110 protein-coding genes, 2 tRNA genes and 2 pseudogenes (2 of these 114 only partly in view) are annotated in these 112,706 nt (G+C 65.0%); 62 read left to right on the top strand and 52 right to left on the bottom strand.

The features are described 5' to 3' along the window. From ABC969_RS15630 to ABC969_RS15605, 6 genes are all read left to right on the top strand, one after another. A protein-coding gene (locus tag ABC969_RS15630) for an undecaprenyl-diphosphate phosphatase (protein WP_345866073.1) crosses the window boundary here: on the top strand, positions 1-40 show its final stretch. Its footprint begins 767 nt before the window's first position; the window shows 40 of its 807 coding nt (coding positions 768-807); its start codon lies beyond the left edge, outside the window; it ends in the stop codon at positions 38-40. Between the two features lie 163 nt (positions 41-203). Continuing rightward, on the top strand, positions 204-1,640 hold the full coding sequence (locus ABC969_RS15625; RefSeq protein WP_345866072.1) for an NAD(P)-dependent oxidoreductase: 1,437 nt from the start codon (positions 204-206) through the stop codon (positions 1,638-1,640). A 66-nt stretch (positions 1,641-1,706) separates the two neighbouring features. Further along, entirely contained in the window at positions 1,707-6,227 is a 4,521-nt protein-coding gene (gltB, locus tag ABC969_RS15620) for a glutamate synthase large subunit (RefSeq protein ID WP_345866071.1), read from the top strand. Between the two features lie 174 nt (positions 6,228-6,401). Continuing rightward, entirely contained in the window at positions 6,402-6,842 is a 441-nt protein-coding gene (locus ABC969_RS15615) for a hypothetical protein (RefSeq protein WP_345866070.1), read from the top strand. A 71-nt stretch (positions 6,843-6,913) separates the two neighbouring features. Continuing rightward, on the top strand, positions 6,914-7,585 hold the full coding sequence (locus ABC969_RS15610; RefSeq protein WP_345866069.1) for a glutathione S-transferase family protein: 672 nt from the start codon (positions 6,914-6,916) through the stop codon (positions 7,583-7,585). Then, positions 7,585-7,956: a tRNA-binding protein gene (locus ABC969_RS15605; RefSeq protein ID WP_345866068.1), complete on the top strand. Its 372-nt coding sequence runs from the start codon at positions 7,585-7,587 to the stop codon at positions 7,954-7,956. The genes ABC969_RS15610 and ABC969_RS15605 overlap by 1 nt, the downstream gene beginning before the upstream one ends. Before the next feature lies 1 nt (position 7,957). On the opposite strand, the gene ABC969_RS15600 is transcribed toward ABC969_RS15605, so the two are convergent. The 4 genes from ABC969_RS15600 to ABC969_RS15585 are packed head-to-tail and all read right to left on the bottom strand — an operon-like array spanning position 7,958 to position 9,543. Continuing rightward, positions 7,958-8,380, bottom strand: coding sequence for a DUF1810 domain-containing protein (locus ABC969_RS15600; RefSeq protein WP_345866067.1), 423 nt, complete (start codon positions 8,378-8,380; stop codon positions 7,958-7,960). Then, positions 8,377-9,051 (bottom strand): uracil-DNA glycosylase, encoded by a 675-nt coding sequence (gene ung / locus ABC969_RS15595; protein WP_345866066.1) that lies wholly within the window; start codon positions 9,049-9,051, stop codon positions 8,377-8,379. Before ung ends, ABC969_RS15600 begins: the two co-directional genes overlap by 4 nt. Next, positions 9,052-9,354 (bottom strand): alkylphosphonate utilization protein, encoded by a 303-nt coding sequence (locus ABC969_RS15590; protein ID WP_345866065.1) that lies wholly within the window; start codon positions 9,352-9,354, stop codon positions 9,052-9,054. 3 nt (positions 9,355-9,357) lie between these two features. Then, on the bottom strand, positions 9,358-9,543 hold the full coding sequence (locus ABC969_RS15585) for a hypothetical protein (RefSeq protein ID WP_345866063.1): 186 nt from the start codon (positions 9,541-9,543) through the stop codon (positions 9,358-9,360). A 66-nt stretch (positions 9,544-9,609) separates the two neighbouring features. Here ABC969_RS15585 and ABC969_RS15580 point away from each other — a divergent pair, with 66 nt between their 5' ends. Next, entirely contained in the window at positions 9,610-10,230 is a 621-nt protein-coding gene (locus ABC969_RS15580; protein WP_345866062.1) for a YbhB/YbcL family Raf kinase inhibitor-like protein, read from the top strand. Between the two features lie 426 nt (positions 10,231-10,656). On the opposite strand, the gene ABC969_RS15575 is transcribed toward ABC969_RS15580, so the two are convergent. Further along, positions 10,657-11,721 carry a phospholipase A gene (locus ABC969_RS15575; RefSeq protein WP_345866061.1) on the bottom strand — a complete coding sequence of 355 codons (1,065 nt, stop codon included), beginning with the start codon at positions 11,719-11,721 and terminating at the stop codon, positions 10,657-10,659. A gap of 82 nt (positions 11,722-11,803) precedes the next feature. Between ABC969_RS15575 and hisN the strand changes: the two genes are divergently transcribed. Continuing rightward, entirely contained in the window at positions 11,804-12,586 is a 783-nt protein-coding gene (gene hisN, locus ABC969_RS15570; protein WP_345866060.1) for a histidinol-phosphatase, read from the top strand. Positions 12,587-12,715: 129 nt separating this feature from the next. Here the strand turns inward: hisN and ABC969_RS15565 are convergent, their stop codons facing one another. Further along, positions 12,716-14,890, bottom strand: coding sequence for an AsmA family protein (locus tag ABC969_RS15565; RefSeq protein ID WP_345866059.1), 2,175 nt, complete (start codon positions 14,888-14,890; stop codon positions 12,716-12,718). A 173-nt stretch (positions 14,891-15,063) separates the two neighbouring features. Between ABC969_RS15565 and rpmI the strand changes: the two genes are divergently transcribed. The 4 genes from rpmI to pheT all read left to right on the top strand — a co-directional run bounded on the left by rpmI (position 15,064) and on the right by pheT (position 19,229). Then, positions 15,064-15,267: a 50S ribosomal protein L35 gene (gene rpmI, locus ABC969_RS15560; RefSeq protein WP_261293860.1), complete on the top strand. Its 204-nt coding sequence runs from the start codon at positions 15,064-15,066 to the stop codon at positions 15,265-15,267. A gap of 17 nt (positions 15,268-15,284) precedes the next feature. Then, positions 15,285-15,650, top strand: a complete 366-nt coding sequence (gene rplT, locus ABC969_RS15555) for a 50S ribosomal protein L20 (RefSeq protein ID WP_261293861.1) — start codon at positions 15,285-15,287, stop codon at positions 15,648-15,650. Positions 15,651-15,750: 100 nt separating this feature from the next. Next, positions 15,751-16,845, top strand: a complete 1,095-nt coding sequence (gene pheS / locus ABC969_RS15550) for a phenylalanine--tRNA ligase subunit alpha (protein WP_345866097.1) — start codon at positions 15,751-15,753, stop codon at positions 16,843-16,845. Beyond that, a complete protein-coding gene (pheT, locus tag ABC969_RS15545) occupies positions 16,842-19,229 on the top strand; it encodes a phenylalanine--tRNA ligase subunit beta (protein WP_345866058.1) in 2,388 nt (795 codons plus the stop codon). Before pheS ends, pheT begins: the two co-directional genes overlap by 4 nt. A 111-nt stretch (positions 19,230-19,340) precedes the next feature. Here the strand turns inward: pheT and ABC969_RS15540 are convergent, their stop codons facing one another. Beyond that, complete coding sequence (locus ABC969_RS15540) at positions 19,341-19,658, bottom strand: endonuclease domain-containing protein (RefSeq protein ID WP_345866057.1); 318 nt, start codon at positions 19,656-19,658, stop codon at positions 19,341-19,343. A gap of 341 nt (positions 19,659-19,999) precedes the next feature. On the opposite strand from ABC969_RS15540, the gene ABC969_RS15535 reads away from it, so the two are divergent. Both ABC969_RS15535 and ABC969_RS15530 read left to right on the top strand, forming a co-directional pair. Then, positions 20,000-20,875, top strand: a complete 876-nt coding sequence (locus ABC969_RS15535; protein WP_345866056.1) for an aldose 1-epimerase family protein — start codon at positions 20,000-20,002, stop codon at positions 20,873-20,875. Between the two features lie 295 nt (positions 20,876-21,170). Next, complete coding sequence (locus ABC969_RS15530) at positions 21,171-22,742, top strand: peptide chain release factor 3 (protein WP_345866055.1); 1,572 nt, start codon at positions 21,171-21,173, stop codon at positions 22,740-22,742. On the opposite strand, the gene ABC969_RS15525 is transcribed toward ABC969_RS15530, so the two are convergent. Together ABC969_RS15525 and ABC969_RS15520 are read right to left on the bottom strand one after the other, a co-directional pair. Continuing rightward, positions 22,739-24,010 (bottom strand): spinster family MFS transporter, encoded by a 1,272-nt coding sequence (locus ABC969_RS15525; protein WP_345866054.1) that lies wholly within the window; start codon positions 24,008-24,010, stop codon positions 22,739-22,741. The genes ABC969_RS15530 and ABC969_RS15525 overlap by 4 nt on opposite strands. A 99-nt stretch (positions 24,011-24,109) precedes the next feature. Then, positions 24,110-26,452 carry a TonB-dependent receptor gene (locus ABC969_RS15520; RefSeq protein WP_345866053.1) on the bottom strand — a complete coding sequence of 781 codons (2,343 nt, stop codon included), beginning with the start codon at positions 26,450-26,452 and terminating at the stop codon, positions 24,110-24,112. Positions 26,453-26,577: 125 nt separating this feature from the next. Here ABC969_RS15520 and ABC969_RS15515 point away from each other — a divergent pair, with 125 nt between their 5' ends. From ABC969_RS15515 to ABC969_RS15500, 4 genes are all read left to right on the top strand, one after another. Beyond that, positions 26,578-27,225: a TetR/AcrR family transcriptional regulator gene (locus ABC969_RS15515; RefSeq protein ID WP_345866052.1), complete on the top strand. Its 648-nt coding sequence runs from the start codon at positions 26,578-26,580 to the stop codon at positions 27,223-27,225. Positions 27,226-27,290: 65 nt separating this feature from the next. Further along, positions 27,291-28,085 carry an ImuA family protein gene (locus tag ABC969_RS15510; protein WP_345866051.1) on the top strand — a complete coding sequence of 265 codons (795 nt, stop codon included), beginning with the start codon at positions 27,291-27,293 and terminating at the stop codon, positions 28,083-28,085. Between the two features lie 55 nt (positions 28,086-28,140). Then, on the top strand, positions 28,141-29,544 hold the full coding sequence (locus ABC969_RS15505; protein WP_345866096.1) for a Y-family DNA polymerase: 1,404 nt from the start codon (positions 28,141-28,143) through the stop codon (positions 29,542-29,544). Then, complete coding sequence (locus ABC969_RS15500) at positions 29,541-33,023, top strand: error-prone DNA polymerase (RefSeq protein WP_345866050.1); 3,483 nt, start codon at positions 29,541-29,543, stop codon at positions 33,021-33,023. The genes ABC969_RS15505 and ABC969_RS15500 overlap by 4 nt, the downstream gene beginning before the upstream one ends. Here the strand turns inward: ABC969_RS15500 and ABC969_RS15495 are convergent, their stop codons facing one another. From ABC969_RS15495 to tsaD, 3 genes are read right to left on the bottom strand one after another with little or no spacing between them, the layout of a single operon-like run. Then, the gene (locus ABC969_RS15495; protein WP_345866095.1) at positions 33,024-33,557 is read right to left on the bottom strand and encodes a DUF1697 domain-containing protein; all 534 of its coding nucleotides are present in this window, start codon (positions 33,555-33,557) and stop codon (positions 33,024-33,026) included. After that, a complete protein-coding gene (locus tag ABC969_RS15490) occupies positions 33,557-34,534 on the bottom strand; it encodes an NAD(P)H-dependent glycerol-3-phosphate dehydrogenase (protein ID WP_345866049.1) in 978 nt (325 codons plus the stop codon). Before ABC969_RS15490 ends, ABC969_RS15495 begins: the two co-directional genes overlap by 1 nt. Continuing rightward, positions 34,531-35,565, bottom strand: coding sequence for a tRNA (adenosine(37)-N6)-threonylcarbamoyltransferase complex transferase subunit TsaD (tsaD, locus tag ABC969_RS15485; RefSeq protein WP_345866094.1), 1,035 nt, complete (start codon positions 35,563-35,565; stop codon positions 34,531-34,533). The genes ABC969_RS15490 and tsaD overlap by 4 nt, the downstream gene beginning before the upstream one ends. 104 nt (positions 35,566-35,669) lie before the next feature. Here tsaD and hemC point away from each other — a divergent pair, with 104 nt between their 5' ends. The 3 genes from hemC to ABC969_RS15470 all read left to right on the top strand — a co-directional run bounded on the left by hemC (position 35,670) and on the right by ABC969_RS15470 (position 38,141). Beyond that, positions 35,670-36,584, top strand: a complete 915-nt coding sequence (gene hemC, locus ABC969_RS15480) for a hydroxymethylbilane synthase (RefSeq protein ID WP_345866048.1) — start codon at positions 35,670-35,672, stop codon at positions 36,582-36,584. Then, a complete protein-coding gene (locus ABC969_RS15475; RefSeq protein ID WP_345866047.1) occupies positions 36,581-37,240 on the top strand; it encodes a uroporphyrinogen-III synthase in 660 nt (219 codons plus the stop codon). Before hemC ends, ABC969_RS15475 begins: the two co-directional genes overlap by 4 nt. A gap of 85 nt (positions 37,241-37,325) precedes the next feature. After that, positions 37,326-38,141 carry a hypothetical protein gene (locus tag ABC969_RS15470; RefSeq protein WP_345866046.1) on the top strand — a complete coding sequence of 272 codons (816 nt, stop codon included), beginning with the start codon at positions 37,326-37,328 and terminating at the stop codon, positions 38,139-38,141. A gap of 87 nt (positions 38,142-38,228) precedes the next feature. Here ABC969_RS15470 and ABC969_RS15465 read toward each other — a convergent pair whose 3' ends face one another. The 3 genes from ABC969_RS15465 to ABC969_RS15455 all read right to left on the bottom strand — a co-directional run bounded on the left by ABC969_RS15465 (position 38,229) and on the right by ABC969_RS15455 (position 40,660). Beyond that, positions 38,229-39,026 (bottom strand): DUF72 domain-containing protein, encoded by a 798-nt coding sequence (locus tag ABC969_RS15465; protein ID WP_345866045.1) that lies wholly within the window; start codon positions 39,024-39,026, stop codon positions 38,229-38,231. Between the two features lie 63 nt (positions 39,027-39,089). After that, positions 39,090-39,878, bottom strand: a complete 789-nt coding sequence (locus tag ABC969_RS15460; RefSeq protein WP_345866044.1) for a DUF1206 domain-containing protein — start codon at positions 39,876-39,878, stop codon at positions 39,090-39,092. Positions 39,879-40,102: 224 nt separating this feature from the next. Beyond that, entirely contained in the window at positions 40,103-40,660 is a 558-nt protein-coding gene (locus ABC969_RS15455) for a TetR/AcrR family transcriptional regulator (protein WP_345866043.1), read from the bottom strand. A 24-nt stretch (positions 40,661-40,684) separates the two neighbouring features. On the opposite strand from ABC969_RS15455, the pseudogene ABC969_RS15450 reads away from it, so the two are divergent. Further along, positions 40,685-43,171, top strand: a pseudogene (locus tag ABC969_RS15450) (efflux RND transporter permease subunit); the annotation flags it as partial. Then, positions 43,164-44,639: an efflux transporter outer membrane subunit gene (locus tag ABC969_RS15445; RefSeq protein ID WP_345866042.1), complete on the top strand. Its 1,476-nt coding sequence runs from the start codon at positions 43,164-43,166 to the stop codon at positions 44,637-44,639. The pseudogene ABC969_RS15450 and the gene ABC969_RS15445, both read left to right, overlap by 8 nt. Before the next feature lie 294 nt (positions 44,640-44,933). Here the strand turns inward: ABC969_RS15445 and ABC969_RS15440 are convergent, their stop codons facing one another. The 3 genes and pseudogenes from ABC969_RS15440 to ABC969_RS15430 all read right to left on the bottom strand — a co-directional run. Then, the gene (locus ABC969_RS15440; protein WP_345866041.1) at positions 44,934-46,007 is read right to left on the bottom strand and encodes a phosphotransferase; all 1,074 of its coding nucleotides are present in this window, start codon (positions 46,005-46,007) and stop codon (positions 44,934-44,936) included. Between the two features lie 102 nt (positions 46,008-46,109). Beyond that, positions 46,110-47,288 (bottom strand): acyl-CoA dehydrogenase family protein, encoded by a 1,179-nt coding sequence (locus ABC969_RS15435; RefSeq protein WP_345866040.1) that lies wholly within the window; start codon positions 47,286-47,288, stop codon positions 46,110-46,112. Then, positions 47,285-47,773: pseudogene (locus ABC969_RS15430) on the bottom strand (SDR family NAD(P)-dependent oxidoreductase); the annotation flags it as partial. The pseudogene ABC969_RS15430 and the gene ABC969_RS15435, both read right to left, overlap by 4 nt. A gap of 248 nt (positions 47,774-48,021) precedes the next feature. On the opposite strand from ABC969_RS15430, the gene ABC969_RS15425 reads away from it, so the two are divergent. Further along, the gene (locus ABC969_RS15425; RefSeq protein WP_345866039.1) at positions 48,022-49,257 is read left to right on the top strand and encodes an NAD(P)/FAD-dependent oxidoreductase; all 1,236 of its coding nucleotides are present in this window, start codon (positions 48,022-48,024) and stop codon (positions 49,255-49,257) included. Positions 49,258-49,825: 568 nt separating this feature from the next. Here ABC969_RS15425 and ABC969_RS15420 read toward each other — a convergent pair. Beyond that, positions 49,826-49,900 (bottom strand) — tRNA-Gly (locus ABC969_RS15420). 168 nt (positions 49,901-50,068) lie between these two features. Between ABC969_RS15420 and ABC969_RS15415 the strand changes: the two genes are divergently transcribed. The 5 genes from ABC969_RS15415 (at position 50,069) to ABC969_RS15395 (ending at position 55,302) form a co-directional block, all read left to right on the top strand. After that, entirely contained in the window at positions 50,069-50,980 is a 912-nt protein-coding gene (locus ABC969_RS15415; protein ID WP_345866038.1) for a tetratricopeptide repeat protein, read from the top strand. Further along, positions 50,977-51,618 (top strand): LON peptidase substrate-binding domain-containing protein, encoded by a 642-nt coding sequence (locus ABC969_RS15410; protein ID WP_345866037.1) that lies wholly within the window; start codon positions 50,977-50,979, stop codon positions 51,616-51,618. Before ABC969_RS15415 ends, ABC969_RS15410 begins: the two co-directional genes overlap by 4 nt. Before the next feature lie 143 nt (positions 51,619-51,761). Next, on the top strand, positions 51,762-53,162 hold the full coding sequence (thrC, locus tag ABC969_RS15405; protein ID WP_345866036.1) for a threonine synthase: 1,401 nt from the start codon (positions 51,762-51,764) through the stop codon (positions 53,160-53,162). Positions 53,163-53,170: 8 nt separating this feature from the next. Next, the gene (locus tag ABC969_RS15400) at positions 53,171-54,040 is read left to right on the top strand and encodes a class I SAM-dependent rRNA methyltransferase (protein WP_345866035.1); all 870 of its coding nucleotides are present in this window, start codon (positions 53,171-53,173) and stop codon (positions 54,038-54,040) included. A 65-nt stretch (positions 54,041-54,105) separates the two neighbouring features. Continuing rightward, the gene (locus ABC969_RS15395; RefSeq protein ID WP_345866034.1) at positions 54,106-55,302 is read left to right on the top strand and encodes an acetyl-CoA C-acyltransferase; all 1,197 of its coding nucleotides are present in this window, start codon (positions 54,106-54,108) and stop codon (positions 55,300-55,302) included. Here the strand turns inward: ABC969_RS15395 and ABC969_RS15390 are convergent, their stop codons facing one another. The 4 genes from ABC969_RS15390 to ABC969_RS15375 all read right to left on the bottom strand — a co-directional run bounded on the left by ABC969_RS15390 (position 55,303) and on the right by ABC969_RS15375 (position 60,278). After that, entirely contained in the window at positions 55,303-56,673 is a 1,371-nt protein-coding gene (locus ABC969_RS15390; RefSeq protein ID WP_345866033.1) for a dihydrolipoamide acetyltransferase family protein, read from the bottom strand. Further along, a complete protein-coding gene (locus tag ABC969_RS15385; RefSeq protein WP_345866093.1) occupies positions 56,673-57,677 on the bottom strand; it encodes an alpha-ketoacid dehydrogenase subunit beta in 1,005 nt (334 codons plus the stop codon). Before ABC969_RS15385 ends, ABC969_RS15390 begins: the two co-directional genes overlap by 1 nt. Positions 57,678-57,843: 166 nt before the next feature. Further along, positions 57,844-59,148 carry a thiamine pyrophosphate-dependent enzyme gene (locus ABC969_RS15380; RefSeq protein ID WP_345866032.1) on the bottom strand — a complete coding sequence of 435 codons (1,305 nt, stop codon included), beginning with the start codon at positions 59,146-59,148 and terminating at the stop codon, positions 57,844-57,846. Positions 59,149-59,273: 125 nt separating this feature from the next. Next, complete coding sequence (locus tag ABC969_RS15375) at positions 59,274-60,278, bottom strand: fumarylacetoacetate hydrolase family protein (RefSeq protein ID WP_345866031.1); 1,005 nt, start codon at positions 60,276-60,278, stop codon at positions 59,274-59,276. Positions 60,279-60,409: 131 nt separating this feature from the next. On the opposite strand from ABC969_RS15375, the gene ABC969_RS15370 reads away from it, so the two are divergent. The 5 genes from ABC969_RS15370 (at position 60,410) to ABC969_RS15350 (ending at position 66,212) form a co-directional block, all read left to right on the top strand. Continuing rightward, complete coding sequence (locus ABC969_RS15370) at positions 60,410-61,564, top strand: acyl-CoA dehydrogenase family protein (protein WP_345866030.1); 1,155 nt, start codon at positions 60,410-60,412, stop codon at positions 61,562-61,564. A gap of 75 nt (positions 61,565-61,639) precedes the next feature. Then, entirely contained in the window at positions 61,640-62,479 is an 840-nt protein-coding gene (locus ABC969_RS15365) for a CDP-alcohol phosphatidyltransferase family protein (RefSeq protein ID WP_345866029.1), read from the top strand. 54 nt (positions 62,480-62,533) lie between these two features. Next, positions 62,534-63,628: an inositol-3-phosphate synthase gene (locus ABC969_RS15360; RefSeq protein WP_345866028.1), complete on the top strand. Its 1,095-nt coding sequence runs from the start codon at positions 62,534-62,536 to the stop codon at positions 63,626-63,628. An 8-nt stretch (positions 63,629-63,636) separates the two neighbouring features. Then, the gene (locus tag ABC969_RS15355) at positions 63,637-64,347 is read left to right on the top strand and encodes a phosphocholine cytidylyltransferase family protein (RefSeq protein WP_345866027.1); all 711 of its coding nucleotides are present in this window, start codon (positions 63,637-63,639) and stop codon (positions 64,345-64,347) included. A gap of 92 nt (positions 64,348-64,439) precedes the next feature. After that, positions 64,440-66,212 carry a sensor domain-containing diguanylate cyclase gene (locus ABC969_RS15350; RefSeq protein ID WP_345866026.1) on the top strand — a complete coding sequence of 591 codons (1,773 nt, stop codon included), beginning with the start codon at positions 64,440-64,442 and terminating at the stop codon, positions 66,210-66,212. A 182-nt stretch (positions 66,213-66,394) separates the two neighbouring features. Here ABC969_RS15350 and ABC969_RS15345 read toward each other — a convergent pair whose 3' ends face one another. The 5 genes from ABC969_RS15345 to ABC969_RS15325 form a co-directional block, all read right to left on the bottom strand. Further along, a complete protein-coding gene (locus ABC969_RS15345) occupies positions 66,395-67,324 on the bottom strand; it encodes an electron transfer flavoprotein subunit alpha/FixB family protein (RefSeq protein WP_345866025.1) in 930 nt (309 codons plus the stop codon). Further along, entirely contained in the window at positions 67,321-68,067 is a 747-nt protein-coding gene (locus tag ABC969_RS15340; RefSeq protein WP_345866024.1) for an electron transfer flavoprotein subunit beta/FixA family protein, read from the bottom strand. The genes ABC969_RS15345 and ABC969_RS15340 overlap by 4 nt, the downstream gene beginning before the upstream one ends. Positions 68,068-68,114: 47 nt before the next feature. Continuing rightward, positions 68,115-68,357, bottom strand: a complete 243-nt coding sequence (locus ABC969_RS15335) for a hypothetical protein (RefSeq protein ID WP_345866023.1) — start codon at positions 68,355-68,357, stop codon at positions 68,115-68,117. A 19-nt stretch (positions 68,358-68,376) separates the two neighbouring features. After that, positions 68,377-69,576: an ADP-forming succinate--CoA ligase subunit beta gene (gene sucC / locus ABC969_RS15330; protein ID WP_345866022.1), complete on the bottom strand. Its 1,200-nt coding sequence runs from the start codon at positions 69,574-69,576 to the stop codon at positions 68,377-68,379. A gap of 74 nt (positions 69,577-69,650) precedes the next feature. Beyond that, positions 69,651-69,968 (bottom strand): hypothetical protein, encoded by a 318-nt coding sequence (locus ABC969_RS15325; protein WP_345866021.1) that lies wholly within the window; start codon positions 69,966-69,968, stop codon positions 69,651-69,653. A gap of 45 nt (positions 69,969-70,013) precedes the next feature. Here ABC969_RS15325 and ABC969_RS15320 point away from each other — a divergent pair, with 45 nt between their 5' ends. Beyond that, complete coding sequence (locus ABC969_RS15320; protein WP_345866092.1) at positions 70,014-70,544, top strand: sterol desaturase family protein; 531 nt, start codon at positions 70,014-70,016, stop codon at positions 70,542-70,544. Beyond that, complete coding sequence (locus tag ABC969_RS15315; RefSeq protein ID WP_345866020.1) at positions 70,541-71,290, top strand: sulfite exporter TauE/SafE family protein; 750 nt, start codon at positions 70,541-70,543, stop codon at positions 71,288-71,290. The genes ABC969_RS15320 and ABC969_RS15315 overlap by 4 nt, the downstream gene beginning before the upstream one ends. Positions 71,291-71,404: 114 nt before the next feature. Here ABC969_RS15315 and ABC969_RS15310 read toward each other — a convergent pair whose 3' ends face one another. Continuing rightward, a complete protein-coding gene (locus ABC969_RS15310; protein WP_345866019.1) occupies positions 71,405-72,340 on the bottom strand; it encodes a ribose-phosphate pyrophosphokinase in 936 nt (311 codons plus the stop codon). 101 nt (positions 72,341-72,441) lie between these two features. Here ABC969_RS15310 and gltX point away from each other — a divergent pair, with 101 nt between their 5' ends. From gltX to ABC969_RS15270, 8 genes are all read left to right on the top strand, one after another. After that, positions 72,442-73,770, top strand: a complete 1,329-nt coding sequence (gene gltX / locus ABC969_RS15305; protein WP_345866018.1) for a glutamate--tRNA ligase — start codon at positions 72,442-72,444, stop codon at positions 73,768-73,770. A 207-nt stretch (positions 73,771-73,977) separates the two neighbouring features. Further along, positions 73,978-74,655 carry an energy transducer TonB gene (locus ABC969_RS15300; RefSeq protein ID WP_345866017.1) on the top strand — a complete coding sequence of 226 codons (678 nt, stop codon included), beginning with the start codon at positions 73,978-73,980 and terminating at the stop codon, positions 74,653-74,655. A gap of 52 nt (positions 74,656-74,707) precedes the next feature. Then, positions 74,708-75,055 carry a hypothetical protein gene (locus ABC969_RS15295; RefSeq protein WP_345866016.1) on the top strand — a complete coding sequence of 116 codons (348 nt, stop codon included), beginning with the start codon at positions 74,708-74,710 and terminating at the stop codon, positions 75,053-75,055. Positions 75,056-75,069: 14 nt separating this feature from the next. Further along, positions 75,070-76,098 carry a bifunctional diaminohydroxyphosphoribosylaminopyrimidine deaminase/5-amino-6-(5-phosphoribosylamino)uracil reductase RibD gene (gene ribD, locus ABC969_RS15290; protein ID WP_345866015.1) on the top strand — a complete coding sequence of 343 codons (1,029 nt, stop codon included), beginning with the start codon at positions 75,070-75,072 and terminating at the stop codon, positions 76,096-76,098. 2 nt (positions 76,099-76,100) lie between these two features. Further along, positions 76,101-76,718 carry a riboflavin synthase gene (locus ABC969_RS15285; RefSeq protein ID WP_345866014.1) on the top strand — a complete coding sequence of 206 codons (618 nt, stop codon included), beginning with the start codon at positions 76,101-76,103 and terminating at the stop codon, positions 76,716-76,718. Positions 76,719-76,767: 49 nt separating this feature from the next. After that, positions 76,768-78,069, top strand: a complete 1,302-nt coding sequence (ribB, locus tag ABC969_RS15280; protein ID WP_345866013.1) for a 3,4-dihydroxy-2-butanone-4-phosphate synthase — start codon at positions 76,768-76,770, stop codon at positions 78,067-78,069. A 34-nt stretch (positions 78,070-78,103) separates the two neighbouring features. After that, complete coding sequence (ribH, locus tag ABC969_RS15275; RefSeq protein ID WP_345866012.1) at positions 78,104-78,526, top strand: 6,7-dimethyl-8-ribityllumazine synthase; 423 nt, start codon at positions 78,104-78,106, stop codon at positions 78,524-78,526. Between the two features lie 83 nt (positions 78,527-78,609). Continuing rightward, positions 78,610-79,983 (top strand): cytochrome P450, encoded by a 1,374-nt coding sequence (locus ABC969_RS15270; protein WP_345866011.1) that lies wholly within the window; start codon positions 78,610-78,612, stop codon positions 79,981-79,983. A 31-nt stretch (positions 79,984-80,014) separates the two neighbouring features. Here the strand turns inward: ABC969_RS15270 and ABC969_RS15265 are convergent, their stop codons facing one another. Beyond that, positions 80,015-81,103, bottom strand: a complete 1,089-nt coding sequence (locus ABC969_RS15265; protein WP_345866010.1) for an alkene reductase — start codon at positions 81,101-81,103, stop codon at positions 80,015-80,017. 81 nt (positions 81,104-81,184) lie between these two features. Here ABC969_RS15265 and ABC969_RS15260 point away from each other — a divergent pair, with 81 nt between their 5' ends. The 6 genes from ABC969_RS15260 (at position 81,185) to ABC969_RS15235 (ending at position 87,178) form a co-directional block, all read left to right on the top strand. Continuing rightward, on the top strand, positions 81,185-82,102 hold the full coding sequence (locus ABC969_RS15260) for a DMT family transporter (protein WP_345866009.1): 918 nt from the start codon (positions 81,185-81,187) through the stop codon (positions 82,100-82,102). A gap of 5 nt (positions 82,103-82,107) precedes the next feature. Next, positions 82,108-82,770 (top strand): COQ9 family protein, encoded by a 663-nt coding sequence (locus ABC969_RS15255; protein ID WP_345866008.1) that lies wholly within the window; start codon positions 82,108-82,110, stop codon positions 82,768-82,770. A gap of 111 nt (positions 82,771-82,881) precedes the next feature. Continuing rightward, the gene (locus ABC969_RS15250) at positions 82,882-83,148 is read left to right on the top strand and encodes a FeoA family protein (RefSeq protein WP_345866007.1); all 267 of its coding nucleotides are present in this window, start codon (positions 82,882-82,884) and stop codon (positions 83,146-83,148) included. Positions 83,149-83,154: 6 nt separating this feature from the next. Next, positions 83,155-85,011: a ferrous iron transporter B gene (gene feoB, locus ABC969_RS15245; protein WP_345866006.1), complete on the top strand. Its 1,857-nt coding sequence runs from the start codon at positions 83,155-83,157 to the stop codon at positions 85,009-85,011. 26 nt (positions 85,012-85,037) lie between these two features. Then, positions 85,038-85,607, top strand: coding sequence for a single-stranded DNA-binding protein (ssb, locus tag ABC969_RS15240; RefSeq protein WP_345866005.1), 570 nt, complete (start codon positions 85,038-85,040; stop codon positions 85,605-85,607). A 44-nt stretch (positions 85,608-85,651) separates the two neighbouring features. After that, positions 85,652-87,178, top strand: coding sequence for a PAS domain-containing protein (locus ABC969_RS15235; protein ID WP_345866091.1), 1,527 nt, complete (start codon positions 85,652-85,654; stop codon positions 87,176-87,178). On the opposite strand, the gene ABC969_RS15230 is transcribed toward ABC969_RS15235, so the two are convergent. The 4 genes from ABC969_RS15230 to metX all read right to left on the bottom strand — a co-directional run bounded on the left by ABC969_RS15230 (position 87,165) and on the right by metX (position 89,798). Further along, positions 87,165-87,566 carry a response regulator gene (locus ABC969_RS15230; RefSeq protein WP_345866004.1) on the bottom strand — a complete coding sequence of 134 codons (402 nt, stop codon included), beginning with the start codon at positions 87,564-87,566 and terminating at the stop codon, positions 87,165-87,167. The two genes, ABC969_RS15235 and ABC969_RS15230, sit on opposite strands and share 14 nt — an antisense overlap. Before the next feature lie 65 nt (positions 87,567-87,631). Next, positions 87,632-88,219: a methionine biosynthesis protein MetW gene (metW, locus tag ABC969_RS15225; protein WP_345866003.1), complete on the bottom strand. Its 588-nt coding sequence runs from the start codon at positions 88,217-88,219 to the stop codon at positions 87,632-87,634. Beyond that, on the bottom strand, positions 88,216-88,653 hold the full coding sequence (locus ABC969_RS15220) for a GNAT family N-acetyltransferase (protein WP_345866002.1): 438 nt from the start codon (positions 88,651-88,653) through the stop codon (positions 88,216-88,218). Before ABC969_RS15220 ends, metW begins: the two co-directional genes overlap by 4 nt. After that, a complete protein-coding gene (metX, locus tag ABC969_RS15215; RefSeq protein ID WP_345866001.1) occupies positions 88,650-89,798 on the bottom strand; it encodes a homoserine O-acetyltransferase MetX in 1,149 nt (382 codons plus the stop codon). The genes ABC969_RS15220 and metX overlap by 4 nt, the downstream gene beginning before the upstream one ends. A 66-nt stretch (positions 89,799-89,864) precedes the next feature. On the opposite strand from metX, the gene hisC reads away from it, so the two are divergent. Together hisC and ABC969_RS15205 are read left to right on the top strand one after the other, a co-directional pair. Then, positions 89,865-90,965 carry a histidinol-phosphate transaminase gene (hisC, locus tag ABC969_RS15210; protein ID WP_345866000.1) on the top strand — a complete coding sequence of 367 codons (1,101 nt, stop codon included), beginning with the start codon at positions 89,865-89,867 and terminating at the stop codon, positions 90,963-90,965. Next, positions 90,965-91,873 carry a prephenate/arogenate dehydrogenase family protein gene (locus ABC969_RS15205; protein WP_345865999.1) on the top strand — a complete coding sequence of 303 codons (909 nt, stop codon included), beginning with the start codon at positions 90,965-90,967 and terminating at the stop codon, positions 91,871-91,873. The genes hisC and ABC969_RS15205 overlap by 1 nt, the downstream gene beginning before the upstream one ends. A 15-nt stretch (positions 91,874-91,888) precedes the next feature. Here the strand turns inward: ABC969_RS15205 and ABC969_RS15200 are convergent, their stop codons facing one another. The 4 genes from ABC969_RS15200 to ftsE are packed head-to-tail and all read right to left on the bottom strand — an operon-like array spanning position 91,889 to position 94,708. Then, positions 91,889-92,581, bottom strand: coding sequence for a lysophospholipid acyltransferase family protein (locus ABC969_RS15200; protein WP_345865998.1), 693 nt, complete (start codon positions 92,579-92,581; stop codon positions 91,889-91,891). After that, the gene (locus tag ABC969_RS15195) at positions 92,578-93,114 is read right to left on the bottom strand and encodes a YdcF family protein (protein ID WP_345865997.1); all 537 of its coding nucleotides are present in this window, start codon (positions 93,112-93,114) and stop codon (positions 92,578-92,580) included. The genes ABC969_RS15200 and ABC969_RS15195 overlap by 4 nt, the downstream gene beginning before the upstream one ends. After that, the gene (locus ABC969_RS15190; protein WP_345865996.1) at positions 93,111-94,004 is read right to left on the bottom strand and encodes a cell division protein FtsX; all 894 of its coding nucleotides are present in this window, start codon (positions 94,002-94,004) and stop codon (positions 93,111-93,113) included. The genes ABC969_RS15195 and ABC969_RS15190 overlap by 4 nt, the downstream gene beginning before the upstream one ends. Next, positions 94,004-94,708, bottom strand: coding sequence for a cell division ATP-binding protein FtsE (gene ftsE, locus ABC969_RS15185; protein WP_345865995.1), 705 nt, complete (start codon positions 94,706-94,708; stop codon positions 94,004-94,006). The genes ABC969_RS15190 and ftsE overlap by 1 nt, the downstream gene beginning before the upstream one ends. Before the next feature lie 169 nt (positions 94,709-94,877). Here ftsE and ABC969_RS15180 point away from each other — a divergent pair, with 169 nt between their 5' ends. The 6 genes from ABC969_RS15180 (at position 94,878) to ABC969_RS15155 (ending at position 101,004) form a co-directional block, all read left to right on the top strand. Continuing rightward, the gene (locus tag ABC969_RS15180; RefSeq protein WP_345865994.1) at positions 94,878-95,645 is read left to right on the top strand and encodes a zinc-ribbon domain-containing protein; all 768 of its coding nucleotides are present in this window, start codon (positions 94,878-94,880) and stop codon (positions 95,643-95,645) included. A gap of 86 nt (positions 95,646-95,731) precedes the next feature. Continuing rightward, a tRNA-Leu gene (locus ABC969_RS15175) sits at positions 95,732-95,818 on the top strand. Between the two features lie 114 nt (positions 95,819-95,932). Beyond that, a complete protein-coding gene (locus ABC969_RS15170) occupies positions 95,933-97,015 on the top strand; it encodes a type III polyketide synthase (protein WP_345865993.1) in 1,083 nt (360 codons plus the stop codon). Then, the gene (locus tag ABC969_RS15165; RefSeq protein ID WP_345866090.1) at positions 97,012-97,698 is read left to right on the top strand and encodes a methyltransferase domain-containing protein; all 687 of its coding nucleotides are present in this window, start codon (positions 97,012-97,014) and stop codon (positions 97,696-97,698) included. Before ABC969_RS15170 ends, ABC969_RS15165 begins: the two co-directional genes overlap by 4 nt. Next, on the top strand, positions 97,677-98,777 hold the full coding sequence (locus ABC969_RS15160) for an NAD(P)/FAD-dependent oxidoreductase (protein WP_345865992.1): 1,101 nt from the start codon (positions 97,677-97,679) through the stop codon (positions 98,775-98,777). Before ABC969_RS15165 ends, ABC969_RS15160 begins: the two co-directional genes overlap by 22 nt. A gap of 64 nt (positions 98,778-98,841) precedes the next feature. Next, on the top strand, positions 98,842-101,004 hold the full coding sequence (locus ABC969_RS15155; protein WP_345865991.1) for a transglycosylase domain-containing protein: 2,163 nt from the start codon (positions 98,842-98,844) through the stop codon (positions 101,002-101,004). On the opposite strand, the gene ABC969_RS15150 is transcribed toward ABC969_RS15155, so the two are convergent. Genes ABC969_RS15150 through ABC969_RS15140 form a run of 3 tightly spaced genes read right to left on the bottom strand, consistent with a single transcriptional unit; the run spans position 100,980 to position 102,693 of the window. Continuing rightward, positions 100,980-101,669 (bottom strand): M48 family metallopeptidase, encoded by a 690-nt coding sequence (locus tag ABC969_RS15150; RefSeq protein ID WP_380807624.1) that lies wholly within the window; start codon positions 101,667-101,669, stop codon positions 100,980-100,982. The two genes, ABC969_RS15155 and ABC969_RS15150, sit on opposite strands and share 25 nt — an antisense overlap. Further along, positions 101,666-102,100: a YcgN family cysteine cluster protein gene (locus tag ABC969_RS15145; RefSeq protein WP_380807622.1), complete on the bottom strand. Its 435-nt coding sequence runs from the start codon at positions 102,098-102,100 to the stop codon at positions 101,666-101,668. The genes ABC969_RS15150 and ABC969_RS15145 overlap by 4 nt, the downstream gene beginning before the upstream one ends. Then, the gene (locus ABC969_RS15140; RefSeq protein WP_345865989.1) at positions 102,097-102,693 is read right to left on the bottom strand and encodes an SCO family protein; all 597 of its coding nucleotides are present in this window, start codon (positions 102,691-102,693) and stop codon (positions 102,097-102,099) included. Before ABC969_RS15140 ends, ABC969_RS15145 begins: the two co-directional genes overlap by 4 nt. Positions 102,694-102,766: 73 nt before the next feature. Here ABC969_RS15140 and ABC969_RS15135 point away from each other — a divergent pair, with 73 nt between their 5' ends. Next, positions 102,767-103,366 carry an ankyrin repeat domain-containing protein gene (locus ABC969_RS15135; protein WP_345865988.1) on the top strand — a complete coding sequence of 200 codons (600 nt, stop codon included), beginning with the start codon at positions 102,767-102,769 and terminating at the stop codon, positions 103,364-103,366. An 11-nt stretch (positions 103,367-103,377) separates the two neighbouring features. Here the strand turns inward: ABC969_RS15135 and ABC969_RS15130 are convergent, their stop codons facing one another. The 11 genes from ABC969_RS15130 to ABC969_RS15080 form a co-directional block, all read right to left on the bottom strand. Next, the gene (locus ABC969_RS15130) at positions 103,378-103,875 is read right to left on the bottom strand and encodes an MmcB family DNA repair protein (protein WP_345865987.1); all 498 of its coding nucleotides are present in this window, start codon (positions 103,873-103,875) and stop codon (positions 103,378-103,380) included. Between the two features lie 49 nt (positions 103,876-103,924). Further along, on the bottom strand, positions 103,925-104,557 hold the full coding sequence (locus ABC969_RS15125; RefSeq protein WP_345865986.1) for a cell wall hydrolase: 633 nt from the start codon (positions 104,555-104,557) through the stop codon (positions 103,925-103,927). Between the two features lie 166 nt (positions 104,558-104,723). Continuing rightward, positions 104,724-104,993, bottom strand: a complete 270-nt coding sequence (locus tag ABC969_RS15120) for a DUF1491 family protein (protein ID WP_427916135.1) — start codon at positions 104,991-104,993, stop codon at positions 104,724-104,726. 65 nt (positions 104,994-105,058) lie between these two features. Beyond that, a complete protein-coding gene (locus ABC969_RS15115) occupies positions 105,059-105,526 on the bottom strand; it encodes a PaaI family thioesterase (RefSeq protein WP_345865984.1) in 468 nt (155 codons plus the stop codon). Beyond that, the gene (locus ABC969_RS15110; protein ID WP_345865983.1) at positions 105,516-105,983 is read right to left on the bottom strand and encodes a PTS sugar transporter subunit IIA; all 468 of its coding nucleotides are present in this window, start codon (positions 105,981-105,983) and stop codon (positions 105,516-105,518) included. The genes ABC969_RS15115 and ABC969_RS15110 overlap by 11 nt, the downstream gene beginning before the upstream one ends. Before the next feature lie 70 nt (positions 105,984-106,053). Beyond that, positions 106,054-106,635: a ribosome hibernation-promoting factor, HPF/YfiA family gene (gene hpf, locus ABC969_RS15105; protein ID WP_345865982.1), complete on the bottom strand. Its 582-nt coding sequence runs from the start codon at positions 106,633-106,635 to the stop codon at positions 106,054-106,056. Positions 106,636-106,717: 82 nt separating this feature from the next. Beyond that, the gene (dnaQ, locus tag ABC969_RS15100; protein ID WP_345865981.1) at positions 106,718-107,401 is read right to left on the bottom strand and encodes a DNA polymerase III subunit epsilon; all 684 of its coding nucleotides are present in this window, start codon (positions 107,399-107,401) and stop codon (positions 106,718-106,720) included. Between the two features lie 8 nt (positions 107,402-107,409). After that, complete coding sequence (coaE, locus tag ABC969_RS15095; protein WP_345865980.1) at positions 107,410-108,003, bottom strand: dephospho-CoA kinase; 594 nt, start codon at positions 108,001-108,003, stop codon at positions 107,410-107,412. Beyond that, positions 108,000-108,812, bottom strand: coding sequence for a shikimate dehydrogenase family protein (locus ABC969_RS15090; protein ID WP_345865979.1), 813 nt, complete (start codon positions 108,810-108,812; stop codon positions 108,000-108,002). Before ABC969_RS15090 ends, coaE begins: the two co-directional genes overlap by 4 nt. Then, complete coding sequence (locus ABC969_RS15085; RefSeq protein WP_345865978.1) at positions 108,809-109,399, bottom strand: Maf family protein; 591 nt, start codon at positions 109,397-109,399, stop codon at positions 108,809-108,811. Before ABC969_RS15085 ends, ABC969_RS15090 begins: the two co-directional genes overlap by 4 nt. After that, positions 109,396-110,217 (bottom strand): pyruvate, water dikinase regulatory protein, encoded by an 822-nt coding sequence (locus ABC969_RS15080; protein WP_345865977.1) that lies wholly within the window; start codon positions 110,215-110,217, stop codon positions 109,396-109,398. Before ABC969_RS15080 ends, ABC969_RS15085 begins: the two co-directional genes overlap by 4 nt. Before the next feature lie 293 nt (positions 110,218-110,510). Between ABC969_RS15080 and hemE the strand changes: the two genes are divergently transcribed. The 3 genes from hemE to rho all read left to right on the top strand — a co-directional run. After that, positions 110,511-111,542 (top strand): uroporphyrinogen decarboxylase, encoded by a 1,032-nt coding sequence (gene hemE / locus ABC969_RS15075; RefSeq protein WP_345865976.1) that lies wholly within the window; start codon positions 110,511-110,513, stop codon positions 111,540-111,542. Next, positions 111,542-111,988, top strand: a complete 447-nt coding sequence (locus tag ABC969_RS15070) for a CopD family protein (RefSeq protein WP_345866087.1) — start codon at positions 111,542-111,544, stop codon at positions 111,986-111,988. The genes hemE and ABC969_RS15070 overlap by 1 nt, the downstream gene beginning before the upstream one ends. 265 nt (positions 111,989-112,253) lie before the next feature. Beyond that, positions 112,254-112,706 carry the 5' portion of a transcription termination factor Rho gene (gene rho / locus ABC969_RS15065; protein WP_261293924.1) on the top strand. It continues 804 nt past the right edge of the window, so 453 of the gene's 1,257 nt are visible here — the first part of the coding sequence; the start codon lies at positions 112,254-112,256; the stop codon falls past the right edge of the window.

Genomic DNA, 112,706 nt, shown 5'->3' with positions numbered 1-112,706 from the left:
CGTCGCCGGCGCGATTGCGCTCATCGCCTTGCTGGCATGATAGGGCCGAATCGGATGTTTAGTGGCTGAGGGTCGACGATTTCGACAACGCAATTCGCCAAAGACGGCTAAATAGGTAATTAGACCTTACCTAACGACGTAATTTTGCGTGACTTACCGAGAATACGCAATTATGCGCCTGCTCGATAGAGGGGCGAGGGCGCATGACCGAGACGATGCTTCAATTTGTGGAAACGCCGCAGGCCTATCCGGGCAAGCGCGCGCCTGAATTGCGCGCGAAGGATTTCCGCGAGATCGCCGATCGCTACGCGCCGCCCGCCGCCGAGGATCAGGCCGGGCGCTGTTCGCAATGCGGCGTCCCCTATTGCTCGGTGCATTGCCCGCTGCACAACCATATCCCCGATTGGCTGCGCCTGACCGCCGAGGGGCGGCTGCGCGAAGCCTATGAACTGAGCAATGCGACCTCGACCATGCCCGAGATTTGCGGCCGCATCTGCCCGCAGGATCGGCTGTGCGAAGGCAATTGCGTGATCGAATTCTCCGGCCACGGCGCGGTCACGATCGGCTCGGTCGAGAAATTCATCACCGATACGGCGTGGGAAGAAGGCTGGATCGAGCCGGTGACGGTCGGTCCGGCGCGCGGCCAGTCGGTCGGCATCATCGGCGCGGGCCCCGCGGGGCTGTCGGCAGCGGAATATCTCCGCAACCGCGGCTATGAGGTGCATGTCTATGACCGTTACGATCGGGCCGGCGGGCTGCTGACCTACGGCATTCCCGGCTTCAAGCTGGAAAAGCACGTCGTCACCCGCCGCGTCGAGCGCCTGAAACAGGGCGGCATCGTGTTCCACGAGAGCTTCGAAGTCGGCCGCGACGCCAGCCTGGATCAACTGCGCCAGCGTCATGATGGCGTGCTGATCGCCACCGGCGTGTACAAGCCGCGCGCGATCAAGGCACCGGGCGTGGGCAGCGCAGGCGTGGTAGACGCGCTCGATTTCCTCACCGCCTCCAACCGCAAGGGCTTTGGCGACGCCGTTCCGGCGTTCGACGATGGCTCGCTCAACGCCGAAGGCAAGCATGTCGTGGTCATCGGCGGCGGGGATACCGCGATGGATTGCGTGCGCACCGCGGTGCGCCAGGGTGCGGCGAGCGTGAAATGCCTGTACCGCCGCGACCGCGCCAACATGCCCGGATCGCAGCGCGAAGTCGCCAATGCCGAAGAAGAAGGCGTCGAGTTCGTCTGGCTCTCCGCCCCCGAAGCCTTCGCCGCGGCGGAGCGCGTGACCAGCGTGAAAGCCAGCCGCATGCGCCTCGGCGCAGCGGACGCCAGCGGTCGTCGTGCGCCCGAGATCGATCCGGCGGGCGGCTTCGATGTCCCCGCTGATCTGGTGATCAAGGCGTTGGGCTTCGATGCCGAGGATCTGCCCACATTGTTCGGCGCCCCCGAACTGGGCGTGACGCGCTGGGGCACGCTGCTCGTCGGCAAGACGCTAATGACCTCGCTCGACGGCGTGTTCGCGGCCGGCGACATCGTCCGCGGCGCGAGCCTCGTCGTCTGGGCGATCCGCGACGGGCGCGATGTGTCGGCGGCGATGCACAAATGGCTCAAGGCGAAAGCGGCAAGCCAGCAGGTGGCGGCCTGACCCGCCTGCTTACCGTTACGATCCCGCGCCCCGCGCGACCTACCTCATAGTGAAGGACTGGCTGGCATGACCGACATGAACGCCGAACGCGACCGCCTTGCCGAGCACGGCATGTATCGCCCCGAATTCGAGTCCGATGCCTGCGGCGTTGGCCTCATCGCCGCCACCGATGGCACGCCCTCGCGCCGCGTCGTTCAGTCGGCGATCGATGCGCTGAAGGCCGTGTGGCATCGCGGCGCGGTGGATGCCGATGGCAAGACCGGCGATGGCGCCGGGTTGCATGTCGATCTGCCGCTCAAATTCTTCGACGATGCGGTCGCCGCCTCGGGCCATCGCCCGCTGCCCAACCGCCTGGCGGTCGGCATGATCTTCCTGCCGCGCACCGATCTGGGCGCGCAGGAAGCGTGCCGCACTATCGTGGAAAGCGCGATCATCGAGGAAGGCTATAAGATCTACGGCTGGCGCCAGGTGCCGGTCGATGTCTCCGTCATCGGCCTCAAGGCGCAGACCACGCGCCCCGAGATCGAGCAGATCATGATCGCCGGGCCGCTCCCCGAGGAGCAGAGCGCCGCCGAGTTCGAGAAGAACCTCTATCTCGTCCGCCGCCGGATCGAAAAGCGCGTCATCGCCGCGCAGATCCAGGGCTTTTACGTCTGCTCGCTCAGCTGCCGCTCGATCATCTACAAGGGGCTGTTCCTCGCCGAATCGCTGTCGGTCTTCTACCCCGATCTGCAGGACCAGCGCTTCGAATCGCGCGTCGCGATCTTCCACCAGCGTTATTCGACCAATACCTTCCCGCAATGGTGGCTGGCGCAGCCGTTCCGCTGCCTCGCGCATAATGGCGAGATCAACACCATTCGCGGCAACAAGAACTGGATGATCAGCCACGAGATCAAGATGGCGGCCAATGCGTTCGGCGAGCATTCGGAGGATATCAAGCCGGTGATCCCGGCCGGCGCCTCCGACACCGCCGCGCTGGATGCCACGTTCGAGGCGATCTGCCGGTCGGGGCGCGATGCGCCGACCGCCAAGCTGATGCTGGTGCCCGAGGCCTGGGGCCCCAAGGGCGAGATGCCCAAGGCGCATCTCGACATGTACAAATATCTCGGCTCGGTAATGGAGCCGTGGGATGGCCCCGCCGCTTTGGCCATGACCGACGGACGCTGGGCGGTTGCCGGGATGGACCGCAACGCACTGCGCCCGCTGCGTTATACGCTGACCAGCGACGGGCTGCTCATCGTCGGCTCCGAAACCGGCATGGTCGTGGTGCCCGAATCGACCGTGGTGGAAAAAGGCCGGCTCGGGCCGGGCGAAATGATCGCGGTCGATCTTGAGACCGGCACCTTGTTCAAGGATCGCGCGGTCAAGGACAAGATCGCCGGCGAAGCGGATTATGCCGCGATGGTGGGCAATTTCCTCGCCATCGACGATCTGCCGGCAGCGCCGGGCGATGCCGTGACGCGCTTCCCGCGCGCCGATCTCACGCGCCGCCAGATCGCCGCCGGGCAGACGCTGGAGGATATGGAGCTGATCCTCTCGCCGATGGTGGAGGGCGCCAAGGAAGCGATCGGCTCGATGGGCGACGATACGCCGCTCGCCGTCGTGTCGGACAATCCGCGGCTGATCAGCCATTTCTTCCGGCAGAATTTCAGCCAGGTGACCAACCCACCGATCGACAGCTTGCGCGAACGCCATGTCATGTCGCTCAAGACGCGGTTCGGCAATCTCGGCAATATCCTCGATACCGATGAGCGCCGCGATGGCGTTCTGGTGCTCGAATCGCCGGTGCTGACCGGCGCCGACTGGCTGCGGCTGAAAGCATTCTTCGGTTCCAAGGTGGCGGAGATCGACTGCACGTTCGAAACCGGCGGCACGCCCGAGACGCTGCGCAGCGCGATCGCGCGGATCCGCACCCAGGCCGAGCAGGCGGTGCGGCAGGGCAAGAGCGAATTGTTCTTGAGCGACATGAATGTCGGCGAGGATCGCATCGCCATCGCCGGCGTGCTGGCGGCGGCGGCGGTGCACACGCATCTCGTGCGCAAGGGCCTACGCTCCTATGCCAGCATCAACATCCAGACCGCCGAATGCCTCGATACGCATTATTATGCCGTGCTGATCGGCGTCGGTGCGACCACGGTGCACGCCTATCTGACGGAAGCCTCGATCGCCGACCGGCACGAGCGCGGCCTGTTCGGCGATCTCACGCTCGACACATGTTTGCAGCGGCATCGCACGGCGATCGACGAGGGGCTGCTCAAGATCATCTCGAAAATGGGCATCGCGGTGATCTCGTCCTACCGCGGCGGGTATAATTTCGAGGCGGTCGGTTTGAGCCGCAGCCTGGTCAACGATTTCTTCCCCGGCATGCCGGCGAAGATTTCGGGCGAGGGCTATGCCTCGCTGTTCGTCAACGCGACCGACCGGCATGATGCCGCCTATGACAATGCCGTCGTCCATCTGCCGATCGGCGGTTTCTATCGCCAGCGGCACTCGGGCGAGACGCATGCTTATTCGGCGCAGCTGATGCATCTGCTGCAAAGCGCGGTGGCGACCGATTCCTATTCGACCTATCTGCAATTCTCACGCGGCGTGGAGGCATTGCCGCCCATCTATCTGCGCGATCTGCTGCAGTTCAATTTCCCCGATGAAGGCATCGCGCCCGATCAGGTCGAGGCGATCACCGAGATCCGCAAGCGCTTCGTCACGCCGGGCATGTCGCTCGGTGCGCTGAGCCCCGAGGCGCACGAGACGTTGGCGATTGCGATGAACCGCATCGGCGCCAAGGCGGTGTCGGGCGAAGGCGGCGAGGATGTCGCCCGCTTCAAGCCCTATGCCAATGGCGACAATGCCAATTCCGGCGTCAAGCAGATCGCCTCGGGCCGCTTCGGCGTTACCGCGGAATATCTGGGCTCGTGCGAGGAGATCGAGATCAAGGTGGCGCAGGGCGCCAAGCCCGGCGAGGGCGGGCAATTGCCCGGCTTCAAGGTCACCGAATTCATCGCCAAACTGCGCCACGCGACGCCGGGCGTGACGTTGATCAGCCCGCCGCCGCACCACGATATCTATTCGATCGAGGATCTCGCGCAGCTGATCTACGACTGCAAGCAGATCAATCCGCGCGCCCGCGTCTGCGTCAAGCTGGTCAGCTCGGCCGGCATCGGCACGGTCGCGGCGGGCGTGGCAAAAGCCCATGCCGACGTGATCCTGATCGCCGGCCATGTCGGCGGCACCGGCGCGTCCCCGCAAACCAGCATCAAATATGCCGGCACGCCGTGGGAAATGGGCCTGTCCGAAGTCAATCAGACGCTGACGCTCAATGGTCTGCGCGGCCGCATCAAACTGCGCACCGATGGCGGATTGAAGACCGGGCGCGACATCGTCATCGCCGCGATCCTGGGGGCGGAGGAATTCGGCATCGGCACGCTCAGCCTCGTCGCGATGGGCTGCATCATGGTGCGGCAATGCCATTCCAACACCTGTCCCGTGGGCGTGTGCGTGCAGGACGAACGGTTGCGCGCGAAATTCACCGGCACACCCGAAAAGGTCATCAATTTGATGACGTTCATTGCCGAGGAAGTGCGCGATATCCTTGCGCGGCTGGGCTTCAAGAGCCTCGACGAGGTGATCGGGCGCACCGAATTGCTGCGCCAGGTCAGTCGCGGCGCGGAGCATCTCGACGATCTCGATCTCAACCCGATTCTCGCCAAGGTCGATGCCGATGACAGCCAGCGCCGCTTCTCGCTCGGCACGTTCCGCAACGACGTGCCCGACAGCCTCGATGCGCAGATGATCCGCGATGCCGCCGCGGTGTTCAGCCGCGGTGAGAAGATGCAGCTGACCTATTCGGTGCGCAACACGCACCGCGCGGTCGGCACGCGCCTGTCGAGCGAAATCACCACCAAGTTCGGCATGTCGACCTTGGCGGACGGCCATGTCCATGTCCGCCTGCGGGGCTCGGCCGGGCAAAGCCTTGGCGCATTCCTGTGCAAGGGCATCACGCTCGAAGTGTTTGGCGACGCCAACGATTATGTCGGCAAGGGCCTGTCCGGCGGCAAGATCGTCGTGCGCCCGATGGTCAGCGCGACCTTGGCCAGCCAGCATAACACGATCATCGGCAATACCGTGCTGTATGGTGCCACCTCGGGCAGCCTGCTCGCGGCAGGCCAGGCCGGCGAGCGCTTCGCGGTGCGCAATTCGGGCGCGACCGTGGTGGTCGAGGGCTGCGGCGCCAATGGCTGCGAATATATGACCGGCGGCGTGGCGGTTGTGCTGGGCGAGGTCGGCGCCAATTTCGGCGCCGGGATGACCGGCGGGATGGCCTTTGTGTACGATGCCGAGGGCAGTTTTGCGCGCCGCGCCAACCCGGAGAGCATCGTCTGGAACCGCTTGTCCTCAATGCACTGGGAAGCGGTGCTGCTCGGGCTGGTCCGCGCGCACCATGCCGCGACGGACAGCAAATGGTCGGGCGCGCTGCTGGATGACTGGGGCCGGGCGATCGAGCATTTCTGGCAGATCGTGCCCAAGGAAATGCTCAGCCGCCTGCCCCAGCCGCTCGACGACAGCTTGCAGGTCATCGCCGCGGAGTAATCATGCCTACCCGTCACCCCAGCGAAAGCTGGGGTCTCGTGCGGCTCCCGTCCCGACGACGCCGCGTGAGATCTCAGCGTGCGCTGGGATGACGACGAGATTGGCCATCCGGCTCGCCCGCCGCATCGTTTCATGCTATCGCGGGCGGACCCACTGACTCTGGAAACCCGCGTCATGCGACTGATCTCCCTGGTATCTTTGGCGGCAGCCCTGGTCGTCGCCAGCCCCGCCGCGGCGCGTGAGCGCACCGCCCCAACGGTCGATCAGGTTGCCCAGGCGCTCGCCGATCCGCAGGTCCAGGCGGGCGTCGCCACGGTGCTCGATGCCTTTGCCGGCACGATCCTCGACACCCGCGTCGGGCCGCTGTCGCATTATACCGATAAGGTGCGTCCCGACGACACGCTGCACGATCTCGCGCGCCGCGGCGATCCTGATTTCGATCGTCGCCTGCAGCAGCGTACGCGCGGCGCCGTGGCGCTCGCCGGGCGCACCGCCAAGGATGCAGCGGTGATGCAGAGGGAACTTGCCGTCACCGCCGCGAAGCTCCGCGCTTTATTCGCCATGAGCGCCGCGGCGCTGGATGCCGCGACCAGCGCGCCGCAGGGCGGCCAATAGTCGCCAGGCACCGCCGAATTTCCCGCCCCGCGGCTCTATCGGCCCGTGGCGCCTTCGCCTAACAGACCAACATGTGGCAACTTCATCAATTCCCGCTCTGTCCCTTCTCGCGCAAAGTGCGTCTGCTGCTGGGCGAAAAGGGCGTCGGCTACGATCTGGTGCGCGAATCGCCATGGGAGCGGCGCGACGAGTTTCTCGATATGAACCCGGCCGGGCAGGTGCCGCTGCTGATCGATCCGGGCCGCAAGATTTTGCTCATGGATTCGATGGCGATCTGCGAATATCTCGAAGAAACCGTCGATAAGGCGCAAATGATCAGCGGCACGGCGCAGAACCGCGCTGAAATCCGCCGGCTGGTCGCGTGGTTCGATACGCAATTCTATGCCGATATCACCGCTCCGTTGATGCACGAGCGCATGATCAAGCGGCTGGTTACGAAGGAATCGCCCGATTCCAAGGCGCTGCGCGAGGCGATGAAGGCCGCGGTCCGCCATCTCGATTATACCGATTATCTGCTCGGCCATCATAACTGGATCGGCGGCACGACGATGAGCCTTGCCGATCTCGCCGCCGCGGCGCAGATTTCCGTCACCGATTATCTCGGCGGGATCGACTGGAAAAATCATGAGGAAACCGCGCGCTGGTATGCCGGCATGAAAAGCCGCCCGGGCTTCCGCCCGCTCCTGTCCGAGCGGATGGAAGGCATCGCCCCGCCGGCGCATTATGACGACGTGAATTTCTGATGCACGTGTCGCACGATGCGGCGGCCGGCGCGGCGGACCCCATCGGCTTCGACGATTTTCTCAAGGTCGATATCCGCATCGGCACGATCATCGAAGCGCTGCCCTTCCCTGAAGCGCGCAAACCGGCGTTCAGGCTGGTGATCGATTTCGGCCCGGTGATCGGCATCAAGCGCTCCTCGGCGCAGATTACCGACCATTATACGCTGGAGGACTTGCCCGGCCGGCAGGTCGCCGCGGTCATCAATTTCCCCCCGCGTCAGATCGGCCCGATGATGTCCGAAGTGCTGACCCTGGGCTTCCCCGATGCCGCCGGCAAGGTCGTGCTGATCGCGCCCTCGGCGCCGGTCCCCAATGGCGGACGCCTGTTCTAGCCTAGCCGATCAGTCGCAGCGTCGCCGCGTCGCGTTCGCCCGCATAGAATGCATCGAGGCACTGCCCGAACCGCCCATCGCCGCCCCCCGCCTCTAAACCGGCCGCCTCAAACAACGTGCAGCTCGAGCGCAGCTTCACCGCATCGATCCCGCCGAGGATCGCCTCGGCCGAGCGCCCGGCATGGCCGAGCATCGCATCGACACACGCCGACAGCCGCGCGCCGAGCAGCGGATGCGCCAGATACGCGCGCGCCTCGGCCAGATCGGCGATGGCATAATATTGTGCGGTCGAGCTCAGCCCCAGCCCGGCGATCTGCGGAAACACGAACCACATCCAGTGGTTGCGCTTCTGCCCCGCGCGCAGCTCGGCCAGCGCGTCGTCATACACGTCGCGCTGCGCATCGATGAACCGATCGAGGCTCATAGCGGCGGCAACGCCCAGTCGATCGTCCCCCGACCCTCGGCCTCAAGAAACGCATTGGCCTTGGAGAAATGCCGCGAGCCGAAAAACTTGCCCTGCGCCAGCGGCGAAGGATGCGCCGCGCTCAGCACCAGATGCCGCCCGCCCGTCGCCACATCGTCGATCAGCACCGCTTTCTCCTTCGCCGGATTGCCCCATAGCATGAACACGCTGGGTGCTCCTTGCGCGCTGATCTGCGCAATCACCGCATCGGTGAACGCCTCCCAGCCACGCTTGCGGTGCGATCCCGCCTTGCCGCTCTCCACCGTCAGCACGGTGTTGAGCAGCAGCACGCCGTGCCGCGCCCAATGCTCCAGAAAACCGTGCGTCGCGGCCGGGATGCCCAGATCGCCGTCCAGTTCCTTGTAGATGTTGCGCAGCGAGGCCGGCGTGCGCACGCCGGGGCGCACCGAAAAGGACAGGCCATGCGCCTGCCCCGCGCCGTGATAGGGATCCTGCCCGAGCAGCACGACGCGCACCGCGTCGGGCGGGGTCAGCGTCAGCGCGCGGAAGCGGTCGTCGGCCGCCGGGAAGATCTGCTTGCCCGCCGTCGCCTCGTCGCCCAGAAAACGCTCCAGTGGCGCCAGATCGACGTGCGCCAGCGCCGCCTGCCACGCGTCGGGTACCGTCAGCACTCAGCGTTTCTTGACGAACTCGGCGCGCAGCACGAGGCCCTTGATGCCCTCGTACCGGCAATCGATCTCCTGCGCGTCGCCGGTCAGGCGGATCGATTTGATCAGCGTGCCGCGCTTGAGCGTTTGCCCCGCGCCCTTCACGGTCAGATCCTTGATCAGCGTCACCTGGTCGCCATCGGCCAGTACATTACCGACCGAATCGCGCACGACGACGCCCCCGGCGGGTTCCGCCGCAACGTCGGCCGCACTGATCCATTCACCGCTCGCTTCGTCATACACGAAGCTGTCGTCGTCCTGCGTCATGGATCAGCTCTTGATCGTGACCATCTCGACCGTCTTGTTCTTGGTCGAGCTGTTGGCGGCGATCGTCTTGACCTTTTCCGCCTTGGGCTTGCGCACTTCCTTGTTGGACTTTTTCTGGCTCTTGGCCATGGCCGTTTCCTTGCCGGGCGGCATGCCCGAGGCATCTATATAGGCTGTATTTCGCCGCATGGCGCGGGGATTCGGAACTCGGCCCGGCGTGCCGCGCTTGGGCAAAGACAGATCAGGAGAATGCCCATGCTGGAACATGTCCCCCAATGGCTCGGCACCGCGCTGCAGGGCGTGCGCGCCGGTGCCGACAGCCTGGCCATCGCGCAGCCCGAATTGCACGGTGCCGCAACGATCGAGCTGTCGAGCCCGGCGTTCGGCCATGGCGGCCGCCTGCCGCCGCGCTTCACCGCCGATGGCGCGGGCGTCTCGCCGCCGCTGGTATGGGGCCCGGCGCCCGAGGGCACGGCGCTGCTGGCCCTGCTGGTCGAGGATGCCGATGCGCCGGCGCGGTCGCCGCTGGTCCATGCCATCGTCTGGGGCCTGCCCGCCGATTCCGGGCGGCTGGAGGAAGGCGCGATCCGCGCCGATGGCGCGGGGCAGGCGCTGCACGGTGATGTCGGGCGCACTTCCTATCTCGCCGAAGGCTGGCTGCCGCCCGATCCGCCGACCGGGCATGGCGATCATTCCTACGCCTTCCAGTTGTTCGCGCTGGACGCGGCGGTCGCCGATCCGGGCGAGACGCCAGGCCGCGCCGCCTTGCTGCAGGCGATGGCCGGGCATGTGCTGGGGTCAGGATTGTTGGTCGGCACCTATTCGCGCGGTGACAACGCGGCGGCAAGGCCGCTCGGCGGGGCGCTGCCCGCCTGAGCCGATCTAGCAGAAGGGGGTGGCGAAGGCGGCTTGCTGGCCGATCAGGGCCAGGATGGTGATGGCGAACGAGCCGAGCCCAAGGGCGATGCTACGGTTCATGACAGCTACTCCGACGAGAGGTGTTGCCGATCAGGCGATCGGCAACACGGGCACTGCAGCGCTGATCATCAGTGTGGCGACGAACAGAGCGGCGACGGCGGAGAAGGCGGCGCGCTGGAGAGCTTCGAAACGGTCGGTCATGATCTTGTTCCCTGTGCTTGGCGGCGATCCGGACCATTCCGTCCGCCGATGCCAGGATGATTGCAGAGAGCGTGCCAGTTTTGTAACCGGCTGAAATGAAGCCTTATTTCCTAAAAGTAGCGTGCTGCGATCGCACAATGAGCCACGCCGCATAGGAAATTGCGCCAACAATTGGCGCACCGATCAGCGCGTGAGAGCGATGCCTAGCCGCGCCCGCCTGTCGCGCTGGTCATAACGGCTCAGCGCCTCGCCATAACCGGCAAAGCCCTGCCCGAAGAGATACACGCCGGGCAGCCCGAGCACGCGCAGCGGATAGGAGACGAACATCTCCCCCGCCCCCTTGCCCGTGCCGGGATTGCCGCGCAGCGTGCCCGCAATCTTGATGCCGTCCTGCTGCCCGATCGACGCGGTCAGCGACGTATAGCCCCAATAGCGCTCCAGATCGGGCGCCACGCCCTGCGGCCCGACATAAAACCACGCCTGCGGAGTGAGATCGGCGCGCCAGCCGCCGCCCAGATCGAACGTCTTGGTCGCCCGGGCAAAAAAACGATTGGCGTCGATCGAACTCGCCGGCCCGTCGCCGTTCGAATCGTGACGATACCCCGCCCCCAGCAGCAATGTATCGCGCAGCGGCACATCGACGAATATCTCCGGGCTGTAGGTCGTCGGCCCGATCGGCCCCGAAGACCGGTCGATCGCCCACAACATGGTCTGCGTATAGGCGAAGCTCAGATGCGGCCCCTCGGCCTGCCCCAGCGCGCGGAACGCGAAGCTCAGTTGCAGCTTGCCGCCGGCATCCTGCAGCCCGAACGCGCCATAAGTCGGCTCATGCGTGCCAAAGCGATCGAGCAGGCCACGTGATTCGCCGCGTGACGAGACGAGGATGGTTTCGGCCGCCGCCACGGACGCCGGTACGGATGCCGGCGCAGCGGGGGCCGCTGGCGTCGTGGCCAGCGCGGCGCCCGCCGCCGCCAGCCGATACTGCAGCCGCGCAAACCCGCCGGCCTTGACCATCACCACGCCGTCAGGCGCGGCGATCAGGCGCAGCGGCGTGCCATCCTGCGCCACCGTGTCGAGCGCCGCCGGCCCGGTCGCCGGTACGTCCGTCGCGCCCTCGTTGAGCAGAAACACGGTGACCCCGTCGCGCGCCACCGCCGCGGACAGCGGCGGCTCGACCAGCGGGCGCAGCTGCGCGGCGGCAGGGGAGGCGAGCGAGGCGATGATGATCGCCAACAGTGGAGTGCGCATCGTTCTGATGTGCCAGCGCAATGTTACGGATGCGAGTCGCAAAGGCTGGCAAGGTGCGCCCGGCGTGGCTAGGCTCGCCGGCATGCGCATCACCGATACCGACATCGCCTTCGCGGCCCGCCTGGCCGACGCCGCCGGCGCCGCCATCCGCCCCTATTTCCGCCAGCCGCACGGGCTGGAAGCAAAGGAAGATTCCTCCCCCGTCACGCTCGCCGATCGCGCCGCCGAAGCGGCGATGCGCGCACTGATCGAGCAAGCCTATCCCGCCGATGCCATCATCGGCGAGGAATATGGCGTCAAGGAAGGCACGTCGGGGCGTGCCTGGGTGCTCGATCCGATCGATGGCACGCGCGCGTTCATCTCCGGTCGCCCGACCTTCGGCACGCTGATCGGCCTGATGGTCGAAGGCTGGCCGCTGCTGGGGGTGATCGATCAGCCGATCCTGCAGGAACGCTGGATCGGCGCGGTGGGCAAACCGACGCTGTTCAACGGCCAGCCCGCGGTCACGCGGCGCTGCGCCGAGCTTGGCAAGGCGCTGCTCGGCACGACGTCGCCAGCGCTGTTCGATGATCGCCAGTTGCACGCCTTCGAGCATCTCGATGCCGCGACGATGAGCACTGTGCTGGGCGGCGACTGCTATAATTATGGCTGCGTGGCGAGCGGCTGGCTCGATATCGTCGTCGAGGCCAATCTGCAGATCCACGATTTTGCCGCGCTGGTGCCGGTGGTCGAAGGCGCCGGCGGGCGCATGTGCGATTGGGCCGGCGATCCACTGACTGCCGACAGTATCGGCGAAGTCATCGCCGCAGGCGATCCCGCGCGCATCGAAGAAATCATGGAAGCGCTGGAGTGCCGCGGCCATTGAGGAGTAACGGACGGTACCACCCCCGCCGTCATCCCAGCGCAAGCTGGGATCTTAACGAGGCAGGCCGCGCGCGCTCCTCATTGAGACCCCAGCCTGCGCTGGGGTGACGGTTGATACGGGCGATCAGCCTCAGAAAATCCCCAAAAACTTCTTCTTCTGCCCCTTGCGCTCGTCCTTCGTTTTCTTCCCGTCCTCGGCCTTGGCCGTCGTGCCCCGGCCGACATCGTCGCGCGGTTTGCCGTCCTTGGTGCGCTGCGCCTTGGCCGTCGCCCCCGCCAGGACTGGCCCGCATGCCGCGCCCTCCGCATCGCCGACATCGACGAACGCCAGGATGCCCGCGAGCGGCGTCGCCACCAGGCTCAGCCCGAGGCCCACGCCGGCCCGCGCCAGCAATTGCTCACTCACCACGCTGATCCCCGGCTTGGAGAAATAGCCGTTGATGCCAACCGGCGATTGCCCGGCGAACACGCTGAACTTCTTGCTGTCGGCGCGGAAGGCGAGATCGAGCGCTTCGTTCTTGAAGCTGAAGCCGCCGCGCCCGATCATCACGTTCTTCTTGGTGTCGATCAGGATCGGATCGGCGGCCGCAATGCCGTTACGCACCGTGAAGCCGATCAGCCCGCAATTGATCTGCACCGGTTCCTTCAATTTGCCCTGGAACAGGCGCTGCGCATAGGTGCCGACATCAAGCTCCGACAGCTGAATGTTGCGCGCCCAGAAGCTGCCCTGCGGCAGGATGATGGCGATCCGCCCGTTGGCGGTGCTGAGCGAATCGTGCACCGTATCGCCGCGCCCGACGAGCTTGAGCCGTGCCTTTACCGTGCCGGTCGTGCCCGCTTCCTCTACGCCCCAGCCCGCCAGCAGCACGCCCATCGGCGTCGGCGCGAGGCGGATATCGTAGCTGGTCAGCGATGGGCGGCGGCGCGTGTTGATCACCACATCGGCGGCGACCTTGCCGCGCGCCATCGTCATGGTCAGCGGCGACAGCGTCAGCACCGCATCCTTGAGCTTGAGCGTCAGCGCGATGTTGGAAATCGGCACGCTGCGCGAGCGCAATTGCCCGACGCGGTAGGTCACATCGGCATCGAACGCCTTCATCGCCGCCACGTTGAGCGGCGCATCGGGCAGCACGCGCGCCGGGGCTGCGCCGGTCGCCGCGGCAGCGGCAATCGCCCCGCGCGATGCTACGATGTCCGGGTTATACCCGATGAACGGCGCGACATCGACGATGTCCAGCCGCCGCGTGGTCAGCGCCGCGTCGATATGCACTTTGGGCCGGCTTTGGCGGACGGTGAAGCGCCCGGCGATATCGCTGTCGCCGAAGCGGCCCTTCAGCCCGGTAAACTTGTAGTCGATCCCGCTTTTCACGAGTTGCGCGGTCAGCCGGTAGGCGCGCGTGTCCGGCGTCAGCACGCCGAGGATGGCGAGCAGTTCGGCCACGTTGCGCCCGCGCGCGGTCACCGCCAGCGGCACGTCCTCGATCTCGGCGACGCTCGGCAGCGTGCCGGTCATGTCGATCTGGTTGCGCCCGGCAAAGGCGCGCAGCTCGAGCTTGTTGGCGCCGCGGGCCGCGGTCTGGTTGGGCGAGAGCAACGCGCCGGTCAACCGGAACGGCGTGCCGCGCACCACTCCCTTGCCGGTAAAGCGCACGGCATCCTCGATTCGCGTGGCGCGCGATTTGATCGTCTCGAACGCTAATGTGGTATCGAGCAGCAGCTGCGAATCGAGATAGCGCAGCGTCGTCCCGGCCACTGTCGCACGGCCGATCAGCGGCAGTTCGAACGGCTTGCCGCCCTTGGTTTCGCTGAACGTCCAGGTGTTGCGATCATGCGCCGCATTCCATTCCAGATCGATCGCCGCATCGGTCAGATCCAGCCAGTGCAGCCGCCGCCGCCCGAACAGCAACGAGAGCGGCGCGATGCGCGTATCGATCCTGGCGGCCTCGAACAGGTTGCGTTTCTGCGCCCAGGCGGGGTTCGAAACGCTGATCCGCTCGGCCAGCAGCTTGATGTCGAACGGCGCGAAATACAGCTGAAAGTCGCCCCCCACCGTCACTTCGCGGTGCATCAGCTTGCCGGCAACGGATTCGAACGCGTGCTTCAGGAACCGCCCTTTGGTGATGAACAATATTGCCCACACCACGAAGATCGCGATCGCCAGCCACAGCACGATGCGTTTCAGCCAGCCGAGCGGCGTGTATTTGCCGTAGCGTCGCTGGTGCCAGGGGGCGGTGGAGGACGCTGGGGCCGCTGGTCCGGGTGCCGACGCAGACGCGGTCGTTACGGGTGTGTCGATCTCTGCCATAGCGGCTGCAACCGGCGACCAAAGCGAATCGTTCCCGACCCGGCTTGGCGCCTTGCATTTCACGCCGGCGGCGGTTATGCGCCCCGCTTCTTCCGCGAGTATAGAGGAACTGCCCGGCCGGTATGGGCTGCCGTGGCCGTTCATAAACGCTCCGCGAAACTGAAAGGACGAAAATGCCCAAACTCAAGACCAAGAGCGGCGTCAAAAAGCGCTTCAAGCTCACTGCCACCGGGCTGCTCAAGCACGGCGTCGCCGGCAAGCGTCACCGCCTGCTGCATCACAATGGCAAGTATATCCGCCAGAATCGCGGCATGAAAGTGCTGTCCAAGGCCGATACGGCCACCGTTAAGGCGTGGGCGCCTTACGGTCTCGGCTGAGCGGAAAGGAATAGAATATGGCACGCGTCAAACGGGGTGTAACCACCCACGCCAAGCACAAGAAGATTCTCTCGCAGGCAAAGGGCTATTACGGCCGCCGCAAGAACACCATCCGCATCGCGCGGCAGGCGGTCGAGAAGGCCGGCCAGTACGCTTATCGCGATCGCAAGGTTAAGAAGCGCTCGTTCCGTGCTTTGTGGATCCAGCGCATCAACGCTGCCGTCCGCATGGAAGGCCTGACCTACGGCACGTTCATGCACGGTGTGAAGCTCGCCGGGATCGAACTTGACCGCAAGGTCATGGCCGATCTCGCGATGCATGAAGCCGCTGCGTTTAGCGCCATCATCGCGCAGGCGAAGGCGGCACTGCCCCAGGCCGCCTAAGGCGACTTGAGCAAGCGACATCAGGGGCGCGGGTGGTCTAGGCCACCCGCGCCCTTTTCGTTATCGGCATACGCCCGAGGAGTGACCAGTGACCGAGCAAGTGACCGACATCGAACAGCTGCAGACCGATCTGGTCGCCGCGATCGGGACCGCCAGCGGGCTGGATTCGCTCGAGGCATGTCGCGTCCATGCGCTCGGCAAGCAGGGCGCCGTCACCGCCTTGCTCAAGACCTTGGGCAGGATGTCGCCCGAGGAGCGGCTGGTGCAGGGGCCCCGCATCCAGGGGCTGCGCGAGGCGGTTACCGCGGCGATCGCCGCGCGCAAGGACGCGCTGGAGCGCGCCGAGCTCGATGCGCGGCTCGCCCGCGAAACGCTCGACATGACGCTCCCCGCCGATGTGCCCCCCACCGGCACGATCCACCCGGTCAGCCAGGTGATGGACGAACTGGCGGAAATCTTCGCTGATCTGGGCTTCGCGGTCGCGACGGGGCCCGAGATCGAGGATGACTGGCACAATTTCAGCGCGCTCAACATTCCCGAAACGCATCCCGCGCGCGCCATGCAGGATACCTTTTATCTCGCCGGCGACCACGAGCCCCCGATGGTGCTGCGCACGCACACCTCGCCGGTGCAGATCCGCACCATGGTAGAGGTCGCGCGCCGTTCGTCGGGGGCCGGCGAGCCGATCCGCATCATCGCGCCGGGCCGCGTCTATCGCTCCGACTGGGATGCGACGCACACGCCGATGTTCCACCAGATCGAAGGGCTGGTGATCGACAAGGGGATCACGCTCGGCCATCTCAAATGGACGCTGGAGACGTTCCTGCGCGCGTTCTTCGAGCGCGACGATGTCGTGCTGCGGCTCCGCCCGAGCTATTTCCCCTTCACCGAACCCTCGGCCGAAGTCGATGTCGGTTTCAGCAACGTGCACGGCAAGCGCGTGATCGGCGGCGCCGATGGCTGGATGGAAGTGCTCGGCTCCGGCATGGTCCACCGCAAGGTGATCGAGGCGTGCGGGCTCGATCCCAATGAATGGCAGGGCTTCGCCTTCGGCTGCGGCATCGATCGGCTGGCGATGCTCAAATACGGCATCGACGACTTACGCCCCGTGTTCGAAAGCGACGTGCGCTGGCTCAAGCATTACGGCTTCTCCGCGCTCGACGTCCCCACTCTGTCCGGCGGAGTCGGCGCATGAAATTCACCCTCGACTGGCTCCGCCAGCATCTCGACACGACCGCCAGCCTCGACGAGATCGTCGACACGCTGACGCGCATCGGCCTCGAAGTCGAAGGCGTCGAAAATCCCGGCGCCAAGCTTGCCCAATTCAAGGTCGCCAGGGTGCTCAGCGCCGAACGCCACCCGCAAGCCGACAAGCTGCAGATCCTCTCCGTCGATGCGGGGGACGGCCCGATGCAGGTCGTGTGCGGCGCGCCCAATGCCCGCGCCGGCCTGGTCGGCGTGTTCGGCGCCCCCGGCGCTTATGTCCCGGGCAGCGACATCACGCTCAAGGTCGCCGAGATCCGCGGTGTCGTGTCCAACGGCATGATGTGTTCGACGCGCGAGCTCGAATTGGGCGAGGATCATGACGGCATCATCGAGCTGCCCGCCGATGCGCCGATCGGCACCGCCTATCCTGATTATGCCGGCCTCACCGATCCGGTGATCGACGTCAGCATCACGCCCAACAAGCAGGATTGCATGGGCGTTTACGGCATCGCGCGCGATCTCGCCGCCGCCGGCCTGGGCACGCTCAAGCCGCTGACCGTCACGCCTGTTACCGGCGACGGCCCCGGACCCGACGTGCGCACCGACGACATCGAAGGCTGCCCCGCATTCTACGCCCAGTCCGTCAGCGGCGTGACCAATGGCGAGGCGCCGGAGTGGATGCGCCGCCGCCTCACCGCGATCGGCCAGAAGCCGATCTCGGCCTTGGTCGACATCACCAATTACGTGATGATCGATCTCGGCCGCCCGTTGCACGTCTATGATCGCGCCACGCTCAGCGGCGGGCTCGTCGCGCGCAAGGCGCAGGCCGGCGAACAGGTGCTCGCGCTCAACGGCAAGACCTATACGCTGACCGACAGCATGACGGTGATCGCCGACGCCGCCCAGGTCCACGATATCGGCGGCATCATGGGTGGCGAGCATTCCGGCGTGTCCGAGACGACCACCGACGTGCTGATCGAATGCGCCTATTTCGATCCCGAGGCGATCGCCCGCACCGGGCAGAAGCTCGGCCTGACCAGCGATGCGCGCCAGCGTTTCGAACGCGGCGTCGATCCGGCATTCCTCGATCAGGGCCTGGCCATCGCCACGCAGCTGGTGCTCGATCTGTGCGGCGGCGCCGCCAGCCAGGTGACGCGCGCCGGCACGCCGCCCGTCGCGCCGCGCAGCATCGCTTATGATCCCGCGCTCGCCGAGACGCTGGGCGGCCTCGCCATCGCGCCCGCACGCCAGCAGGAGATTCTCGAACGGCTCGGCTTCGTGATCGACGCCGACTGGTCGGTGACGATCCCCAGCTGGCGCCGCGATGTCGATGGCCCCGCCGATCTGGTCGAGGAAGTGATCCGCATCGAAGGCATCGACCACGTCCCCTCCACCCCGCTGCCGCGCGTCCCCGGCGTCGCCAGGCCGACCGCCACGCCCGAGCAAAAGCTCGAACGCCGCGTGCGCCGCGCCGCCGCCGCACGCGGGCTCGACGAATCGGTCACCTGGAGCTTCCTGTCCGAAGCGCAGGCCGCCCCCTTCGGCGGTGGCGCCTGGACGCTCGCCAATCCGATCAGCGAAGAGCTGAAGGTGATGCGCCCGTCGCTGCTCCCCGGCCTGCTGTCGGCCGCCGAGCGCAATCTCAAGCACGGCGCGACCAGCGTGCGCCTGTTCGAGCTCGGCCGTCGCTATCTCGCCGATAAGGAGCGCTCGACGCTCGGCGTCGTGCTCGCCGGTGCCGCGCGCCCGCGCGGCTGGCGCGGCGGCAAGGCGATCAGCGCGGACGCGTTCGACGCCAAGGCCGAAGCGCTCGCCTTGCTCGCCGCCGCCGGCGCGCCGGTCGACAATCTGCAGGTGATGGGTGAGGCCGGCCCAGATAGCTTGGGGGCCTGGCATCCCGGCCAGTCGGGCACGCTGCGGCTGGGGCCGAAGACGGTGCTCGCCGCGTTCGGCATGGTCCATCCGAGCGTGCTCAAGGCGTTCGATCTCGATGGCCCCATCGCCGCGGTCGAACTGTATCTAGATGCCATCCCGCCCAGGCGCGGCGCCAAGGGGCCGGGGGGCTTCATGCGCCCGGCCTACACCCCGCCCGCGCTGCAGGCGGTGACGCGCGATTTCGCCTTCCTCGTGCCGGCCGATCTCGCCGCCGATGCGCTGGTCCGCGCGGCCAGGGGCGCGGACAAGGCGACGATCACGGCTGCGCGGCTGTTCGACGTGTTCACCGGCGCGGGCGTCGAGGAGGGCAAGAAGAGTCTGGCGATCGAAGTCACGCTGCAGCCGCAGGCGAAAAGCTTCACCGACGCGGAATTGAAGGCCATCGCCGACAAGGTGGTGGCGGCAGCGGCCAAGCTGGGTGCGACGCTCCGGGGCTGACGCTTCACCGCGCACCCAATTGACCCACCCGATAACGCACCGACGGCTTCCGATCATCCTCCCCCGCCAGGGGGAGGTGGCGCCGAAGGCGACGGAGGGGGAGGTAAGCGATCAACTCTCGAATCGTCGCCGCCGCTCCTGCGCAAGCGCGATGATCTGCCACGCGATTTCGGTCGTGTTCGCCAGCACGTCGGTCGCCGGATAGCGCAGCACGCTGACACCACGTGAGACCAGATAGGCATCGCGCACGGCATCGCGCGCCGGCCGGTCGCCGCGCGCATGCGCCTCGCCGTCAACTTCGATAACGAGGCGTGCCCGCGCGCAATAGAAATCCAGCACGTAATCCCCCACGGCATGCTGTTTGCGAAAGCGCAATCCGGCCTCGTTGTGCCGCAACGCCAGCCAGAGCGCGATTTCCGGTGGGGTCATTTCCCTGCGCAACCTCTTGGCATGGCGTTTGCCGCTGGGCGATCCGTCCAGCCGCATCTGTCCCTCCCCCTCCGTCACGCTGCGCGTGCCACCTCCCCCTGGCGGGGGAGGATCGTGCCCAATTCATGAACCGCTTTCCACCAATGGTGCCGATCTTGATAATCCTTCCCCGCCAGGGGGAGGTGGCGCCGAAGGCGACGGAGGGGGAGGTAAGCGATCAACTCTCGAATCATCGCCGCCGATAACGCAGCGCGGTCCCCGCCCCCGTCCGGGACGCGCCTGAGCAGCGGCGGGGAAGGACGGCCATTCCATCCCACGCCCTCCCCCGCTACGGAACGGGCATGACCGATCTCATCACCATCAAATCCCCCAAGCTGACCGCGCGCATCAATCCGTTCGGCGCCGAGCTCACGTCGCTCACCGACCGTCAGGGCAAGGAGCTGATGACCGACGCCGATCCGGCCTTCTGGACCGGCCACGCGCCGATCCTGTTCCCGATCGTCGGCGCGCTCGCGGGCGATACGCTGCGGGTCGATGGCAAGAGCTACAAGATGGACAAGCACGGCTTCGCCCGCCGCAGCGACTTCGAGGTGGTCGACGTGCAGGCGCACCACGCCGTCTTCCGCCTCACCGACAGCGACAAGACGCGCGCGCGCTATCCCTTCGCCTTCGCGCTCGAGCTGACCTACGCGCTGGAAGGCGCCACGCTCACCGTAACCGTTAAGATCATCAATCGCGGCGATGCGCCGATGCCGGCGAGCTTCGGCTTCCACCCCGCCTTCGCCTGGCCGCTGCCGTACGGCGAGCCGCGCGACGCCCACCGCATCCTGTTCGGGAAACAGGAGCCCGGCGCGCTGAAGCGCATCGCCAAGGACGGCACGATCGCCCCCGAGCCCCGCGAGAGCCCGCTCGACGGCCGATCACTGCGCCTGCGCGACGATCTGTTCAGCGAGGATGCGCTGGTATGGGATCCAATTGCCTCGTCCGCCGTCACCTATGGCGCGTTCGGCGGCCCGACGCTCGATGTGGCCTTCCCCGATACGCCATCGCTCGGCATCTGGACCAAGCCCGGTGCTGCCTATGTGTGCATCGAGCCGTGGCACGGCATCGCCGATCCGTCCGGTTATGCCGGCGAGTTCCGCGACAAGCCGGGCGTGTTCGAGATCGCGGCCGGGGGCGAGAAATCCATCAAAATGAGCGTCACGCTCAATCTCTGAGCGTTGGCGCTGTCCTACAGCTTCAGGGGAATGATAGGTTGGCCATCATGCCGGCCTCACCCTCACCGCAAGCGTGCGCGCGCGTCTCGACCGATGATGCCCTCATCGGCCGCCACAAAACGCGCGACCGTCTCAACATTGTCAACATTCGCGCTGCCAACCGTCTCAACATTCACCGCGAACCGGCAGAATCCCGCCGCCGCCCTGGGCAGAAACCGCGCCAGCGTCTCAACATTGTCAACATTCGCGCGCCCGCTCGGTTGAGCATGCCGCGTCAACCCGCTAGTCCGCCGCGATGACCCAAGTTTCCGATCGCCGCACCTTCGCGATCATTTCCCATCCCGATGCCGGCAAGACCACGCTGACGGAGAAATTGCTCTATTTCGGCGGCGCGATCCATCTCGCCGGCGAGGTCAAGGCGCGTGGGCAGAATCGCCGCGCGCGTTCCGACTGGATGAAGATCGAGCAGCAGCGCGGCATCTCGGTCACCTCCTCGGTGATGACGTTCGAAAAGGACGGCCTCACCTTCAACCTGCTCGACACGCCGGGCCACGAAGACTTTTCCGAGGATACGTATCGCACGCTGACCGCGGTCGATTCGGCGGTGATGGTGATCGATGCGGCGCGCGGCATCGAGGCGCAGACGCGCAAATTGTTCGAGGTCTGCCGGCTGCGCTCGGTGCCGATCATCACCTTTATCAACAAGGTCGATCGCGAAGGCCGCCCGCCGTTCGAACTGCTCGACGAGATCGCCGATATCCTGCAGCTGGATGTCACGCCGATGAGCTGGCCGGTCGGCATGGGCAGCGATTTCGAGGGCGTGTACGATCTCCACGCCAACACGCTGAGCCAGCCCGAAGGGCCGAGCCGCGAATTCATGGGTACGTCGATCCCATTCACGGGGATGGACGATCCCAAGCTGGCGGCGACGATCTCCGCCGCCGGGCTCAAGACGCTGACCGACGAATCGGAACTGGCGCTGGGCGGCTATGCCGAATTCGATGTCGAGCGGTATCGCGCGGGCGATCTCACGCCGGTCTATTTCGGCTCCGCGCTCAAGGATTTCGGCGTCGCCGAGCTGATCGCGGCGCTGGGCCAGCACGCGCCGGGGCCGCGCCCGCAGCCGGCCGAGCCCGCAGCCGTAACGCCCGATCGCGCCGACGTCACCGGCTTCATCTTCAAGGTCCAGGCCAATATGGACCCCAATCATCGCGATCGCATCGCCTTCATGCGGCTCTGCTCGGGCGTGTTCAAACGCGGCATGAAGCTGACCCCGACGGGCCACGGCAAGCCGATCGCGATCCATTCGCCGATCCTGTTCTTCGCGCAGAATCGCGAGCTGGCCGACGAGGCGTTTCCCGGCGACATCATCGGCATCCCCAATCACGGCACGCTGCGTGTGGGGGATACGATGAGCGAGCGCGCCGATGTGCGCTTCACCGGCCTGCCCAATTTCGCGCCCGAAATCCTGCGCCGCGTGGCGCTCAAGGATCCGACCAAGACCAAGCAGTTGCGGAAAGCGCTGGACGACATGGCCGAGGAAGGCGTGACGCAGGTCTTTTATCCCGAGATCGGCTCGAACTGGATCATCGGTGTCGTCGGGCAGCTGCAGCTGGAGGTTCTGCTCAGCCGGCTGGAGGCCGAGTATAAGGTCGATGCCGGTCTGGAAATGGCGCCGTACGATACCGCGCGCTGGGTCTCGGCGGAGGATCCCGCCGACCTCAAGGCGTTCATCGATATCAACCGCAACCAGCTGGCCAAGGATCGCGACGGCAACCCGGTCTATATGGCCCGCACCGCGTGGGACGTGGGCTATGTCTCGGATCGCTACCCCAAGGTGAAATTCGCCGCGACGCGCGAGCGCTAGCCGGCCACCTCATCCACCCAATCCCGCCGCAACGGCCGCACCGCCAGAAACGCCAGGATCGTCGCCAAGACATAGAAGCATGCCACTGCCACCGCCGAATAGCGCAACGCATCTGCCCCGAAGCTGAGCTTCAACGCATCGGACAAGGCGCCGATCGCAAACGATCCGGCGCCCAGCCCGATCAGATTGTTGATCAGCAGGAAACTCGCCGAGGCGGTGGCGCGCATATGCGGTGGTACGAGATGTTGCACGGCGGTGGTGATCGGCCCGAGCCACAGGATGTTGAGTGCGTTGGGAATGAGCAGGAAAGCCCAGGCGATCCAGGGCGAGGGCGACAGGAAGCCGGCGATGAACAGCGGCCCGGTGATCAGCCAGGCAAAGGCCGGCAATTTGGCATAATTGCCGCGATCGCCGCCCAATTTGTCAGCCAGCACGCCGCCGAGGAATACCCCGCTGGCCCCGCCGACCAGCAGCAGCGAGGCGAAATACAGTGCCGCGCCCTGCAGATCGAAGCCATAGCTGCGGATCATCAGCGATGGCACCCAGAAGGCCAGGCCATAGCCCGCCAGGCTGCTCATCGAGGCGGCGAACGCCATCAGCCAGAAGCTCGGTTTGCGGGCCAGGATGGCGAACACCGCGCTGACCGGCGCACGCCCCACCGGCGCGACGGCGCGCACGGGTTCTTTGACGATCAGCCGGAACACCGGCGCGATCAGGATGCCCGCCACGCCGACCGTGATGAACGCCGCGCGCCAATTGACATAAGTAGCGATAAACGCGCCGAGCACCGTGCCCAGCGCCAGTCCGATCGGGATGCCCATCGAATAAATGCCCAGCGCCCGCGCACGCCGCTCGGGGGGAAAATAATCGGTGATCAGCGCGTAGGACGGCGCAACGCCACCCGCCTCGCCGACGCCGACGCCCAGGCGAAACAGGAACATCTGCGTGAAGCTCGTCGCCAGCCCGCACAGCGCGGTGAACAGGCTCCACACCGTCAGGCTGATGGTGATCACCCAGGAACGGCTGGTGCGATCGGCGATCAGCGCCAGCGGGATGGCCAATGTCGAATAGAGGATGGCAAAGGCGGTGCCGCCGAGCAGCCCCAATTGCGTGTCGCTCAGCCCCAGCTCGGCCTTGATCGGCTGCACCAGAATGCCAAGGATCTGCCGATCGAGGAAGTTGAAGGTATACACCAGCAGCAGCATGGCCAGCACCAGAGCGCTGTAGCCGGGGCTCGCTTTGGGCGCCGTCGCGACGGTTTCGGTCATCAATCGCTCTCCCGGGCGTCAGCAAACGGGCGCGGTCGTTGCCGCGCCCGCTCCTTCATGGCGGTCGGCCTGGCGGCCGTCCATGCCGAATGTGGCCGTTCAAAATTTGGCGGTGAGCGTGGCGAACACCTGCCGGGGATTACCGTAAAAGGCCGTGAGCACGCCGGTGCTGCCCAGGGTCGGGATCGGCGCGCCGGCGGGGGTGCGCAGGAAATCGCCGGTGTCGGGGTTCTGCGCCAGGAAGTTGTAGCCCGAGACGATATATTGCTTGTCGGTCAGATTCTTGCCGTGGACGCCGATGGAGAAGCGGTCGTTGAGATTGTAGACGATGTTGGCGTCGACCAACGCATAGCTCGGCTGATCAAGACCGGGCGTGCGCAGCTCGAATTGCTGCGAATCGCTGCGGTAGGAGAGCGTCGAACTGAGATCGACCGAGCCCTCGCCGATCGGCTGGGTGAAGGCGATCGTGCCGCTGGCGGTGAGATCGGGCGTGTTCTGGAATTTGCGCCGCGTAGAGACGTCGATGCCGCGCGCATCGATGAATTTGGTATATTTCGCATCGAGATAGCCGACCGTGCCCGCCAGGCTCAGCCGCTGCCCGTCTGCACCACGTAGCACCGTGAGGTTCGCTTCCGCTTCCAGCCCGTTGATGCGCGCGCGCCCCGCATTGGTGGTGATGCCGATAAAGGTTTGCACCCCGCCAACCGTCTGCCCGACCGAACCGGGCACCTGCACGTCGGTGTATTTCGAGTGGAAACCGGCCAGCGCCAGCGTCAACCGGCGATCAAACAGGGAGGCCTTGTAGCCAGCTTCATAGCTTTCGACCGTCTCGGGATCGAACGACAGGAAATTGTAGATGTCTGCCTGGTCGCCGCCCGCACCGTTGACGCGGTTGCCGTTGAAATCGGGCGCCGCAGTGCCCACGCCGCGTGGATCGAAACCGCCGCCCTTGAAGCCCTTGGCATAGCTTGCATAGAGCAGGTGGTCCTGCGCCGGCTTGAAGCTGATCGAGGCGCGCGGGGTGAACTTGGCGAAATCGGCGCTGCCGCGGAAATCGGTCTGCCGCGCGATCGGCGCGCTGGTTCCGCCGAAATAGGGCGACGCGCCGAGATACACGTTACGCTGAACCTGCGAGCGGCGCGTATCCCACGTGTAGCGCCCACCGACCGATACGCTCAATTGCGGCGTGAGATCATAGGTCGCATCGCCGAAGATCGCGACGGTATCGGTACGGACCTTGCCATAGGTCAGCGCCGTGACCGTGCCGGGCAACCGTACGTCGAACGCGGTCACGGCTTCGGCATCGAGATAATAGAGGCCGGCGAGCATGTTGAACGGGCCGGTATCGACCAGCACCTGCACTTCCTGGCTGAACTGCCTGTTATTGTAGAAAGCGGGCACGTCGACATCGACCGCAGGGAGCGCATCGAAATCGATCGGCGTCGCGCTATCATCCTTGCGATAACCGGTGATCGAGCGGAAGGTCAGCCAGTCCGCCGGCTTCACTTCGGCGAACAGCGATCCGCCATAGGCCTCGACCTCCTGTTTCGGCGCGATCAGCGCGCCGCGGCTGTCATAGACGTCGCCAAGCACCGGGAAGTTGGTGCCGTTGAGCGGTGCGATCAGGCGATGGCCGCCGCGCGTGTTGCTGTTATCCTTGGTATAATCCCCTGACAGGCGAAAAAACGCGTCGCCACTCGGCGCGAACTGCAGCGTGCCGCGCGCGCCCCAAAGATCCTTGTTGTAATTCTCCTGCCCCGTCGTGAGGTTATCGCCGAACCCGCCGCGGCTCAATCGCGCCACCGCCGCCCCCACTTTGAACCCCGAATTGCCCAGCGGCGTGCTGGCGCTGATCACGCCATCGGCCTGATCATAGCTGCCATAGCTGGCGCGCACATTGAGCGTGGGATCATCGCCGATCCGCCGCGTGACATATTTCACCGCGCCACCGATCGTGTTGCGCCCATAAAGCGTGCCCTGTGGCCCACGCAGCACCTCGATCCGCTCGACATCATAGATATCGAGCACCGCGGCCTGCGGGCGGTTGAGATACACGTCGTCGAGATAGATGCCGACGCCCGCCTCGAACCCGGCGACCGGATCCTGCTGGCCGACACCGCGGATGAAGGCGCTCAGCGTCGAATTGGTGCCGCGCGACACTTCCAGCGTGACGTTGGGCGTGACGTTGGCGATGTCGGTCACGTCGATCGCGCCCGATGCCTCGAGCTGCGCGCCCGAAAACGCGGTGATCGCCACCGGCACGTCGATCAGCCGCTCCTCGCGGCGCCGCGCGGTGACGACGATGTCGCCATCGGCCGCCGCCGTGTCAAAGCCACTGATCGGCTGATCGGACGTGTCCTGTGCGACCGCCGGCATCGCCGCCAGCGCGAACAAGGCGACCCCGGCATTGAGCAAAAGGCGCGCGGATGTGTGACGTGACATATAATCCTCCCCACTATGCGCCCCGCTTGAAATGCGGCCGGTGATCCGGGTTGTGCGCCGTTGGAGCACGTTATACTGAAACCTGAACCAGGTTTCAACTTAGGGTTGAGGGGAGCAGCGAAAAAATGTCCGGAGCAGGCGATAGGCCGACACCACCGCCAGGCGAGCGCCACGACGCCACCGGCGCAGGCAAGGCGCCGCGCACCGAGCGCGGCCGCCGCACGATGCGCTCGATCCTCGATGCAGCGGCGCTGGAATTCGGCGAGCGCGGCTTTCATGATGCCTCGATCAGCGGCATCACCCGCCGCGCCGGGGTCGCGCTGGGAAGTTTCTACACCTATTTCGATTCGAAGGACGCGGTGTTTCGTGCGCTGGTGCGCGACATGTCGGATCAGGTGCGCGATCATGTCGCCCCCGGTATCCGCGCCGCGCGCGATCAGTTGGCCGCCGAACATGCCGGCTTGCGCGATTTCATCGGCTTCGTGCGCGGGCATAAGGAATTGTACCGCATCATCGATGAAGCGGAATTCGTCGATCCGGACAGTTTCCGCCTGCATTATGCCACCACGGCGGAGCGCATCGCGGAACGGCTCAAGGCGGGCGCGGCGCGCGGCGAAATCCGCGCCGATGTGTCGGAAATTCACGCCTGGGCGCTGATGGGGATCAATGTTTTCCTGGGGCTGCGCTACGGCGTGTGGGCCGAGGATATCGCCGCCGAGACGATCGCGGATACGGTCGCCGATATGCTCGTCAACGGCATCGGGCCGGTTTAGCCCCGCGCAACCTGTCTTGACTCCAGGTGTCGATCGGCGGCATTGGAACATAACAGGAACATGTTATGCGCGAGTCGCCCATTGCCATCGCCGCTCTGCGGCAGCGTATCTCCCAGGTTGAGGGGCTGCGCCAGACGGAAACGTCCGGCGTCATCCCACTCGGCCATAGCGGAATCGATGCGCGGCTCGGCGGCGGGCTGGAACGCGCGCGGCTGCACGAAATCTTCGCCGACACGGAAGATGCCAGCAGCGCGGGCGGCTTCGCCTCGATGATCGTGCGCCGCGCGGCACGCGCGGGATCGCCCGTCATGTGGTTGCGGCAGGAGGAAGTGCAACGCGCCGGCGGCATGTTGCACATGCCCGGGCTGATCGAACTTGGCATCGGTTCCGTCGATCTGGTGGTGGGCGTCTTGCCCGATCCGCTGAGCCTGCTGCGCGTTGCCGCGGACGTGGCGCGCTGCGCCGAGGTCGGCGTGGTGGTGATCGAACTGTGGAAGAATCCACGACCCTTGGATCTGACCGCGACCCGGCGGCTGGCGGTGGCGACCGAGGCGTCGGGCGTCACCGCCTTGCTGCTGCGCGTCGGCGCCGAACAGGGGCCAAGCGCCGCGGCGACGCGCTGGGCGATCCGCGCGCTGCCGGCGCTGCCGCTGGAGGCCAATGCGCCGGGCTTTCCGGCGCTGGATATCGAATTGGTGCGTCAGCGCGGTGGCAGGACCGGCGGACGATGGAGTGTGGAATGGGATCGTGACCAGGCAATCTTCCGTGAACAAGGGCACGTCGCGACCGGCCTCCCCCCGGACGCGCCGCTACCTGGGCTTGTGGTTCCCGCTGCTGCCGGCGGAACGGCGCGCGCGTGACGGCACGGCGCCGGTGGACGCGCCTTATGCGTTGATCGAAAAGATCCGCGGCGCCATGCGCCTCGCCGCGTTCGATGCGCGCGCGCAAGCGCTGGGCATCACGGTCGACATGACGCTGGCCGACGCGCGCGCCCGCGTGCCCGAGCTGGTCGCGCTCGATCACGATCCGGTCGCCGATCATCTGCTGCTCGAGCGCATTGCCGATGGCTGCGATCGCTACACGCCGTTGGTGGCGATCGATCCGCCCGATGGCCTGACACTCGACATTACCGGCTGCGCGCATCTGTTCGCTTCGGAGCAGGCGCTGGCCGACGATCTCGTCGCGCGCCTTGCCGCTTATGGCCTGCAGGCGCGCCACGCGCTGGCCGCCACGCCCGAGGCGGCGCAGGCGCTGGCGCGGTTCCAGACCATGCCCGCGGCGGACGAACAAGGCGCGATCCGGCGGCTGGGGGTTGTCGCGCTGCGGCTCGACGATGCCACCGAACTCGCGCTGCGCCGCGCCGGATTGAAGACCATCGGCGATCTCGCCGGCCGCCCGACCGGCCCGCTCGCCGCGCGCTTCGGCGCTGCGATGACCGATGCGCTCGCCCGATTGCTGGGCAAATCGGACAGCCGCATCGTCGCCCGCCGTGTCGCCCCCGCCTTGATGGTCGAGCGCCGCCTGGCCGAGCCGATCGCGCGCACCGACTTTGCGCTGCAGATCCTTGGCGAACTCACCGCCGAGGCCGCGCAGGACATGGAGGAGCGCCATCTCGGCGGCCGCCGCTTCGCCGCGCGCTTCTTCCGCAGCGATGGGCTGGCGATCGATCTCGCGGTGGAAACCAGCCTGCCGGTGCGCGATCCCAAGGTGGTGATGCGCCTGTTCGACGAACGGCTGGATACGCTCGCCGATCCGATCGATCCGGGCTTCGGCTTCGATCTGATCCGCCTGGCCGTGCCGACGCTGGCGCCACTGGCGCCAACGCAATTGCTGCTCGAGGGCGGCGCGGTGGCCGAGGGCGAGCTTGCCGCATTGATCGATCGCCTCAGCACGCGGATGGGCCGCGGCCGCTTCCGCCGCCTCTCCCCACGCGACACGCATATTCCCGAACAGGCCGTGCTCACCTTGCCGGCGATCGATGCCACCGGCCCGGCAAACTGGCCCGAACCCGAAACCGGCGAACCACCGCTGCGTCCGCTGCACATGTTCGATCCGCCGCAACCGATCCAGGTCACCGCGCAAGTTCCTGATGGCCCGCCGCGCCAGTTCCGCTGGCGCCGTTCCTTGCACGATGTGCTGCGTTTCGAAGGCCCGGAGCGCATCGCCGCCGAATGGTGGCACGAGGCCGGCGCCAAGCTGACGCGCGATTATTACCGCATCGAGGACACGCGCGGCCGCCGCTTCTGGGTGTTCCGCCACGGCCTGTACGAAAGCGAACGGCGCGATCCGGGCTGGTATATGCACGGGCTGTTCGCGTGAGCACGGCGGGGTTTGCGGAGCTGGTGGCGGCCAGCAATTACTCGTTTCTGCGCGGGGCGAGTCACGGTTCGGACATGCTCGATCGTGCGTGGCGGCTGGGCATGAACGCGATCGGCATTGCCGACCGCAATACGGTGGCCGGCGTGGTGCGCGCCTGGTCAGCGCTGAAGAACGCGCCCGACAAGAATCGCGTCGCCATGCTCGCCGCGAAGAAAGCCGCCGGCGACAAAGAGGAACTGACGCCGGAGGAATGGGCCGGCTGCAAGGTCGATCTGCGGCTGGTGGTCGGCGCGCGCTTGGTGTTCGCCGACGGCACGCCGGACATCGTCGCCTATCCCGCCACGCGCTATGGCTGGGGCCGCCTCACCCGCCTGCTAACGCGCGGCAATCTGCGTGCGGTAAAGGGCGATTGCATCCTGAATTTCGACGATCTGATCGATTATTGCCAGGATTTGCTGCTCATCGTGCTGCCGGGATCGACCGCGCAAGACCAAGAAGCACACCGTCATCCAGCGACCTACCAATTCGACGATAGCGCCGATCCGCCAAAACCATTGCTGCGCCTCGTGCCTAAACCCGACGCGGATATCGTCACGACGCTCAAACGCCTGTCCCGCGCCGCGCCTGACAGTGTCTGGCTCGGCGCGGCGATGCCGCATCACGGGCGCGACAGCCGCGCGCTCGTTCGCCTTCAACGCATGGCGCGCCAGGCCGGCGTGCCGCTGCTCGCCACCAACGATGTGCTGTACGCCACGCCCGCGCAACGCCCGTTGCACGACGTGCTCACCTGCATCCGCGAGGGCACGACGATCGCCGCGGCAGGCAAGCGGCTGGAGACCAATGCCGAGCGGTATCTCAAAACACCCGAGGAGATGGCACGGCTATTTCGCGATCATCCCGATGCGATCGCACAGACGCAGGTTCTTCTATCGCGCATCAGCTTCGATCTGAAACAACTGCGCTACGAATATCCTCACGAACCCGTGCCAGAGGGCTGGGACGCGCAGACCTGGCTCGAGCATATCGCCTGGCAGGCGGCGATCGAGCGCTATCCCAATTACATGCCGCCCAAGGTGATCGCCACGCTCAGCGAGGAATTCACGCTGATCAACGCCCGCGGTTACGCTTACTATTTTCTCACCGTGCACGATCTGGTGGCCTTCGCGCGCGCGCAGAATCCCCCGATCCTGTGCCAGGGGCGCGGCTCGGCAGCCAATTCGGCGGTCTGCTTCCTGCTCGGCGTCACCTCGATCGATCCGATGCAACACGATCTGCTCTTCTCACGCTTCGTCTCCGAAGAGCGCGACGAGCCGCCCGATATCGATGTCGATTTCGAGCACGAGCGGCGCGAGGAGGTGATGCAATATATCTACCGGCGCTATGGCCGGCACCGCGCCGGCATCGCGGCGACAGTCGCGCATTATCGCTCGCGCAGTACGGTGCGCGAAGTCGCCAAGGCGCTGGGGCTGAGCGACGATATTCCCGAACGGATGGCCAGCACCGTCTGGGGCAGCCATTCCGGCGATATGGAAGAGCGGCGCATCGCCGAGGCGGGCTTTGACATCGCCAATCCCGAGATCGCCCGGCTGCGTTTCATCATGCAGCAGATTCTCGAAGCGCCGTTCCCGCGCCATCTCTCGCAGCATGTCGGCGGGTTCGTGTTGACCGAAAACCGCCTCGACGAAACCGTGCCGCTGCATCACGCGGCGATGGCCGACCGCACGTTTATCGAATGGGACAAGGACGATATCGATGCGCTCGGCCTGATGAAGGTCGATATCCTGGCGCTGGGCATGCTGACCTGTATCCAGAAAAGCTTCACGCTGATGCGCCAGCATGGCCTTGGCGACCACGATCTGGAGGTCGATCTCGATACCGACGATGCGGCGGTTTATGACATGCTGGGCAAGGGCGACAGTATCGGCGTGTTCCAGGTCGAAAGCCGCGCGCAGATGAACATGCTGCCGCGATTAAAGCCCCGGAATCTCTACGATCTGACGGTTCAGGTGGCGATCGTTCGCCCCGGGCCGATCCAGGGTGACATGGTGCATCCCTATCTTCGCCGGCGAAGCGGCATCGAGAACGTGGAATATCCCTCACCCAATCCGAGATTCGGCCCGCCCGATGAACTGCAGGACTTGCTCGGCAAGACCTTTGGCGTGCCGCTGTTCCAGGAACAGGCGATGAAGCTGGCGATCGTCGCCGCTGCGTTCACGCCGTCCGAAGCCAATCAGCTGCGCCGCGCGATGGCCACGTTCCGCAATGTCGGCGGCATGCACAATTTTCGCAAAAAGCTGGTCGAGGGCATGGTTGGCCGTGGCTATCAGCGCGATTTTGCCGAGCGCTGCTACAAGCAGATCGAGGGGTTCGGCAGTTACGGCTTTCCCGAAAGCCATGCCTTGTCCTTCGCGCGGCTGGTTTATGTCTCGTCGTGGATCAAATGCCATCACCCCGCCGTTTTCGCCTGCGCCTTGCTCAATGCACAGCCGATGGGCTTTTATGCCCCGGCGCAGATCGTCCGCGACGCGCGCGAGCATCAGGTCGACGTGCGCGGTATCGATGTAAACGCCAGCGGTTGGGACAATCATCTTGAGCCCGGCGCAGACGGGCTGGCGCTGCGACTTGGCGTTCGGCAGATCACCGGATTCAAGCAGAGTTGGGCGACCACGCTCGCCGCGGCACGATTGGACGCGCCGTATGACACGATCGAATCCGTCGCCCGCCGCGCCGCGCTCCCGCAACGCGCGCTGCGCTTGCTCGCCGATGCCGATGCGTTTCGCTCGATCGCGCTCGATCGCCGCGCGGCCTTGTGGGAAGTGCGTCGCACGCCCGATGCCGCCTTGCCTTTGTTCGCCGCAGCCAGCGCGCGCGAACTCGGCGAGGAAACCGATATGAGCCTGCCGGCCATGTCGGATGCCGAGCATGTCGTCGCCGATTATCAGATGACGCGGCTGTCGCTGAAGAACCACCCGATGCATTTCCTGCGCGACGTGCTGGATGCGGAGGGCGTATCGAGCTGCGCCGCAACGTCCGCCGCGCGCCATGGCCAGCGCGTGCGCACCGCGGGGATCGTGCTGGTCCGCCAGCGCCCCGGCAACGGCAAGGCGATCTTCGTCACGATCGAGGACGAGACCGGCGTCACCAATATCGTGTTGTGGGAGCGCCAATTCGAACGCTTCCGCCGCGAAGTGATGTCGGCGCGGTTGATGCTGGTCGAGGGCGAAGTGCAAAAGGCCGGTCCGCGCGATGGCAATGTCGTCCATCTGATGGCGACGCGCGTGATCGATCGCACCGATATGCTCGATCATCTGTCGCAGAGCGAGCGCAAGACACTGCATTTGATGCCGTGCGACGAATTCGAAAGCGGACAGCCCTCGCGTTATCCCGGTAGACTCGAACAGCGCAGCGGCCACGACACGCCCCGCCACGGCCATCCCCGCGATGCACGCATCATCCCCAAATCACGCGACTTCCACTGATCAGGCCAGCAAGGCCCGCAGCTTGAGCACCGTGTTCCAGTTGCGCGCCGTCGCCAGCTTGGGGAATTTAAGCTTGGCCATGGCCTGGGGCAGCTTGGACTCGCCGATATTGTCGGCGTAATCGACATACAGTTCACGCCCGATTGCCGCCATTCGCTCCGGACCTTGATAGAGTTCGGGAACCCGCGCGATCAGGCCGTCGGGCACGGGGTCGCGGTGGAAGGCGACGACATAGTGGCTGGGATGATCGGTCGCGGCATCGGGAAACGGATTGGCTGTGAGGATGCCCTCGATATCAGCCTGATTGCGCACCAAGACGTCGGTGGTCAGCCCTAACGTCGTCAATGCCTGCTCCAGCCCAGCCTCGATCACCGCGCCATCGCTTTCGTCGCAACTGAAAACGACATTGCCCGACGCGAGCAGCGTCTTCACCGCCGTGTAGCCAAGGCTCTCGATCAGCATCTTGAGGTCCGCCATCGGAAGCTTGCGGTTGCCACCGACATTGACCCCCTTCAGCAAAGCCGCCCAGCGCATCACCCGTATTCGCGTGTCAGCGGCCGCGCCAGCAACGCGCCGACCACGTCCTGCACATCGGCCCCGCCCAGCAGCGCGCACACCGCATCGCACACCGGCATGTCGATCCCCGCCGCCAACGCCGCCTCGCGCAGCACCGGCGCGGTGAACGCGCCTTCCGCCACGGTGCGACGATCGGCGAGCAATTCGGTTGCGGCACGCCCTTCGCCCAGGCCGACGCCCAGCGAGAAATTGCGCGAATTGGTCGATGAACAGGTCAGCACCAGATCGCCAAGCCCGGACAGGCCGGCAAGCGTCGCCGCACGCGCGCCCCGCGCCAGTCCAAAACGCGTCATTTCGGCAAAGCCGCGCGCGATCAGCGCGGCGCGCGCATTCTGGCCCAGCCCGGCGCCCTCGACCACGCCGCAGGCGATGGCGAGCACGTTCTTCACCGCGCCGCCAATCTCAGCGCCAATGACGTCATTCGAGGCATAGGTGCGAAACGCCGGCCCCGCGAGCCGCTCGGCCAGCCGCGCGCCCAATGCTTCGTCCTCGCAGGCCAGCGTCACTGCGGTCGGCTGCCCGGCGGCGACCTCGTGCGCGAAGGTCGGGCCGGACAGCACCGCGATCGGCGCGTTCGGGTGCACGGCATGCGCGACTTCGCCGACGAGCAATTGCGTCCCTGCTTCGATCCCCTTGGCGCACAGCACGAGCGGCATGGTGCCGCTGCCGAACGCCGACAGCACCGCGCGAACATGCTGCGCCGGCGCCACGACGAGCAACGCCTCGCAATGCCTGAGTTCACCAAGATCGCCGGTCGCGCGGATCGTTTCGGGAAGCGGCACGGCGGACAAAAACACAGAATTGACGTGCGTCTCGTTGATCGCCGCCACCACCTCGGGCTCGCGCGCCCATAGCACCACCTCGCGCTCGCCGCGCGCCGCGACCTGCGCTAAGGCGGTGCCCCACGCGCCGCCACCGATAACCCCGATCTTCACGCCTTCACCCCCGCGCCGCGCACCGCTTCCGCGTCTGGATCAAGCGGCCAGCGCGGGCGCGCGGCAATATCCAGCGGGTCGGTGAGGCCCGCGGCAAAGCGTTCCGCGCCGGCCCAGCCGATCATCGCCGCGTTGTCGGTGCACAACCAAAGCGGCGGCGCGACGAAGCGCAGCCCGTATTGCGTCGCCAGCCCTTCGAGCGCGGCGCGCACCGCCTGATTGGCGGCGACCCCACCCGCCACGACCAGGGCCGTCGCGTCACCCGCGCGGTCCAGCGCCCGCGCCGTGCGATCGAGCAGGCAATCGACCACCGCCTGCTGGAACGAGGCCGCAATATCCTCCGCGCTCCATTGCCCGGTATCGACGGCGCGAGACACCGCACTCTTGAGGCCCGCAAACGAGAAATGCGGTTCGGCCGATCCTTTCAGCGGGCGCGGCAGCGGCACCGCATATGGATTGCCGGCTAGCGCGGCCTGCTCCACCGCCGGACCGCCAGGGAAGCCCAGGCCAAGCAACTTGGCGGTCTTGTCGAACGCCTCGCCGGCGGCATCGTCGATCGTGGTGGCCAGCCGGCGATAGGCGCCGACGCCCTCGACCAGCAGCAACTGGCAATGCCCGCCTGAAACGAGCAGCAGCAGAAAGGGAAAGGCCAGAGCCGGATCGGTCAGCCGCGGCGACAGCGCATGGCCTTCGAGATGATTGACCGCGATCAGCGGCTTGCCCGCGGCGTGCGCCAGCGCCTTGCCCGTGACCAGCCCGACCATGACGCCGCCGATCAGCCCCGGCCCGGCCGTGGCGGCAATCGCATCGACCGCGCCCAAGCTGACGCCGGCATCGCTCAGCGCGCCCTCGATCAACGGCATCAGCGCCTCGACATGCGCGCGTGCGGCGATCTCGGGTACCACGCCGCCGAACGGCCGATGCGCGGCTTCCTGGCCGGCAAGGCGGTGCGCCAGGATCTGGCGATCGCCGGTAATCAGCGCCGCCGCGGTTTCGTCGCAGGAGGATTCGAGTCCGAGAATGAGCATGATCAACGCTCTACCCGTTCGCCCCCTGCTTGTCGAAGGGCCGTGCTTCTTCTAGCCATGGCCGAGGGGAGGGCAGCATCGCGCAAGCCCACAACGGAGTTTTCGTCGTGCAGCCATTCCGTCTCGGCACCCGCGGATCGCCGCTTGCGCTGGCCCAGGCCAGCATGGTGCGTGCCGCTCTCTATGCCGCGCATGGCTGGTCCGACGGCGCGGTCGAAATCGTGCCGATCCGCACCACGGGGGACCGCGTGCAGGATCGCGCGCTGGCCGACATCGGCGGCAAGGCGTTGTGGACCAAGGAATTGGATCGCGCGCTGCTGGAAGGCGAGATCGATTGCGCGGTGCATTCGATGAAGGATGTCGAGACGCTGCGGCCGGCGGCGATCGCGATCGTGGCGATGCTGCCGCGCGCCGATGTGCGCGATCGGCTGATCGGCGCCGAAACACTGGCTGATATCCGCGCGAACGGCGTGGTCGGCAGCAGCTCGCCGCGCCGTGCGGCGCAGGTGCGGCGCGCGCGGCCGGACCTCGAGATCGTGCTGTTCCGCGGCAATGTCGATACCCGGCTGGCCAAATTGGCGGCGGGCGAGGTGGATGCCACATTGCTCGCGGCGGCGGGGCTCGAGCGGCTCGGGCGGCACGATATCGGCAGCGCGATCCCGATCGAGACGATGCTGCCCGCGCCGGCGCAGGGCGCGGTAGGGATCGAGACGCGCGCCGACGATGCGCGTGCGATGGCCCTGATCGGTGCCATTGACCACCTCGAGACGCGCACCTGCGTGCTCGCGGAACGCGCCCTGCTCGCCGCGCTGCAAGCCGATTGCCACTCGCCGGTCGCCGCCTGGGCGAGCCTGTCGAATGAGACGTTGACGTTGCGGGCGGAATTGCTGGCCGAGGATGGCAGCGATCATGTGGCAAGCGTTATCACCGGCCCGGTCGGCGATACCACGCTGCCAGCGCGATTGGCGCATGACCTGCTCGAGCGTGCCAATCCGGCGATCCTCGCGCTGTTTGCTGGATGAGAATACTGACGGTGTTGCGGCCCGAACCGGGCAACGCCGCTACCACCGCGCGCATTGTCGCGCTGGGTTGCCAGGCACTTTCGCTGCCGCTGTTCGCCGTCCGCCCGCTCGCTTGGACACCACCGAATCCCGCTGCGCATGACGCACTGTTGCTGACCAGCGCCAATACGCTGCGCCACGGCGGCGCGGCACTTACCACGCTTCGTGCACTCCCCGTGCTGGCGGTCGGGCAGGCGACCGCGGCCGCAGCGCGCGCCGCCGGGTTTCGCGTTCTGCTCACCGGCGACACTGGCGTGGCCCCGCTGCTTCAGCATGCTGCGACACATCAGATCGCCCGCGTGCTGCATCTCGGGGGGCGCGAACGTACGCGCACCGACAGCGCGCTCCTCACCGCCACAATCGCCGTTTATGCCAGCGAGACGCTGCCGATCCTGCCCACGCAGCGCGCGCAACTGGAGGGCAGCGTCGCGCTGCTTCATTCGGCGCGCGCGGCGCGGCGGCTAGCCGAGTTGATTACGGACCGGGCACGCCTTCGTATCGCTGCGCTCAGCCCGGCGGTGCGCGATGCCGCCGGGTCGGGCTGGGACGCGGCCATTGTGGCGCGCGCGCCCGACGACGCTGCGCTGATTGCCGCCGCGATCACGCTGGCCGATTGACCGCCCCGTCGCACGCGCGGATAAGACCGGCATGAACGATTTCACGGCACCCCAGCCAGCCCCTTCCCGGTCGCGATATCGCAGTATGGCGATCGCCGCCACGCTGGCCTTCATCGCTGGCCTGGTGGCGATGGGGCTGCTGCTACACTATCAATCGCGCTGGGTCGGTCTTTCCGCCAATGCGCCGGTCGTTGCCAAGGGTCAGGTGCCGGTCGTCGTGGTGCCGGCGAGCGGCACGCCGCCCACGCCCGCGCCGATGATCGATCTCAACGCCTTGTCATCACGCGAAACGGAACTGGCCGCCCGCCTGGGCGAGCTGGAACAACGCACCGCGCGCATCGGCAGCGCGGCGCAGGCCGCCTCCGGTTACGCCATACGATCGGAAAACATGCTGGTCGCGTTCGCCGCGCGCCGCGCGCTCGATCGCGGCCTAGGGCTTGGTTACGTCGAGGATCAGTTGCGCAGCCGTTTTGCTGCCACGCAACCGCGCGCCGTCGCCGCGATCCTGCAGGCGGCGCGCGAACCGGTCACGGTGGCCGAACTGCGCGCCGGGCTCGATGGTATTGCGCCTGAACTGGTGACTGGCCAGGCCAGCAACGGCTGGCTGGGCAGCCTGCGCCGCGAACTGAGCAATCTGATCGTCATCCACCGCGCCGACACCCCCTCGCCGCTGCCGATTGATCGCCTCACGCGCGCCCGGCAGATGCTCGAAGTCGGCAAGGTCGAAGCCGCGCTGGCCGAAGTCGCGCGCATGCCGGGAGCGCCGCAAGCGGTGCGCTGGACCACCGCGGCGCGGCGCTACATTGGTGCTCGGCAAGCGCTCGACACGATCGAGGCGGCGGCGATCACCGGCCAGGCCAACCCCACCGATATCCCAGGCACGATGCCGCCCGCCGCCTGATGTCGCGCTAAGACGCTAAGAAGATTGTTCGCGAGCCGCGAAGGACGCAGACAAAGCGATTACGTTTTCGCGTCGTTGCGCGAAAATCTACTTCAGCCGCTCGATCAGCGCCATCGCGCCCGCCGGGGCGCGCACCTTGGCGCCGTTGATGAAGAACACGAAGGTATCGCGACCGGTCTTGGTCGGCTCGCTTGCCTCGACATATGGCAATCCGTCTGGCGCCCCGCCCGCTGCCCAGAGCTGCGCGGCCTCAGCCCACCGATCGAGTTGCGTGTCGTTATAGCCGGTGCCGACCTCCTCCGCTGCGCTTTCCAGCCGCGCATAGACAAGATCGCCGGTAACGTCGGCGATCGCCGGGTACTCGGCCGAATCGGCGTACACGATCGCCACGCCAGCCGCTCGGCACAGCGCGACGAATTCGGGCACGGCAAAGCTTTCGTGCCGCACGTGAATGGCATGGCGCAGCGCGATGCCATCCTGCTTGCCGGGCAGCAATTTCAGAAACGCGCCGAAATCATCCGCGTCGAACGTCTTCGTTGCCATGAACTGCCACAGGATCGGGCCGAGTTTGTCGCCCAACTCGACAATGCCCTGTCCCAGGAAGCGCTCGATCGATTCGCCGGCTTCTGCCAGCACCTTGCGATTGGTGGTATACCGCGACGCCTTCAGCGCGAAGACGAAGCCATCGGGGGCGGTCTTGGCCCAGGTGGCGAAAGTCGCCGGTTTCTGCGTGCTGTAATACGTGCCGTTGACCTCGATCGCGGTCATCGCATGGGAAGCGAACTCCAGCTCCTTTTTGTGCGGCAATCCTTCGGGAAAGAACACCCCGCGCCACGGTTCATAGGTCCAGCCGCCGATGCCGACGCGAATCGGATGTTTGCTCATGCGATCAGCTTAGCGCGCGCATCCGGGAGCGTCGCGGGGGTTCGTAGCGCAGCCGGTGCGTTACTATCCACGACCCGTCGCATGCCGCGCAATATCACCGACCGGCACGTCGTGCAGGGTGCGGAACCGCGCCTCGATCAGGCTGAACACGCCAAAGCCGAGCAGGCCGACCGCGATCACGATGTCCGCCGGGCTGGTCAGCCAGGAAAGCGCCTGCGCCATGCCACCCGCCTGGCTCGCCTGTTCATTGAACCCGGCTTTGAGCAACAGATAGCCGCTGATCATGAACACCACGCCGCGCGCGGCATATCCGGCGCGGCCGCTCCACCGCGCCCATGCCTGACGCGCGATCCGCGGCTCGAGGTAGCGCAGAAAGCTTCCCTTCGCCGCCTTGACCAACTGCACCAATCCCACGGCGATCAGCACCACCCCGCCGAGCATCACGATGATGCCGCCTCCGGGCAACTCGAGCGCCGCCTGCGTGCCCGTCTGCGTGCCATCACCAGCCGACCCCAGCCCGCGGATCAGGCGCACCGCCTGCCAAGCAAGCACTAGATGCACCACACCACTCACAGCGGCGCCCAGTCGCTCCATCATGCCTTTGCGATCAGTGCCGTGGCGTTCGATATCGAACGCCGCGTCGGCCAGCCGCCAGATGCCATACGCGCACAGCCCGACCGCCATGACGACGAGCAGCACCCGGCCCGCCCCATCCCCGACATATTGCAGCGCACCGCTCGCATCTTCGGCGCGGCCGGCGCGAATGACGAGAAAGGCGATGACGAGATAGAGGAGTCCGCGCGTGGCGAATCCGATGCGGGTAAGCGTGGTCAGCCGTGCGTTGGCGTTCATGATCATATCCCCTTGGCCGCCAGCAACGACCTCCGGGCCAATTCCGTTCCCATCGACAGCTCGATCTGGCCCATCGGCATGTCGCCCGGACAAAGAAAACGCCGCTCCGGCGCTCTCGCCCTGTCGCCCTGTCGCCTGCGGGAACTCTAGGCCTTGTTGACAAAAGACTTCAGCCAAACTGCACAATCGATAATCGGGACCTCGCTGCGACCTTCGGCCACGCCTTACGACAGCCTTGCGACGTGCGGATCAACGCTGCCGAGCCTCCATAACGACGAGGTCGAAGCGGTTGTCTGAAAGAAATTCCACCGCTCCTCGAAAAACGTCTCCGGATCGGCCGAGAGCGCGTCCTTTAAACCTTGGCGGCGACGCCGAGCCAGACCATCGACCAGCTCGCACAAAATCGAGGTCAACAGGCCGGGATCGCCATCAATGACCTCGCCGGCCTGCTGCGCTGTGACCATCCGCGCCAGAACCGGCGCACGCGCCGTGGCTTCCCAGTCGCCAAAGCGCAAACTTAGCGTTTCGTTGTGAATGGATTCGCCGATCAGCAGACGCCCGAACAGTATCGATTCCTGCTCCAGCGAGGCGTTGAACAACGTCCTGGTCGTCTCCCTCAGCTCATCCAACGCGGACAGCCCATAACGGCAAGCGGCGTCGATAGTGGCGGTCAGTTGCCCGATATAATGGTCGACCACCGCGATCAGCAACGCCTCCTTGTTGGGAAAGCGGCGATAGATGGTGAGCTTCGAAACCCCGACCGCGGCCGCGATCTGATCCATGCCCGCGGCGGCATAGCCCTGCTCGAGCAGTTCCGCCAGATCATCCTGCGGTCGAACCCCGACGGGTCGACGATCCGGCTGGGCGATGTGGCGCGCGTGGAGCTCGGCGCCGACAGCTACGCCTTTCGCGCGACGCTCAACGGCAAGGATATCGCGGGCATGGCGATCTCGCTGGGCAACGGCGCCAACGCGGTCGCCACCGCCGAAGCCGTGCGTACCCGGCTAACCGAACTCGAGCGCTCATTCCCGCCCGACATCGCTTGGCAGACGCCCTTCGACACCACGCCGTTCGTCAACGCATCGATCGACAGCGTCATCCATACGCTGGTCGAGGCGATGATACTCGTCTTCCTCGTCATGTTTCTGTTCCTGCAGAACTGGCGCGCGACGCTGATCCCCGCGCTGGTCGTCCCGATCGCGCTGCTGGGCGCGTGCCTTGGCCTGTGGCTGTTCGGTTTTTCGATCAACACGCTGTCGTTATTCGGCATGGTCGTGGCAATCGGCATCCTGGTCGATGATGCGATCGTGGTGGTCGAGAATGTCGAGCGGATCATGGCCGAAGAGGGGCTGAACCCGCGCCGCGCCACGGTGAAGGCGATGGGGCAGATCACCGGCGCGATCATCGGCATCACGCTGGTGCTGGTGGCAGTGTTCATCCCAATGGCGTTCTTCCCCGGCTCCACCGGCGGCATTTATCGTCAATTCTCGGTGACGCTGGCAGTATCGATCTTCTTCTCGGCCGTGCTCGCGCTAACGCTCACCCCCGCGCTGTGCGCCACGTTGCTCAAGCAGCATCGTCACGAAGCTGGCCATGTTCCCGAGCCGCGCGCCGGATGGCGCGGCTGGCCGCAGCGCTTCTTCAACTGGTTCAACGAACGCTTCGGCCGCACCACACGCCGCTATGCCGGCGGGGTGAGTTCGATGGTATCGCGGCCGGTGCGCTGGCTGGCGGTGTTCGCGGTCGTTTGCGTCGTCGCGGCCTTGCTGTTTGTGCGCTTGCCCGGCGGGTTCCTGCCAGCTGAGGACCAGGGCTATGTCTTCGTCAACTACGACGCAGCGCCCGGGGCGACGCTCAAGCGCACCAGCGCGGCGATCGACAAGACCGAGGCGTTTCTGCGCCAGCAACCACAAGTCAAGGACGTGGTGTCGATCCGCGGCTTCAACTTCTTCGGCCAGGGGCAGACCGCGGGGCTGTCGTTCGTCAACCTGACGCCATGGGGTGAACGGCCCGGGGTTGAAAACAGCTCGGCTACGCTGGTTGGCAAGACAATCGGCTTTGCGCAGAGCATCCCCGAAGCGATGATCTTCGCGCTCAACCCGCCGCCGATCCAGGCGCTGGGCAACGCCACCGGCTTTTCGCTGAAGCTGGAAAACCGATCGGGTGACCGCGAGGCTTTGAATGCCGCGCAGGGCCAGATCCTTGCCGCCGCCGCGCAGAGCCCGTTGCTTGCCGGCGTCCGGCCCGAGGGGCAGGGCAACGGTCCGCAGCTTTACGTCGATATCGATCGGATCCAGGCGCGCGCGCTGGGGCTGTCAATCGCCGACGTAAACGCCACGCTCTCGATCAGCTTCGGTTCGGCCTATGCCAACGACTTCGTTCGTGACGGCAATGTGCTGCGTGTCTATATCCAGTCGGAGGCGGCGAACCGCATGACCGCCGACGACGTCGCCAATTTGCGCGTGCGCAACACCGCTGGCGAAATGGTGCCGTTCTCGGCCTTCACCACCACGCGCTGGACGGCAGGGCCCCAGCAACTCGAACGTTATAACGGCTATGTCTCGGCCACCGTGTCGGGCCAGGCCGCGCCTGGCGTCTCGAGCGGCGCAGCACTCACCGAGATGGAACGCATCGCCGATGAAGTGATGACAGGCGACATGGCCTATGAATGGACCGGCATCGCCTTTGAGGAAAAGCAGGCGGGCGGGCAGATCGGGCTGTTGCTCGGGCTTTCGATGGTCATCGTGTTCCTGTTGCTGGCGGCGCTGTACGAAAGCTGGCCGATCCCGCTGGCAGTGCTGCTGGTGGTGCCGTTCGGGGTGCTCGGTGCGGTCGTCTTCACGATGCTGCGCGGCTTTTCGGCCGACGTGTATTTCAACGTCGGGCTCATCACGATCATCGGCCTGGCCGCCAAGAACGCGATCCTGATCGTGGAATTCGCGATCGACGACGAACGCGGCGGCAAGGGCGTGGTCGAGGCCACCGTGGAAGCAGCGCGGCAACGGCAGCGCCCGATCCTGATGACCAGCCTTGCCTTCATCCTGGGCATGGTGCCGCTGGTGATCGCGAGCGGCGCGGGGGCGGCGAGCCGGCAGGCGGTGGGCACCGGTGTGATGGGCGGCATGATCGTCGCCACCGCGTTCGGCATCTTTTTCACCCCGGTCTTTTACATCGCGGCGCGCAAATGGCTGAGCCGCGGCAACAATCACGAGGCCGAGGATTACGAGCAGGAGGAGCGCGATCGCGCCGCCGAGCGCCGCGATCCCCCCGCCGGAGAGCCCGTCCATGCATAAGCCGCACCTCCGCATGTTCGCGATGCTCGCCACTGCAGGGTCGCTTGCATCGTGCAACTTCGCCCCCGAATATCGCCAGCCGCCGTCGACGGTGTCGCAGAACTTCGTGCAGCGCCCCGAAGGCCAGCGGCTCGCCACTGAGATCGGCTGGCGCGAATTCTTCGGGGACCCGCGGCTGCAGGCGCACATCGCCGCGGCGCTGGCGAACAATCGCGATCTGGCGCAGTCGGTCGCACGGATCGAGCAGGCACGCGCCCGATATCGCATCACCGAAGCCGATCGCTTGCCGCAGCTGAACGGCAGCGCAGGCGGAACGCGAACACGCAACCCGCTCAACTCGCTCGGCTTTGGCGATTCACTCGGCGGTGGCGGTGGCGAACAGCCGAGCGCGATCGAATTCACCCAATATAATGTCGGCGTGGCGGTATCGTCCTTCGAGATCGATTTCTGGGGGCGGCTGCGCAACCTGTCCGATGCGGCGCGCGCGCGTTTCCTGGCCACGGTGGAGGCCGAGCGCACCTTTCGCCTCTCGCTCGTCAGCCAGGTGGCGGCAACCTATATCGCGATCCGCTCGGGCGAGGAAAGAATCGCGCTCGCCGCGCAGACGCTCGAGGCGCGGCGCGAGGGGCTGCGGATCGCGACGCGCCGCGCCGATGCGGGGGTGACATCGAACGTCGATCTCGATCAGGCGGCATTGCTGCTGACCCAGGCCGAGACCGAGATCGCCGAATTGCGGCGGACCACCGATCAGTCGCGCAACCTGCTGGCGGTGCTAACCGGCGGTCCGATCGCTGGCGACCTGCCCGCCGGTCGCCCGCTCGCCGATGCCGGCCAGTTCGCGGCGATCGACGCGGGCTTGCCGTCGCAATTGCTGGCCAACCGTCCCGACATCATCGCTGCCGAATATCAATTGCGCGCCGCCAATGCCGATATCGGCGCGGCGCGTGCGGCATTCTTCCCCAATATCTCGCTGACCGGCAGCCTCGGCTTCGCATCGCCGGTACTGGGCAATCTGGTGCAGGGGGACAGCCAGAGCTGGTCGTTCGGCGGCGCACTCAACCTGCCGATCTTCGATTGGGGGCGGCGCGAGGCGCAGGTGCAAGTCAGTCGCGCGGTCGCCGATGAACTGACTGCGGCCTATCAGCGCACCGTGCAGGAGGCGTTCCGCGAAGTATCCGACGCGCTGGTGGGCCGGCAGCGTTATGCCGAGCAGCTTGCCGCGCAGGAACGCGCGGTGGCAGCGCAGGCGCGCTTGGCGCGCACCGCGCGGCTGCGCTACGACAATGGCATTTCGATCTATCTCGAAGTGCTCGACGCCGAGCGCAGCCTGTTCGCCGCCAGGCAGCAGCTGCTGGCGCTGCGCGCCGCGCAACTGCAGAACGCAGTGTCGCTATACGTCGCGCTGGGCGGCGGGCTGCAGGAACGGGTGACGGCCCCACCGGGCGTGGCGGCAAGCACGCCCCAATGAGTGAGGCGCGCCGGCCCCATGCCCTTTCGGACATCGGCGGCGAGCACGTCGTCGGCGCCATCAAGGACGGGATGGGCCGCAGCACTTCAAGTCGCGCACCCGGAAGAACGGGGCGCGAGATGCGCCTCAGGTCCTCGTCTGCAATATCAAGCGGCGCTCGGGGGTGAGCGCTGCGAGCGCACGCGTCGCCATCGACGAGCGCGACGCATTCTCACCACGCAACGACATTCTTGCGATATGGTCCGGAGCCTCCGGCAGCCGGGCGTCCAAGAGGAACGTCTGGCCTGAGGCGCGTTAGCGCGGGCAGGCCGCCATGGCTTCCCGGGCAAGCCGGGCGAGGCGGGGAAAGCTTGCGGCGCGCTCACGAGCATGGCTTGACGCGGCGGTTCCGCGGATCACCCGACCCTTGATCCCATGGAAGATCGCGGCAAGCCGGAAGAAATTGAACGCGATGTAAAAGGTGTAGTCTGGCATGCCGGTGCGACCCGTTCGAGCACAATAGGCAGCCACATATGCCTGTTCGCTCGGTATGCCGAGCGAGGCGATGTCCATTCCCCCCAGCCCGGCGACGATGTCGGGCGGCATTCGGTACATGATGGCATGATAGGCAAAATCGGCGAGCGGGTGTCCCAGCGTGGACAGCTCCCAATCGAGCACGGCGAGGATCCGCGGCTCGGTCGGGTGAAAGATCATGTTGTCGCAGCGAAAATCGCCATGCACGATACTGGTTTCGTCGCCGGCCGGAATATTACCAGGCAGCCATTCGACGAGAGCGTCCATATCCGGATCGCGGCCAGCGTCTGCGTCCTCGAGATATTGTTTGGACCAGCGCGCAATCTGCCGCGCGAAATAATTACCCGGACGCCCGTAATCACCAAGCCCGATCGCGTCGTAATCGACGGTGTGAAGCGCCGCGAGCGTCGCGTTCATCGCGTTGAAATAGCTCGGGCGCTCGCCTTTCTCCACGTCGGGGAACGTCGCGTCCCAAAAGATCCTCCCCTCGACGAGCGACATGATAAAAAACGGCGTGCCGATAACCGATTCGTCAGCACATATGCCGTAAATGGGGGCGACCGGAACGGACGTGGCCGCAAGTGCGGATAGCACGTGCGCCTCGCGCAGGACATCGTGCGCACCCTTTACAAGCACACCAGGCGGCTTGCGGCGCAGAACGTAATTTTGTGCTTTGGTGGAAAGCCGATAGGTGGGATTCGATTGACCGCCTTTGAATTGCTCGACCCGCAACGGGCCGCCAAAGCCGTCGATGTTCGCTAGCATCCATGCGGACAGCGCCCCCTCGTCGAAGCGGTGCGCCTCGCGAACGGCAGTTGTCCCTGCATTCGTTGTGTGATCAGCGGCGCCTGTCATGATTCCGATGTGCTGCAGTGGTCGATGCGTGGTGCGCTCCGGGCTGGTTGATCGTGATCATCGTTAAACGATCTTTCCGTCCAACGGTGATGTACGTGTAGGTCACGGCTGCCCCTTCCAGTCGCGCTTGATCTTTTTTGCCAGGCTCCATTTGTGAACCTCGGTGGGGCCGTCGTAGATGCGGAAGGCCCGGATCTCGCGAAACACCTGTTCAACTATCGTGTCGCCGGTAACGCCGGTCCCGCCCATCGTCTGAACGCAGCGATCGGCGACCCGCATCAGGGCTTCGGAAACCGCCACCTTCGTCATGGAGCTCTCGCTGCCGCCCGGCGCACCGGTGTCGAGCACCGCCGCGCACCAGTCGATCATCAGCTCGGACTGCTTCAGATCGATGAGGTTTTCGGCAAGCATGAATCCGACGCCTTCATGATCCACCAGTGGCTTGCCGAACGCCTGGCGGCGGCAGGCATAGTCGGTCGCGATCTCATTCGCCCGGATGCAGGCCCCGAGCCAGCGCATGCAGTGCGACAGGCGCGCGGGGGCAAGGCGCACCTGCGCGTACTTAAACCCCTCGCCGCTATGCCCGAGCATTTGGTCAGACGGCACGCGGAGGTTATCAATGCTGATAACTGCGTGTCCGCCGGGCATCGAGGAGTCGATCGTATCCAGCACGCGTTCGATGGTGATCGCGGGATCCGGCAGATCGACAAGAAACATGCAGGCGCCATCGTTGGATCTGGCCATGACAATGCCGACCTGCGCGCCTGCGGCGCCGGTAATGAAGGCCTTGCGGCCGTTGACTACCCAATGATTGCCGTCGAGCACTGCGGTCGTCTGCATCATTGATGGATCGGACCCCGCGCCGCCATCCTCGGCCGGCTCGGTCATGAAGAATGCCGAGCGGGCTTCGCCTCGAACTATCGGCTCGAGAAAGCGACGTTTCTGCTCATCGCTGCCAACCTTGCCGAGCAGGTACATATTGCCCTCATCCGGGGCAGCCGTATTTACCGCGATCGGCCCCAGCGGCGACAGCCCTGATTGGCGCAGTACATAGGCGGTCTCCCGCTGGTCGAGGTGGTTACCGTCGGCAAGGATATGCGGCGTGAGCACGCCGGCCTCACGGGCCTTGGTCCGGAGTTCGCGGACGAGGGCGTCGCTTGGACCATGGGTGTCGCGTCGAGGATCGTGCTCATAGGGTATCACGATCTCGCGGACGAAGCTTTCGACCCGCGCCCCGATCTCGCCCGATCGCTGCGTCGGTGCAGAGGACCTGTCACTCATCGTGGTGCCATGCGAATAGCGCCGTCGATGCGGATCGTCTCGCCATTCAGCATGGGGTTCGTCACGATCGCTTCAACCAGTTGCGCATATTCATCCGGCATCCCCAGCCGCGCAGGGAAGGGCACCTGGGCACCTAGGCTGTCCTGCGCCTCCTGGGGCAGCGTCGCGAGCAACGGAGTCCAGAAGATGCCGGGCGCGATCGTCATGACGCGAATGCCGTAACGCGCCAGCTCGCGCGCGATCGGCAAGGTCATGCCGACGACGCCGCCCTTCGACGCGGCATAGGCCGCCTGGCCGATCTGCCCGTCGTAAGCGGCAACCGATGCGGTATTGATGACAATGCCACGCTCCTCGCCAACCGGGTCGGCTTGATGAAGCGCTGCAGCGAATTTTGAGAGAACGTTGAACGTGCCGATAAGGTTGATCGTTACGATCGTCGAAAACGAGGCGAGTGGAAGGGGGTTGCCGTCACGGTCGATGACCTTATGCCCTGCAGGGGCTCGTCGAACGGCATCTTGCCTTGGCACTGAAGCTTACGCAGGGGCGGGACGATACGTTGGACAAGCTCACACGCTTCGGATTGAGGTCGCATGGCAAACTTATCGATCTGATTGAGATGCGCGATGGGCCGGGAACGGAGCACCATTGGCTCAATCACATGAATGCCGCCGGCACCTTTTGGTTGTCCGAGCTATCCCCTACTTCCCTTGTCGATCTTCTCGAGTAATTGAACATGTCACTTGCCCATGGTCATTATGACGTCGTCATCGTCGGCGGCGGTCATGCCGGTGCGCAGGCCGCGGTGTCGCTACGTCAACGCGATTTTGCAGGTACAATCGCCATTATTGGGGAAGAAAGCGATCCCCCCTACGAACGCCCCCCGCTCAGCAAAGAATATTTGGCACTGGAAAAGCCCTTTGAGCGCATCCTGATCCGTCCAAGGGCTTTCTGGTCGGACCGCAAAATCGACCTCCACCTGGGTCAGCGAGTGACGCACGTCGATCCGACGGGGCATATCGTCACGTTACAGAACGGCACCACCGTCTCATATGGTTCGCTGATCTGGGCAACGGGCGGGCACCCTCGCCGACTGACCTGTGCAGGCCAGGACCTCGTCGGTGTTCATGGCGTGCGGACGCGCGCGGATGTCGACCGGATGGTGAAGGAACTCGATGCCGTGCGCCGCGTCGTAGTCATCGGTGGTGGCTATATCGGCCTTGAGGCCGCTGCCGTTCTGACCAAGCTCGGCAAATCGGTGACCGTGCTTGAGGCGCAGGATCGCGTGCTCGCCCGTGTCGCCGGCGAGCCCCTCTCGCGCTTCTACGAGGCTGAGCATCGCTCCCATGGCGTCGATATCCGCCTTGGTGCGACGGTCGAATGCATAGAGGGACGGGACGGCGCCGCCTGCGGCGTTCGGCTACAAAGTGGAGAGATCCTGCCATGCGAGATGGTGATCGTCGGTATTGGCATTGTTCCAGCGGTCGAACCACTGCTTGCAGCGGGGGCTGACGGTGGCAATGGCGTGAACGTCGATGAGTTTTGCCAAACGACGCTTGCCGACATTTTTGCGATTGGAGATTGCGCGGCCCATCGCAACGCTTTCGCCGATGGTGCACTGATCCGACTGGAATCTGTGCAAAATGCGAACGACCAAGCCACTACGGTGGCAAAGGCGCTGACAGGTGTTCTCGAACCTTACACTGCAGTCCCGTGGTTCTGGTCAAACCAATACGACCTCAAACTGCAAACCATCGGCCTCTCGACCGGTCACAACCAGATCGTCACGCGCGGTGACCCTGCTACACGCGCCTTTTCTATCCTCTATCTGCGCGACAGCCACGTCATCGCCCTAGACTGCGTCAACATGGTCAAGGATTATGTCCATGGCCGCTCACTCGTTACGACGGCAGCAGTCGTGGCAGCAGAAAAGCTGGCGGATACGACGATACCGCTAAAATCCTTGGCGTAAATCGAAGGAGCGTAAGTAGCGCAACCCGCCGTCTGCCGAAGCTCGCTCGACTTCAGGGTCTTTGACGCGAAGTGCCATCGTCAGCCCTCCCGGTGACCAATGAAGTTCCTGTCGTTACCTCAGGTGATGTCAGGCGGCGAAACACCGATCCCTTGATAATCCCAGCTGGCGCGAGCCAGGCGTGATAATGCTTCACCGGCCCCATGCGGCGGATGGCCGAGTCGCCGTGAGCGACCTCAATGGACCAACCGATGCGCTGATGGGGATGGGGATGGTCACATCAATCAGATGCGCGACGTCAGGCCAGTCGCCCGCTAATGCACGACCCGGCACGCTCCACGCGCTCAGCAATAATCTTCATTTCTGTCGCACATGCCATTAATTCGACGGCAGCAACACACTGATTTTCCAGCGCGATTATGGTGGACAATGCCCGCCCGAGTTAGCGCAAGATGCCGCGGGGCACGTCAGCCGTAAACGCCACGGCGCACCCTCGGCCCGCAATCGACATCAATATAATTACCAGCGACGGTCGCGCTAGCGCGACTCGCGGAAACCGCGGAGTCGCTGGAGCGGGCGAAGGGATTCGAACCCTCGACCCCAACCTTGGCAAGGTTGTGCTCTACCCCTGAGCTACGCCCGCTCTGGCGCCTATCGCCCCTGCCGGAGACCGGAGGGGGCGGGGTAAGGTGGCGGCCTCTAACAGCGGTATTCGCATCCGGCAAGCCCCGTTCGCGATATCCGCGAAAAGGCTTGGCGTCAGCGCTCGAGCGCCCACATAAGGCAGACACACGAAAGCACGGAGTCGACCTTGGCAAGTTTGGGATTGAGCGCAGCGGAACGCGAAGCGGTCGAGGACTTTCGTCGCGACGTCGTCGAACCGTCGATGTCGAGCCTCGTTATCATCGATTTCTGGGCGGAATGGTGCGGGCCGTGCAAAGCGCTGACCCCCCTCCTCGAGAAAGTGTGCGCCGCTTATGCCGACAAGGGCGTGGTGCTGGCCAAGGTGGATACCGACAAGAATCAGTTCATCGCCAGCCAATTCCAGATCAAATCGATCCCCACCGTTTATGCGATGTTCCAAGGCCAGCTGGTCGCCGATCTGACCCCGGCGCGGACCGAATCGGCCTTGAAGACAATGCTCGATCAGATCCTCGCCAAATTGCCCATTCCCAGCGAAGCGGCCGACCTTGAGGCAGAATTAGAGCCGTTGATCGCCATGGGCGAGGAAGTGCTGGCCGAGGGCGATGCAGAACGGGCGATCGGCATCTTTCGCCAAGTGGCGGAGCTCGCCCCGGCGCACCCGGCGGTGCACGCGGGGATGATCCGCGCGCTGGTTGCCGCGGGCCAGTTGGACGAAGCAGATGCGCATCTTGCCGCGCTCGACACGGAAACGGCCACCCTGCCCGAGCTGGATCGTGCCAAGGCGGCGCTGACCTTGGCCAAGGATGCCCGCCCAGTCGATGATCTGTCGGGGCTGGCAGCAGACGTGGCAGCGCATCCCGACGATCATGCCAAACGCTTCGAGCTGGCCGGCGGGCAGATGGCCGCGGGTGACCGCGATGCCGCTGCGGAATCGCTGCTGACGATCATCGCTGCCGACCGGGGCTGGAACGAGGGCGCGGCGCGCACCCAATTGCTCAAGCTGTTCGAAGTCGTCGGGCTCGAAGATCCGTGGGTCTCGGCGCAGCGCCGCAAGCTTTCCGCGATCCTGTTCGGATGATCAAACCCGCCAGACAGACAACGCGGCTCTCCGTCTTCCCCCTGCCCGGCGCCTTGCTGTTTCCGGGGATGCATCTTCCGCTGCATCTGTTCGAGCCACGCTATCGCGCGATGATGAGCGACGCGATGGCGCGCGATCGACGCATCGGCATGATCCAGCCGCGCCCCGGCGCCTATGCGCCGAACGAGCCGCCGCCCCTGTTCGATATCGGCTGCGTCGGCAAGATTACCGAATTCGAGATGCTCGACGACGGGCGCTACAATCTCATGCTTGAGGGCCAGTCGCTGTTCCGCATCGTGCGCGAACTCGATGTCAGCACCGCGTTTCGCCAAGTCGAGGCGGAACTGCTGCCAGTGTCGGCTGAAGACGATACGCTATCGCTATCGCGTCGCTCGTCGCTGGAAATGGAATCGCGCCGCTTTGCCGAGGCGCAAGGCTATGCCGTCGATTGGGAAGCGGTGACGCGGCTCGACGATGAGGCGTTGGTCAACGGCATTGCGCAGATCGCCCCGTTTGACGTGGCCGCAAAGCAGGCGTTGCTGGAGGCGGCTGGGATCGAGGACCGCGCTGAGCTGATCATCCAGCTGATGCAATTCTTCGGCCGCCATGACGGAGACGAATCGGTGACGCTGCAGTAAGCGCAGCGCGCGATCGATCGTCACCTCGCTCGGTCGTGCGGGACTGATGGGCTCGGCGCGGCGCTAAGCAACCAGCCTCGTCGCTGGTGACCGGCCGCCGAAGCGGTTGCCCCCACGCCGCCCGCCCGCTAGTCGCCTAGCATATGCGCTATATCAGCACCCGCGGCACCGCGCCCGTCCTCGACTTCAAAGCGGTCACGCTGACCGGTCTCGCCAGCGATGGCGGGCTGTATCTGCCCGAATCCTGGCCGACGCTGTCGCCCGAGCAGATCGCCGCGCTGCGGGGTCTGTCCTATCTCGATACTGCGGTCGAGGTGATGTTGCCGTTTGTCGAGGGCACGCTCAGCCGCGACGAGCTCAAAGAGCTTTGCGAACAGGCTTATGGCCGCTTCAGCCATGCCGCGGTGACGCCGTTGGTGCAGCTCGATGGCACGCACTGGCTGCTCGAACTGTTTCACGGCCCCACGCTCGCGTTCAAGGATGTCGCGCTGCAACTGCTCGGGCTGCTGTTCGAGCGTTTTCTCACCGGGAGTGACAAGCAGCTCACCGTGGTCGGCGCGACCTCGGGCGATACCGGATCGGCAGCGATCGATGCGCTGGCCGGGCGCGCCGGGGTGGATGTGTTCATGCTCCACCCCAAGGGCCGCGTTTCCGACGTGCAGCGCCGGCAGATGACCACCGTGCTCGCCCCCAACATCCACAACATCGCGCTCGAAGATGCCAGCTTCGACGATTGCCAGGCCCTCGTGAAGGCGATGTTCAATTCGCCCGATTTCAGCGGCAAATTCGCGCTGTCGGCGGTCAATTCGATCAACTGGGCGCGGCTGATGGCGCAGATCGTCTATTATTTCTACGCTGCGGTGCGGCTCGGCGCGCCGGAGCGCCCGGTCGCCTTCTCAGTGCCGACAGGCAATTTCGGCGATGTGTTCGCCGGCTATGTCGCGGCCAAGATGGGGCTGCCGGTGGCCAAGCTGATCGTCGCCACCAACGTCAACGACATCCTGCACCGCGCGCTCTCGCAGGGCGATTATTCGCAAGGCACGGTCGTGCCCACGCCTTCGCCATCGATGGACATTCAGGTGTCGAGCAATTTCGAGCGACTGCTGTTCGATCTCGGCGGGCGTGACGGGCGGGCGCTGGCGGCGCAGATGCAGGGCTTCGAGACGACCAAGGCGATGCGGCTGACCAACGCGCAGCTGAGCGGCGCGGCGCCGTTGCTGCACAGCGAACGGATCGACCTCGACGATATGGCGCTGGCGATGCGCTGGGCCAGCGATGGCTGCGGACAGGTGATCGACCCGCATACGGCGATCGCGCTCAGCGCCGCGCGCCGCGCCGATCTGGGGGACGTGCCGATTGTCACGCTCGCCACCGCGCATCCGGCCAAGTTCCGCGATGCGGTGGAACGCGCGACCGGCGCCCGCCCAACGGTGCCGGCGCGGATCGGCGATCTGTTCGATCGCGAGGAACGTTATGCCAGCCTGCCCGGCTCGTTTGAGGCCGTGACGGCGTATATCGCCGAGCGTGCCGTCCCCTCCGCCTGAGCCGCGCGATGAACCTCACGACACTGATCGGCGAACCCTGGCCCGATTATGGGCTGATCGATTCGGGGCACGGCCGCAAACTCGAACGCTATGGCCGCTTCCGCTTCATCCGGCCCGAGGCGCAGGCATTATGGGCCCCCGCGTCCGCCGATTGGAAAGCGCATGGCGAGTTCCTGCCCGGCTCCGACGAAGAAGGCGGCGGGCGGTGGGAATTCAACCAGCCCGTGCCGCGCGACGGCTGGCCGCTAAAGTGGGACGACGTGACGTTCACCGCGAATAACACGCCGTTCCGCCATCTCGGCTTCTTCCCCGACATGGCGCCGGTGTGGAGCTGGATGCGCGCGCAGGTTGCCGACAAGAGCGACGCAGAGTGCATGAACCTGTTCGGCTATACCGGCGTCGGCACGCTGGCCATGGCGGGACAGGGCGTGAAGATGGTGCATGTCGATGCCTCTAAGAAATCGGTCGAGGCGGCGCGCGCCAATGCGCTGCTATCGGGCATGGCCGATCGGCCGATCCGCTGGATGACCGACGACGCCACCAAGTTCGTCGCGCGCGAAGTGCGCCGCGGGCGGCGGTATGACGGCATCCTGCTCGATCCGCCCAAATATGGCCGTGGCCCCGATGGCGAAGTGTGGAAGCTGGAAGAGGGCCTGCCCGGGCTGATTGCCGATTGCCGGCAGTTGCTCGATGCCGAATCGCGCTTCCTGTTTCTCACCGTCTATGCAGTCCGCATGTCGGCGCTGGCGATCGGCGAATTGCTGCGCCAGGCATTGGGCGATCTGGGCGGCACGGTCGAGGCGGGCGAACTCGCCGTGCGCGAGGAAGCACGCGGACTGCTGCTCCCCACCGCCATCTGGGCACGCTGGCGCCAATAACCGGCTTTCCAATGTGCGCTGCGGGCCTTAAGCTATCGCCATACCGATAGCTCGAAAGGCAAGTCATGCGTGAAGCCGCCATCATCGCCACGGCGCGTACCCCGATCGGCAAGGCGTATCGCGGCGCGTTCAACGCCACCGAAGCGCCGGTGCTTGCCGCGCATGTGATAAACGCCGCCGTGGAACGCGCGGGGATCGATCCCCAGCGGCTCGATGAAGTGTTCTGGGGCGTGGGCGGGCAATATGGCACGCAAGGCGGTAATGCCGGGCGCATGGCGGTGTTCGCCGCCGGCTTGCCCGAGAGCGTGCCGGCCTTCACGCTCGATCGCAAATGCGGCTCGGGGCTGACCGCGGTGGCGCTCGCCGCGCGCTCGATCATCTGCGACGAAATGGACGTGGCGCTGGCCGGGGGGATGGAGTCGATCAGCCTGACCGTCACCAAGGATGCGCCGCGCTACGTCAACCAATCGGTTATCGCGCGCGAACCCGCCGCATATATCCCGATGATCGAAACCGCCGAGATCGTGGCGCAGCGCTACAATATCAGCCGGGAAGCGCAGGATGCCTATGGCGCGCAAAGTCAGCAGCGCGCGGTCGCCGGGCTCGCCGCGGGCGCCTTTGTCGAAGAAATCGCGCCGATCACGGTCGAAAAAGCGCTGTTCGACAAGCAGGGCAACCGTACCGGCAGCGAGACGGTCACCCTGGCGCAGGACGAGGGCATCCGGGACGGCACCACTGCTGAGGGGCTGGCCGCGCTGAAGACGGTGTGGCCGGGCGGCGACTTTAGTGGCCCGGGCACGAGCATCACCGCAGGCAATGCCAGCCAACTCTCCGACGGCGCCTCCGCGCAAATTGTGATGGACCGAGCAACCGCCGAAGCCGAGGGAAAGCCAATCCTCGGCATTTATCGCGGCTTTCAGGCAGCAGGCTGCGCCCCCGACGAAATGGGCATCGGCCCGGTCTTCGCCATTCCCAAATTGCTCGGCCGCGCCGGACTGTCGGTGGCCGATATCGGGTTGTGGGAGCTCAACGAAGCGTTCGCCTCGCAATGCCTGTATTGCCGCGACACGCTGGGCATCGATCCGGAGAGGTACAACGTCAATGGCGGCGCGATCGCCATCGGCCATCCGTTTGGGATGACCGGTAGCCGCCTAGTCGGCCACGCGCTGATCGAGGGGCGCAAGCGCGGCGTACGCTATGTCGTCGTATCGATGTGTACTGCCGGCGGCATGGGCGCCGCCGGCCTTTTCGAAATCGTCTGATCAGTCCGCAAACAGCAGGACCGGCGTCTCCAGATATTTTTTCAGCTCCTGCACGAAGCTTGCCGCATCGAAGCCATCCACCACCCGGTGATCGCACGAGATCGACAGGTTCATCAGCTTCGCGCGCCGAATCTCGTCGCCCCCCAAGGCATTTTTGGCAAACACCGGGCGTTCGACGATCTTGTTGGGCCCGATGATCGCCACCTCCGGGCGGTTGATCACCGGGGTGGTGGCAATCCCGCCCAGCGGCCCCAGCGAGGTGATGGTCAGCGTGGAGCCGCTGAGTTCGGCGCTGCTCGCCTTGCCGCTGCGCGCCGCCTCGGCCAGCCGGCCGATCTCGCTGGCGAGCTGCCAGACATTGCGATCCTGCGCATCGCGGATCACCGGCACCATCAGCCCGGCATCGGTTTGCGTGGCCATGCCGAGATGCACCGCGCCGTGCCGCGTGACCACGCCCGCCTCATCGTCATACCGCGCGTTGATCATCGGGAAGGCGGGAATAGCCTTGCAGATCGCAACGATCATCAGCGGCAGCATGGTGAGCTTTGGGCGCCGCCCACGATTGGCGTTGAGATCGGCGCGCATGTCCTCGAGCGCGGTGACGTCGATCTCGTCGACATAGGTGAAATGCGGGATCGCGCGCTTTGATGCCGCCATATTCTCGGCGATGCGGCGGCGCATGCCGATTACCTTGATCGGCGTATCGGCGCGGGCGTTGCTGGCGTGCGGGGGCTGATAACCCTGGCCCTGGCCGTAGCGCAGATAGGCGTCAAGATCGGCGTGGCGGATGCGATCCGACTCGGTTTTGACGTTGGCGAGGTCGATGCCCAGATCGGCCGCGCGCGCGCGCACCGCGGGGGACGCGAGGGCCTTCAGCTCCCTCCCCCTTGCGGGGAGAGGCCTGGGGAGCGGGGCAGTATCGGGCGACGGCGCTGGTGGCTGCCCCTCTCCCCGACCCTCTCCTCGGAGGGGAGAGGGAGAGGGAGAAAGTATCGCCTCCTCAACCCCCGGATTCTCCGCCTCATATTGCTCCGCCACTTCGGCCTGCTCGGCGCTCGCCGGCGCCACCTTGAGCTCTGCCGGGGGATCGATGCGCAAGGCCGGCGCTTCCTCGGCGGAAAATTCTGCGGCATCGGTCTCGATCACCACCAAAGCGGCGCCGATCGACACCTGATCGCCGATCTCGCCCGCCAGTTCGACGACGATCCCCGACACCGGCGATTCCATCTCGACCGTGGCCTTGTCGGTCATCATGTCGGCGATCGGCTGATCTTCCTCGATGCGATCACCCACGGCGACGTGCCAGGCGACGACCTCCGCCTCGGAAATGCCTTCGCCGATATCAGGAAGCTTGAAGGTAAAGCGTGCCATTACGTCCTCATGACTTTCTTGAGCGCTTCGCCGATGCGGACGGGCCCGGGGAAATAGGCCCATTCCAGGCTGTGCGGATAGGGCGTGTCGAAGCCGGTAACGCGTTCGATCGGGGCTTCGAGATGGTAGAAGCAGCGTTCCTGCACGATCGCCGACAGCTCGGCGCCGAAGCCGCTGGTGCGCGTCGCTTCGTGCACGATCATGCAGCGCCCGGTTTTCTTCACCGACGCTTCGATCGTCTCGACGTCGAGCGGCACCAACGTACGCAGATCGATGATCTCGGCATCCACGCCGGTCTCCGCGATCACCGCGGCGGCGACATGCACCATCGTGCCGTACGCCAGAATGGTCAGCGCCTCGCCCGGGCGGACGATCTTCGCCTTGCCCAGTTCGATCTTGTAATAACCGGTCGGCACTTCCCCCGCGGGATGCTTCGACCAATTCTGTGCCGGCTTGTCCCAATGGCCATCGAACGGGCCGTTATAGATGCGCTTGGGCTCGAAGAAGATCGTTGGATCGTTATCCTCGATCGCGGCGATCAACAGTCCCTTGGCGTCATAGGGCGTCGAGGGGATCACTGTCTTGATGCCCGAGATATGCGTGAAGATGCCTTCCGGGCTCTGGCTGTGCGTCTGCCCGCCGAAAATGCCGCCGCCAAAGGGCGAGCGCACCGTGATCGGGGAGGTGAATTCGCCTGCGGAGCGATAGCGCAGCCGCGCCGCTTCCGACACGACCTGATCAAGCGCGGGATAGATATAATCGGCAAACTGGATCTCAGGCACCGGGCGAAGGCCGTACGCGCCCATGCCGACCGCCACGCCGATGATACCGATCTCGGTGATCGGCGTATCGAACACGCGAGTCTTGCCGTGCTTGGCCTGCAGCCCGGCGGTGGCGCGGAACACGCCGCCGAAATAGCCGACGTCCTCGCCGAACACGATGACGTCGGGATCGCGCTCCAGCATGATGTCCATGGCGGAATTGATCGCCTGGATCATGTTCATGCGGGTGGTAGGCTCGCCGTCTGCTTGCGGCGCAATATTGGCTTCTGACACGTCACTCACACCATAAACTCCGTCATCCCGGCGCACGCTGGAATCTCACGCCGCGAGGGCGCGCTTCGTAACGGGGAGAGCTCAGCTTTTGCTGAGGTGACGGAAATGGGGGCCCTCACGACACGCGCGCCCACGGCCGGCCGCTAGCGGTTTCTTCTGCGACCATCTGCGCCTGCTGTTCGCGCAAATGCCACGGCATCTCCTCGAACACGCCATCGAACAGCGTATCGAGCGGCTGGTGCAGCCCGTGCCCCAGGATACCGTTCTGTTCGGCTTCCTTCTGCGCGCGCTTCACCTCTTCGGCCAATTCCTTGTCCTGTGCGGCATGCCGATCCTCGTCCCATTCGCCGATGGCGATCAGATGGTCCTTCAGCCGCCGAATCGGATCGCCCAGCGGCCAGGCATTGGGCTCGCCTTCGCTGCGATACTGGCCGGGATCGTCCGAGGTAGAATGGCCTTCGGCGCGATAGGTGAAATGCTCGATTAGCGTCGGCCCCTGATTGGTCCGCGCACGCTCCGCCGCCCAGGCAGTAGCGGCATAGACGGCGAGCGCATCATTGCCGTCGACGCGCAAGCCGGCAAAGCCATAGCCCACCGCGCGTGCCGCGAACGTGGTCGATTCGGCACCGGCAAAGCCCGAAAAGCTCGAAATCGCCCACTGATTGTTGACCACGTTGAAGATCACCGGCGCACGGTAAACACTGGCGAAGGTGCAGGCGGAATGGAAATCGCCCTCCGCCGTGCTGCCATCGCCGCACCAGGTGGCGGCGATGCGCGTGTCGCCCTTGGCGGCGCTGGCCATCGCCCAGCCGACGGCTTGCGGATATTGCGTGGTGAGATTGCCCGAGATCGAGAAGAACCCCGCCTCGCGCACCGAATACATGATCGGCAGCTGCTTGCCCTGCAGCCGATCCGCGGTGTTCGAATAGATCTGGTTCATCATATCGACCATCGACCAGCCGCGTGCGATCAGCAGGCCCTGCTGGCGATAGGAGGGGAAGCACATATCCTCGTAATCCAGCGCATAAGCGGCGGACACGGCCACTGCCTCCTCGCCGGTGCACTTCATGTAGAAGCTGGTCTTGCCCTGGCGCTGCGCGCGGAACATGCGTTCGTCGAACGCGCGGACCAAAGCCATGCTGCGCAGCATGGCACGCAGCGTATCAGGCGCGAGACGCGGGTTCCACGGGCCGACCGCCTGACCATCATCATCAAGCACGCGGACCAATTCATAAGCGAGATCGGTAAAGCTGCCCGCCGCGTCCGCGGTATCGGGGCGGCGCGCACTGCCCGCCGGCGGCACACGCATGGCGGCGAAATCGACCGCATCGCCGGGGCGGAACTTCGGTTCGGGGACGTACAGCGCCAAAGGCTGCAAATTGCTGCGCCCTGCCGTGCCGCTTGCTGCGTCGCTGGCCATGAATTCTCCAAAATGCCCGCTTGCTTGAACTGAGCGGACTCGCTGTGCGGCTCTTGTTATAAAATTTCAACGGGGATGGCGAGAGGGTGCGTGGCCCTCTCATTCCTCCCCCACCGGGGGGAGGACTAGGCGGTTACCGTCTGTTCGATCGTGCCAAAGATCGGGTGCCTCTTGTCGTCCTCGGCCCAGATCCGGACCGTGTCCCCCGCTTTGAGGAACGGAGTGACGGCCTGCCCGCCGGTGAGCATCTCCACCGTGCGCAGCTCGGCGAGGCACGAATAGCCCACCCCGCCCGCCGCGATCGGCTTGCCCGGGCCGCCATCGGCATCGCGGTTGGAGATGGTGCCCGAGCCGATGATCGTGCCCGCGCCCAGCTTGCGCGTCTTGGCGGCATGCGCGATCAGCGTGCCGAAATCGAACGTCATATCTTCGCCCGCCTCGGCGCGGCCGAACGGCTGGCCGTTGAGATCGACCATCAGCTTGCGGTGCACTTTGCCGTCCCGCCACCAATCGCCCAGTGCGTCGGGCGTGACAAACACGGGCGAGAACGCGCTGGCCGGCTTTGACTGGACGAAGCCGAAGCCTTTGGCCAGTTCGCCCGGGATCAGGTTGCGCAACGACACATCGTTGGTCAGCCCGATCAGTCGCACCGCCGCCAACGCCTCGTCGCAGCTCGCACCAAGCGGCACATCGCCGGTAACGACGACAACTTCCGCCTCGAGATCGCAACCCCAGCCTTCATCGGCGAGCGGGATCGGATCGCGCGGGCCGAGAAAACCATCGCTGCCGCCCTGATACATCAACGGATCGTGCCAGAACGTGTCGGGCATGTCCGCCGCGCGCGCCTGCCGCACCAGCGCGACATGGTTCACGTAGGCCGAACCATCCAGCCATTGATACGCGCGGGGCAGCGGGGCTGCCGCGTCATGCTCGTGGAAGCGCCGCATCGGGATCATCTCATGTTCGAGATCCGTCGCGAGATTCTGCAGATCGGGCAGTAGCCGATCCCAGTCATCGAGCGCGGCCTGCAACGTAGGCACGATATGGCCGGCATCCGCATACCAGGCGAGATCGTTCGAAACGACGACGAGCTTGCCGTCGCGGGCATGTTTGAGGCTCGCCAGTTTCATGATGCTCTCCTGTTTTCTGTTCCCACCTTAGTCCTCCTACGCCCCCCGCGAAAGGCGCGATCACGGAGATGACTTGACGCTTGCGGAAGCCTCGCACACATTCACCAAAACAAAAGTTATAGGAGAGCTTTATGTCGCTCGACACCGTCGCCGGTCGCTTTGCATATACCGAGGATCACGAAGCGTTCCGACAAACCGTGCGCCAGTTCTTGCAGAAGGAAGGCGTGCCCAACGTCAACGCCTGGGAAGAGGCACGGTTGGTGCCCAAGGACTTCTGGATCAAGGCCGGCGCGATCGGCATGCTGTGCCCCACGGTGCCGGAGGCCTATGGCGGGCTGGGGCTGGACTTCGGGTATAATGCAATTGTCGACGAGGAGATGGCCTATACCGGCGTACCGGCCGGCTTCTCGCTGCAATCGGATATCGTGGCGGGCTATATCGAACATTATGGCTCCGAGGAGCAGAAGGCCGAATGGCTGCCCAAGATGGTTTCAGGCGAGGTGATCACCGCCATCGCCATGACCGAGCCCGGCACCGGATCGGACCTGCAGGCGATCCGCACCACCGCTAAAAAGGACGGCAATCATTACGTCCTCAATGGCTCCAAAACCTATATCACCAATGGTCAGAACACCGATCTGACATTGGTCGTTGCCAAGACCGACCCCACCGCCGTGCCGGCGTGGAAGGGCATGTCGATCATCCTCGTCGAAAGCGATCGCGAGGGCTTCAAAAAGGGCCGCAAGCTCGACAAGATCGGGCAGGACGCCGCCGATACGAGCGAATTGTTCTTCGAGGACGTGCGCGTGCCGATCACCAATTGTCTGGGCGATGAGGGCAAGGGCTTCATCTATCTGATGAGCCAGCTGCCGCAGGAGCGGCTGAGCATCGCCGTGTCGGTGCAGGCCTCGGCGCAGAAGGCGTTCGACGAGACGGTGGAATTCACCAAGACGCGCAAGGCGTTTGCCGGGATGGTGTTCGATTTCCAGAATACCCGCTTCGTGCTCGCCGATCTCAAGGCCAAATTGCAAGTCGGCTGGGCGCATCTCGATTGGGCCATTACCCGCCATTTGAAGGGCGAGCTGACCAACGAAGAGGGCGCGGCGGCAAAGCTGTGGCACACCGATCTGCAATGGGAAGTGATGGACGCCTGTCTGCAGTTGCATGGCGGCGCCGGCTATATGAACGAATATCCCATTGCCCGCGCCTGGCGCGCGGCGCGCGTGACGCGCATCTTCGGCGGCACCAACGAGATCATGAAGGAACTGATCGGGCGTTCGCTGTAACGCCGTTGCGCTTGATCGCATCGGGGCACCAGCGCTCTTGCGGAAATAGCGCCAAAACGGCATGATGGCTGCCCGATGACTATTCCACCGCCAGACGGTTCGCGTGACAGGCGGATAGAGGATTCCACCAATCTCTGGGTGATCCACCCCCTGTCCCGCGCGCTGCTGCCCGTCGCGTTGCGCCTGGGCATCTCGGCCAACATGGTCTCCTTGGCCGGACTCGCGCTTGGTGCCGCCGCCGCTTATGCGTTTGCACATTGGAGCGATCCGCTGGCGGTGATCGCCGGCCTGCTCCTGTCGATCGGCTGGCTGATTGCCGATGGATTGGACGGCATGATCGCGCGCGCCACCAAGACCGCCTCGGCTTTTGGGCGCTTGCTCGACGGCTTGTGCGATCACGGCGTGTTCGCCTTGTTCTATCTGACGCTGGCGGCGACACTGGGCACGCTCGAAGCGTGGGCATTGGCCATCGTCGCGGGCCTGGCGCACGCGCTGCAATCAAATCTGTTCGAGGGCGAGCGCACCCGCTTCCACCGCCGCGTCCGCGGCGACAGCGGCACCGCGCCGCCGCCGCGCACCGGCAGTCAGCTCGAAAAGCTCTACGATGCCGTCTCACGCGGGGTGGACGGGCTGGCCGAGCCGTTCGATCGGGCGCTTGCCGCCAGCCGCGATCCGCAGCGTCTTGGCGCCGATTATGGCGCGCGGGCGGCGGCGCCGATGAAGCTGATGGCGTTCGAAAGCGCCAACATGCGCGTCGTCGCGATGTTCCTCGCCTGCCTCGCCGGCAACCCGCGTTTATTCTGGTGGTTCGAAATCGTACCACTCACGCTCTTGCTAGGTGCTACCTTGTTCTGGCATCGGCGCGTGGAAGCGGCGCTGGCGCATCCCGTACGCGCCGCACCCGTCAACACCTGAACACCGGCCAGTGCTGCCGATCCCCCTTTTAGACTCTAAGGATTCCCTCCAGCCATGAATACCATCAACGTCGCCGTGATCGGCATCGGCAATTGCGCCAGCTCGCTGGTGCAGGGCCTGGCCTTCTACCACCAGGGGCAGAACGACCATGTCGGGCTGATGCATTGGGATCTGGGCGGATACAAGCCGAGCGACATCAAGGTCGTCGCTGCGTGGGACGTCGATGCGCGCAAGGTCGGCGTGGATGTGTCCGAGGCGATCTTTGCCAAGCCCAATTGCACCGCGATCTTCTGTGCCGATGTGCCGGCGAGCGGCGTGAAAGTACAGATGGGCAATGTGCTCGACGGCGTTGCCGAGCATATGGCCGATTACAAGGATGATCGCACCTTCATCGTCGCCGATCAGCCGCAGCCAAGCAAGGCCGACGTGGTCGCGGCGCTGCGCGCCAGCGGCGCGCACGTGCTGATGAATTATCTCCCCGTGGGCAGCCAGAAGGCGACCGAATTCTACGCCGAATGCGCGATCGAAGCGGGCGTCGCCTTCGTCAACAACATCCCGGTGTTTATCGCCAGCGATGAAGCATGGGCCAAGAAGTTCACCGACGCCGGCGTGCCGATCGTCGGCGATGACATCAAGGCGCAGCTTGGCGCGACGATCGTGCACCGCGTGCTGACCGATCTGTTCGCCAAGCGCGGTGTGAAGCTGGAGCGGACGTACCAGCTCAACACCGGCGGCAATACCGACTTCCTCAACATGTCCAATCATCGCCGGCTGGAATCGAAGAAGATCTCCAAGACCGAGGCGGTGCAGTCGGTCGCGGCGGAGCGGCTCGATGACGACAACGTGCATATCGGCCCGTCCGATTACGTGCCGTGGCAGAACGACAACAAGGTCTGCTTCCTGCGCATGGAAGGCACGATGTTCGGCGGCGTGCCGATGAACCTCGAGATGCGCCTGTCGGTCGAGGACAGCCCCAATTCGGCGGGCGTCGCCATCGACATGATCCGTTGCGCCAAGATCGCCAGCGATCGTGGCCTGGCTGGCCCGGTCCATCCCGCCTCGGCCTATTTCTGCAAGCACCCCCCGATCCAGATGACCGACGATCTGGCGCAACAGGCGGTCGAAGACTTCATCGCCGCCGCCGCCTGACGCCACGCATGACGATCACTACCTGCGTGGTGCTCGCCGCCGGCGCGGGCACCCGCTTGCGCGATGCAGCAGAGTCGAAGCCCTTGTGCAAGGTCGCCGGCAACCCGCTGCTCGACCACGCGATCGAGCGGCTTGCCGCAGCGGGCATCACGCATGTGATCGTCACGACGGGCTACCGCGCCGAAGCGATCGAAGCACATCTGGCCGCACGTGACTGGCCCGTAACGGTGGAAACGGCGCGGACGCTTGACTGGCGCCAGCCTAACGGCGTCTCCGCGCTCGCTGCCGCGCCTCTGCTAAACGGTGCTGAGACGTTGCTGGTGATGTGCGACCACCTCGTCGATCCGGCCTTATATGCGCGGATGGCCAAGGCCGGCGCAGGCGAGGGCCTGCGGCTGGGCATCGACCGGCGGCTGGGTCATCCCTGGGTCGATCCGCTCGACGTGACCTGCGTCGCCACAGATGGCCAGCGCATCACCGCGATCGGCAAGGAAATGGCGCCGCACGATTGCTACGATACCGGCGTATTCGCGGTCGGTCTGGCCTTTTTCGCCACGCTTGAGGCGCTAGAGTCTCCCTCGATCACCGAAGCGGTCCGCGCGCTGATTACCCGGGGCACCGCACTTACCGTCGATTGCAGCGATCTCGATTGGATCGACGTCGATGATCCCAAGGCGCTGGGCGCCGCCACGTCATGGCTGCAGGCCCCCGCCCCGTAGCGACGTTCAACTCCGTCCGTAGCCGGTATAAGGCGAAATTATTTACTAATCTGCCTCAATACAAAGTTTTTCCCGCGTATTTGGGATCTCTCGTGATTAAATTGCTGCCATCGTTGCGCGCTATCCTGATCGGCGTTGCGTATTTCCTGTGCGCGGCCGCCTCCGTGCGCTTTACGCGATTCGACGGCGGCGTCGCGTTCATCTGGGTAGCGAACGCGCTGCTGATCGTCGAACTTTCGCTGCATCGGCCGAAAAGGTGGCCAGCGACACTGCTCTGCAGCGCGCTCGCCAGCGCCGCCGCAACGATCATTTTCGGCCTCGGCGTGGTCGCCGCACCCGCCGTCACGCTGGCCGTGATGTTAGAGGCGGCCGCCGCCGCATGGTTACTGCGGCGGTGGCGCGGCGGTCGACTCGATCTCGGCTCGATGGAAGGTTTTGTCGTTTTTGCGGCGGTCGCCGGTTTGATCGCGCCATTGGCCGGCGCGATCGGGGGAGCGGCGGCAATCGCGCTCGCCACGGGAAGCCCATTCTGGAACAACGCCTTGCACTGGTACGTGGGCCATGCGCTGGGCAACATCCTGTTCGCCCCGATCCTGGTGCTGATCATGACCGGGGATCTGCAACGCGAGTTCGGCCGCCTTCGCAAGGGTCGCCGAGTCGAGGCGCTGGCCTTGTCACTCACCGTCATCATCGTGAGTGCCGGTGTCTTTGCGCAGGAGGTTTTCCCGGTCCTGTTTCTCCCCTTGCTGCCGATGATGCTGGCGGCGTTTCGTTTCGGCCGGATCGGCAGCGCGGTGTCGATCGTGCTGCTGGCGCTGGTCGGTGGTGCGCTGACGCTGGCCGGGCATGGCCCGGTGCAGATGATTCAAGCCTCCGTCGGCATGAAGGTGCTGTTCTTCCAATCCTTTATTGTCTTTACTGCGTTCCTCACGCTGCCCGTGGCGGCCGTGTTGCAACAAAGCGCAGGACTGTTTCGTGCGCTGCGGGAAAGCGAATCGCGGTACCGCTTGCTGGCCGATCGCTCGAGCGATGTGATCGTCAATCTCGATCGCGGTGGCCGCATCCGATATATCTCGCCGTCGGTGGCCGAATTATCTGGCCATGATCCGGCGCTGTTGATCGGCACGCACGCCAGTCAGCTCGTCTTGGATGAGGACCGCGAGGCACTGGCGGATACACAGCGTCGTGCGCTCGCCGATCCCGGCACGACCATCATCCTCGAATATCGTGGACTGACCGCCGCCGGCGCGACGATCTGGTGCGAGACGCACACGCGTGGCGTTACCGACGAGCAGGATCGCGTCATCGGCTCGGTCAGCCAAATCCGCGATATCACGCACCACAAGAGGGTCGCCGCGGCGCTTGCACGTGCCGCGCAGACCGATCCGCTAACCGGCCTGCCCAACCGCCGGGCCTTTGATGCGGTGCTCGATCGCCGCATCGACGAGGTCCGCAACGGGCAAGGCACAGGCTGCTGCGCGATTCTGGATCTCGATTATTTCAAGCAGGTAAACGACCGCCACGGGCACGAAGCCGGCGACCGCGTGCTGCGGCGATTCGCGGACGTGGCTACCGCCTCGCTGCGCGACGGCGACGTCATCGCGCGGCTTGGCGGCGAGGAGTTCGGCATGCTCTTATGGGGCGCCGACCTGGGCGAGGCGCTGAGCGTTTGCGAACGCTTGCGACGCGACGTGGAAGATTTGAGGATTGCGACCGATACGGGGGACACGATCGGTTTCACGCTCAGTGGCGGCCTGGTACCGATCACCGCGGGCCGAACGCGCCACGATCTGCTGCGCCGCGCCGACGCGGCCTTGTACCGTGCCAAACATGCCGGGCGGAACCGACTGGTCGCGGCCGGCTGAGCGCCCGAAGACCTTGTTTCTACTGCGTGCCGGTCTCGCCGGCGGATTAATACTTGTCCGCCCCAACGCCGAGCCATGGATCACGTTGCGCCGGACAGCTGCGGAAGCTCCCCGCTAATCAAAAGGGGCAACGCGATCATCTCGCGCTGCCCCTTCTTGGTATTGGGTCGTCGAGGGAGCGATCAAAGCTTCTCGGTCAGCTCCGGCACGACCTTGAACAGATCGCCGACCAGGCCCAGATCCGCGACCTGGAAGATCGGCGCGTCTTCGTCCTTATTGATCGCAATGATCGTCTTGCTGTCCTTCATGCCTGCCAAATGCTGGATGGCGCCCGAAATGCCGATCGCGACATATACTTCGGGAGCCACAATCTTGCCCGTCTGGCCGACCTGATAATCGTTTGGCGCATAGCCCGCATCGACGGCGGCACGGCTGGCGCCGACGCCGGCGCCAAGCTTGTCAGCAAGCGGATCGATCAGCGCGTGGAACTGCTCGCCCGAGCCGAGCGCACGCCCACCCGATACGATGACCTTGGCACTGGTCAGTTCGGGACGCTCGGACTTGGCGATCTCGCTGCCAACATAGGTCGAGACGCCCGCATCACCGGTCGTCGCGATCGCTTCGATCGTGCCCGAACCGCCTTCGGTCGCAGCCTTTTCGAACGCCGTGCCGCGCACGGTGATGACCTTTTTGGCATCCTTGGTCTGCACCGTGGCGATGGCGTTGCCGGCGTAGATCGGCCGCGTGAACGTGTCTTCCGACTCGACCGATAGAATATCCGAAATCTGCATCACATCGAGCAGAGCCGCCACGCGCGGCGCGATGTTCTTGCCGCCCGAAGTGGCGGGGAACAGCACGGCGTCGTGATGGCCCATTAATTGGACGATCAGCGGCGCGACGTTCTCGGCCAGCGCGTGCGCATAGGCTGCGTCATCGGCAACATGAACCTTGCCCACGCCGGCGATCTTGGCGGCTTCCGCCGCAACCGTATCGACGCCTTGGCCAGCGACGATCAGATGAACTTCGCCTAATTGCGAGGCGGCGGTGACCACGGCGAGCGTGGCGTCCTTAACGGTGGTGCCGTCATGTTCGACCCAGACGAGCGTCTTCATTTCGCGACTCCCATTGCCTTCAACTTGCCGACCAACTCATCGACATCGGCGACCTTGATGCCGGCCGAGCGCTTTGCCGGCTCGACCACCTTGAGCGTGGTCAGGCGCGGGGCGATATCGACGCCGTAATCGGCCGCCGTCTTCTGCGCCATCGGCTTGGACTTGGCCTTCATGATGTTGGGCAGCGAGGCATAACGCGGTTCGTTCAGCCGCAGATCGACGGTGATGATCGCCGGCAGCTTGAGCGTCTCGATCTCGGCACCGCCATCCACTTCACGCGTCACGGTTACGCTGTCGGCAGCGAGCTCAACCTTCGAGGCGAACGTCGCCTGGCCAACGCCGAGCAGACCTGCCAGCATCTGCCCGGTCTGGTTGTTGTCGTCGTCGATTGCCTGCTTGCCAAGGATCACCAGACCCGGCTTTTCCTCGTCGACGATCGCTTTGAGCAGCTTGGCGACACCGAGCGGCTCGATCCTCTCTTCCGAAACGACCAGGATCGCGCGATCCGCGCCCATGGCGAGCGCGGTGCGGAGCGTTTCCTGCGACTTTTGCTCGCCGATCGAGACGACGACGATTTCCGTCACGCCCTTGTCTTTCAGCCGAATCGCTTCTTCGACCGCGATCTCGTCGAACGGGTTCATGCTCATCTTGACGTTCGCCAGATCGACGCCCGTCCCATCCGCTTTCACGCGGGGCTTCACGTTGTAATCAAGCACACGCTTGACCGGCACTATGACTTTCATCTGCAATTCCACTCCAAAGTTTCTAGCCGCTTCCTGGGGAGGCGCGGTCAATTCGAGAGTTCGAGGCGCCGTTCGATGCGGTCGAGCCGATCGCGAACGCCGTCGAGCTGGACCTGTAGATGCGCCGAAATCTCGGCATCGTTTACCTGATCCCGGCGCAGACCGATGACGGCAGCATGGGTGTCGCCCTGCCGCGTCTTGACGTCCCGCAGATCGCGCTCGATGCGATCGAGCGTGGCCTGGAAACGTTTGAGATGCTCCAGGATCAGGTTCTCGACAGTCTCAGTCATCCGACACCCATAACACGATTTACGCCGCCTTCTGCACCTCCGCGACGATCTTGCGCGCGGCATCGCCCAGATCGTTGGCGGGTACGATCGCCAGGCCCGAATTGGAGAGGATGCGCTTGCCCTCTTCCACGTTGGTGCCTTCCAGACGAACCACCAGCGGCACCGAAAGGTTCACTTCCTTGGCCGCGGCGACGATGCCGTCGGCGATGATGTCGCACTTCATGATACCGCCGAAGATGTTGACCAGGATGCCCTTCACCGCGGGATCGCTGAGAATGATCTTGAACGCCGCCGTCACCTTCTCGGTCGTGGCGCCGCCGCCGACGTCGAGGAAGTTGGCCGGGAACATGCCGTTCAGCTTGATGATGTCCATCGTCGCCATGGCGAGGCCCGCGCCGTTGACCATGCAGCCGATATCGCCATCGAGCTTGATATAGGCGAGATCATATTTTGAGGCTTCGAGCTCGGCGGGATCTTCCTCCGTCTCGTCGCGGAGTTCCATCAGATCCTTGTGGCGGAACATGGCGTTGCCATCGAACGCCACCTTCGCGTCGAGCACGAGCAACTGGCCCTGCTTGGTCACCGCCAGCGGGTTGATCTCGATCTGCTCGGCATCGGTGCCGATGAACGCGTCATACAGCTTGGAGGCAGTGCTGGATGCCTGCTTGGCGAGATCGCCGTCCAGACCCAGCGCATTGGCCACGGCGCGGCCATGATGCGGCATGAAGCCGGTCGCCGGATCGATATCGAACGTCTGGATCTTCTCCGGCGTGTCGTGCGCGACGGTTTCGATGTCCATACCGCCCTCGGTCGAGACGACCATCGAGACGCGGCCGGTGGCGCGGTTCACGAGCAAGGCGAGATAGAATTCTTTCTCGATATCGGCGCCGTCAGTGACGTACAGGCGATTGACCTGCTTGCCGGCATCGCCGGTCTGGATCGTCACCAGCGTGTTGCCGAGCATGTCGGTGGCCGCGGCGCGGACTTCCTCCTCGCTCCAGGCGAGACGCACGCCGCCCTTGGCTTCCGGCCGCAGCTCGACGAACTTGCCCTTGCCGCGACCGCCGGCATGGATCTGCGACTTCACGACATACAGCGGCCCGGGCAGCTTCTTCGATGCTTCGACGGCTTCTTCGACGGTCAGCGCGGCAAAGCCTGCGGGAACCGGAACGCCGTATTTCGCGAGCACTTCCTTGGCCTGATATTCATGAATGTTCATGGCGCGAGAGCCTTTCGATGGAATGGGTTTGCAGCGGCCTTAAGCACAGGCGAGCGGCTGAATCCACCCTTTCGCTACAGCGTGAACCCGGTTGCGCACAATGCGGCACTGCTGGAAACGACTGAAACGATCTGCGGGTCGTCCAGTTCGCGCAGGCGCTTGAGCACGTCTGTTGCGCCATCCTTGCCGCCCGCCCCGCCGGATGCCTTGCCGATCGCGGCGAGCTGCCGGAGCTGGGTGATCGATAGTCGATCGGCCATGCGCGGTGCCATGCACGCGGCCATCTTGGGCGAAAGCCCAGCCTTGATCAGGCCCGCGCGAGTCTGCGACTCCGGGCTGGAGCAGGCGGCCAGTGCCGCACAGGCCGGCAACAGCAAAAACGACGGACGCATCAGCTTAACCTCGCAACCACGGTGCATGACCGCTATATGCCTGCGATGCACTGGGCAACCGGCCTTCTCCTGTTCGTCGCCACCGTCCTCGGGATGGAAGGCTTTGCTTATGTCGCGCATCGCTGGCTGATGCACGGGCCGGGCTGGTTTCTGCACGAAAGCCATCATCGCCCGCGCCACGGCAATTGGGAGCTCAACGATCTGTATGCGGCGATCTTCGCCGTGCCGTCGATCATGTTGCTGCTTGGCGGCGTGCAGCTCGGCTGGTGGCCGGGCTTCGCCTGGATCGGCGCGGGCATCGCTGCCTATGGCGCGATCTATTTCGGCTTTCACGACGTGATCGTGCACAAACGGCTGGCGCACCGGTATCTGCCTAAATCGACTTATATGAAGCGCATCATCCAGGCGCACCGCTTGCACCATGTGGTCGAGACCAAGCACGGCACGGTTAGCTTCGGCTTTTTGTGGGCACCCAAGCCGGAGGATCTCAAAGCCGAGCTCAAGCGTCGCAATCGTGTAGGCGTGCGTGCCCCCGTCGGCGCTCCGGCGGAGCATGAAACCGACCCCGTCGATTGACTGAAGGTTCATTGTTCTTCGCGCTGGCGGTGCCGGCGGTGATTCTGCTCGGCCTGGCCAAAGGCGGCTTTGCCGGCATGGGGGCGCTCTCACTGCCGATGCTCGCTTTGGCCATCTCGCCGGTGCGCGCCGCGGCGATCTTGCTGCCGATCCTGATCGTGCAGGATGTGGTCGGCGTGTGGGCATTCCGGAATAGCTGGGACCGCTATGTGCTGGCCTGGACGCTGCCCGGCGCGGTGATCGGCATCGCGCTCGGCTATTTGTTTGCCGCGCAAGTCTCGCCTGATGCCGTGCTCGGGTTGGTCGGCGCGATCTCCGTGCTGTTCGGTGGCTACCGCTTGTGGCGCGAGCGCGGGCATGCGGTGACCTCCGCCACCAACGCGCCGGGCTGGGTCGGCGCGCTGTGCGGGATGGCCTCGGGCTTTACCAGCCAAGTGGCGCACGCCGGCCAGCCGCCGTTCCAGCTCTGGGTGCTGCCACGCCGCCTGCCGCGCGACGTGCTGGTCGGCACGACGGCGATCTTCTTTGCCGCGGTCAACTGGATCAAGGTGCCGGCCTATTGGGCGCTCGGCCAGTTCGACCGCGCCAATATGGTCGCGGCCGGGCTGCTCATGCCGATCGCCATCCTCTCCACGCTGGCCGGCGTGTGGCTGGTCCGCCGCATCGCACCGGAGCGATTCTACACCGCAATCTACGGGCTGATGATGCTGGTGGGGGCGAAGCTGATCTGGGACGCACTGGTCTAGGACGAGGGCGGCCGAGGAACGGATTTCGCGCTAAGACGCAAAGACGCGAAGATGTGCGCCGCAGGGCCGACACCGGTCCGCCAGGCGTCTTCGCGCGAAAAACTTCCCTGCCGGTCAGTCGAACAGGCTGGACACCGAGCTTTCATCCGCGATGCGGCGGATCGCCTCGGCCAGCAGCGGCGCGATGGTCAGGTGGCGGATGCGCTTGGCATCCTTGATCACCTCGTGGCTGCCGATCGAATCGGTGATGACCAGTTCCTCCAGCGCCGAGCCCTCGACGCGCGCCACTGCGCCACCCGACAGCACGCCGTGCGTGCAATAAGCGACCACGCCGACCGCCCCCGCCTGTTTCAGCGCTGCGGCGGCGTTGCACAAGGTGCCCGCCGAATCGACGATATCGTCGATCAGGATGCAGAACCGCCCCTCGACCTCGCCGATGATGTTCATCACTTCGGATTCGCCCGCGCGTTCACGGCGCTTGTCGACAATGGCCAGCGGCGCGTTGTCGAGCCGCTTGGCCAGCGCACGCGCACGCACCACACCGCCCACGTCGGGCGAGACGACCATCAGATTGCGCTCGCCAAAGCGCGTGAGGATATCCGCCGACATGACCGGCGCGCCGTACAGATTGTCGGTCGGGATATCGAAGAAGCCCTGGATCTGCCCGGCGTGCAGATCGACCGAGAGCACGCGATCGGCGCCCGCCACGGTGATCATGTTGGCGACCAATTTGGCCGAGATCGGCGTGCGGGGCCCCGGTTTGCGATCCTGCCGGGCATAGCCGAAATAGGGAATGACGGCGGTGATGCGCTTGGCCGAGGCGCGTTTCAGCGCATCGATCATGATCAGCAATTCCATCAGATTGTCGTTCGCCGGATAGCCCGTCGATTGCAGCACAAAGACGTCCTCGCCGCGGACATTTTCCTGAATCTCGACGAAAATCTCCTCGTCGGCGAAGCGGCGCACGCTGGCCTTGGTCAGCTCGAGTTCGAGATACCGCGCGACATCGCGCGCAAGCGGCAGGTTCGCATTGCCGGTTAAAAGTTTCATGGTTGCGATCTCCCTGCGGTCTGAGCGCGATCCTTTAGGGGCGAATCGCCGAGCGTAAAGGGGGCATTGCCCGGCCCGTGCCCGCTGCCTAGAGCAGCAGCATGACCATTCGCACCCGTTTCGCACCCTCCCCCACCGGCATGTTGCATGTCGGCAATATCCGCGCCGCGTTGCACAACTGGCTGTGGGCGAAGAAGAATGGCGGCCAATTCTGGCTGCGCATCGACGATACCGATGCCGAGCGCAGCGAGGAGCGCTTCGTGGCGGCGATCCGCGCCGATCTCGCCTGGCTCGGGCTGGTGCCGGATGGCGAGGAGCGGCAGTCCGCACGGTTCGATCGCTACGAGGCACGGCTTGCCGCCTTGCACGCCGCAGGCCGGGCCTATCCGGCTTATGAAACCGCACAGGAGCTCGACCTCAAGCGCAAGATCGCCGCCGGACGCGGGCTACCCCCCGTGTATGACCGCGCCGCGCTGGCGCTGAGCGACGCCGATCGCGCGGCGTTGGAGGCGGATGGCGTGCGGCCGCATTGGCGCTTCAAGCTCGATCACGACACGCCGATCGAATGGGACGATCTGGTGCGCGGGCCGCAGAAATTCGATGCCGCGACGATGAGCGATCCCGTCATCCGCCGCGCCGACGGATCGTGGCTGTATATGCTGCCGAGTGCGATCGACGATGCCGAGATGGGCATCAGCCATGTCGTGCGTGGCGAAGATCACGTCTCCAACACCGCGCTGCAATTGCAGATGTTCGCCGCGATGGGCATGACGCCGCCGGCCTTTGCGCACATCGCCTTGCTGGTCGGCAGCGAGGGCAAGCTCTCCAAGCGGCTCGGTTCGCTCGGCGTCGAGGCGTTTCGCGAGGGTGGGATCGAGCCGGAAGCGGTGTGCGCGTTGCTCGCGCGGATCGGCACCAGCGACCCGGTCGAACCGATCACCGATATGGCGCCCCTGATCGAGAGCATGGATTTCGCGCGCTTCGGCCGCGCCCCCGCGCGGTTCGACGAGGCCGAACTGGACGCGCTCAACGCCAAGATCATCCACACGTTCGATTACGACGCGGTGGCGGGTCGGCTGCCGACCGGCATGGGCCGCGCAGAATGGGAAGCGGTGCGCCTCAATCTCAAGACCGTGGCCGAAGCGGCGGACTGGTGGGCAGTGATAGATGGCGACATCGCCGCGGTCATTGACCCAGCCGACCACGACTTTCTGGCCGAGGCAGCGCGGATCGCGGAGAATCTCGATTGGGCCGCCGACCCATGGCACGCGCTGACCGCCGCGCTGAAGGCGTCGAGCGGGCGCAGCGGCAAAACGTTGTTCCTGCCGCTGCGCCGCGCACTGACCGGGCGCGATCATGGGCCGGATATGGCCGCCTTGCTGCCGCTGATCGGCCGCGCCCGCGCGGTGGCGCGGCTAGGGGTGGCTTAAAGCGCGCGCCGCCCACCGTCATCCTCAATTCGGCTCGGGCCATCGTGCCACAAGATAATCGCGGCTGAGGCGCGATCGCTCCTCGCCGTCTGGATGTACCGGGCAGCGCATGTAACGAAGTATCTTGCCGACGATGCGTGATGATGTATCATCTCAATACCGAGCCTGGCACCAGACCGGTACCCCTCAAGGAGATGGAGACGACCAATGTATGCGGATCGTTACGACAAGCCCGGGATCAAGCCGGGCGCGCTAGCTATCGCGATCGGATTGAACGGCGCGATCGTCGCCGCGCTGATATTTTCCGCACCTGAGATCAGGAAGAGCATCGACAAGAGCTTTATCGCTCGGGCAATTCCGCTACCGCTGGATCCGCCCCCGGTGTCCAAGCCTAAACCCGAAGCCGAGATCAAGCCCCGCATGCAGCAGCGCGCGATCGATCCCCCGCCGCGCGAACGGCCCATGGTCAGCGACCCCATCGCTCCGACCAATAGCGACCATTTCTTCGAACCCGGCGCTCCCGCTATGGCGGGCGGCGTAACCGGCGGCAGCGGCACCATGAAGCCACCCTATACCCCGCCGCACATACCCTTATTGGTCGACGCGCGCCCCGATCCGCGCTTCGCCAAGGCGTTTCAACCCGCCTACCCACCGGGCGAACGTCGCGCCGAGCGCGAAGGGCGAGTCACGGTGCGCGTGCTGATCGGAATCGATGGTCGCGTAAAGCAGGTCGAATTGATCAGCGCGGCGAGCGACGCCTTCTTCGCGGTAACAAAAGAGCAGGCTCTGCAAAAATGGCGCTTCACTCCGGCCACCAAGGATGGCGTGCCGCAGGAAACATGGAGCACGATGAGCGTCCGCTTCGTGCTCGACGACGCGGACTGACGCCCAGACGCAGGGCTGGCGCCGGCTGCCCTGCGCGCTTATCTTGCGCGTCATGCAATTCTTCCGTCACTTCAATATCGTGCGCGCGATCAATGATCTGCGATCGTATCTGGCGCAGGAAGCGCCGCACAAGCTGGGCTTCTTGGTTTTATCAGTGGCGGTGTTCGGGGCACTGCTGGTCGGGTTCACGATCGATAGCCGCGAAGTGCCGGTCTATCACCGCGAGGTCACTTACATCGAGCAATGGCCGGCGGATCGCACCGATGCTGAGATCATTGCGCAGCAGAAGATCGACGGGCCGATCGAGGCCAAGCGCAAGGCCGAGCTCGCCGCGCGCCAGACGAAAATCCAACAGGATTATAAGAAGCTCGACGACAAGCTCGGGAAGCTAGGCATCTGACCGACCAGCGCTTCATGGCAGCAGCGCTCGCACTGGCCGAGCGCGGCCGCGGCCGCACCGCGCCCAATCCCAATGTGGGCTGCGTCATCGTCCGCGACGGCCGGGTGATCGGGCGCGGCTGGACGCAGCCGGGCGGCCGGCCGCATGCCGAGGCGATGGCGCTGGCCAAGACCGGAGCGGCGGCGCGGGGCGCGACGGTGTATACGACGCTGGAGCCATGCGTGCACGTCTCGTCACGCGGCCCGGCCTGTGCCGATCTTCTGATCACCGCCGGAGTGACGCGCGTCGTGGTGGCGTTGGTCGATCCCGATGTTCGTACCGACGGATCGGGTATTGCGCGGTTGCAGGCGGCGGGGATCGATGTGGCGACCGACATGCTGGCTGGCGCGGCGCGGCGCTCGATGGGCGGGTTTCTCACCCGACAAAAGCTGGGCCGGCCCTTCGTGACGCTGAAACTGGCGCTGTCGGCGGATGGCGCGGTAGCGATGGCCTCGGGGACGAGCAAATGGATCACCGGCCCCGAGGCGCGCGCGCATGCCCATCTCGAACGCGCGCGGCACGAGGCGATTCTTGTGGGGCGGGGTACGATGGAGGCGGATGTACCGACGCTCGACGTGCGCTTGCCGGGGCTGCAGGATCGCGCACCGCAGCGGATCGTCCTCTCCACGTCCCGTCACCCCGGCGAAAGCGGGGGTATCCCCGCGATGGAAGCGGAGCGCGCGCCACTCGCAGACCCCAGCTTTCGCTGGGGTGACGGCGGAGCAGCGTGGGGGAGCATCGCCCGCCCCGCAGACATCGCCACGCTCGCAGGCGTCGATCATCTACTCGTCGAAGGCGGCGCACAAACCGCCGCCTCTTTCCTCCACGACGATCTGGTCGATCGCATGTTGTTCTACCGCGCCTCGATCCTGATCGGTGGCGGACGCACCTTGCCCGATATCGGCCTTACCGATCTCGCCGCGGCGCACGGCCGCTGGAGCTTGCACGATACACGCCGGTTTGGCAGCGACCGGCTCGACATTTACGAGCGCACCAGGAGCTAAGCATGTTCACCGGCATCGTCAGCGACATCGGCACGATCTCAAGCGTCGAGACGGTCGAGGATACGCGCGTCATCATCCGCACCGCCTATGAACCCGATTCGATCGATCTTGGCGCATCGATCTCCTGCTCGGGCGTGTGCCTCACGGTGATTGACAAAGGCGCCGATGCCGGAGGCAAGTGGTTCGCGGTCGATGTTTCGGGCGAGACGATCAGCCGCACTGCCGAGGGCCAGTGGACCGCCGGCCGCCGGCTCAATCTCGAACGGGCACTGAAACTGGGCGAGGAGCTCGGTGGCCATATCGTCACCGGCCATGTCGACGGCATCGGCCGGATCGACTCAATCACCGACGAGGGCGGATCGAAACGTATCCGCGTCACCGCCGGGCCCGACATCGCGCCGTTCGTCGCCGAAAAGGGCTCAATTACGCTGGATGGCGTGTCACTCACGGTCAACGCCGTCGAGGACCAGGACGGTCGCGTGACGATCGGGGTCAACATCATTCCGCATACCGCCGCCGTCACCACATTCGCGAACCTCGCGCCGGGCGATGCTATTAACATCGAGATCGACGTGCTGGCACGCTACCTGGGCCGCATGAAGAGCTTTCTTCCAAGCTGATGTGATTTCTATTATTGACGATCACATTGCAATGTGATTATTTATTTGCATGAGTATGATCTTGATCCAGAAATTGCGTGCCCTCGTCACCGAAGGTGGCATGTCGCGTTCCGGCCTCGCTCGTGCAGCGGGGCTGCATGCCAACACGCTGCGCGATCTCGATCAGCCCGATTGGAACCCGACTGCGGAGACGTTGCGCAAGCTCGAAACCTTCGTCTTTGCCAATGACGACACGCCCGCCTTGGTCTCGATCGAGGAAATCATCGACGAGGCGCGCAACGGCCGCATGTTCATTCTGGTGGATGACGAAGATCGCGAGAATGAGGGCGATCTGATCATCCCGGCTCAGATGGCCACGCCCGATGCGATCAATTTCATGGCAACGCATGGCCGCGGGCTGATCTGCCTGGCCATGGCCAAAAGCCGGATTGACGCGCTCGGCCTGGAACTGATGAGCCGCGCCAATGGCACGCGGCACGAAACCGCCTTCACCACCTCGATCGAGGCGCGCGACGGCGTCACCACCGGGATTTCCGCGGCGGACCGCGCACGCACCATCTCGGTCGCGATCGATGCGTCAAAAGGCAAGGACGATATCGTCACCCCGGGCCACGTTTTCCCGCTGGTCGCGCGCGATGGCGGCGTACTGGTCCGCGCCGGGCATACCGAAGCAGCGGTGGATGTCGCGCGGCTCGCCGGGCTCAATCCCTCGGGCGTAATCTGCGAGATCATGCGCGATGATGGCACGATGGCGCGAATGGACGATCTCTTCGCCTTCGCGCGGCTGCACAATGTCAAGATGGGCACGATCCGCGACCTCATCGCCTATCGCCGCCGCCACGATCATCTGGTCGAAAAGCGCGAGGAGATGAGCTTCGAGAGCAAGTGGGGCGGCGATTGGAAGGCGATGACCTTCTTCAACAAGGCCAGCGGCGACGAGACCATCGCGCTGGTCAAGGGCCATATCGACCCGGCCAAGCCGACGCTGGTGCGCATGCACACCGCCTCCTATTTCGTCGATATGTTCGGCGAGCAGAATGAGCGCGCCGGATTGCTGTCGGGCGCAATGGAAATGATCGCCGCGGCCGGCGCGGGCGTCATTGTGGTGATCAACCGCCCGATGAAGGACAGCGTCTCGCGCTTCATCAAGCTGCGCGGTGAAGGCAAGGGCGCCGGCGCGCCCGAGGTCGAGGAATTGCGCGATTACGGTGTCGGCGCGCAGATCCTGGCCGAGCTCGGGGTCGAGGAAATGGTCTTGCTGACCAACACGCACCACACCTTGGTCGGGCTTGAAGGTTACGGTCTGTCGATCGTCGGCGAACAGCCGATCCCGGGCACCGGCGGGGAATAACCCGCCTCCTCCCATCACGATTAAGGACGGAAACATGGCCAAGCTCCTCATCGTCGAAGCGCGCTTCTACGATCATCTCAACGATCTGCTGCTGGACGGCGCGCGCAGCGCGATCGAGGCCGCCGGGCATACCCATGAGACGATCACCGTCCCCGGCGCGCTCGAAGTGCCCGGTGCGATCGCGCTGGCGGCGGATAGCGGGCGTTACGACGCTTATGTCGCCCTGGGCGTGGTGATCCGCGGCGAAACCTATCATTTCGAAATCGTCGCCGGTGAATCCGCGCGCGGGCTGATGGCGCTGTCGATGGATGGCCTGGCCATTGGCAACGGCATCCTGACCACTGAAAACGAAGCGCAGGCGCTAACCCGCGCCAAGAAAGACGAGAAGGATAAGGGCGGCGAAGCGGCCAAGGCCGCGCTTGCCATGCTCGCATTGCAAGGCAAGTTTGCGCGGTGAGCCACTTTATAGCCACCGAGTGACGCCGGATTGCGTGACGTCGAAAGCTTACTTATACCCGTGTCAATAACGGGAGAGAAAGCATGCCGCTGGCACATAGCTTCAAGGCCAACCCGCATTGGCTGCCGCGCCAGCCGGCCGGTGCGCTGAGCGCCATTCCCGGCGAAAACGGCCTGCCGTTTATCGGCAACACGCTGAGATTGCTCAAAGACCCGGTCGCCTTCGGCAATCGCATGGCCGCCACTTATGGCCCGGTGTATCGCAACAACAGCTTTGGCGGGCCCAATATCGTGCTGCTCGGCCCCGACGCCAACGAACTGGTGCTGTTCGATCGCGAGAAGATCTTCTCGTCCGAACAAGGCTGGGGGCCGATGCTCAACCTGCTGTTCCCGCGCGGGCTGATGCTGTTGGATTTCGAGAAACACCGTGCCGATCGCAAGGTGCTGTCGGTCGCCTTCAAGCCCGAACCGATGCGTCATTATGCCGAGGCGATGGGCACCGGGATCACCGCGCAGGTCGCCGACTGGGGCAATAAGCCGATCAAATTCTACAGCGCGATCAAGAAGCTGACGCTCGATCTCGCCGCCGACTCCTTCTTCGGCATGCCGCTGGGGCCAGAGGCCGACCGTATCAACCAGGCGTTCGTCGACGAGGTGCAGGCCTCGATCGATCCGATCCGCAGCCCCCTGCCCGGCACCAAGATGCGCCGCGGCGTCAAGGCACGCGCCTATCTGATCGACGTGTTCGAACGCGAAATTCCCAGGCGCCGCGCGGGGGAGGGACAGGATTTCTTCTCGCAATTCTGCCGCGCCCTGGATGACGACGGCCAGCCGCTGTCGGACACGGCAATCGCCGATCACATGAATTTCCTGATGATGGCGGCGCACGACACGATCACCTCGTCCGCCACCAGCCTGGTCATGCTGCTCGGACGCAACATCGAGTGGCAGGACAGGCTGCGCGAGGAGATCCTGTCGTTGGGTCTCAACGATGCCGGCGGCGTGCCGCATGGCCAGCTCGATCGCCTGGTGCTCACCGATTACGCCTTCAAGGAAGCGCTACGGCTGATCCCGCCCGTCCCCTCGCTGCCGCGCCGCGCGCTGAAAGCATTCAGTTTCGGCGGCTATGACATCCCCGCCGGCACCGCTGTCGGCATCAATGTCGCGCACACGCACCGCATGGCGGAGCATTGGCCCGATCCCGACACGTTCGATCCGCTGCGCTTCACCCCTGAGGCGGTCCGGGCACGGCACAAATATGCCTGGGTGCCGTTCGGCGGCGGCGCGCATATGTGCCTCGGCCTGCATTTCGCGACGATGCAGATCAAACTGCTGATGAGCGGTCTGCTCAGCCGTTACCGCATCGAGCTGGACGAGGGCTCGGGGGATCAGTGGCAAGCCTGGCCGATCCCGCAGCCGCGGGACGGCTTGCCATTGAGATTTATCCCACTGGAATAATCCCCTCTCCGGATAAGAGAGGGGATGACCGTCAGGCTGCCGCCGTTTCCAGCGCCGGAAAGTCGATATAACCCTCCGGCCCCTGGCTGTACCAGGTGCGCATCTCAGACGTGGCGAGCGGGGCGCCGCTGCGCAGCCGCGCCGGCAGATCGGGGTTGGCGATGAACGCGCGCCCGAACGACACCGCATCGGCCACCCCGTGATCGATCACCGCCTGCGCTTGTTCTGCGCTGGTGTAATCGGAATTGAGCACCAGCGGCCCGTTGAACACCTGGCGGATCGCGGGCGACAGTTTGGGCACGTCGGTGCGCCCGAATGTGCCCTCGGGGCCGGGCTCGCGCAGTTCGAGGAAGCCGATGCCGATCTCGTCGAGCGCCTTGGCCGCCGCCGTGAACAATGGCTGCGGGTTGCTGTCGTCTACGCCCTGCGAATCGCCATTGGGCGAAAGGCGGATCGAGGTGCGATCCGCGCCTGCGACGCTGGCTACGCGCTCGACCACTTCGCGCATCAGCCGCACGCGATTCTCGATCGAACCACCATAGATATCGTCGCGGAAATTGGCGTTATCGCGTAGGAACTGGTCGATTAGATAGCCGTTCGCGCCATGCACCTGCACGCCATCGAAGCCGGCCGCGATCGCATTGGCGGTGGCGCGGGCATAATCCTCCAGCAGGCGCGGAATCTCGTCGAGCTCGAGCGGCCGCGCCGTCTCGAAATCCTGTTTGCCCTCATAGGTATGCGCCTGCCCCGCCGTGGCGGTAGCCGATGACGATACCGGCTGCCCGCCGATCACCGACGAATGCACTTGCCGGCCCATGTGCCACAGCTGCGCGATGATCTGCCCGCCCGCGGCATGGACGGCGGACGTCACCGGCTTCCACGCCTCGACCTGCTCGTCGCTCCACAGTCCCGGCGCAAACGGCCAGCCCAGCCCTTCGCGGCTGATGCCAGTGGCTTCGCTGATGATCAGCCCGGCGCTGGCGCGCTGCGTGTAATATTCCACCATCATGTCGGTCGGCACGGCATTCTTGTCGGCACGGCCGCGCGTGAGCGGCGCCATCAGGATGCGGTTGGGCGCGGCGATGGCGCCCAACTGGATGGGATCGAACAGACTGGGCACGGAAATTCCTTTTGCTGTGACGCAGCAAAGATAGGACGCTACAGCGCGGCATGCATCCCGCACGCCCCAAGAAAATCTGCCGTGGCTGATACCCCAGCTGAACGCGGATCGACCCGGCTGGCCTTTGCCGCCTTGATCGTGGCCAACATTGCTTTGGCTTTCGGGCCATGGTTCGTGCGGCTCGCCGATACCGGACCGGTCGCCGCCGGTTTCTGGCGCGTGGCGCTCGCCACGCCGGTGCTGCTGGCCATGGCGCTGCGTGGCGGTTGGCGACCAATCGGTTTGGGCACGGGGGTGTGGTGGATGGTTGGGGTCGCCGGCGTCAGTTTCGCCGCCGATCTCGCCAGCTGGCATCTCGGCATCCTGCGCACGACGCTCGCCAACGCCACGTTATTCGGCAATTCGGCGACGTTGATCTATCCATTATACGGCTTTTTGATTGCCCGCGCCTGGCCGAGCCGCCTGCAAGGGCTGGCGTTGCTGCTGGCGGCAATCGGCGCGGGGCTGCTGATGGGCCAATCCTACAGCCTGCATCCACGGAACTTGATCGGCGATCTGCTGTGCCTGCTGGCGGGCATTCTCTACACGCTGTATTTCATCTGCATGGCGCGTGCGCGCGACACGATGGCGCCGCTGCCGGCGCTCGCGCTGTCCTCGCTGGCGGGTGTCGTGCCGCTGCTGGTGTTTGCGCTGGTGTTGGGCGAGCGGGTCTGGCCCGGCACCTGGACGCCGCTGATCGGGCTGGCCCTGTGTAGCCAGTTGATCGGGCAGGGATTGATGATTTATGCGCTCGGCCAGCTGTCGCCGCTGGTGGTGGGGCTGGCACTGCTCACCCAGCCGGTGGTGGCGGCGGCGATCGGCTGGTCGGTTTATGACGAGCGGCTCGGCGCCACCGATCTGCTGGGCGCAGCGTTGGTCGCCGTGGCGTTGGTGCTGGTGCGGCGCAGGACTCAGGTTGCGCGCGCCGATCCCGGTTCTAAAGTGCTGGCGAAGGATTGATCGTGATGACCATGCTGCCTGCCGATCCCACGCTTGACGAGATTCGCGCCGCGCTGGCGCCGCTGATCGCCAGCAACGCGGCATTTGATGGCTGGGGCGGGCCGGCGCGCGATGCCGCTGCCGATGCCTTGGGCGTGGACCGCGATGTCGCCTTGCTGGCGTTTTCGGACAATGCGGTCGAGATGATCGCCGCTTGGTTCGGCGCGATCGACGCAGCGATGCTTGCCGCGCTGCCGCCCGAGCGGCTCGCCACCATGAAGATCCGCCAGAAAATCACCGCGTTGGTCGAGGCGCGGCTCGCCGCCGTGGCGCACGATCGCGAAGCACTGCGCCGCGCGCTGGCGATCCTCGCGCTGCCGCAGAATCTCACCCGTGCCGCCAAGCTCGGCTGGCATGCCGCCGACATGATGTGGCGCGCCGCCGGCGATACCGCGACGGATTATAATCACTATACCAAGCGCACGATCCTGGCCGGTGTCTATGCCGCGACGGTGACGGTGTTTCTCGACGACGACAGCGATCGGCATGCGATCACCCGGGCATTCCTCGCGCGCCGGATCGACGGCATCATGCGCTTCGAGAAAGCCAAAGCCGGCTTCCTCAGTCGGACGGAGCATCGCCCGAGCCTGTCGCGCTTCATCGGCCGGCTGCGGTACCCAGCCGTATAGCGCGCGACTGCCGGCCATCCCGAAGCAAGTCCCGGGTGCCGGAAATGGCGGCAAGCCACCTACCGCAATTTGCCGCTGGCGTTTCCCGGCAGTTATTGATAATCAGTCGCAATGAACGCGACCGCCACCTATGCGACTCCCGTCAGCCTCGAAAAGCTGCCCCGCCGCGCGCACGCCACCGTTGCCCAGATCGACTGGACCAGCCTCAGCCTGCCCGAAGCGCGTCGTCTGCGTGAACTCGGCTTCGACGAGGGTGTAAATATAGAAATGCTGCATCGCTCGCCGTTTGGCAAAGGCCCGGTTGCCTGCCGCATTGGCCGTATGACCGTCGCGCTGCGCCGCGCCGTGGCCGCTTCGGTGCGTGTGCTCCCTGCCTAAGATCGCATGAGCATCCTTCCGCTGGTCGCGCTTGTCGGCAATCCCAATGCCGGCAAGAGCGCGCTGTTCAACGCGCTGACCGGTGCGCGGCAGAAAGTGGGCAATTATCCCGGCGTCACGGTGGAGCGCCATTCCGGTCGCCTCGCGCTCGATGATGGCCGCCCGATCGAGCTGGTCGATCTGCCCGGTGCGTATAGCCTTGATCCCAGCAGCCCCGACGAGCGCGTCACGCGCGACGTGATGCTGGGCCGGCAGACGGGCGAGCGGCTGCCTGATGCCATCGTCATCGTCGTCGATGCCTCCAATCTCGACAATCACCTGCGCTTTGCATTGCAGCTGATTGCGCTGGGTCTGCCCGTGGTGATCGCGCTCAACATGATCGATCTTGCCGAGCGCGACGGGCTGAAGCTGGACGCCGCCGTGCTCGAGCGCGAACTGGGCGTACCCGTGGTGCCGACCGTGGCGGTGCGGCGCAAAGGGCTCGACGAGCTCAAGGCGCGGCTGTCGGGGATCGTGGGGGGCGGTGCGCTGCGCGTCCGCGCCAACCAGGGCCATGTCGATGAGGACATCGTCACACTGCAGCGCCGCGCCCGCGCGCTTTCCGTCGCGGCGACTGTATCCGAAACCAGCGGGCGGCGCTGGACGCATCTGTTCGATGCCGTTGCGCTGCATCCCGTATCGGGGCCGATCCTGCTGCTTGGGCTGCTGTTCCTGATGTTTCAGGCAGTGTTTGCCTGGTCCGAAGCGCCGATCGGCTGGATCGAACAGGCCTTTGCCGCGCTTGAAAATGGCGTCTCCGGTGCGCTGCCGGACGGCTTCCTGCGCTCGTTCCTGACCGACGGGATCATCGCCGGCGTCGGCGCGGTGATCGTGTTCCTGCCGCAGATCCTGATTCTGTTCACCTTCATCCTCGTGCTCGAGGCAAGCGGCTATATGGTCCGCGCCGCGTTCATGATGGATCGGCTGATGGCCGGCGTCGGGCTGTCGGGCCGCGCGTTCATCCCCTTGCTGTCGAGCTTCGCCTGCGCCGTTCCCGGGATCATGGCGACGCGCACGATCGATGACGAGAAGGACCGGCTGACCACGATCCTGATCGCGCCCTTGATGACCTGCTCGGCGCGGCTGCCGGTCTACACGCTGGTGATCGGTGCGATGATCCCCAATACACAGGTGCTGCCGTTCGTCGGGCTGCAGGGGCTGGTGATGTTCGCGCTGTACGTGTTGGGCATCATCTCCGCCTATATCGCCGCATTGGTGCTGCGCCGCACCGTCACTGCCGGGCCGTCCTCGGGCTTCATGATGGAAATGCCCACATATCAATGGCCGCGGCTGGGCGATGTGGGCATCGGGCTGTGGAGCCGCGCGATCATTTTCCTCAAGCGTGCCGGCACGACGATCGCGCTCACCGTGGCGTTGCTGTGGCTGCTGACCAGCTACCCGGTCGCGCCGGCAGGGGTGAAGCAGAGCGAATATTCGATTGCCGGGCGCATCGCCAGCGGCATCGAGGTGGTCGTCGCGCCGATCGGCTTCAATCACGATATTGCACTGTCGCTGCTCCCCGCCATGGCCGCGCGCGAGGCGGCGGTCGGTGCGATGGCCACCGTCTATGCGATCGACAATCCCGATGACGAGGCGGGCCAGGGCAAGCTTTCCGAAAACCTCCGCGGCCGCTGGAGCCTGCCCACCGCGCTCGCTTTCCTGATGTGGTTTGTGTTCGCGCCGCAATGCATTTCCACGATTGCCGTCACCAGGCGCGAGACCAATGGCTGGAGGTGGCCCGCCTTCATGGTTGGCTATTTGTTCGCGCTCGCTTACATCGCTGCTGGAGCGACCTATTGGGCCGCGGTGGGACTCGGCCTGTAGGGCCGGCAGCGTAGGAATTCAGAAATATGGCGGGCAGCGTCAACAAGGTGATCATCGTCGGCAATCTCGGCCGCGATCCCGAAAGCAAAAGCTTCCAGAACGGCGGCAAGGTGGTCAACCTGCGCATCGCCACGTCCGATTCGTGGAAGGACAAGAATACCGGCGAGCGCAAGGAAGCGACCGAATGGCATTCGGTGGCGATCTTCAACGAAGGCCTCGCCAATGTCGCCGAGCGCTATCTGCGCAAGGGCAGCAAGGTCTATATCGAAGGCGCGCTCAAGACGCGCAAATGGCAGGACGCGCAGGGCCAGGACAAATATTCCACCGAGATCGTGCTGCAGGGCTTTAACAGCGTGCTGACGATGCTGGACGGCGCGCCCGGCGCTGGCGGTGCCGGCGGCGGCGGTGGTTCGGGCGGCGGCTTCGGCGGCGGTGCGGGCGGCGGCGCGCGCGACGATTTCGGCGGCGGTAACGATTTCGGCGGCGGCTCGGGCGGCGGCGGCTATGGCGGCGGTCGTGGCGGCGCGCCCTCGGGCGGCGGCGGTGGCAGCCGGCAGAGCTTTGCCGACGATCTCGACGACGATGTGCCCTTTTGAACTTCGACGGCAAGCCCGATACGAGTGACGTGACCGCTGGCGATCTGCCCGCTGCGCAGGGCTGGCGGATCGATGAGGCAGCGCGTGCGCAAGTGCTCGCTGCCTATGAAGTCGAATCGCTGCGGGACGACCAGGAATTGGGGCGGCTGACCGATTTCGCCGCTGCCCTGTGCGGCGCGCCCGTTGCCTTGATCAATGTCGTGGCGCAGCACCGTCAGCATTTCTTGGTGCGCACGGGCTATCACGGGCCGGAGACCCCGCCCGAGACGTCATTCTGTAGCGTTTCGATGCACGGCAGCGCACCGATGGTCGTACCGGATGCGATGTGCGACCCGCGTTTTGCCGATAATCCGCAAGTGCTTGGCGCGCCGTTCATCCGCTTTTATGCCGGCGTGCCGCTGAAAAGCGATGATGGCGTGCCGCTCGGCTCGCTTTGCGTGATCGATAGTGAGCCGCATCCCGAAGGGCTGAGCGCGCTGCAGCTTCAGGGGATGACGACCTTGGCCGGCCAGGTCATGGCGCGGCTACGTGACAGTCGCGACGCCGCCGCGTGGCGCGCAACCGACAATGCCAATCACCGCGCGCTGACCGAAAGCCATAACCGCTTCCGCGTGCTCGCCGATTCGATGCCCCAGATGGTCTGGTCGACGTTGCCCGACGGCTATCACGATTATTACAACGCGCGCTGGTACGAGTTCACCGGCATGACCGAAGGCTCGACCGATGGCGCCGAATGGAACGGCATGTTCCACCCCGACGATCAGGAAGGCGCCCAGGAGCTCTGGCAGCATAGCCTGGCCACTGGCGAGCCCTATCAGATCGAATATCGGCTGCGGCGCCGCGATGGCGTTTATCGCTGGACGCTCGGCCGCGCCTTGCCGCTGCGCGACGAAACGGGCGCGATCGTCCGCTGGTTCGGCACCTGCACCGATATCGACGAGGCCAAGCAAGCCAGCGACGAGCGCGAGATCATCGCGCATGAACTCAGCCACCGCATCAAGAATATCTTCGCGGTAATTTCGGGGCTGATCAGCTTTGCTGCGCGTGCCAATCCCGCCTTTCGCAGCATCGCCGACGATCTGCGCGAGCGGGTGACGGCGCTCGGCCGGGCGCATGATTTCGTCCGGCCACACAGCGCACACTCGCGCCCGGAAGCGGATCAGCGCAGCTTGCGTGGCCTGCTTGACCAGCTTTTTAGCCCATATCAGTCGAGCGATGGCGCGCGCATCGTCGTGACGGGGGAGGATGTGTCGATCGACGATCGCTCGGCCACGCCGCTCGCCCTGCTGTTTCACGAACTGGCCACCAACGCGACCAAATATGGCGCGCTGACGAATGATACCGGCAGGATCGCAGTGCAGATCGCCGCCGAAAGCGACACGATCATACTCCGCTGGATCGAAACGGGAGGGCCGGCGATCGCGACGCCGCCCGCATCGACAGGCTTTGGTTCGCAACTGATCGAGCTCAGCGCCGTACGTCAATTGGGTGGCAAGGTGACGCGCGATTGGCAACCCGGCGGGCTGGCCGTGACGATGCAAATCCCGGCCTTGGCGTTCAGCCGGAACTGAGCGCCGTACCGATCAGCACCAGATCGTCGCTGGCGGCGGCGGCCCCCGCGCTGGCCAATGCCGCCGCGGCGAGGATCGCCCCTTCGCTGAACGGCTTGCGCACATAGCCGATGGCCGGCGTTTCGCTGCCAATCTGTGCCGGATTGGCGGTAACGAATACCACTTTCATGCCGTAATCGCGCGCCAGTGTCTCAGCCAGAGCGGGACCGGTCGGTCCGTCACGCAGATTGATGTCGACTAACGCGAAGCTGCATTCATCGGCTTCTTCGATCGCGGTAACGCGATCTGCCGCGATTGCCTTTACTTTGTAACCGGCCTCGAGCAGAATCCGTTCGAGATCGAGCGCGACGAAAATCTCGTCTTCGACAATTAGGGCAGTGGCGGGCATGATCGTTCCGATGGCGGTGATCTGTCGCTAACCGTCAGATAATTCAACGGTTCCCTTGATCTCGCTCAATGCCTCAAAAGAAAAATCGCATGCTCGGCGCGGAAGTTCGCGGCCGCCGATGTCGTCAGCCGATCGCCGGACAAAAACCACGCGCCGTCGACGGTGATGCCGCGATCGCGCACAAAGGCGCGGAAGTCGTCAATCGTCAGATGGTGGATATTGGGCGTGTCATACCAGCGCTCGGGCAGCAATCGCGTCACCGGCATACGGCCGCCCCACAAGAGCGAGGCGCGCACGCGCCAATGCGCGAAATTGGGGAAGGAGACGAACGCCTGCCGCCCGATACGCAGCAAATGATCGAGCACCACATCCGGCCGTCGCGCGGTCTGCAGCGTCTGGCTGAGAATGGCATAATCGAAGCTGGCATCGGGATAATCGGCCAGATCGGTGTCAGCATCGCCCTGGATCACCGACAGGCCACGCGATACTGCCGCCGCCACATTGCCGCCATCGATCTCCAGCCCGCGCGCATCCACGCCGCGCGCATCGCGCATCGCCGCCATCAGCGCGCCATCGCCGCAGCCGATATCCAGCACACGCGCGCCCGGCGCGACATGATCGGCGATGATCGCGAGATCGGCACGCAGCGTCATGCTTGGGTGCGCAAGATGTCGGCGACGCCGGGGGCAAGCCGCTCCATAAAGCGCTCGGGCCGGACTGGAGCGTGAAAGCCGATGCCCTCGTACACGCCGTGCGCATCGAGCGTGACCAGCGCGATGCGCCGGATGCCGGCGAACTGGGGATGATCGACGAACCAGCTGACCATCCGCCGACCCAGCCCCTGCCCGCGAGCGGACTCGTCGATCCACACATCGGCGATCCAGGCAAACGTCGCATGATCGGTTATTGCCCGCGCAAAGCCCACCTGCGCGCCATCGCGATAAGCGCCCAGGCAATGCGATCCGGTAATCGCGCGCTCGACCAGTGCGCGCTCGATCCCGGGCGACCAATAGCTCGACGCCAGCCAGGCATGGATCCGCCCGACATCGAGCACCGACTTGTCATCGCACAGCGTGATCGGATTCATGCACCAGCCCTTAAAAACCCGTCCACCACCCGGTTCAGTTCGGGCGCCTCGAGCAGGAACGCGTCATGCCCGAACGGGCTGGCCAGCTCGACAAAGCTCACTGGGGCGCCCGCCGCGTTAAGGGCATGGACGATGGCGCGCGATTCGGATGTCGGGTACAACCAGTCGGTATCGAAGCTGACCAGGCAGAAGCGCGCCTTGCTGGCCTTGAAGGCGCCGGCCAGACGCCCGTGATGCTCCTCGGCAAGATCGAAATAATCCATCGCCCGTGTGATATAGAGATACGAGTTCGCATCGAAGCGATCGACGAAGGCGATGCCCTGATGGCGCAAATAGCTCTCGATCTGGAAATCCGCGTCGAAGCCGAAGGTCTTTGCGCCATTGGGCTGATCAGGGCGCGCCTGCAGCTTGCGCCCGAACTTCTCGGTCAGCCCCGCTTCCGACAGATAGGTGATATGCGCCGCCATCCGCGCCACCGCGAGCCCCGCGGCCGGCGGGTCCTGATCGGCGTAATATTCGCCGCCGCGCCACTTGGGATCGGCCATCACCGCCTGGCGGCCGACCTCGTGAAACGCGATATTCTGTGCCGTGTGCCGCGCGGTCGACGCGATCACCACGCACGCCTTCACGCGTGCGGGGAAGGTCGCCGGCCAGCTCAGCGCCTGCATCCCGCCCATCGATCCGCCGACCACCGCCTGCAGCGTCTCGACCCCCAGATGATCGAGCAGCATGGCCTGCGCGCGCACCATATCGCGGATCGTGATCACCGGAAACGCCATGCCCCAGGGCTGGTCGGTCGCGGCATTGATGCTCGCAGGGCCGGACGAGCCCATGCAACTGCCCAACACGTTGGCGCAGACGATGAAATGTCGCGCCGGATCGATCGGCTTGCCCGGCCCCACCATCCGCGCCCACCAGCCCGGCTTGCCGGTGCGCGGATGGCTGCTGGCGACATGCTGATCACCCGTCAGCGCATGGCAGATCAGGATCGCGTTGCCGCGCTCGGCGTCCAGCGCGCCATAGGTCTCATAGGCAATATCCACCGGCGACAGCAACGCGCCGCCATCGAGCCGCAGCGGCCCGGGCAGCGTGATGCGGCGGTCGAGGCCGAAGCGCCGGTCAACAGGGAGATGCGTATCGGTCACACGCAGAGCGCTAGGGGGGGGGCGGCCCGCTTGTCAATTTCCCCCCGCCCGCTATGCCGCCAAGCCATGACCGCACCACAGCCGAAACCCTGGATCATGGCCATCGCGCCGTATATTCCCGGCCGCTCGACGACCGACGATGGGCGCAAGGTCGCCAAATTGTCGTCCAACGAAAACCCGCTCGGCACCAGCCCGGCCGCGCGTGCAGCGTTTGCCGGCGCAAGCAACAGCCTGGAACGCTACCCCGATGCCGGCGCGTCCGAACTGCGCGAGACGCTCGCCGCCAGGCACGGGCTCGATCCGGCGCGGATCATCTATGGCAATGGGTCGGACGAGATCCTGCATCTCGCCGCCGGCGCCTTTGCCGGCCTGGGCGACGAGATCATCCATGTCCGGTACGGTTTCGCGGTGTACGAGATCGCCACGCGCCGCGTCGGCGCCGTCCCGGTCATCGCGCCGGACAAGGATTACGCCACCGATGTCGACGCGATCCTCGCCGCGGTGACCGACAAGACCGTCATGGTCTATGTCGCCAACCCCAACAACCCGACCGGCACCTATACCTCCAGGGCCGAGGTCGCGCGGCTGCATGCCGGGTTGCGCCCCGATACCCTGCTCGTGCTCGATCATGCCTATGCCGAATATATCGAGGGCGATGCCGAAGACGGCGGCATGGCGCTGGCCGAAACGGCGAGCAACGTGCTCGTCACGCGCACCTTCTCCAAGATGTATGGCCTTGCCGCGGAGCGTATTGGCTGGGGCTATGCGTCACCGGCGATCATCGAGGCAATGCACCGCATCCGCCTGCCGTTTAGCATCACCATCGCCGGCACCGCCGCCGCGGTCGCCGCGGTTGGCGACACCGATTTCGTCGATCACACCCGCGCGCACAACGCGACATGGCGCCGCTGGTTCTCCGACGAGATCGGCAAGCTCGGCAATGCCGGCCTGCGCGCCGTGCCCAGCCAGGCCAACTTCGTGCTGGTCGTGTTTGAAGGCAAGGTCTCCGCCGAGGACGCCTATAAGGGCCTGATGGACGCCGGCTTTATCGTCCGCTGGCTACCCGGTCAGGGCCTGCCCCAGGCGCTGCGCATCACCATCGGCACCGAGGAGGAGACGAGGGGTGTGGCGACCGCGCTGCGCGCGTTGGTCGAGGCCGCCGGCTGATGCTGCCGTTTGCGCGCGTGACGATCATCGGGCTCGGGCTGATCGGCTCGTCGATCGCTCGTGCCGTCCGCGCGCATATGCCGACCGTACGGCTCACCGGCTATGATGCCGACGCCGACGTGCGCGCCACCGTCGATCGGCTGCAACTGTGTGACGACGTTACCGAGTCCGCCGGCGCGGCGGTGATCGATGCCGATCTCGTCATTCTCTGCGTTCCCGTCGGCGCCATGGCTGCCGCCGCCGCCGAGCTTGCCGGCGATCTACCGGCCGATGCGATCATTAGCGATGTCGGCTCGTCCAAAGCCGAAGTGCTGCGCGTGCTGACCGAAGCGTTGCCCGGCGCGACGATCATCCCCGCGCACCCCGTCGCCGGCACCGAGCGCAGCGGCCCCGAAGCGGGCTTCGCTACGCTGTTTCACAAGCGCTGGTGCATCATTACGCCCGGCCACGGCGCCGATCCTGCCGCGGTTCAGCGCGTCAGCGAATTCTGGCGCCGCCTGGGCGCTGATGTCGAGACGATGGCGCCCGAGCATCACGATCGCGTGCTCGCGGTCACCAGCCATTTGCCGCATCTCATCGCCTACACCATTGTCGGCACGGCCTCGGATCTTGAGGAAGTCACGCAATCCGAGGTGATCAAATATTCCGCCGGTGGCTTCCGCGATTTCACCCGCATCGCCGCGTCCGATCCGACGATGTGGCGCGACGTTTTTCTCACCAACAGGGAAGCGGTGCTCGATATGCTGCAGCGTTTCTCCGAGGATCTGACTGCGCTGCAACGCGCCATCCGCCTCGGCAAGGGTGACGATTTGTTCGATCATTTTACGCGGACCCGCGCCATCCGCCGCGGCATCATCGAACAGGGCCAGGACGATCCCGCCCCCGATTTCGGGCGCAGCCACGAATAGCCCTGCACGCCCGTCTTATCCGCCTGCCACATCCAGCACGTTGATCGCCGTGTGCACGCGCGCCTCGACCTCTTCGCGCCCCACGCCAGGCGGGATCATGTCCTGAAACGCGAAGCGGATCACGCCAGATCGCTTGATGCCCTTTTTGGGCCATACCGTCCCGCTATCGATCGCCACCGGCACCAGCGGCAGCTTCAGCGCGCGATAGAGGCCGACGAACCCGGGCTTCAGTTCAGGCTGCTCACCTGGCGCAACCCGCGTGCCTTCGGGAAAGATCACCACCGAGCGTCCGGTCGCCGCCGCCGCCTGCCCCGCGCGCATCAGCGTGCGCAGCGCGGCGGCCGATCCCTCGCGATCGACCACGATCATCCCGTAACGCTGCGCCGCCCAGCCCCATACCGGGATGCTGGCCAGCTCCTTTTTCAGCACGACGACAGGCGCATCGAGCAACGCGACCATCTCGAACGTCTCGAACATCGCCTGATGCTTGCCGACATACAGCGCCGGCGTCGTCGGGATGGTGCCGCTCACCGCCACGCGCACCCCCATCACCCAGCGCGCGCACCAGCGGTGATAGCGCGTCCACAACACCACCCAGAAACGCAGCGGATTGGTGCCGAACAGCGCCATCACGGGCGCCATCAGCACGATCGGCACTGATCCGCCGTAGAATGCGGCCATGAAGGCCCAGGTGCGTAACCGATTCATCCGCCCAATCCCGTCCACAGCGCGATTTGGCGCAACAGCAATTTGTTATATTCGGCAATCAACAGCCCGAAGCGCGGCGCGCTCGGCACACCGTCTTCGAGCACTTCGACATCGTTGCCCAGCGCATGCACCAGTTCCAGCCGTGCGCGCGCCATATGCCAGTCCGAGGTCACCAGCCGCACCGATTTGTAGCCGTGCTGCGATACCCACAAGGCGGTTTCCTCGGCATTCGATTGCGTGTCCACCGCCTCGTGCCCGAGATCGATGCAGCACGCGAACAACCGCGCCGACACCTTGTATTCCGCCGCCAGCTCGCCTGGCCGCACCTGTGGCGCCACGCCACTGATCAGCATCCGCTGGGCGGCTCGATCCTGGAGCAGCGCCAGCCCGCGAGCGATCCGCCCAGGGCCACCCGTCGGCACGACGATCGCATCGGTGCGGCGTTCAGCCAAGGGCTGCGGCAGCGTCAGCATGAACAGCACGAAGCCGAGCAGCCACATGATCAACACCAGCGAAAACAACCGCTTGATCACAGGATTCGCCCCAGTGCGCCGGTCACCGCCACGCGTGCCGCCAGCGTCGCCAGCAGCGCAAAGGCCAGCGGCATCAGCGCGAGCAGGATCCAGTCTTCGCTCGCCAAGGTCAGTCCACTGAGCAGATCGGAGCCCAACGCGCCCAATTGCGCGCCCATCAGCACGACCGTGCTGCCCGCCAGCACCGTTCCCAGCACACCGCCGAACAACGTATCGAGCGCGATGCGGCGTTGGAACAGCCGCGAGACCTGCGAATCAGTCGATCCGAGCATATGCAATACCTCGATCGTGTCGCGATGCGTCTCCAGCCCCGCGCGCGCCGCCAGGATCACCACCGCCGCGGTCGCCGCTGCCATCAGCGCGACCATCGCGCCGGCCAGCCCGGTCACCATGGTCATGAAATTCGCCACCGGCGACATCCAGCTCTCCTGCCGATCGATCCGCGCCGCGGGCGCTACCGCAGCCACCGCGCCGGCGACGCGCGCCACTGCCATATCGCTCGCGCGGCGCATGTCGACATCGATCAGCGCTGGCATCGGCAGATCGGGGTCAGCGCCGTCCGCCCCCAGCCACGGGCGCAACAACGCGGCCAATTCGGCGCGATCGACCATCCGCGCGCGCGCCACATCAGGCAGGCGCCGCACTGCCGTCAGCGTCGCCTCGGCCTCAGCATCCCTTTTTGCCGTCACCGGCTCGATGATCTGCACCGTCAGCCGCCCCGCCAATTGCCGATCGAGCAACACCACAGCCGAGCGCGTCGCCAGCCCCAGCGCGCCAGCCAGCACCGTCAGGAACAACATGATCGCCATGATCCACATCATCGTGCGCGGGCCGCGGCTTTCGTCGAGCAAGCGCCGGTCGGCAGCCGAGGGGATCAACTGCACCGCCATTATGCCGCGAACGGCGGCGGAATGCGCAGCGCGCCGGTCGGATCGAGCAGCTTGCCGCCATCCAGCCGCATCATCTGCGCATTGGGGATGCGCCCGAGCAGATGAAAATCGTGCGTCGCCACCACCACCGTGGTGCCGAGCCGGTTGAGCGATTCGAACAGATGCAGCAGCCGCTCGGCCATATCGGGATCGACATTGCCGGTCGGCTCGTCAGCGACCAGCATTTCCGGTCGCCCGATCACCGCGCGGGCGATCGCCACGCGCTGTTGCTCCCCGCCCGACAAGGTTGGCGGCTTGGCCGCGGCCCGTTCGCTCAAGCCGACCCAGGCGAGCATCTCCCGCACCGGCGCGACGATGTCGCTGTTGGACACCCCTGACACACGCAGCGGCAGCGCGATATTGTCATAGGCAGAAAGATGCGGCACGAGCCGGAAATCCTGGAACACCACGCCAATCCGTCGCCGGAAGCCAGGCAGGCGTTTGCGCGGCAGCGTTACTGCATCTTCCCCGAACAACCGGATCAGCCCACGCGTCGGCCGCTGCGCCAGATAGAGCAGCTTGAGCAAAGATGTCTTGCCCGCGCCGGATGCGCCGGTGAGGAAATAGAACGAGCCGCTGGCCAGCGTAAAGCTGACGTCGGACAAGGTTTCCTCGCCGGTGCCGTAGCGCAGGCCGACATTCTCGAACTGTACGATATTGGCCATGTAGGCTGACGCCCGCTTCTTCTAGGTCACATTGCCCCGGCGGGGTGCATGGCACGTTCGCGGGGCTGGCAGCAAGCTTTGGGCATCGCGCACTCTTGCGCGCCGCCCACATCAGGTGTTTAGTTTTGCCGCCACCGGGGGCGCCGGGGCAACAGGGTAAGCGTTTCTGATGATCCTCGAATGCACCGAATGCCGCACCCGGTACATGGTACCGGACACTGCGATCGGACCGGGCGGGCGCACCGTGCGATGCGCGGCGTGCCGTCACGCCTGGTTTCAAGCGTCCCCCGTGCGCGATCTGGTCGCCCGGGCCGACGCGCCACCCGCCGCTGCTACGCCGGCAGCGGCAACCACCGACGCCCCGCGAGAAGCCCCTCCGGTCGAAACCCCGCCAGAACCGCGGGTCGCGCGTGAACCCGCCGTCACCACCGATACCGCGCGCGGTGGCATGTTACCCCCGGTCGAGACGGATTTCGATCCGTTTGCACATGCCCCGCCCTTTGGTGTGCAGCGCAATCCCGCGCGGCGCTGGACGATCGTCGCGATCGCCGCGGGGATCGCAATGCTGATCGGGTTTGGTGCATTGCTCTTTACCCGGGATACCGGCATCGCCGCGCGATTGGGCATCGCCATTGCTCCGGCGGAGACACCGCTCAAGCTGATCAACAATCCGGTTGAGCGCCGCAATCTCGCCAATGGCAGCGAAATGTTCGCGATCAGCGGGCAGATCGTTAATCCCACCGACACCCATCAGGCTGTGCCCGATATCCGCGCCGAACTACGCGATGCACAGGATCGGGTCGTTTACGGCTGGACGATCCGCCCCGAAGCCACCGCGCTGCCACCCCGCGGCGAGGTCGATTTCAACAGCGCCAAGCTTGATGTGCCGATCAACGCGCGAAAACTGGTGCTAAGCTTCTCGGGCGCGACACGCTGATCGTAACGCTGCGCTTGCCATCCCCCCGATCGCTTGCTAGGGGCGCTCGCCTACCAGCCTGCCGGGCTTTGCCGGCGGTGTTATGTGCGGCCATGGCGGAATTGGTAGACGCGCAACGTTGAGGTCGTTGTGGGCGAAAGCCCGTGGAAGTTCGAGTCTTCTTGGCCGCACCAAACTTTCCCCAGCACCGAATCGATCCCGTTCGATTTGCGCTGGCGGATCGAGTGCATAAGAGTAGCGTTGTGCAACTAACGCGGTAATTCACCCGCGCGTGCGAAAGCTGCTTTTTGTCCCCAGCATCTGCCCTACCCGTTTATCTCAACGCGATCGGCACCGCGGTCCCGCCCCATGACATCCATCGCGCCTTTATCGGTTGGGCCCGCACCCGTCTCGATCAGCGCGCGGCGAAGCTGTTCGATCGCATGACGGCACGCTCGGGCATCGATCATCGCTGGTCGATCCTGCCGATGGGCGCCGATGGCGCCTCGCCGGTCGATCCGGGTGGCTTCTATGCCGATCCGGTGCTGCCCGGCACCGGTGATCGAATGAAACTCTATGCCAACGCGGCCCCGGGGCTTGCGCTCACCGCGATCGAGGCGCTGCGCGCACAAACCGCGTTAGGCGAGATCACACACCTCGTCGTCGCCAGCTGCACCGGCTTCGTCGCCCCCGGCATTGATCAGATCATCGCCCGCCGGCTTGGCCTGGCCCCGTCGGTTGAACGGCTACTGATCGGCTTCATGGGCTGCTACGCCGCAGTCGCCGCACTGCGCACCGCGCGCCATCTGGTCCGCTCAGAACCGGAAGCGCGCGTTCTCGTCGTGTGTGTCGAACTGTCCACTTTGCATCTGCAGGATACCTCGGAGATCGAATCGTTGCTCGCCATGCTGCAGTTCGGCGACGGCGCAGCCGCCGCCTTGGTGACGGCGCAGCCAAGCGGTTTTGCGCTGGGGCAGCCTTTCGCCACCACGCTCGCCGCGTCACATGATCTGATCCGTTGGGATATCACTGATCGGGGCTTTGCCATGCATTTGTCCGGCGAAGTCCCAGCGCGCATCGCGCAAGCACTGGCCGATCCCGCCTTCGCCACTGCCGCGACCGGCGGCCGCGCGCCCGCCGCAATCGATGGCTGGGCGGTGCACGCCGGCGGCCGCTCGATCCTCGACGCAGTCGAGCATGGATTGGCGCTCGCCCCGGGAGCGCTGGCCGGGTCACGCGCGGTCTTGGCGGCGGATGGCAATATGTCTTCCGCCACGTTGATGTTCGTGCTCGCCAGATTGCTTGCCGGTCCGCCGATCGCCGACGGCGTCGCGCTGGCCTTCGGCCCCGGGCTCGCCGCTGAAGGCTTCGCTTTCGCGAGCGCCACCTGATGCTCGAACAGCGCGCCATCGCCGAGGAGCTGATGGACGCCGAGAATCTCGACGCCGACACTTATGCCGACGTCGTCGCGGATCTCGCCAGGGTCAATGTGGTCACCCTGGCGGCGCGCCCCACGCTCGATTTCCTCGCCCGCGCAACCAAGGGCATGACCCGCTTCACGGTGCTCGATGTCGGCTTCGGCGATGGTGACATGCTTCGCCGCATCGCGCGCTGGGCCGACAAACGCGGACTTGAGCCGACCTTGATCGGCGTCGATCTCAACCCGCGCAGCGAACGCGCCGCCCGCGCGCATACCCCGCCCGATCTGCCGATCAGCTGGATCACCGGCGATTATGCCGATCATACGGATGGTGTGGATTTTATCATCAGCAGCCTCGTTGCACATCACATGACTCACGCGCAGCTGATCGACTTCCTCCGCCAGATGGACGTGCATGCGCGCCGAGGCTGGCTGGTCAACGATCTGCATCGCCACGGCTTTGCTTTTCGCGGATTTCCACTGCTCGCCGGCCTGTTCCGCTGGCACCGCATCGTCCGCCACGACGGCCAGCTGTCGATCGCGCGGTCTTATCGTCCCGCTGAATGGACGCCCTTGCTGGCGGAAGCCGGCATCACCGATGCGCGCGTCTATCGCGCCTTTCCGTTCCGGTTATGCGCCGAACGCCTGCGCTGATCATCGGCGGCGGGCCGGCCGGCGCCAGCGCCGCGATCCGCCTTGCCCAGAACGGCACGCCGCATCTGTTGCTCGAGCGCAGCCGCGACACTGGTGATGCGCTGTGCGGCGGCTTTCTCAGCTGGCGGACGCTCGAGTCGCTCGCCCGGCTGGGGATCGAGCCGGACGCACTTGGCCCCGCCCGCGTCACGCGCGTCCGCATGTTTGCCGGTGAACGGATGAGCGAAGCTCCGCTGCCCCGCGCAGCGCATGGCGTTTCGCGCCATCATCTCGATACGTTGCTGCTCGCCCGCGCGCACGCCGCCGGCGCCCCGATCGAACGCGGCATTATCGTCCGCGAAACCACCACGCGCACCGCACGTCTGCACGACGGCACGACAATCGCCGCCGACGCGCTGTTCCTGGCCAGCGGCAAGACCGATATTCGTGGTCTGGCCCGCCCCGAAGCGGCGCGCGGTACCGATCCCACCTTGGGGCTGCGCGTCCGCCTCGGCCCCGCGCCCGGGCTGGACACGCTGATCGGCGACGCGATCGAGTTGCATCTGTTCGATCGCGGCTACGCCGGGCTCGTCTTGCAGGAGGATGGCACCGTTAATCTCTGTTTGGCCGTGCACCGGTCGCGCTTGACGCACGCGGGCGATCCGGAAAAGCTGCTCGTCGCCATCGCCGCCGAATGCCCTCGACTGGGCGATCGCCTGGCCTGGCGCGTCCCCGGCGCGATCGATGCCATCGCCAACGTGCCCTATGGCTGGCGTGCCACCGCCGGCGAATCGCGGCTGTTCCGGCTCGGCGATCAGGCTGGCGTTATTCCGTCGCTGGCCGGCGAAGGTATGGGCATTGCCATCGCCAGCGGGATTCGCGCCGCCGAGGCCTATAACCGCGGCGGAGCGGCGGCCGCGCCGGCTTTCCAGCGCCGGCTGGCGCGCGACCTCGCCCGACCGATCGGCCTCGCCGGATGGGTCCGCGACGCCGCAGAACGCCCGGCAATAACCCGCGCGATGTTCCCCATCGTGCGCCACGCGCCGATCCTCGTCGATCTGCTCGCCCGCGGCACGCGCATCGGTCACGATCCGGCCTGACGACGCGATTGTCGTTCCCCCGCTTGTTCAGCTTCCATATAGCGCCTATCCGTATCGACGCTGCATGCCCCGACCAAAATCCCCCCGCACCCGTCCGACATGGCGACGCCGCTTCGCGCTGGCGTTGAAGATCTTTGTCGGCCTCGGTGTGCTTGCGCTGATCGGCCTAGTGATCGCGGTTTATGTCGCGCGCGCGCAGTTGCCGAGCTTTGACGAGCTCAAATCCTCGCCCAACGGCCAAATGATCCGCGTCCACGCCGCCGACGGCACCGTCATCGTCTCGCTCGGGCCGAGCTATGGCGAATGGCTGTCCTTCGATCAGATCCCCACGGTAATGCGCGACGCGATGGTTGCGGTCGAGGATCGCCGCTTCCGCTCGCATATCGGCATCGATCCGATCGGCTTGGCACGATCAGCCAAATTGGCGATCGAGCGGCGCGGCGAAGGGCGGCGCTTGCAAGGCGCCTCGACCATCACGCAGCAGGTGGCGCGCACAATCTTCCTGTCGAACAAATATGATGTCGGCCGCAAGGCGCGCGAAGCGATCCTGGCGCTCGCCATGGAACGAAAATTCAGTAAGGATCAGATCCTCGAACTGTATCTCAACAAGGTCTATTTCGGCGGCGGCGCCTACGGCATCGATGCCGCCTCGCGCCGCTTCTTCGGCCACGGCGCTGAAGCCTTGTCATTAAGCGAAGCCGCGGTCGTCGCCGGTCTGGTCAAGGCACCCTCGCGTTACTCGCCCACCGCCGATGCCGAGGCCGCGGTCGGTCGCGCCGGCGTGGTCATCCGGCTGATGCAGGAAACCGGCAAGATTACCGCCGCGCAAGCCGCCGCGGCCAACCCGACAGGCGTCGCGCTGGCCCCAGCGCCAAGGCAGAATAGCGTGCGCTATTTCACCGATTGGGCGCTGCCGCAGCTTGAAACGCTGATCGACGAAACCACCCGCCCGCTCGATGTGTGGACTACGCTCGATCTCAACATGCAGCGCGCTGCCGATGCCGCGGTGCGCGCCAATGCGCCAAAGAACGCGCAAGGCGCATTGGTCACGATCGACCGTGACGGCGCAATCCGTGCCATGGTCGGCGGCACCGATTACGTCTCGTCCAATTACAACCGCGCGACACAGGCGGTGCGCCAGCCCGGCTCGGCATGGAAATTGTTCGTCTATCTCGCCGCGCTGGAGGCGGGTCACAAGGTCGAGGACAAGGTCGTCGATGCGCCGATCACCATCAACGGCTGGAGCCCGCGCAATGCCTCCGGCGCCAATCGCGGCGAGATGACGCTGCGCACCGCGTTCGCCTATTCGGTCAACACCGTCGCCGCACGGCTCGGGCAGGAGGTCGGTTTTGGTACCGTCGCCGATATGGCGCGGCGCTTCGGCATCACCACACCGGTCGATACGCGCCCAGCGATGGTGCTCGGCACGTCGGACGTACGTCTGCTCGACATGACCCGCGCCTTCGCCAGCGTCGCCAATCAGGGCGTTGCGATCATCCCCTACGGCATTACTAAGGTGACCGCGCAGGGCGAGACGATCTATGCCCAGGCGGTCGATCGCAGCCAGGTGCTGGTCGCGCCGTATGTTGCGCAGCAGATGACCGATCTACTGCAAACCGCGGTCAATACCGGCACGGGCCGCGCCGCGCAGATCGGTCGCCCGGTGGCGGGCAAGACCGGTACGACGAGCTCGAACAAGGATGGCTGGTTCGTCGGCTTCTCCAGCGGCCTCACCACCGGCGTGTGGATGGGTCGCGACGATGCCAAGGTGGTGCCCGGATTGCAGGGCGGCACTGCGCCGGCGCGCGCCTTCGCCACGTTCATGAAGACCGCCGTGGCCAATCGCCCGGTAGAGGAATTCGATACTAAGGTGACGTTGCCCGAGTGGGCGCTGGAACCCGATGAGGAGAGCTATTTCGGGCAGCCCGATAACGGCGTGTACGTAGATGCCGATGGCAATCCGATCGATCAGCCCGCCCCACCGGCGGAGGACAGCACGGACGATGGCGACCGCGTGGCGCCGCCAGCGCCGGTACCGCAGAGCGAGCAGAATCCCGAACAGCTCGATCAGGATTGGATCGACAGGGTGCTCGATCGCACCCCGGCGCCTGCGCCACGGCCAACCCCAACCCCGCGCCCCGCCGCCATGTCGGCGCCCCCGCGGGTGCCTGAACAGCCGAGCGACCGTGTGCTGATTCGCCCTCAGGAAGCGCGCCCGACCCAGTGAAGTGCGGCTCCGTGCGCGCGGAGCCAGGCGCGCGACTCGGCGGGGTCACCCTCGGTCAGCGCATCGGCCAGCGCATGGAATTCCGGCCCGTGATGCATGTGGATGCGGTGCGCGATCTCGTGCGCGACGGTTGAACGCCGCACGAAGCGGGGGGCAAGCAGTAGCCGCCAGCTATACCGAATCGCGCCACGCGAGGTGCAACTGCCCCAGCGTGCCTTGGGATCGCCGATGGCCACGCTGGCCACCGTTACCCCCGCCTTGGCGGCAAATTCCGCCGTCTCCGCGCTGAGCACGCGCAATGCCTCGCGCCGCAGCCACAATTCAATCCGTCGCGACAGGCCATCGGCCGGGCCGCCACAGATCAGCCGGTTGCCCTCGATCGTCACCCGGCGCGGTCGGCTTTCATCCCAGTCGATCAAGCGCTCGCCATCGTCGATCCACACCAGCGCCCCGGCCACCAACGGCCGCGCCTGCGGCAGCCTTGCGCGTTGTCGGTCGATCCACTCCCGCTGCTCTGTAGCCCAACGCAGTGCAGCTTTGAGCGGAGCGCGCGCCGGCAGCGTCAGCCGTACGCGGCCGCTCGCCGGATCAACTGACAGCTTGGCGCGTCGCGACCGCGCATTGCGGACGATCTCGAGCTCGGCACTCAAGATCGATTCGGTCATAGCCGTCGATCGACGATATGATTTTCTAGCTCGCCCGCGTCGACCTCGGAAACGGTCCAGCCACGGACTGACTCGCCGGCGCGGTGCACCGCGTCGCGGTCGCCGCACACCAGATAATGCCAGCGTGGCAACGGCTCGTCCTCGCGGCGCAAGCGATACGCGCAGGTCTCGGGCAGCCAATCGATCTCGTGCACATTATCTCGGCTAAGCCGCACGCATTCCGATACGAAGGCGTGGCGATGCTTGTAGTTCGAGCATTGCGCCGTGCGGCGATCGAGCAATTTGCACGACACATTCGTCGGCAGCATTTCGCCCGTCTCCTCATCTTCCAACTTGTGCAGGCAGCATTTGCCGCAGCCATCGCACAAGGCTTCCCACTGCCCGCGATCGAGGCTTTCCAGCGGCATATCTTCCCAAAAAGCAATGCTCACCGGACCCAACGCTCCAGCTCGGTGGCGATGGCTTGCGGGGTGCCATCATGCGGCAGCAGTGCGATCGGCTTGCCCTCGGGACTCATCAGATAGGCGACCCGACTGTGATCCATCAGATAGCCGCCGCCTGGCTGGCTTTCGCCCTCCTTGAAATAGATCGCATAAGCCTTGGCCATTGCAGTGATCGCCGCCGGGCTGCCAGTCAGCCCGATCATGCGCGGATGGAAATTGCCCACAAACTGCTTGAGCACCGCGGGCGTATCGCGCGCCGGATCGATCGACACGAAAACCGGCACCACCTTGGCGGCCAGTTCAGCATCCTCACCCTCCAGCACATGCAGCCCCGCGGCCAGGTTTTGCACGTCGACCGGGCAGACATCGGGGCAGAACGTATAGCCGAAATACATGATGCGATATTTACCCGCCAATTGGCGTTCGCTGAACGGCTGGCCATTCTGATCAATCAAAGTGAATGGCCCGCCGATCCGCGCGCCCTCCAGCGGCGCTTGCGCTGGCGGCGCGGCGGGTCCGGAACAGGCGATTGGAAGCGCCGCGATCAACAGCGCGGCGGCAAAGCGGACAATCTGGTTCATGGTGCTTCCAGCCATGATCTGTTAAACGCGCCCACGCAAGTTTAGCCCGAATACCCCAAGAGGTTATCCGTCAATGTCTTCTCGCTTTTCGCCCGCCGCCTTTGCCGCCGTCCTCCTGCTTGCCCCCGCGGCACAGGCGCAGAACCAGTCGGAGGGATATAAATTTCTCGAGGCGGTGCGCGACGAAAAGGGCAAGGAAGTGGAAGATATGCTCAACAAGCCGGGCTCGGTGGTAATCAACACCCGTTCGGTGACGGACGGCGAAACGGCGCTGCATGTCGTGACCAAAAGCGGTAATGGCGATTATCTCGCCTATCTGCTCAGCCGCGGCGCCAATCCTAACGTCCGCGACAATGGCGGCACCGCACCGATCGTGATCGCTGCCGATCGCGGTCGTGAGGATCTGGTCAACACGTTCATTAAATATAAGGCGAACGTCAATTACGGCAATTCCAACGGCGAAACCGCGCTCATTGTAGCGGTGCGCCGGCGCAATCTGGCGCTGATCCGCACATTGCTGGATGCCGGGGCCAATCCGGATCAGGCCGATCTGCTCACCGGCATGTCCGCGCGGGCCTATGCAGCGCAGGATACGCGCGCGCCGGCGGTCGCAAAGGAACTCGAATCGGCGCCAAAAAAGCCTAACATCGCAGTGGCCGGACCTAAATTCTAAGGCGTTGGATGCTACGGCCAAGTAAGTCCATCGGCGTCCGGATCTAGCGCGCCAATCAGCCGCCGCCCGGCGCGTCGCGCAAAAGCGAGCGTACAACGCTTGCGCGTGGCCGCCGACAATGGCTCGCTATGCGCCTCGCGTACGATCATGGCATCGTAGCGATCGGCCACGATGATTCCGGTACGCGCCGGCAGAAAATTATCGCCTTCGAGTGGTGAGGCATCGAACCCCGCCGGTACCGCCCAATAATAGCGATCACAGCAGCCGAGATAGTCGGTCCACTTGCCATCCCCCAACAGGTCGGCGCGCGACACTTTGATCTCGACGATGATGATGTTGCCACGCGCATCGATCGCCATCAGATCGGCGCGGCGACCGCCGTCGAGCGGCACCTCACCCATCGCGATCAGATCGTGGCGTAGCAGCATGCGCGTCGTGCCGCGGACAACATCGGCAGCGCAGAGTGGCGATCCTGGTGCATCAACACAAGAGACGGGCGGATTCAGCATCCGCCCGATTTAGAACATTACACGAACGCGTAAAGCTCAATCCGTGCGATCAGCGATAGAAGATGTGGTTTCCGATCGACGCGACCTTGGTCTTGCGCCAGCCCGGCGAAACGCGACGGGCGTGGAAATACAGCGCCTGCGGTGCGGGGCTGTCCCACTGATCGCGCAGCGCGACCTGCGCCACGGCGAGCGCGGTGCGATAATTTGCGTTGCTGGCGATGGCCGGAATACGGCCGCCACGAACGAAGGAGAATTGCCCAGCCTGAGTTACCACGGCGCAAACCGATTTGGCAAAACGTCCTGATTTTGACCGGTTGATAATCACTTCGGCAACGGCCAGCTGCCCGGGGAGCGGTTCACCCTTCGATTCGAAATAGATCGCGCTGGCAAGGCAGGTGAGATCGTCGCTTACGGCATCAGGCGCATTCTGTGCAGCCACAGCTTCGGACAAACTGTCAAAGTCTTCGGCATCTTGCCTCTGCACGATAGCCGGCTGGGCAATCGGGACAGGCATCGTCTCGGCCGGCGCGGCAGCGAGAACGGTAGTTTCTGGAACTGTAACGCTCAATGGTACGTTGAGGTTCTGATCCAGTTGAGAAGCAAGGCCTGGGGTGCTGACGCCGATCAAGGCAGTGCCCAAGACCATCGTCGCGAGCGTCGCGACGCGTTCAAAAAACGACATTCAATCTTCGTACTATGCGGTTGGTGCGCGGAAGCGATCCGCCTCGGCCGGGGCCAAGCGATCGTCCGGGCGTGCCCCCCGACTGCGTAATCGATCCGGATCGCACCCGCATCGACACAACGCCGTGAATAACAGCCACGGCCTGTGGCGGCCGCGTAGCACGCGGTCAACCGGCAAGGATCGCCTCAGCGGCGAACCGTTCGGCAAACGGGCTGTCCAGTTCGATCACCCACAAGTCGGGATCGCTATGCCGCCGACGCTGCCAATACTGGCTCAAAACTGTGGAATCGGCCGCAGGTTGCGGTGAAACCAGCAACGCCGAAGTGCCATCTGGCCCCACGCCACGTTCGATCGTGCGCGGATTTGTCCCATTGTGGAACGCCAGGATGAGGATTCCACCGCCGGTCGGTTCGCCGCGCGCCAGCAGCATGCCCATGCCGCCGGAATCGTTGACGCGCCGAAGCAACGCGCTGACCAGGATGCTGCTGGGCAGCCGCCCGCTCACGGCGTGGCGCGATAGCCGGGCAGGCTGGCAAGCGGAATGCGCGATTTCATGAAGGTCCCCGTGCCGCGCGCCGCTTCCTCGCCATCGGCATCGATCAAGCGCGCTTCCGCCACGAATACGCGGCGGTGCCCGCTCACCCAGCGCCCCTCCGCGATCACTGGCCCCGCCCTGAGCGGTTTAGTCAGCAACAGGTTAAACGCGGTGGTGAGCAGAAAGCGATCGGTCACCAAGCTGTTCGCCGCGTAGAAAGCAGCGTCATCGAGCATCTTGAAATAGCTCGTGCCATGCGCGGCGCCGCCGGCGTGAAAATAGCGCTCATCAATGCCAAAATGGATCCGCGCCAAGCCGCTTTCGGCTATCTCCAGTCGCGATTCGAACAGCAGATTGATCGGCGCCGCCGCATAGAGCGATTCGAGTGCACGAAAATGCGCCTCCGCCCCTGCCGGCATCTGCTCAGGCGGCATCGCGCGCTTCATCTGAACTGAGCAACGCATAGAGCGCATCGCGCGAGCCCGCGCCGCGCAATTTCGCTACGAACGCGCGATCGCGCAACCGCCGCGATATCCGCGCCAGCGCCTTCAAATGCGCCGCCCCCGCGTCCACCGGGGAGAGCAGAACGAACACTAGATCGACCGGCAGATCATCGATCGCCGCGAAATCCACCGGCTGCGTCAGCCGCGCGAACAACCCGATCACGCCGGGCAGGCCGGGGATTTTACCATGCGGAATGGCCACCCCGCCGCCAAAGCCGGTCGAGCCAAGCTTCTCACGCGCAAGCAGCACATCGGTGACCGCCTTGGCGTCAAGACCATGCGCTGTCGCCAGCGCCGCCCCCATATGCTGCAGCAACGCCTTCTTGCTCGCTACCGCGACACCTTCGATGACGGTGTCGGGCAGCAGCAGATCGCTGAAATCGGTCATCATCGCCGCTTAGCCCCTCGCCCGCGCGGCTTAGCGCCGAACGCGCGCGAGCGAAAGGCTGGCAGACGGCTTAGCCGCCGCGTTGCGGCTCGACCCAGCCGATCGTACCATCGCCTCGGCGATAAACCATGTTGTAGGCGCCAGATCCGCTGTTTTTGAACAGCAGCGCCGTGGTGTTGCGCAGATCGAGCATCATCACCGCATCCGACACGCTTGATTCGGGCACATCGACCCGCGTCTCGGCAATGATCAGCGGGTGATCTTCGGGCTCGACATCCTGCGCCGCCTCTTGGAACAAGGTGTAACCGGCATTGTCGTAGGCGCCTGCCTCCTGCACGGCCTGCGTTGTCCCGCCATTGCGATCCTTCAGCCGCCGCATATAGCGCCGCAGCTGCTTCTCGATCTTGTCCGCCGTGCCATCGAACGCGACATGTGCGTCGCGCCCTTCATTGCTGCCCTTGAGCACCAACCCGTGCATCACATGCGCGACGATATCGCAGGTGAAGGCGTCGTGCGGCCCCTTGCCGAACGTCACATGTGCGGAAATCGCCCGCGCAAAATATTTGGTTGCGATGCCCTGAAGCCGATCCTCGACATGGGTTCTCAACGCGTCGCCGGTGGCGATCTGATGACCCGAGACCCGGATTTCCATGAGCATTCTCCTTGTTGGGGGCACGCAACGTGCGCGTCCCCGGTAGCGGCGTCAACCGGACGCCTCGACCCCCTCTTCTCCCCTAGACTTGCTCCCAGATTGGCTTGGTGAGCTTTGAGATAAACGCGGCATGCCGGGCAAGTTCCGCATCGGACGCCGCAAAAGTACGCGGCGGGCGGGCGATGGCAGGCGCCGCATCAGGCTGAAAACTGGTCTGTACCTCGATGATCTCGGTGACCAGCCCGAGTCCGATCTGTCGCCCGCCGGTCAGTTCGACATATACCTGCGCCAACAATTGCGCATCGAGCAGTGCGCCGTGCACCACGCGGTGGCTGCGATCGATGCCATAGCGGTTGCACAACGCATCCAGGCTATGCTTGGCGCCGGGATGTCGTGTGCGCGCCAGCACGATTGTATCGACCATGCGGTGCATGCCGACATGCGGATGGCCGCATTTACCCAACTCGCCGTTCAAAAAGCCGAAATCGAACCCGGCATTATGCGCCACTAGTGGGCAATCGCCGATGAACTCGAGCAACTCCAGCGCATGGTCGTGAAAACGCCGCTTATCGGCCAAGAACGCATCGGACAGGCCGTGGACGCGCTGCGCCTCTGCCGGCATTGGCCGTTCGGGATGGAAATAGGCGTGGAACGTGCGTCCGGTTTCCACCCGGTTGATCAGCTCAACGCAGCCGATCTCGACCATGCGATCGCCATCGGCAAAGCTGAACCCGGTGGTTTCGGTATCGAACACAATCTCGCGCATCGGCAAACTTATCGGCCGTCGGCGTCGATCAGGCAAGCAATCACCGCATCGACCGCGGCCTGCGTCTCGGCCAGCGGGCAAGCTGTCGGAATCACGACGTCGGCGCGGGCGCGTTTTTCGGCATCGGGCATCTGCCGCGCCAGGATGGTCTCGAACCGTGCCTCGGTCATGCCGGGTCGCGCCAGCACGCGCGCGCGCTGTACGTCCGCCGGTGCGCTGACCACCGCGATCTTGTCGACCCGCGCTTCTCCGCCGGTTTCGAACAGCAAGGGAATGTCGAACACCACCAACGGCGATTGGTGATGCCTCACCAGAAACGCCGCGCGTTCCTCGGCAACGGCGGGATGGACCAGCGCTTCGAGCTGCTTCATTTTCACGTCATCGCCGAGCACCGCCTCGCCGAGCGTGGTGCGATTGACGCCGTCGGGGCCGGTCGTGTCGGGAAACAGTGCCTCGATCTCCGCCACCAGCCGCCCGCCCGCGCCTTGCATGCGATGCACTGCGGCATCGGCATCGAACACCGGCACGCCACGGGCGGCAAACATGGCGGCAACGGTGGATTTGCCCATGCCGATCGATCCGGTGAGGCCAAGCACGATCATGCCGTCAGCAATGCCCTGAGCTGAACGTCGCGCTCGCGCGGCGGCGCCACGCCGAACAGCAATTCAAACGCCACCGCCGCCTGCCCCACCAGCATCTCCAGCCCATCGACCGTATCAAGCTCGCGCGCCCGTGCGGCGGCCAATAACGGCGTGTCGAGCGGGGCATACACTACGTCATACACCACAGCATCGTCCGGCAACGGCGCCAGATCGATCTCCAGCGGCGGCTGTCCGATCATGCCCAGCGCCGAGCAATTGACCAGCAACGCCGCCGGCGGAAACGCCGCCCCCAGCGGCAGGGCCTGGCCCTTCAGGCCGAACGCCGACAGCAATGCCGCGCCCTTCAGCACGTTGCGGTTGAGGATCGTCACCGGCCCCACGCCCAGCCGCGACAAAGCGAACAACACGGCGCGTGCCGCGCCGCCCGCGCCGATGACCACCACCGGCTTGTCGGCCAGCTCAAGCCCGGCGATCGGCGCGTAAAAGCCACCGGCGTCGGTGTTGGTGCCGATGCACGTTCCATCCTCGCTGCGGAATATCGTGTTGATCGCGCCGATCGACGCGCGCACCCCGCCCGGATCGGCGACATGATCGAGCGCGGCAAGCTTGTGCGGAATGGTGATGTTGCACCCGCGCCAGGCCGGGTCGGCCTGGCGTTCTGCCAGAAAAGCGCCAAGCACCTCGGGCGCAACCTGGGTCGCGCGATAATCTGCAGCGATTTCCAGCGCGTCCAGCCAGAAGCCATGGATCAACGGCGATTTGGAGTGCGCGATCGGATCGCCAATCACCTCGGCAAAGCTGCGGGTCATGACGGCATCATCCCTCTCACGCGCAGGTAATCGAGCACCGGCAACAGCGGCAGGCCCAGCACGGTGAACTGGCTACCCTCGATCCGGGCGAACAATTGCGCGCCCGGCCCCTCGATCCGATAGCAGCCGACGCAGCCCGCAATCGCCGGCCATTCCGCCTCCAGATAGGTGTCGATAAAGGCGTCAGACAATGGCCGCACATACATTTTCGCACGGTCGACCACACGCCACACCGGCTTGCACTGCTCGGCAATCACCGCGGCGCTGACCAGTTCGTGGCGCTTACCCGACATCAACCGCAAATGCTCGGCCGCTTGTTCGCGCGTTTCGGGCTTGTCGAGCAACGTGCCATCTTCCAGCGCGACAACGGAATCGCTTCCGAGGACCAACGCCTCGGGATCGCGGCCCGACACACGCAAGGCTTTCAACTCTGCCAGCGCATCGGCCAAATCGCGCGCATTCAAATCGCGCAGCCCGGCCTTGGCCGCTTCCTCATCCACGCCCGCCGATACTGCCTCAAACGGTACACCAGCCGCACACAGCATGGCTCGGCGTGACGCGCTTTGCGACGCCAACACGATTCTCATTCATTACCCTTTTCGCCGCGGCGTTCCTGAACCAACGCGATGATCGCCGCCGCGGTTTCTTCGATCGAACGCCTGGTGACGTCGATCACCGGCCAGCCATTGTCGGCAAACATACGCCGCGCAAAGGCTACTTCGCGCGTCACCGCCTCTGGATCGACATAAGCGGTTTCCGGCGCCTGATGCAGCGACAACAAGCGATTTCGCCGCACCTGGATCAGTCGATCGGCGCTGGTCGTGAGCCCGACCACCAGCGGATTCTTCAATGAATACAACGTAGTCGGTGGAGGTGATTCCACCACGATGGGAATATTCGCCGTGCGAAACCCGCGATTGGCGAGATAGATCGAGGTCGGCGTTTTGGACGAGCGCGACACGCCGGCCAGCACGATATCCGCTTCTTCCCAATTTTCCCAATTGATCCCGTCATCATGTGCCATGCTGAACTGGATCGCTTCGACGCGATCGAAATAGGCTTCGTCGAGTACATGCTGCCGCCCCGGCCGCGCCTTGGCCTGCTGCCCGAGCAGCCCGGACAAAGCGTGATTGACCGCATCGAGCGGTGCCACTGCGGGTAACCCGAGCGCGCGGCAGCGCGCCTCCAACGTGCGCCGCGTCGTACTATTGACCAGCGTGAAGATCACCAGCCCCGGATTTTGCGCGATTTCCTGCAAAATGCGCTCAAGATGCGCCTCTGTGCGGACCATCGGCCAGAAATGACGGATCGTTTCGACGTCGTCATATTGCGCCAACGCCGCCTTGGCGATGTTTTCCAGCGTCTCGCCGGTCGAGTCCGACAGCAAGTGGAGGTGCAACCGCACCGGTCAGGATCGATCTGTGGACAACATCGGCAAAATGGCTAGCGCAACGCGCGGTCCGCGCCAAGCCGGGGATAACCGACAACTTATCCACAATTCCGTGCCCAGCTGCAGAATCTGTCCACAGCCTGTGGAAAACGTGGAGCGTTTGGTTGAATCGCGGTGGCTGGCTGGCCGCGGTTGAGTCAAGCTGTTGGCATTTTGGGCATGACCGCATAAGCCCCAGCATCAACGCGCCAACAACCGCTACATCCTTTTAAGAATCTAATTCTTAGTAGAAGTGAGGATCGACCAGCTTGTCGATAACATCTGAAACCAAACCGTTGCTCGCTGTGCTCAAGGGCAGTCGCGCCAAAACACCGCCGATCTGGCTGATGCGCCAGGCGGGCCGCTATCTCCCCGAATATCGCGCGCTCCGAGCGGAAAAAGGCGGCTTTCTTGCGCTCGCCACCGATCCAGAAGCCGCCGCCGAGGTAACACTGCAGCCGATCCGCCGTTTTGGCTTCGATGGCGCGATCCTTTTCTCCGATATCCTGATGGTGCCATGGGCATTGGGCCAGGATTTGAGTTTTGGTGTGGGCGAGGGTCCGCGTCTGGCACCCCCACTCGTGGATGCCGCTCTGGCGAGCCTGCATGCAGCGCCTGAGCGGCTCGAACCCGTTTATGCTACCGTGGCGCGGGTCGCTGCTGCATTGCCAGCTGAGACGACTTTTCTGGGCTTTGCCGGCAGCCCCTGGACCGTCGCGACCTATATGGTCGCCGGGCAGGGCAGCAAGGATCAGGGCGAAACACGCCGTGCCGCCTATGCCGATCCGCTGGCCTTTGCCGAAATCATCGACGCGATCGCCGCCATGACGGTCGATTATCTCTCGGCGCAGATCGAAAATGGCGTGGAAGCGGTGCAATTGTTTGACAGCTGGGCGGGTTCGCTCAGCCCGTCACAGTTCGAACGCTGGGTCATCGCGCCCAATGCGGCGATCGTCGCTGGATTGAAAGCGCGACATCCCGATACGCCGATTATTGGTTTCCCCAAGGGCGCCGGCGGTAAACTCCCCGCTTATGCGCGTGAAACCGGCGTCGATGCGCTCGGGCTGGACGAAACCGTCGATCCGGTCTGGGCCGATGCCAATCTGCCCAAACATATGCCAGTGCAGGGCAATCTCGATCCGCTCGCGCTGATCGCCGGCGGTGTCGCGCTCGAGGAAGCGATCGATCGCGTGCTTGCGGCGTTCGCGGATCGCCCGCATATCTTTAATCTCGGCCACGGCATCCTGCCGGATACGCCGATCGAGCACGTCGAGGCGCTGCTGGCGCGGGTGCGACAATGATGGAGCGACTGATCGTGGCGTATAATTGGTATCTCGCCGCGCATGTGATCTTTGTGATCTTCTGGATGGCCGGGCTGTTCATGCTGCCGCGCTATCTAGTCTACCACCAGGAAGCGCTTGCCGGCGGCCGTACGGATGAAGCAGCTTTGTGGGTCGAGCGCGAAAGCAAGATTCGCACGATCATCCTGTCTCCGGCAATGATCATTGTTTGGCTGCTCGGCCTCACTCTGGCGACGATCGGCAATCATTGGGTCGAGCCTTGGCTGCACGCCAAATTGCTCTTCGTACTCGGTTTGAGCGGCTATCACGGCTGGGCGGTAGGATACGCCAAGAAACTCGCTACGAACAAGCCGACACTGAGCGGCAAGACGCTGCGTATGCTCAACGAAATCCCGGCCGTTACTGCTGCCTTCATCGTCATTTTGGTGATCGTGAAGCCGTTCTAAGGACGCATCACAACACTACCAATGCTTTTTCCGGGGAAGGTAGGGCCCAGCCCGGTGCCGTAACAGGGTCCTGGCCTTTGCCTGAAAGCGTGGGAAAGGCGTTGTACCGCATAACCCCGTTGACTTGCTCGCCCCCCCCTCTTAATTCCTGCGCTTGTCGGTATCGCTTTTCAGTAGGCCGGCATCCTCCTCCAGCATCGCCTGCCCGAGTCCTTCGCGCACCTTCTCGATGCCCATCTCCCCAGACTAGCCGGACGCTGATCCCATGCATCTCAAAGACCTCAAGAACAAGAAACCGGCCGAGCTGGTCAGCATGGCGGAGGAATTGGGCGTTGAAGGCGCCTCCACGCTGCGCAAGCAGGATCTGATGTTCGCCATCCTCAAGGTCCAGGCCGAAGAGGGCGAGATGATCATGGGCGAGGGCACGATCGAAGTGCTCCCCGATGGCTTCGGCTTCCTGCGCAGCCCGCAATCCAATTACCTCGCTGGCCCCGACGACATCTATGTCTCGCCCAACCAGGTGCGCAAATTCGGCTTGCGGACTGGTGATACGGTCGAGGGAGAGATCCGCGGCCCTAAGGATGGCGAACGGTATTTCGCGCTGGTCAAGCCGTCGAAGGTCAATTTCGACGATCCCGAAGCAGTGCGCCACCGGGTCAATTTCGACAATCTGACGCCGCTCTATCCTGAATCGAAGCTCACCCTCGATACGCTCGAT

The sequence above is a fragment of the Sphingomonas qilianensis genome, assembly GCF_039614825.1.
Classification (GTDB): domain Bacteria; phylum Pseudomonadota; class Alphaproteobacteria; order Sphingomonadales; family Sphingomonadaceae; genus Sphingomonas; species Sphingomonas qilianensis.
Note: the sequence above shows the minus strand (reverse complement) of the source record. Positions and strands in the feature narration are given on the sequence as shown.

Excerpts from the sequence above, each read along its gene's own strand:
- ABC969_RS15385 (WP_345866093.1), bottom strand. The coding sequence starts at position 57,677 with ATGAACATGATCCAGGCGATCAATTCCGCCATGGACATCATGCTGGAG.
- ABC969_RS15530 (WP_345866055.1), top strand. The coding sequence starts at position 21,171 with ATGACCCAAGTTTCCGATCGCCGCACCTTCGCGATCATTTCCCATCCC.
- ABC969_RS15135 (WP_345865988.1), top strand. The coding sequence starts at position 102,767 with ATGTCTTCTCGCTTTTCGCCCGCCGCCTTTGCCGCCGTCCTCCTGCTT.
- ABC969_RS15295 (WP_345866016.1), top strand. The coding sequence starts at position 74,708 with ATGCAATTCTTCCGTCACTTCAATATCGTGCGCGCGATCAATGATCTG.
- ABC969_RS15475 (WP_345866047.1), top strand. The coding sequence starts at position 36,581 with ATGAGAATACTGACGGTGTTGCGGCCCGAACCGGGCAACGCCGCTACC.
- ABC969_RS15565 (WP_345866059.1), bottom strand. The coding sequence starts at position 14,890 with ATGGCAGAGATCGACACACCCGTAACGACCGCGTCTGCGTCGGCACCC.
- ABC969_RS15365 (WP_345866029.1), top strand. The coding sequence starts at position 61,640 with ATGACTATTCCACCGCCAGACGGTTCGCGTGACAGGCGGATAGAGGAT.
- ABC969_RS15155 (WP_345865991.1), top strand. The coding sequence starts at position 98,842 with ATGCCCCGACCAAAATCCCCCCGCACCCGTCCGACATGGCGACGCCGC.
- ABC969_RS15335 (WP_345866023.1), bottom strand. The coding sequence starts at position 68,357 with ATGACTGAGACTGTCGAGAACCTGATCCTGGAGCATCTCAAACGTTTC.
- ABC969_RS15605 (WP_345866068.1), top strand. The coding sequence starts at position 7,585 with ATGCACGTGTCGCACGATGCGGCGGCCGGCGCGGCGGACCCCATCGGC.
- ABC969_RS15115 (WP_345865984.1), bottom strand. The coding sequence starts at position 105,526 with ATGCCGCCTGAGCAGATGCCGGCAGGGGCGGAGGCGCATTTTCGTGCA.
- ABC969_RS15220 (WP_345866002.1), bottom strand. The coding sequence starts at position 88,653 with ATGAATCCGATCACGCTGTGCGATGACAAGTCGGTGCTCGATGTCGGG.
- ABC969_RS15435 (WP_345866040.1), bottom strand. The coding sequence starts at position 47,288 with ATGAGTGACAGGTCCTCTGCACCGACGCAGCGATCGGGCGAGATCGGG.
- ABC969_RS15085 (WP_345865978.1), bottom strand. The coding sequence starts at position 109,399 with ATGAGAATCGTGTTGGCGTCGCAAAGCGCGTCACGCCGAGCCATGCTG.
- ABC969_RS15445 (WP_345866042.1), top strand. The coding sequence starts at position 43,164 with ATGCATAAGCCGCACCTCCGCATGTTCGCGATGCTCGCCACTGCAGGG.
- pheT (WP_345866058.1), top strand. The coding sequence starts at position 16,842 with ATGAAATTCACCCTCGACTGGCTCCGCCAGCATCTCGACACGACCGCC.
- ABC969_RS15460 (WP_345866044.1), bottom strand. The coding sequence starts at position 39,878 with ATGAACGCCAACGCACGGCTGACCACGCTTACCCGCATCGGATTCGCC.
- thrC (WP_345866036.1), top strand. The coding sequence starts at position 51,762 with ATGCGCTATATCAGCACCCGCGGCACCGCGCCCGTCCTCGACTTCAAA.
- ABC969_RS15395 (WP_345866034.1), top strand. The coding sequence starts at position 54,106 with ATGCGTGAAGCCGCCATCATCGCCACGGCGCGTACCCCGATCGGCAAG.
- ABC969_RS15190 (WP_345865996.1), bottom strand. The coding sequence starts at position 94,004 with ATGGCGGTGCAGTTGATCCCCTCGGCTGCCGACCGGCGCTTGCTCGAC.
- ABC969_RS15130 (WP_345865987.1), bottom strand. The coding sequence starts at position 103,875 with ATGCTGAATCCGCCCGTCTCTTGTGTTGATGCACCAGGATCGCCACTC.
- ABC969_RS15470 (WP_345866046.1), top strand. The coding sequence starts at position 37,326 with ATGGCGATCGCCGCCACGCTGGCCTTCATCGCTGGCCTGGTGGCGATG.
- ABC969_RS15300 (WP_345866017.1), top strand. The coding sequence starts at position 73,978 with ATGTATGCGGATCGTTACGACAAGCCCGGGATCAAGCCGGGCGCGCTA.
- ABC969_RS15495 (WP_345866095.1), bottom strand. The coding sequence starts at position 33,557 with ATGCGCTGGGCGGCTTTGCTGAAGGGGGTCAATGTCGGTGGCAACCGC.
- ABC969_RS15140 (WP_345865989.1), bottom strand. The coding sequence starts at position 102,693 with ATGAACCAGATTGTCCGCTTTGCCGCCGCGCTGTTGATCGCGGCGCTT.
- ABC969_RS15455 (WP_345866043.1), bottom strand. The coding sequence starts at position 40,660 with ATGGATCAGATCGCGGCCGCGGTCGGGGTTTCGAAGCTCACCATCTAT.
- ABC969_RS15410 (WP_345866037.1), top strand. The coding sequence starts at position 50,977 with ATGATCAAACCCGCCAGACAGACAACGCGGCTCTCCGTCTTCCCCCTG.
- ABC969_RS15270 (WP_345866011.1), top strand. The coding sequence starts at position 78,610 with ATGCCGCTGGCACATAGCTTCAAGGCCAACCCGCATTGGCTGCCGCGC.
- gltB (WP_345866071.1), top strand. The coding sequence starts at position 1,707 with ATGACCGACATGAACGCCGAACGCGACCGCCTTGCCGAGCACGGCATG.
- ABC969_RS15205 (WP_345865999.1), top strand. The coding sequence starts at position 90,965 with ATGCTGCCGTTTGCGCGCGTGACGATCATCGGGCTCGGGCTGATCGGC.
- hisN (WP_345866060.1), top strand. The coding sequence starts at position 11,804 with ATGCGCATCACCGATACCGACATCGCCTTCGCGGCCCGCCTGGCCGAC.
- ABC969_RS15180 (WP_345865994.1), top strand. The coding sequence starts at position 94,878 with ATGATCCTCGAATGCACCGAATGCCGCACCCGGTACATGGTACCGGAC.
- gltX (WP_345866018.1), top strand. The coding sequence starts at position 72,442 with ATGACCATTCGCACCCGTTTCGCACCCTCCCCCACCGGCATGTTGCAT.
- ABC969_RS15230 (WP_345866004.1), bottom strand. The coding sequence starts at position 87,566 with ATGCCCGCCACTGCCCTAATTGTCGAAGACGAGATTTTCGTCGCGCTC.
- feoB (WP_345866006.1), top strand. The coding sequence starts at position 83,155 with ATGAGCATCCTTCCGCTGGTCGCGCTTGTCGGCAATCCCAATGCCGGC.
- ABC969_RS15440 (WP_345866041.1), bottom strand. The coding sequence starts at position 46,007 with ATGACAGGCGCCGCTGATCACACAACGAATGCAGGGACAACTGCCGTT.
- ABC969_RS15375 (WP_345866031.1), bottom strand. The coding sequence starts at position 60,278 with ATGAAACTGGCGAGCCTCAAACATGCCCGCGACGGCAAGCTCGTCGTC.
- ABC969_RS15610 (WP_345866069.1), top strand. The coding sequence starts at position 6,914 with ATGTGGCAACTTCATCAATTCCCGCTCTGTCCCTTCTCGCGCAAAGTG.
- ABC969_RS15355 (WP_345866027.1), top strand. The coding sequence starts at position 63,637 with ATGACGATCACTACCTGCGTGGTGCTCGCCGCCGGCGCGGGCACCCGC.
- sucC (WP_345866022.1), bottom strand. The coding sequence starts at position 69,576 with ATGAACATTCATGAATATCAGGCCAAGGAAGTGCTCGCGAAATACGGC.
- ABC969_RS15515 (WP_345866052.1), top strand. The coding sequence starts at position 26,578 with ATGTCCGGAGCAGGCGATAGGCCGACACCACCGCCAGGCGAGCGCCAC.
- hpf (WP_345865982.1), bottom strand. The coding sequence starts at position 106,635 with ATGGAAATCCGGGTCTCGGGTCATCAGATCGCCACCGGCGACGCGTTG.
- ABC969_RS15520 (WP_345866053.1), bottom strand. The coding sequence starts at position 26,452 with ATGTCACGTCACACATCCGCGCGCCTTTTGCTCAATGCCGGGGTCGCC.
- ftsE (WP_345865995.1), bottom strand. The coding sequence starts at position 94,708 with ATGGCCAATATCGTACAGTTCGAGAATGTCGGCCTGCGCTACGGCACC.
- ABC969_RS15070 (WP_345866087.1), top strand. The coding sequence starts at position 111,542 with ATGGAGCGACTGATCGTGGCGTATAATTGGTATCTCGCCGCGCATGTG.
- ABC969_RS15535 (WP_345866056.1), top strand. The coding sequence starts at position 20,000 with ATGACCGATCTCATCACCATCAAATCCCCCAAGCTGACCGCGCGCATC.
- ABC969_RS15465 (WP_345866045.1), bottom strand. The coding sequence starts at position 39,026 with ATGAGCAAACATCCGATTCGCGTCGGCATCGGCGGCTGGACCTATGAA.
- ABC969_RS15160 (WP_345865992.1), top strand. The coding sequence starts at position 97,677 with ATGCGCCGAACGCCTGCGCTGATCATCGGCGGCGGGCCGGCCGGCGCC.
- ABC969_RS15370 (WP_345866030.1), top strand. The coding sequence starts at position 60,410 with ATGTCGCTCGACACCGTCGCCGGTCGCTTTGCATATACCGAGGATCAC.
- ABC969_RS15320 (WP_345866092.1), top strand. The coding sequence starts at position 70,014 with ATGCACTGGGCAACCGGCCTTCTCCTGTTCGTCGCCACCGTCCTCGGG.
- ABC969_RS15575 (WP_345866061.1), bottom strand. The coding sequence starts at position 11,721 with ATGCGCACTCCACTGTTGGCGATCATCATCGCCTCGCTCGCCTCCCCT.
- metW (WP_345866003.1), bottom strand. The coding sequence starts at position 88,219 with ATGACGCTGCGTGCCGATCTCGCGATCATCGCCGATCATGTCGCGCCG.
- ABC969_RS15540 (WP_345866057.1), bottom strand. The coding sequence starts at position 19,658 with ATGACCCCACCGGAAATCGCGCTCTGGCTGGCGTTGCGGCACAACGAG.
- ABC969_RS15510 (WP_345866051.1), top strand. The coding sequence starts at position 27,291 with ATGCGCGAGTCGCCCATTGCCATCGCCGCTCTGCGGCAGCGTATCTCC.
- coaE (WP_345865980.1), bottom strand. The coding sequence starts at position 108,003 with ATGATCGTGCTTGGCCTCACCGGATCGATCGGCATGGGCAAATCCACC.
- dnaQ (WP_345865981.1), bottom strand. The coding sequence starts at position 107,401 with ATGCGCGAGATTGTGTTCGATACCGAAACCACCGGGTTCAGCTTTGCC.
- ABC969_RS15200 (WP_345865998.1), bottom strand. The coding sequence starts at position 92,581 with ATGAATCGGTTACGCACCTGGGCCTTCATGGCCGCATTCTACGGCGGA.
- ABC969_RS15110 (WP_345865983.1), bottom strand. The coding sequence starts at position 105,983 with ATGACCGATTTCAGCGATCTGCTGCTGCCCGACACCGTCATCGAAGGT.
- ABC969_RS15390 (WP_345866033.1), bottom strand. The coding sequence starts at position 56,673 with ATGGCACGCTTTACCTTCAAGCTTCCTGATATCGGCGAAGGCATTTCC.
- ABC969_RS15120 (WP_427916135.1), bottom strand. The coding sequence starts at position 104,993 with ATGGGCATGCTGCTGGCGCGCGGCGAACCGACCGGCGGTGGAATCCTC.
- ABC969_RS15590 (WP_345866065.1), bottom strand. The coding sequence starts at position 9,354 with ATGACGCAGGACGACGACAGCTTCGTGTATGACGAAGCGAGCGGTGAA.
- ABC969_RS15625 (WP_345866072.1), top strand. The coding sequence starts at position 204 with ATGACCGAGACGATGCTTCAATTTGTGGAAACGCCGCAGGCCTATCCG.
- ribD (WP_345866015.1), top strand. The coding sequence starts at position 75,070 with ATGGCAGCAGCGCTCGCACTGGCCGAGCGCGGCCGCGGCCGCACCGCG.
- ABC969_RS15360 (WP_345866028.1), top strand. The coding sequence starts at position 62,534 with ATGAATACCATCAACGTCGCCGTGATCGGCATCGGCAATTGCGCCAGC.
- ribH (WP_345866012.1), top strand. The coding sequence starts at position 78,104 with ATGGCCAAGCTCCTCATCGTCGAAGCGCGCTTCTACGATCATCTCAAC.
- rpmI (WP_261293860.1), top strand. The coding sequence starts at position 15,064 with ATGCCCAAACTCAAGACCAAGAGCGGCGTCAAAAAGCGCTTCAAGCTC.
- rplT (WP_261293861.1), top strand. The coding sequence starts at position 15,285 with ATGGCACGCGTCAAACGGGGTGTAACCACCCACGCCAAGCACAAGAAG.
- ABC969_RS15285 (WP_345866014.1), top strand. The coding sequence starts at position 76,101 with ATGTTCACCGGCATCGTCAGCGACATCGGCACGATCTCAAGCGTCGAG.
- ABC969_RS15425 (WP_345866039.1), top strand. The coding sequence starts at position 48,022 with ATGTCACTTGCCCATGGTCATTATGACGTCGTCATCGTCGGCGGCGGT.
- ABC969_RS15150 (WP_380807624.1), bottom strand. The coding sequence starts at position 101,669 with ATGACCGAATCGATCTTGAGTGCCGAGCTCGAGATCGTCCGCAATGCG.
- ABC969_RS15345 (WP_345866025.1), bottom strand. The coding sequence starts at position 67,324 with ATGAAGACGCTCGTCTGGGTCGAACATGACGGCACCACCGTTAAGGAC.
- ABC969_RS15255 (WP_345866008.1), top strand. The coding sequence starts at position 82,108 with ATGACCATGCTGCCTGCCGATCCCACGCTTGACGAGATTCGCGCCGCG.
- ABC969_RS15580 (WP_345866062.1), top strand. The coding sequence starts at position 9,610 with ATGCTGGAACATGTCCCCCAATGGCTCGGCACCGCGCTGCAGGGCGTG.
- ABC969_RS15325 (WP_345866021.1), bottom strand. The coding sequence starts at position 69,968 with ATGCGTCCGTCGTTTTTGCTGTTGCCGGCCTGTGCGGCACTGGCCGCC.
- ABC969_RS15505 (WP_345866096.1), top strand. The coding sequence starts at position 28,141 with ATGCGCCTCGCCGCGTTCGATGCGCGCGCGCAAGCGCTGGGCATCACG.
- ABC969_RS15400 (WP_345866035.1), top strand. The coding sequence starts at position 53,171 with ATGAACCTCACGACACTGATCGGCGAACCCTGGCCCGATTATGGGCTG.
- ABC969_RS15250 (WP_345866007.1), top strand. The coding sequence starts at position 82,882 with ATGAACGCGACCGCCACCTATGCGACTCCCGTCAGCCTCGAAAAGCTG.
- ABC969_RS15090 (WP_345865979.1), bottom strand. The coding sequence starts at position 108,812 with ATGACCCGCAGCTTTGCCGAGGTGATTGGCGATCCGATCGCGCACTCC.
- ABC969_RS15310 (WP_345866019.1), bottom strand. The coding sequence starts at position 72,340 with ATGAAACTTTTAACCGGCAATGCGAACCTGCCGCTTGCGCGCGATGTC.
- ribB (WP_345866013.1), top strand. The coding sequence starts at position 76,768 with ATGAGTATGATCTTGATCCAGAAATTGCGTGCCCTCGTCACCGAAGGT.
- ABC969_RS15380 (WP_345866032.1), bottom strand. The coding sequence starts at position 59,148 with ATGGCCAGCGACGCAGCAAGCGGCACGGCAGGGCGCAGCAATTTGCAG.
- hisC (WP_345866000.1), top strand. The coding sequence starts at position 89,865 with ATGACCGCACCACAGCCGAAACCCTGGATCATGGCCATCGCGCCGTAT.
- ABC969_RS15125 (WP_345865986.1), bottom strand. The coding sequence starts at position 104,557 with ATGTCGTTTTTTGAACGCGTCGCGACGCTCGCGACGATGGTCTTGGGC.
- ABC969_RS15525 (WP_345866054.1), bottom strand. The coding sequence starts at position 24,010 with ATGACCGAAACCGTCGCGACGGCGCCCAAAGCGAGCCCCGGCTACAGC.
- ABC969_RS15340 (WP_345866024.1), bottom strand. The coding sequence starts at position 68,067 with ATGAAAGTCATAGTGCCGGTCAAGCGTGTGCTTGATTACAACGTGAAG.
- ABC969_RS15615 (WP_345866070.1), top strand. The coding sequence starts at position 6,402 with ATGCGACTGATCTCCCTGGTATCTTTGGCGGCAGCCCTGGTCGTCGCC.
- ssb (WP_345866005.1), top strand. The coding sequence starts at position 85,038 with ATGGCGGGCAGCGTCAACAAGGTGATCATCGTCGGCAATCTCGGCCGC.
- ABC969_RS15600 (WP_345866067.1), bottom strand. The coding sequence starts at position 8,380 with ATGAGCCTCGATCGGTTCATCGATGCGCAGCGCGACGTGTATGACGAC.
- ABC969_RS15585 (WP_345866063.1), bottom strand. The coding sequence starts at position 9,543 with ATGCGGCGAAATACAGCCTATATAGATGCCTCGGGCATGCCGCCCGGC.